The organism is Algoriphagus sp. TR-M9, from assembly GCF_027594545.1.
GTDB classification, from domain to species: Bacteria; Bacteroidota; Bacteroidia; order Cytophagales; family Cyclobacteriaceae; genus Algoriphagus; species Algoriphagus halophytocola.
The window spans coordinates 2,199,118-2,314,460 of the sequence record NZ_CP115160.1 but is presented as its reverse complement, the minus strand read 5'-3'; the positions used below and the strand labels follow the sequence as shown (position 1 = coordinate 2,314,460).

The following is a 115,343-nucleotide window of genomic DNA, read 5'->3' as shown; positions in this document are numbered from 1 at the left end:
GATGTGCTCCGGGCTGATGATTTCCAAGAGTGATTCACCCGGGTCATTTGGCAAATAGACATCATAAGGGTAGGAGGTGACCTCCATTCCTGCTTCAGACATCACTTTGGACATGTAAGCAGCTACTGCTTCATTTTCTGGGGTTCCAGCTATATGCGGTGCCTTCGTCAGTTCCTTCAGGTGGACTTTAAACTGATCATAATTGACAGCTTTGAGGTACTCCTGTTCCAAAGCTTTTTCCTGGCTTTCATCTTCGGGAAAAAAGCCACTGACCTGTTGTGAAAAAAGCGGAATGCAAAGGGAAGTAGTCAAAGCTATTCCCAAAATTGATTTTTTAATGTTCATTATTGTTGGTTGGGGAGAAGTGCTGAAACGGATAAAATATGCTCTGAAGGCACATTTACGATTCTTTTGGTTCTGAGGTATCTTCCTAGTTCATATTCATCATAATTGGCGTTTTCCGGATCAAAGCTGGAGATTCTTACCCTTCCTCTGGAGTGGATAAATTCACCATTGCCAATCCACATACCCACATGCACCACGCGTTCTTTCTGCTCAGCGGTGCCTTTTACCCCAAAGAATAATAAGTCGCCCACTTGAAGATTTTCCCAGTTTTTGTTTTCATCTACCAGCTCGCCTTCATGGATTTGTTGGGAAGCATCTCTAGGAATAATCTGTCCATTGAGGTAATAAATAGTTTTGGTGAAACCGCTGCAATCCACACCTTTGATGGAAGTGCCTCCCCACAGATAGGGTACGCCCATCATCTGCTTAGCAGTAGTGATGAGCTTCTCTGGTGAGGTGCTTCGGCTAGCGATCCAGTCTTCCCAGGGCAGGATTTCCCGGGATGGGATATAGCCTAATCTTCCATCCGGAAGGCTCACTTCTACATAATTGTGTAGCTCCCCCTCGAAGGTTAAAATATCACCCGCCACAACATCAGAAACCATTTCTTTTTGCTCAGGAGATACCCAAACATGTCCATATAGTTGAGTGTAAACCACCTTTTCGTCCTGTAGCCAAGTCTCCTGTTCTTTGGGAGTCATGAGCTGAATACCTGCACGGTCTACCCAGGACAAGTACCCATCGGGAGTTTGCACCAGGTACCAGCTGTCTTCCTGCTTCAAAACATTTAGGGGAGTTCCCATCAAGGCCTGTGTAGCCAATTCAGCGGAATGTCTTGGGTTACTACGGATATTAGCCACAGAAATGGTGACGATTGCTTTGGTTTGATCACCTAGGGCTTCATCGGGAAGACGTTTTACTGCATTGGTGAATGAAATCCCTTTATCTTTTAGTGTACTGAGTAGCTCCTCCAATCCCTGCAATTGATCAGTTTCACCTTTCAGAGAATCATTTTCAAAAGTTAAATCCCAAAGGGCGACTCTTTTGTCAGGTGCAAGTTCAGCTCGCTTGCTTTCTATAAGTGCTGTGACTTCTGCATTGTTATTAGGCGCTTCGCAGGAGAGCAGCAAAGCCGCCACTGCCACTAGGGAGAAAATTGGGTAGTATATTCTTTTCATTTGATTACAATTTGTCTTTTAAAGGCCATAACCTGTCCCGTGACGAAGGAAACGGGATGGAATCTCGCAAGGTTGATAGCAATCCCAGTGTGTGACAGCTACGTCATACTCGATTTCATGATAGTACAAAATAAAAGAAAACCACAAGAACTGCCCATTATTCGGGCATCCTTGTGGTTTTTTTCTGATTGCGAAATCGATCAGTTTACATTCAAACCTGGAGATCTATCCAGAAATTCCTGATAAAGTCTGATCTGTCTGTTTGAAAGCGGCATTCTATATCCATCTATAAATACATGATGGATGTTGGTTTTGGTTTCGAAGGGGTCACCATCAGCTACGATCAAGTTAGCCACTTTGCCAGCCTCTATAGAACCATACTGGTCGCCCAGTCCAAAGATTTCTGCCGAGTTAATGGTCACGGCCTTCCAAGCCTCTTCTTTGCCCATGCCATATGCTGCAGCAAATGCAGCGAAGAATGGTAAGTTTCTGACGTTTTCTTGTCCGTTTGTCCGGATCGCTACTTTTACACCGGCTTTTGCCATTTTTCCGGCGTTGGCATAGGCGGCGTCATAGCGGTCAGACTCTCTGGTAGGTAAAGCTTGGATAGGCCCCGTGACTACAGGGATGCCTGCTTCGGCTATTTCCTCAGCGACTCTCCAACCTTCTGCCACACCTGCGAAGATCACCTTTGCGTCCTTGTCTTTGATCCACTCTAGAGCTGCTTTGATATCAGAGGCAGTATTTACTTCTATCAGTAAGGGGAGTTCGCCAGTGGTTGCTTTTGCCAATTGAGCCATCTCAGGATAGTAATCGAGTTCAGCTTCAGCAGCCGCCATTTCAGCATAGCTTTTGGCTTTGTCCCAAAGTTCATTCGCTTCTTTCAGGGCCTTTTCATTGGCTTTTTTGATGTCCTCATCTGATCTTCTGTCGTACCTTCCTCTGCGGCCAGATCTAGGGAAATTCATGGCAATGGCTTTAAAGCCTGCGTACATCTGATCAGGTGTATAGCCATTTAAGTTGATCAGTGCAGCAGTTCCCGGGAAGATACCTCCAGTAGGTACCGTCAATACAGTAGTAACTCCAGAAACTCTGGTTACTGGAATGGCTACCGAATTGGGGTTAACGGCTGTCAGTGCCTGCATATTAGGTGTGAAATCACCCACTTCTGCATAATCTACAGTTTCAGCCACAGAACTCACTTCTACTAAGCCTAACTGGGTCCCGCCATCTATCATGCCGGGATAAATGAACTTGCCGCTGCAATCAATGATCTCCGCACCATCCGCTGAGATTTTAGCGCCTACTGCTGTTATTTTTCCATCCTCAACCAATACGGAGCTGTTTTCCATTACGCCATTTGTAATGGTCACAACCGTGGCATTTTGCAATAAAAATTTGCCAGCCCTAGGTTTGATGAATTCCCCGTCGATCTGAGCTGATGCCATCAAAGGCAAAACACTCAGGAGGAATGCGAAAAAGATTTGTTTAAGTCTTTGCATGTCTTCTTGTGTTTAACGGGTGATTAATGGTTCAGGTGAAATAGCGCCTCAGTAGTCTCAAAAAGATGTTCTGTATCCTGCATACACCTGGCGTTATGACCTTCATAGATCGTAACTTCTTCCACCATTTGGGTAGGGCTTACTTTCAATCTTTGATCATCAGCATCTTCATTGATGTCAAAGTATTTGACTCCATCCACAAAGGTCATCTGGGGAATGGTATACGAAGAAAGTGGATGTCCTTCGAAAATTACCAGATCGCCTTGTTTTCCTTCTTCTATGGAACCTACTTTGTCATTTATGCCCAGTTGTTTGGCGGGATTGATCGTGATCATGGCCAGTGCCTGCTCGTCAGTCATTCCTCCGTATCGCTGAGTTTTGGCAGCTTCATGATAGAGGTGACGGATCAGCTCTGCATCATCTGAATTGATAGAAGTGATGGCTCCGTTTTCTGTGAGAATAGCGGCATTATAAGCGGTGGAATAATATACCTCAAACTTATACGCCCACCAGTCAGCAAATACAGAAGCTCCCATGGTGTATTCTGCGATTTCCGGTGCTACTTTGAAGCCCTCATTCGTATGCTGAAATACCAGCTTGGTGATCCCGAAATCTCTGGCCACATTAATAAGCATATAGATTTCATCAGCTCGGTAGGAATGGCAATGAATGATGATTTTGCCATCTAATATATCTGCAAGCGTCTGCAATCGCTCATTATACTCAGGGGGCAATGCTGTGCTGCCTTTTTTGGAGGAAGCTTCCTTGTATTCGGCCCAGGCTTTTTTGTATTGAATGGCTTCATTGAAGCCATTGCGGATTACTGCTTCCACACCCATTCTGGTTCTTGGCTGTATGCCTCTTCCTCTACCATGCACTCGGGTGGGATTTTCTCCCAGTGCAAACTTGATGGTTCTAGGCGCATCTTGCATGATGATATCTGCAGGATCTGTAGATCCATAGCGATGCTTCAAGGTGGCGTTTTGTCCCCCTATCACATTGGCAGAGCCGTGCATAGCATGAGATATGGTTACACCGCCGGCTAGAGCGCGGTAGATTCCGACTTCATAGGGATTGACCACATCTTTCATGTGGACTTCGGCTACTATAGGTGAGCTGGCCTCGTTTACCACATCCAGTCCTAGGTGCGAGTGGGCATCTATAATACCTGGCATGAGGTATTTGCCACTGGCGTCTATTGTAGTCACTCCATTGGGTGCTTTCAGGCCTTCGCCTATCTTTTTTATGATTCCGTCCTGTACCAGTACATCAGAATTTTCTAATGTTCCGTTTGTTATGGTTAGTACAGTAGCGTTTTTGATCAGTACACTGCCTTTTTTTACTTGGGCTGAGGCAAATTGAATACTCAGTCCCAACAGTGCAGCAAGAAAATAGCTTACTTTTTTCATCTGTTTAAAATTGTTTTTCAGCGGTCATATGGAACCTCACACGTTCGAGAGTCATCCTTCTGGCTGATATTTGAGTCATGCTCGATTTCAGGTGATTATTTAGTTGCGATTAGAGTTGGGTTGAGTGTTCCTTCAAAAGGAAATGAGCCGTATTCGGCTACGGTCATGGTAGCGTCATAAGATGAACCGTCGACATCACCGGCTACATCTACCATGATGGTCATTCCGCTTGCAACTACTTCAAAAGAAAATGAAAGTTTTTGCCCCTCTAGTTTGACTCCTACAATAGGAGAAGTGACCTTACCTGATCCTGAAGGGTCGTCATAGGAGATAGTTCCGGTGTATTCTGAACCTTCCTTTTTGATCATCAATGTACCGCTGGAGGAGCCAGCTGGGCTTTCGGATGTGTAATCCCAGTTTCCTGCTATCTGTACTGTTCCGTCTGAGTCACCCTCTTTTGCTTTCTTTTTTGTTTTAGTTTCGTAATCAAACAGGTAGCCATCTACCATTACGTGTTTGATCTGGGCATCTTCACTGAAAATAGGCTCTGTGGCCAAAACCAAGTTTGCCATTTTACCTTTTGCGATAGTTCCTGCTGCTTTGCTTATACCTAGGATTTCAGCTGCATTAGTAGTCAATGCTGCCATCGCCATTTCCTCAGTCAGTCCGTTTTCGATCATTTTGCGCAGGGTTTTGGAAATGTCATTAGACTTGACCCCTACGGTGGTGAATGCAAATGGAATTCCTGCTTCCTCCAGTTTGCTGGCCTGGGCCAAGGCATTTTCATAGGCTTCTTTCACCCGGGCATAGCGTGCTTTCACTTCATCTGAAGGTTCCTTGTCCTCTTCCTGTGCTTTTACCGCCTTATCATCTGGCAGCTCCAGTTTGATCAAAACCTGAGCACTTGAGGCTTTGATTTCTTCCAGGACTTCTTCGTATTCTTCCAGGTCTGTCAAAATAAGCTTGAAGCCCAATTCTTTTGATAGGCTGATCGCCCTGAGTATTTCCAATTCTTCATTTGCAGAAAACATCACCGGAATGTTTCCACTTACTACTTCAGCCATGGCGTTGAAAGTAGGTGTGATTTCCGGTCTTTTCAGCCCTGTTTGCGAAGCATAGGAAGCACTTCGCTGTGAGGTCAATTGAGTGTTTTTATAAACATCTCTGAATTTTGCCATTACGCCTACGGCAGTACCAGGATACATTCCTCTGGCCCCGTTGAAGTTGGCTGCCAAGGCGGTGTTGGTCAACAGCACGTTGGTAGAATAGCTGGAACCCAGGGCTACGATGGCAGTTTTGCCGGGAATCATTCCTCCGTCTGGAATGAGCTGTGCGATGGTGAACCCAGCTTTACGCAGGTCTTCTACTTTGCTGTCCATGCTAAACTGATCCACGGCTGATCTCCATGGGGTGATGCCGGCGATTTCATCAGGGGGATTAGAAGAAATGAAGTTTTCGGGTTTTTCCGGATCGGCTGGCTTCGTAATGCCTGCGTCTGTACCTGCTGTGATAAAGCCTGGATAGATAAACAGAGAATCTCCAGCGATGACCTTGGCTCCGGCAGGAATGGATAAATTAGCTCCGACTCCCTGGATCAATCCGTTTTTGATCAAAATATCGCCTTTTACTCCACTGGCATCAGGAGTAGCGAAAACTGTGGCATTTGTAATTGCATGGGTATCCGTGATGGGTCTTTTTCCGGTAGGGTCGCTTTGGGCATTGACCTGATAGGAAGAAATCCACCCCGATACCATCAAGCAAAAAACACCTGCTCTGAGTAGGGTTTTTCTCATAGGGAAACTGGTTTTGTTGTAGTAATGAAATTGGCAGATGAGTTAAGAATGAAGAATTTAATTCACCTTGGTCTCAGCTATCAAAATCCACTGGGTTGATGGTTTGGTTAATGCAAGCAAGCTAATAAAAGGGATTTCAGAATCCATTTGGAATTATTTTTTCCAGCCGATTATTTGATCAATGGTTTTTCAGGTGGTTTGAAATACGAAAATCTAAATGTGAAATTACCAATGCGTTTTTGGATTTTATTTGACTGGTATTTTTACTCCAGTTTTCATGCAATGCATGTATCTTTAAGGTCTTGGTCCCCTTAATACAATGAAAAAAATCCTAATCATAGAGGATGATTTATTGATCTCAAGTTTAGTTCAATTCCGTCTGAAAAAAGACGGATATGAGACGATTTTGGTCAAAGATGGAAATGCCGGCGTAGAAGCCATAGACAGTCAAGATCCTGATTTGATCATCACTGATGTCATGATTCCCTTCAAAAATGGAATAGAAATCATCCATTATGCCAGAAAAAATAAACCTGAAGTACCTATCATAGTCCTGAGCTCATTAGGTGAGGAAGAAAAGATCGTGCTCGAAGCCTTTCACCTGGGTGTGGCCGATTTTATACCTAAGCCATTTAATCCGAATGAACTGGCCATTCGTGTCAAGCGTGTACTCTGTTGATTCACATGAAGTTTGAGTTTTTACTTAGAAATATTCTTGGTTTATTTCTGCTGATCCCGTTTACCGGATTTGGACAGCAAGAAGTCTATTTCACTGATTCTACTTCCTTTTTTAATTTCATTCAGGAGCAGAACTCCATCAGTGGATTGGAGTTTGGCTTGGCAGTGGACGGTGAATTGGCAGGTAGGACAGAACTGGATAGCCTATTTACGCTGGCTGATACCTCGCTAGTCTCCATGACTTTTTCTGAATTTAATGATGCTTTGGTACTGAAGAATCAACTAGAGAATGAGGCTGTTTCTAGTGAAATTGTTTTTTATATACTAGGCGAAAGGCAGGCTTACGACGTGGCTTATGCTTATACCTTGGACCTGCTAACTAATGATCAGCTTTTCCCGGTAGGTTCATCAGGTCCTGGGACCGACCTGATTTCGCTTGCCAATCGATCACCATATATTCCTTCCTTTGCTACTGGTCTGGAATACTTCTCTGACATCAAGGTATTTGCCATTACGGTAATTATTGGACTTTTCCTGGTGATCGCGAGCAGTATGATTTTATTCATGTTGATTTTCAAAGCCAGAAGAAACATCCGCGAAAAGGTCAATGCACAATATGAGGAAGAGATAGTAGGGCCGCTTTCCGAGCTGCTTTTTGAAAAGAGCCTGGAAGAGATAGAGCAGCTAAGTGATGAAGAGGTTCATGGATATTTTGCAGCTGCGAAACTAAAAAAACAAGCCTTTAAAGAGGTTTTGATGGATCAGATTTTGGGCCTGAACAAAAAGATGAAAGGGGATTTCAAACTTAAATTGAAAGCCCTTTATAAGAGTTTGGGCCTAGATCAGATATCCATACAGCATATCAAGAGTAAGAAATGGGACAAGGTGGTAAAGGGTATGGTGGAAGTGAATGAGATGGATCTGGATGAGGCTCTAAGTGAAATTAAAGCGCATGCCAATTCCAGTAATTTTTACGTGCGCTCGCAAGCTGTCGCCACATTGCTGAACCTTTCCCAGAAGTCAGATCTCTCATTCTTGAGCGAGCAAAATTTTCCTTTGTCCCGCTGGCAACAGATGAATTACCTTCGAATCATTAAATACCTGCAATCCAAAAGAGAGCTTAATCTGGAGAGCTTATTTTATTCGAATAATAAAAGTATTAGGCTATTTGGCTATAAGCTAGTTCGGATGATAGGAAGAGTGGATTTGCTGGAAAGATTAGAGCAGAGATTTCTGGAAGTAGGAGAGGAGGAGAAGATTGAGATTATCCGGACCTATGAGGTTCTGGGGGCTCCATTAGCTTCTGAACTGATCAATCCCTGCCTGCTCGCTGAAGATCCCTTGCTGTCAGAAAATGCGTCTAGAGCAGTGGGGACTATAGGTAATGCGGAGTCCATCGAGGTGCTACTGGGGATTCTGAGTGGAAAGCCTAGTTTCAAGCATAAAATGATACTGCTGAAAAGCTTGAAGGAACTGGATCCAGCAAAATATTGCGAATTTATTGAGCAATCTAAAAGTGCAGATGTCGCTCAGATTGATAGGCATTTAACTGACCCATTGTTACAAGATGTATAATTTTATATTTCATCTTATTCTCGAGGTTTTAGGGGTATTATTTCTTTTCCTCAGCTCTACCGTGATTATCATTTACTTGTTGATCATGATTTTGAGTGCTTTGGAAATGAGAGATGTGCTGAAGAAGAATCAGTTTGCTGATTACCAAGATATAATCACCTCTCCGCTGGCACCGGGAGTAAGTATTTTGGCACCGGCCTATAATGAAGGGGCTAGCATAGTGCAAAACGTAAAAAGCTTGCTTTCGCTTCATTATGGAAGGTTTGAAGTAATCGTTATTAATGATGGCTCTAAGGACGATACATTGAGTAAACTCATTTCAGCTTTTGATCTACAGCTTTCGGGATATGCCTACCATCCGGAAATCGAAACCAAGGCGGTTCGGGGTATTTACAAATCAACCAACAGATCGTTTAATAAGCTGGTGGTGATAGACAAGGAGAACGGAGGCAAGGCCGATGCCCTTAACTGTGGAATTAATGTGTCTAGGATGGAAATTCTAGCTTGTATAGATGTAGACTGTATACTTTCACATGAATCCATCGCGCGCATGGTCAGACCTTTTATGGAGGAAACCAATAGGCAGGTGATCGCGGTGGGCGGAGCTATAGGAATCGCCAATAACTGCGATGTCACTGATGGTACAGTAACCAAATACAGGGTTCCAAAATCTATCCTAGGCAGGTTTCAGGTGATCGAATATTTCCGGGCTTTTTTGATGGGAAGAATGGCCTGGACCAGAGTGAATGGACTCATGTTGATTTCAGGCGCTTTTGGCTTTTTCAAGCGTGATCTGGTGGTGGAAGTTGGTGGGTATTTCCCTAAGACTGTGGGGGAGGATATGGAGCTGGTGGTGAGGATGCGAAGGCATATGGAAGAAAAGAATATTCCGTATAAAGTGAGTTTTGTGCCGGATCCACTATGCTGGACAGAAGTGCCTGAGGATGAGTTGGTATTGAGCCGTCAGCGAAACCGATGGATCAGAGGTACCATAGAGACCTTGCAGCTTCACCGTGTGACCCGATTGAACCCAAGGTTTGGGGTCATGGGGATGGTTTCTTATCCCTTTTGGAATATCTTCGAAAAGATGGCGCCAATTCTGGAAGTTCTGGGATTACTCTATACGTTGGTTTTGATAATAATCGGGGATTTTTCAGCATTCTACTTTGTGGCGTTATTTGCTGTGCTGTATCTCTTGTCAATTTTAGTATCCTCCTTTAGTATTTTGTATGAGCAGATTGCTTATAATAATTACAAAGACAGAAAGGACCTGAATGCACTGATATTTACTGTGCTGATAGAGCCGTTTTTCATTCATCCTAAAATTGTACTTTGGGGGCTGAAAGGGCATTGGGACTTTATCAAAGGCAAGGGGGGATGGGGACAAATGATCCGAACTGGTTTCACAAAGTCAGAAGAAAACAAGGATTTAAAGACAACTACGAATTCCTGAATATGAAGAAAGCATTACTCTTTTTGGTATTTTCCCTTTTCCTCTCTCCATTGGTAATGGGCCAGGATAGCTTTGATCCTGATGAGTTGTTTTTTGAAGCGCGCACGCTCATCCTAGACGGAGAATACATTGAAGGGCGCAAGATTGCTTTCCGGGCTTTGGATCAATATCCTGAGTATGCAGACATACTTATTTTGGTGGGTAGAAGCTATGCGTGGGAGGGTAAAAATGACTCCGCCTCGATTTATCTGGATCGGGCTATTTTAGCTTCGCCAGGTTATGAGGATGCTTATGCTGCAAGTTTGGATAACCTGTTTTGGTCTGAGCAGTATGATCGAGCCACTGAAGTTTTGGGTTTAGCCAAGGATAATTTTGGGGAACCACTGCCCGATGGATTAAGGTACAAGAAAGCCAGGTTGCTGTATTATCAGGAGGATTATGACGCTTCCTATGACATCACCGAGGAATTATTTGAAAAAGAGGCGAAGGTGGATGGATTGTTGGGCTTTATGCAGACTCTTCAGCGCTTGAGGAGAAATAGTGCCGTTGGGGTAACCTATGATTACGATTCTTACTTTGGAGACATCAGTCCCTGGAATACTTTTTCTCTCTATGGAAGAACACGCACCAAGCTCACCGGATCGCTCATTGCCAGGGTGACCCAGTCTTCCAGATTTGATGCGAACGGTACTTTGTTTGAGCTGGATGCATACCCTTCCTTGGGCGAAAATGCTTATGCTTATTTGAATGTGGGAGGATCGGGGGCTAGTTTTTTTCCGAATTTCCGCTTGGGAATTTCAGTTTTTTACAATCTGCCCAATGCCTGGGAGGTGGAAGGAGGCTATAGGTATCTGAAATTTTCGGAGGTTACCAATATTTACACTGCTTCAGTGGGCAAATATGTAGGAAGTTGGTGGTTTAACTTACGGGCAAATTTAATCCCCGGGACAGACTCTGGCTTGGGAACATCTGCAAATTTCCAAACTAGATATTATTTCAAGACCGGTGAGGATTTTTTCAGTTTGCAATTGAGCTCGGGAGTATCTCCTGATGAAGAAAGCCGGGATCCTTCACAGCTGTTAAACTCCTACAGGGTTAGACTAGGCTACCAACAAATGATCACAGACAGGTTTCAGATTTTTGGGTTCACAGGCTATTCTAGGGATGAGCTGGGGCCGGACCGCTTCAGAAACAACTTAAATATTTCCATTGGCACAGAATACCGTTTTTGATGAGAAATATTCTTACGGAAGAAAGCAAACTTTATCTTAGCAAGCTTTGGCCTTTATTTGCCTTAGTGATTGTTCTGCCTTTGGTGAGCTATTTTGTTTGGCTGGTTTTTCCAGAGAAGAATCTGGAAATAGTGGTTCTAGACAAAACTGTGCCCAGCGCTACTTATCAGGAACATCAGTCTATTTTTTGGACTATAGAGCATTTGAAGTTTAGCGGTGAAGCAGGAGAATATAAGTCAGCAGATAGGGATTATTTTGGTTTTCACCCGGATGATTCTGATTCGCATGGCCGGGTTTGGGATTTTTCTAATTGGTCGGAAGGAGATATTCAGAAAAAAGCCAAGGAACTGGATGTGCTATACCTAGCGGATACCTATGGGGTCTACTCCGAAGACTTTAACAGCGAAAACAGTCAAGGAATATCTGAAAAAATCTATGGTGGACTGGACCGCTCAGATATTAGCCTGATTCGTGAAAGCATTGCACAAAAGAAAACTATCATTGCCGAATTTAATACCATGGCCTCTCCGACCAGGCCAGGCATTCGTGCGGAATTTGAAAACCTCATGGGACTCAAATGGACTGGCTGGATCGCCAGATATTTTGATGAGATGGACACTACAGTGAATCAAGATCTTCCAAATTGGCTAGTTCAGCAATATGTAGATCAGCATGAGAATACCTGGGTGCCAAATGGCCCGGGCTTGGTATTTGTCCATGAAAATGGTCAGGTGGAGGTTTTTTCCAATTCCATTGATTATGAAGGGGAAACTCCTATGATCCGGACACAGCAGTTCAATCAACATGGTTTTAAGCTTCCTGAACTGGTGCCTTACCCGGATTGGTTTGATATTATCCTGATAGAGCGGGAGTACCAAGTGATCTCTTACTACGACATTTCTCCCACTACGCTAGGGCAGCAAAAGCTCAGAGATATGGGATTGCCAAGGTTTTTCCCGGCTGCCGTGGTGAGAGATCTAGGCGAGGGGCAGCATTATTACTTTGCGGGAGATTTTGCTGACCTGAGAAACTCAGCTGGATCAGCTAGATTCATGGGGTTGCCGGTTTTTTGGAGAGGTTTTTACTTGGTCACAGATTATACGGACCGAAGAAGCTTTTTCTGGAATTATTATTATCCGCTTCTTTCACAAGTGCTGGAGAGAGCTTATCAGGCAAAAGATCATTGATTTTAAAACTGTGGTGGAAGGAGTTTTCGGGTTTGTATGGTATAGTTATTTTTGTTTTTGAAGTCTTCAAATTCTCCCACCAGCTTATTTTTAACTAATTGATCGTCTACCGGGTCTATATTCAGTCCTTCTGTGATTACAAATAGCTGATCGTCTGAAAGGAAGTAATTTCCATCCAAAAAGTCCACCAATTGGTTTTTGTTGCGCATAAGTGGCATCACTAAGTTGGACTGAAATACCTGAGCCGTATCCAATACCTGTCCCATCCAGGTATTTTGCTCCGGCAAATCAATTTCAACCTGAGCATCTAGAAATGACAATAAAGAAGGTGTAATCTCGAAATGACTGCTCAATCCCTTAAAATAAGTAGGTCTTTGGATCAATGGGGAATAGATCATCAGTGGCACATGAAATCTATCCAGACGTGAAGCCATGGGGATCTCCGGCAGCCTGTGGTCTCCGGTGATTATAAATATGGTGTTGTTGAATTCTGGCAACTGGCTATATGAAGTGATGAAATCTTTGATGGCATCATCCGCATACATCACGGTCATGTAGATATCCCTGTATTGGGTATATTCTGTGATTTCCTGATCTGATAGTTGCAGGTAGGATTTAATGTGCTCGTCAAATTTACGGAGATAGCTTTCCCGCTCGGGCACCAAATAGGGGTCATGTGAGGTGATTGTCTGGAATATTCTCAGTTGTGGGGCTTCGCTTAGTTCGGAGAAATAATCCAGCCCTATACTGAAGATTTCCTTATCCCCATACCCCCAGCTAAAGCCATTGTTTGCAGGCATTTTTTCATAAGTACTGCCAAAGTTTTTGGAGTCTATAGTGAAGTCTAGATTGGAGTATTCCAGAAAACTATCCTCGTGATCAAACTTCAGATCTGATCCTATGAAAAAACTGCTTTCGTAGCCATTCTGATTTAATATACTGATCAGACTCTCATGGTGGGGGTAATTTTCGTAAAGCTCCAGAAAACCTCTTTCCCCAAAGGGCAATCCAGCAAATACCCCAGGCAATAGCCCGAATGTCCTTCCTGTAGAGGAAATAGCATTGGTCCAAACTAGACTATGCTGCTCCAGGCTGTCCAGAAAAGGAGTGAAGCTTCCCAGATTGGCGTCCTTGCCCGAGTAGGCTTTTCCCAAACTTTCTACCAGAATAAATACAAGGTCGGGGGCAGTGTCCAAACTGTCAAAAAAAGGACTCAAGACATCTGGATACGCTGCTTTGTGCAGGAAAGGATAGTTGGGATCGGTAAATTCTTTTTGAACAAAAAGTCCCTTGCCAGATGGCTGTAAATAAAAATCAAAATAATACTCGCTGGGGTACATCAGGTAGTCAAATGTCTGTTCGGTAAGGTATTTTGACTTATTGAGCTCAATATTAAACTTGGTCTCATTGGCACTATCGTATTCAGCATTGGGCAGAAAATAAAGCACCAGCAGAAACCAATACGTGCTTATGCTCAGAGCTAAACCCGTTTTCAAATGAAAGGAGGCTTTTTTTCTAACCTTATTAAAAAGGAACACCAATCCAGCGATCAACAGGATGGCGCCGGCAATGGTGAAAAAATTAAGCACCCCTGAGGTCATTAAGATCAACCGGATATCGCTCATACTGTACGCAAACATATCCTTGCCAAGAGGGAGCAGTGTTTTTTGAAAATATAGGATCAAGGAAGCCTGAATCAGAACAGCCAAAATCATCCCGGTTAAACTGAACCATCGCGCGATGCTGATACTGATCAGCGATAGAATGACATGGAAAATGAACAGCAACCCTAAAAAGTACAAGATCCAGTGCAGATCCTCTATGATAGCTGGGATCAAAATATCCCAAGTGGAAATTTTCAATGGGTGTGAACGGAAAACCACGAAGGTTTCCATGGCTCTTAACCCAAAGACTAATAGGGAGAAAACCAATCCCATAGACCAGAAATTGGTTAATGTAGATTGAATTTTAGCGGGTAGATGGGAACGTATTTCAGCCTTTTGGGCCATATTTACTCGTTAACTTTTCGGGTGATGGCTGAAAAGATAGGGCAAAATCGGGTATCTTCAAGCGGAGAATTTAATAATATATGGGTAAATCAGATTTATTGCTGGAGTTGTACAGCAATTTAAGCACAACGGGAGCGGTCACATTTAGCTCCAAGGCATTGGTAAATAAGATGTTATCACATGCTCAGCTGAATGGTGCCAAACTCATAGTGGAGTTAGGAGGGGGAGATGGTAGCATTACTCAGGGAATAGTAGAGCGAATGGATCCTGATGCGGAACTTTTAGTGTTTGAGATCAGCAAATCATTTTGTGACTCTATGGAGAAAATATTCCCACAGTCCAATGTCCGCATCATCAATGATTCAGCAGAAAATATCCACAAGTATTTAGATGGTAAAAAGGCGGATTATATTTTGTCATCCTTGCCTTTTAGTTTTATTCCGCAGGATGTGAAAGATGCCATTCTATCCAGTTCAAAATCAGCGTTAAGCCAAAGTGGCTACTTCATTCAGATTTGTTATTCTTACTTGTTGAAAAATCTGTTCAAAAAGCATTTTAATAAGGTGAGTACGAGTTTTACTTTAAAGAATCTGCCTCCGGCCTTTGTGATGGTATGTAAATAATCCATCGATGGAGGTGCTTCGGACAGCGATTCTTCAGACCATCAGAGCTAGTGGAAATCGTGATTTTCCAGCAGTAAAGCCATTGCAAAATATGTTTCCTGAGGATTGGGAGCAATTTCTAGATGAGCTGGAGCTGGAACTACTTCAGATGGAAAAGGAGGGGTTATTGGAAATTCTTAAACTCCCTAGGGATGTCGCACCAAACGGGCATGCTATAATGGATAAGAAAATTTGTTCCAAATCTAAACTTTAAAAGCTTAGGTAGGGTTGCTAGGCTAAAGGATAAAAAGTCATGCAAAACGAATTAAACCTTCCCCAAACTTCAGTAAGTATTCCGGCAGGAAAATCTCTAATCACCCTTGGAGCTGGGTGTTTTTGGTGTGTGGAGGCTGTTTTTCAGCGATTGAAGGGTGTGGACAAAGTCATCTCTGGCTATGCCGGGGGATTTGTAGAGAATCCGGGTTATCATGCAGTTTGCAGCGGAACCACAGGACATGCCGAAGTGATCCAAGTTGTTTTTGACCCAAAAACGATCAGCTTAACAGAACTATTGGAAGTTTTCTGGGCTACCCACGATCCCACTACACTGAATAGACAAGGAGCTGACCAGGGACCACAGTACAGATCATCCATATTTTATCATACTGCGGAGCAGCAGCAGATAGCCACTAATCTAAAAAAGCAACTCAATGAAGCCGGTGTTTTTGACAAAGCAATCGTGACGGAGATTACTCCCTTTTCTAATTTTTACCCTGCCGAGAAGGAGCATCAGGATTTTTATAACCAAAATGCAGCACAGCCTTATTGCCAGTTTGTGATCCAGCCAAAAGTGGATAAGCTCAAGCGGTTTTTTGCTGAAAAAGTAAAGGAGTAGCGGAAATTAATTTGGGAAGGGATACCTGCCGCAGGTTTATTGAGGTTAATATTCAACAGCTAACTACGAATAATTTCTGTATTTTTGCCCTGCAAAAGCTATTTGCACTATGGAAAGAACTAGAGCCCACGAATCTAGAGCCGCTATCGAGCGATTGTACATCACCATGAGACATCTTTTTACCCGCGGCAGTTACAAGCCTATGGGGATATCCGGTGAAAGTCTGGTTGATGCTTTACGGATTTTGAGTCCTGAAATCTATGGATTGGTCACTGATCAAGAAAAGGTCGAGCTAGATGGGCTGCTATACGTGATGGAGCGCCTACCTAGAGGCATAGAAGAGTGTAGGCTGGTACGTCTCATCAGCAGAGAGGGATACGAATCTTCTAAAATGGAGGCCATAGTTCCCTCCAAAAGAAAACGGAATTGCTATAGGCTGGATGATCAGGTCATGTATGTGGAGATGACCCGCGGACGCTCTGATATCTACGATATCCTGACTCACCTCACTTTTCTGTATATAGAATCCAATAAGATTTTTGCCAACAGTACAGATCCAAAAGGTAAGATTTCCAATAACTGGCTGATGCTGGAGGAGTTTGTGCAAAAGGAAAAAGCCGGTGAGGAATTTGAAAAGGAGGCAGCAAGTGCCTACCTCAGCCATTTGATAGGTAGAACTTATGAAGAAACCATCAAGGCTGTAGATAAATTCGAAAAAAGCAGTAATTCCAATAGCTTGTTTTCCATCATCTACCACATGGGCAAACTGGCCCAGGAAGAAAGCAATAAGGGATTGGATCGGGAAATTTCATTTTCCACCACACTGAGAGAGCGAGTAGGGCATCACGTGTACGGGGAACAGTGGGCAGGTAGAATCAAGCAGGCTCTGGATGAAAATGACCTTTTAGAGCGGCCGATTCATATTATCTCAGCTAATCTTCACTCTGTAGTCAATACGATTTATGGAGTACAGCTTTTGGGTCTAAAAGACTATGAGGAGCTGGAATCGGTGGTGATGGATATCTCAGTTAATGCCAAAAACAATAAAGGAAGGGCAATTTCAACTTATGCCAAGAAACATGGGTTTATTGATTTGCCAGACTTGTCAGGGACAAATATAGGAGCCCAGATCATCGATACTGCTCAGCTAGAGCAGGAAGAGTTGATTCCTGGTGTCAAATTGCCCCTGGAAAAAGAAAAGCGACCGGTATTCGTGGTCATGGATTATGCCTTTGGAGAGCAGGCTTATGAGTGTTTTGATGAATTGCTGAAGCCTTATGAAAAAGATGGTAAATCCATTCCTCTAGATGTGATATCTACGGCTATCATGGGCAAAGCCGGTATTCTGTATGGTGGCAAGGGAGATCTGATGATTCCCAATGCCCACGTTTTTGAAGGAACTGCAGATAACTATCCATTCCGAAATGAATTTAAAAAGGCTGATTTCGAAGGCTTTGGTTTAGGCGTTTATTCCGGACCTATGATTACTGTTTTGGGTACCTCACTGCAGAATAAAGATATCCTTACCTATTTCATGCAATCTTCCTGGAAGGTGGTCGGTTTGGAAATGGAAGGAGCTCATTACCAAAAAGCCATTCAATCCGCATCAAAAATCAGGAGATCCATCCGCAGCAATGTAAAAGTGCTTTATGCCTACTATGCCTCAGACAATCCCCTGGAAACAGGGAGTACACTTGCTTCAGGCGCTTTGGGTATGGAGGGAGTAAGACCTACCTATCTGATTACGTATAAGATTTTGGAGAAGCTTTTTGGTTAAACCCAAGTATTCAGGCTGGACAGTAGCGTTCAGCCTTTTTTTTCGTCTTGAGGTAAAAAGCGTATCCATGAAATATCAGCTAGTACTTTTCCTGTTTTGCTTCCTTCTTTTCCAAAGCTGTCAAGATGAAAGCCCCTTAAATGTAGAAGAATTCTATTATGATCAAACGGCCTGTTCTGATCCCTGGATTTCGAGTTCCAGCAGTACCCAAGGAGAGCTTATAGAAGCTGTAGAGGACTACTTGCTTGCTGAAGGCATAAAGGGGGCCAGAGTGATTTCCATTACAGATGAAGGGGGCCAGCAAGATTGCGAAGCGTGTTTTTGCACCACAGGGAACAGGATCAATGTTGCAGTCAGCCTTGGCCAGCGAAGCAAGATGGAGCAGTTAGGTTTTAAGTAAGTAGAAATAAAATTAACTGATGCTCCGCAAGTTTCCAGTAATCCAAATTTCCTTGTACAACTAGCCAGTAGGGCGAAGACAGGTGTGAAATGCTGGCATGCTTTAGGCTCAAAACCCATTTGCTAGCCTCTATACACCATTATATACCAGGTGAGCCAGATGGCCAGTGGTAAGAAATAGCTAATGGCAACCACTATTGCGCTCTGGGATAGCGGCCTTCTACTGATCATATGAAATCCATACATCCAGAGAATCCCGTACATGATTTCGAAGATATTGATAGTAGCAAAAGCATAATGAAACTGTGGGGAGACATTTACCGGCCCTAGCAGTGCCAGTAAGGATAGTGGCCTGTATTCATCGATTTCCATATAAGTGACCGAGGAGTCAGGTGCGATATAGACCAAGAGACGAATGAGCTCTGGGAATACAAAAACCAGCTCAGCAATCAGCGCAAACTGCCAGAGCTCCTTATAGGGAACTTTATAACCTATCATAAATGCGCCCAGCCAAAACAGAAATGCGATGACGGTAAATTTCCAAAGTAAGGCAAATGGTGTCCAGAGGTAATTGAGCGCATTGAAAATGTGAAAAATCATAAAATCTCCTCTGGCTTCCAGGTTTTGAGAATCGGGTATGGCCTCAATGATCAGACTATTAGTCAAATAGCGGATCAAAAGGAAGAGAAATACCAGGACGAAAAAATAAATCCGTTTATCGAAATCTATCAGGTCTTTCAGACGTTGTGCTTCTGGAGAAAGAGTTTTAGCCATTTTTAGGAGGAATCTTGGTCAAATCTAAAATTTTGTTTGGGATTAGAACTAATTTTGGCGCTTAATTGGAAAGATTACTATGTTGAAAAGAGTAGGCTTATTGGTAGTTATGTGGTTCGCCGGGATGGTAGGTGTTTTTGCGCAGGCAGACACGGAGGATTCTCTCATTTCTTCCTCTCCTAAGTACCTGCTCCTAGATAAAGGTCTGCAATTTAGGATTACCACGGCCATCAACAGCATGTACAACTTTGATTTTGCTACGGCTGAGCGCGATTTTGCTGTGCTTGCCCACCAATACCCTAATCACCCACTTCCCGAGTTTCTGGTAGCCTTGGGCTATTGGTGGAGAATAGAGGTGGACGTTTCCAATGAAAAGTATGACGAGATATTCGTCAAATACCTGGACAGAGCCATAGAAAAAGCAGAGGCGATGTTTGATGCAGATGAAAGCAACAAAGAGGCCGCTTTTTTCCTTGCGGCATCTTATGGTTTTCAATCCAGATTATATTCTGAGCGGAAAAGCTGGACCAAAGCGGCCTGGGCCGGAAGAAATGCCCTGAAATACATGGACCTGAGCAGGGGGGAAGAGGAGTTTAATCCTGAATTGCTTCTAGGGGATGCGCTTTTTAATTATTTCTCAGTGTGGATTCCGGATAATTATCCTTTGCTGAAACCTGTCATGGCTTTATTCCCGAAAGGTAGCAAGGAACTTGGGCTACAGCAGCTAGAGCAAGTTGCAAACAATGCCTTTTACACCCGGGTGGAAGCGCAGTACTTTTTGTTCAGGCTTTATGCTTCTGAGGAAAAGGAACCTTTCAAAGCCCTTCAGATCTCAGAATATTTGCATCATAAGTTTCCAAATAACCCCTATTTCCACAGGTCCTATGCCAGGCACCTTTATACAGTGGGGAGATGGATAGAAGCAGTGGAGGAATCTGAGCAGATATTGGAAAGAATAGATTCAAATACCTTTGGCTATGAATCAAACAGCGGTCGGTATGCAGCTTTCTACCTGGCTCAGTTCAATGAGCGGATGGGGAATCGTGAAGAAGCCAAAAGATTTTACCTCAGAACCCTTTCTTTCGGTGAGGAATCAGAATCACAGGAAAGTGGGTATTACCTCTATTCCTTGGTTCAGCTGGGCAAAATGGCGAGTGAGGATGGACAGAAAGACTTGGCCAAAGATTACTTCAAAAAGGTGAAGAAATATGCCAAGCGTAAGCACCCTGCTCACAAGGAAGCCCGGGAATTTATCAAAAAGAATAAACTTTAATTCCGGTCTCGACGTTTTAAGAACTTAGAACAGGAGAAAATTTGAATTTTTCTCAGTGAGCACTGAATTTTAGTAGGATTGTTCGCTCAATTAGAGATAATTATTTAGAAAATTTCGATAATCCTGTTTAAAATTCTGATGAATGGTTTAAAACAATCATCATTTATATTAATTTTGCACCATATAAAATTTTGTAAATGCAAGAGATCATGGATCATAGCGTAAGAATAAAGTTTGATAAAATAGATAGAAGGATACTTGAAATCCTTCAGGCCAATGCCAAAATCACCAATGCTCAGCTTTCCAAGGATATAGGACTTTCTCCTGCTCCCACGCTGGAGCGTGTCAAGAAGCTAGAGCAGTCAGGAATCATCAAAAGCTATCATGCTAAACTAGACCCTGAAAAAATCGGATTGGGCGTGAGTACTTTTGTTCTAGTGAGCTTGATCGGTCACAACAAAGCAAATATTGATGCTTTCATGCGTGAAATCAATACTATTCCAGAGGTGATTGAGTGTCATCACATCACCGGTACTGGTGACTTTATTTTGAAAATCATCGCCAAAGACATCACAGCCTATCAGAAGCTGATGCTTGAAAAAGTGTCCGAAATCAAAGAAGTAGATTCCATGCAATCCATGGTGATTCTTTCTACTTTTAAGGATTCTAAAGTAATGCCAATCCCGGCTTAATCAGTCAGTAATAAATGCTAAAGGGTGGCTTTTTGTCACCCTTTTTTTTTGAAAAAAATGGAGGAAAACCCCTGGAAAACGCAAAAAATAACCCAGATCTATGAAAATCCATGGATCCAAGTGGAGCATCACAACATCATCAATCCTGCCGGGAATGCAGGGGTCTATGGCAAGGTGCATTTCAAAAACCGGGCGATGGGCATAATTCCTATAGATGCGGATAATAACACCTGGATAATAGGTCAGTATAGATATACTCTAGATGAGTATGCCTGGGAAATCCCCATGGGAGGAGGGCCTTTAGAAGAGGATCAGCTAGACAGTGCCAAGCGGGAGTTAAAGGAGGAAACGGGCCTGACCGCAGGAAAATGGACTGAAATCATGAAAATCCATACTTCCAACTCCGTAACCGACGAGGTGGGATTTGTGTATCTAGCACAAGAACTGACCCAGGGTGAAACTGAATTTGAGGAAACTGAGGTTTTGAAGATTAGGAAACTACCATTTGCTGATGTGCTGGAAATGGTAATGGATGGGAGGATTACCGATGCTATTAGCATAGCAGGAGTTCTCAAGGCAGCAAGATTACTAGAGCTTTAGCATGACAATCAAGGATCATTTTAAAACCACTTTTACGCTGGCTTTTCCGGTGGTACTCAGCCAACTGGGGCAGGTATTGGTAGGTGTTGCGGATAGTATGATGGTGGGGCGCTTGGGGGCAGTTCCTTTGGCGGCGGCTTCTCTGGGAAATAGCATATTTTTTGTCATCATGATGTTTGGAATGGGGATTTCTATGGGGATTACTCCATTGGTATCTGTGGCGGAAGGAAAGGGGAAGTTCAAGCGAATCGGTCACCTGTTTCAGCATGGGCTTTGGATCAACATTACCACAGCCATTTTGCTGACAGTAGTAGTGGTGGGCTTGGCTCAAGGATTACATTTTTTGGATCAGCCTGAGGAGGTGGTGAAGCTGACCGTGCCTTACTTGTTCATCATCACAGCGTCTCTTCTGCCATTTATGATTTTCCAGTCATTTAAGCAGTTGGCGGAGGGTATATCCCAGACCAAGCAGGCCATGTATGTCACGATTCTCTGCAATCTGGTCAATGTTTTTCTCAACTGGGTGTTGATATACGGTAACCTGGGCGCACCGGAAATGGGTTTGAATGGTGCAGGCTTGGCCACTTTGATCTCCAGAGTCATGATGCCCTTTGCCATGGGTATATACGTGATGCGCTCTAAACGGTATCGCGTGTTTAACCTTCAACTGGGTATAGGGAAACTACGCTTTTTGCTGCTCAATAGAATTTTGAAAATAGGCGTTCCCACAGGGTTTCAGTACATCTTTGAGGTTAGTGCATTCAGTACGGCTGCCATCATGATGGGGTGGATAGGTGTCAATGCTCTGGCTGCTCATCAGATCGCGATCAATCTGGCATCTGTAAGCTACATGATGGTGTCTGGGCTTAGTACCGCAGGCATGATCCGTGTCAGTAACCAAATTGGCCGGGCTAATTTCAAAAGTATGAGAGAGGCTGGGATGGTGGTTTTTGGGATGGTTTTGGTGTTTATGGCCATCACAGGATTGATTTTCATTTTAATGAGATTTTACCTTCCCACGCTCTATATAGACAATGCTGAAGTCATTGCCTTATCTGCTTCCTTGCTGATTATAGCGGGGATGTTCCAGCTTTCGGATGGGATACAGGTCGCAGGGTTGGGGGTGCTTAGAGGAATGGAAGACGTGCGGTTTCCTACTTTGATTACCTTGGTAGCTTACTGGGTGATAGGCCTTCCATTGGGCTATATTTTGGCATTCAAACTAGGTTTTGCTGAACGGGGAATCTGGTACGGGCTGCTGATCGGTCTGAGTGTGACAGCAGTGGTGTTGTTTTACAGGTTTCATAAATTGAGTAATCGCATGATCCAAGCAAATGATCCTGCAGTTCCGGTATCTTGATGCACTTTTTTACCCTTTCCGCAATTCTAGCTTTTTTGTTTTATCTTCAGGACTAATCCACCGTCTTATGATCAAAAAGTTACTCCACCTTTGCTCAGTTTTATTGATTTCCTCCCTTGTATATGCACAAGATAGTGCAGTTCTCACCCAGCGGGAGCAAGCAGAGGTGATAGATAACTGGCTGGAATACCGGATTGAGAACCTACTGCCGGAGCTGATGACGGAGACAGAGGTGGATATGTGGGTGGTGATTTCCCGGGAGTACAACGAAGATCCGGTAATCCGAACCATGCTTCCTGCCACCTGGCATGCAGCAAGAAGACGTACTATTTTGGTGATGTACCAGCCTGCGGCAAATGCTCCTGTGGAAACTTATGCAGTGGCTCGCTACGACGTAGGCAAATCTTTCAAAAGAGCTTGGGATCCGGAGAGCCAACCTGATCAATGGCAAGCTCTAATGGACTTGATTTCCTCGAAAAATCCAAAGAAGATCGGCTTGAACTATTCCAAAGACTATGGTCATGCGGACGGTTTGACCACCCATGAGCATCAGGTTTTTCTAAAATACTTGCCAGAAAACCTCCAATCAAAGGTGGTTTCCGCGCAGACCTTGGCTGTTCGCTGGTTAGAGACTAGAACTCAGCCTGAAATGGCTACTTACAAGCACATTCAAGAAATCGCCCATGCCATCGTGGCAGAGGGGCTTTCCGAAGCAGTGATTACTCCCGGAGTGACCACTACCGATGATGTGGTCTGGTGGTACCGGGAGAGGATCAAAGAACTGAAACTGGATACTTGGTTTCATCCATCGGTGGATATTCAGCGAGCAGATCCGGAAAATAAGGAGCAAAACAGAGACTTTGCGAGCAAGGCACCTGATTCTGTGATTATGCCAGGAGACTTGCTCCATGTGGACTTTGGGATTTCTTACCTAAGGTTAAATACTGATACGCAGGAAATGGCCTATGTGCTGAAAGCGGGAGAAACCCAGGTGCCGGACTACTTGCAAAAAGCCTTTAAGCAGGGGAACCGGGTTCAGGATATTCTGACTTCCAATTTTGTGACAGGAAGAACAGGGAATGAAATCCTTAGAGCCTCACGCAAAGCAATGGATGAAGAAGGCATACGAGGAAGTATTTATACCCATCCTTTGGGGTTTTATGGGCATTCTGCGGGTCCCACCATTGGCATGTGGGATAATCAAGGCGATACCCCAGGGGCAGGAGATTTTTCTTTGCATGCCTATACTGGCTATGCGATAGAATTGAATGCAGTGGTTTTTGTGCCGGAGTGGAACAAGGATGTGAGAATAATGCTGGAAGAAGGAGCCCTGTTTGACGGTCAAAAAGTGACCTATTACAATGGGAGACAGCAAGAGATCATACCAATACCGAGAGTTAGCTCGTACTTGGGCTACTGAGAGATTTTCTTCCCGCAGATATTCGCAGAAAAAGTGGCAGATAATCGCTGAGATTGTATTGGATTATCAAAAAAACTGCGTCAACCTACGATTTAGATCTGAGTAAATCTGCGGGAAATAACACCATCAATTCACCGGGGATCTTCTTACAAAAAACAAAGCCACAAATGCCAGTCCAGCAAATCCGGCACTGGTAAAAAACACGAGCTGGAAGTTTTCAGGATTGTTTGCAAAAAGAAAGCCTGAGGCCAGCGCTCCTATTCCTATGCCTGCCTCCAAGAATATGTACATGGTAGCCAATGCTCTGCCTCTAAATTCGTTAATGGAAAGGTCCACCACCCAAGCTGCCGTAGTGGGAGAGTACATACCCACGGCACATCCAAAAAGAACCCCGGAGCACATCATTAGGACTTTGCTGTCTGACAATCCAAGTAACAGCATGGCGCAGACCAGTGTAAAACATGCTGCACGCATAACGGGGACCCGTCCAAAGCGATCAGAGGTTTTTCCTGCCAGTAATCTGATTCCCAGGGAGGAAAGAGTGAAAATCCCGAAAAACAAGCCTTTATTAGCTATTCCCAGATAGGTTGAAAAATCAGGGATGATGGTCAGGACCACTCCAAAAGAAAAACAGCATAAGAAAAGTATCTCGGAAGGAACAAGCACCCTTTTCTCGATAATCTCATCTCTGTTCAACTGAAGCATTTTCCAGGAAATTGCTTCCTTGCGGGGAAGGGTTTCCTTCAATCTCCATAAGATCAAAATCGAAAATATAGCAGTGAATGCAGAGACATAGAAAACGGTATCTATAGTAAATATGGTCGCCAAATATCCACCTACAGCCGGTCCTGCGGCCATTCCTAGCGACCCAAAAAGAGAAAACAGTCCCATAGCTTCTCCACGTTTCTGATAGGGAACCAGGTCTGCCACATACGCCGAAGCACCAGTAGGGGTGAAGCCCGTAGAGAAACCATGCACAAACCTGAGGAAAAGAAACCCACCTACGAAGCTGAGCAAAGGATAAAGCAAACCTACCACAAAGCACACAGAAGCTCCGATCATCATCACAGGGATTCTCCCGATTTTGTCTGCCAGTTTCCCGCTGAAAGGCCTAGACAATCCTGCCGAAAGTGTGAAAAGAGAAATAATCAAGCCTTTATATTCCGCGCCGCCCATGTTATCCAGATACGCCGGCAGCTCCGGGATAATCATATTGAAAGAAGCGAAAAAGAGAAATGAACTCAGGCAGAGCAAAGAAAAATCAAGGCTGAAAAAGGAATGTGGTTTTCGCATGTATGGCACGAAAATAAGAAAAATTAGTAGCTAGCTTAAAGTACCCATAGTAAAGAACCTCCAACCTTTTGATGGTGCCATGTCCCATCATTATTCCCAGATCCACGGGTTGCACCCGCGGTTACGCCACAGCGCACAGGTATTGAAAAGTTGGACCACTTCGTGGTCGTGGGTCGCAGGCGAAAAACCATGCCGATCAAACGATCCCGAAGGGATCAAACCTCTCAATAACCATGGGTGCAACCCATGGCAGATAAAGGAGCTGATCAACCCCACGACCCTGTTCTCAAAAGGCAGATCCGAAGGCGACCAAGCTATAATAAACAAGAAAAGCCGGGAGTTACCCCGGCCTTGCTATGTTAATTGAAATAAGTCTGAGGTAGCAAACCACCTACTCTTTACTCGCCTGTTCTTCGCTTTGCGCCAGCAAGAATGCCTTCATAAACTCATTCAAACCTCCATCCAGCACATGCTGGGTATCGGAAGTTTCATGTCCGGTTCGGTTGTCTTTCACCAGTTTATAGGGGTGAAGGACATAGTTCCGGATCTGGCTCCCAAAATCCACACGCATTTTGGAGGATTCTATTTTGGCGATTTCTGCATTTCTTTTCTCCAGTTCTAGCTGATACAGCCTGGATTTTAGCATTTGCATGGCTTTTTCCCGGTTGGCTAGCTGCGAACGCTCGATCTGGCAGACTACCACGATTCCGGTGGGCTTATGGGTCAACTGCACCTTGGTTTCTACCTTGTTTACATTCTGTCCACCTGCACCGCCAGAGCGGGAGGTATGCAGCTCAACATCGGCAGGGTTGATTTCTATCTCTATGGAGTCATCCACTTCAGGGTAGGCATAGACGGAGGCAAAGGAAGTATGTCGTCTTCCGCCAGAGTCAAAAGGGGAGATCCTTACCAAGCGGTGTACGCCTGTTTCGGATTTTAGAAATCCATAGGCAAGCGGCCCTTCGAATTCCAGTGTACAGGATTTGATTCCTGCCACCTCGCCTGGCTGCACATCTACTTCTTTCACTTTATAGCCATTCTTTTCGCCCCACATGATGTACATACGCATCAGGATGGAAGCCCAATCGTTTGACTCAGTGCCTCCAGCTCCGGGGTTGATCTCCAGGACAGCATTGAGCTGATCTTCCTGAGAGGAAAGCATTTTTTTCAGTTCCAGTTCTTGAACAGCATCTTCTGCCTTGGCGTATTCAGATTTGATTTCCTCTTCAGAGACCTCCTCAGCGCTATAAAATTCATAGAGCACGTCTAGGTCTTCGATGATTTTATTCAAATTTTCGAAGGCTCCTGTCCAGGCTTTTCTGGCCTGAATCTGTTTCATGGTTTTTTCTGCCTCATCTGGGTCGTTCCAGAATTCCGGCTGTGCCGATACGGCCTCTAGGTCTTCTATTTCTACTTTCTTACGATCGTAGTCAAAGATACCTCCTCAAAGCCGAAGTGCGGGCTTTCAAGTCTTTCAGTTGTTCTGAAGTCATCTGTCTAGGGTGTAAAATTTAGGTTGCAAAAGTCAGAAAAAATATCCGCTTTTGCCAGTTAAGTTCGATTAATCCATGCGCATTTGGATCAGCTGGATCTTGTTTCTGCCCTGGTTTTTGAAGATTTTGTAGCGTAAGGGCAACATGGCCAGACCGGTACCGATCAGAATGGCCGAGGTGAGTCCCACTCCTTTATCTATGGAAAACTCCTTGTCGTGGTAGATGCTGTTGATGGATTCTGCACCTAGAAAAATCACTCCGGCGCCGAGTACAAGCGCATTCATGGCACCCAAGGTTCCGTTTCGTTTATCCTTTTTGCGAATATCGATTTCAGTAATGGCATCAGGTGAAAGGATGTTTTCACGCAGGTAGATGAAATTCTGATCTATGCTCACGATGACATCTGTGATGAAGTAATCGATTTTTGTGCTTTTGTAAGTGATTTCCTCTCCTGGATAATAGCGGATCTGAGATTTTTGGTTGGCTCCTCTTTTCAATAATACAAAATCGGTAGACTGGGCGAATCCGGAGAAAGAAGCGGCGAATAAAAGGAAAAAAACTACTAGATATTTCATGCGCTTAAATTTGGAGAAAGATAAACCACATGAAATCTCGCTTGCTTGATAGTTGTCCCTTCATTTGGGTGGTTTATGGTGCTCAGATTCATTACTCTAAATAAATGTAAAATGAGTAAAGAATCATGCTGTATTTTCTTAAAATTTAATAATTCGTTCAATTTTACAGGATAAATTCTGCATAGTTCTTTTATTTTACTTCAATACGGTGTCTCAATAAGGGCTATGCTCAGATTTGCAGGTTAGCTTCACACCTTGTCTCATCTGCTCAGCAGACCCAAGCAGCTATTCCTTACTTACCAGATTCTAGAAGGCTTATGGCTTTTAACCTACCTTATGCATTTGCGATTCTTTTAGGGCTAGTAATTACTTCAAAATCAGATGCTACGTTGCCGTTTGTGCCCCTGCCTACCGGTCAGGCAGGGGCACCATCCCTTAAGTATGGGATGCCTTAGTCTCCAAACAGCCTGATTTTATTGCAATTGCTGCCCTCATAACGAAACCTAATGCAAAAGACGGGTTTATAGCAGATGATGTACGCTTCTCTACCAGCTGCGCTGAATGTAAAAAAGGCTGCCTATTTTTAATAGACAGCCTTTTTTAATTGGTTAAACTTATATCAGATAGCTATGATCCAATTATGCGGATCGGCTACCTGCCCATATTTGATTCCGTCTAGCTCGGCCAATACCCTGTGAGAAAATGCATCCTGAGGTTTTTCCGGCAAGAGGTAGTCCTTTCCATTTACGTTGATGCGCTGTACATGTGCTATGGTGGCTGCAGTACCTGTGCCAAAGGCTTCCTCTAAGGTGCCTTCGATTAGTGCTGTCTCCAGTTCAGATACAGTCAAAAACCGCTCTTCTAAGGGTTGGTTCCAATCTGCCGCCAACTGGATCACGGAATCTCTGGTGATTCCTTTCAGTATGGTCCCTGTATTGGTAGGGGCAGTGATCAGTGTACCGTTGATTTTGAACATGATGTTCATGGTGCCACTTTCTTCTATCTTGCTATGGCTTTTGCCATCGGTCCAGAGCAGCTGGTCATATCCGGCTTTTTGAGCTTGGAGAGCAGGGTAGAGGGATGCGGCATAATTGCCAGCAGTTTTAGCAGCTCCTGTACCTCCTTCAGTTGCTCTGGTGAAGTTAGTTTCTACTTTTACGCTTACAGGCTTGCTGTAGTAGTTGCCTACCGGGCAGGTCAAGATGATGAATTTGTAGGTGTCTGAAGGTTTCACTCCTATGTAATCATCTGTGGCAAACATATAAGGTCGCACATATAATGAAGCTCCTTTGGCAGTAGGTACCCAACCTCTATCTAAATCTATAAGCTGGGTAAGGCCTTCCATGAAGATTTCTTGTGGCAGCTCAGGCATACACATTCGCTCGGCTGACTCATTCAACCTTCTCCAGTTGGCATCGGCCCTAAAGACCAGGATTTTACCATTTTCATCTCTATAGGCTTTTAAGCCTTCAAAGATAGACTGTCCGTAATGTAGCGTGGCATTGGCAGGATTTAAACTCAATGGGCCATAGGGCTCAATGCGCAAGTCTGTCCATTCACCATTTTTATAATCTGCCACAAACATGTGGTCACTGATGGTGCGTCCAAAAGCTAAGTTGGAAAAGTCTGTTTGGGATAGTCTAGAGTTCTGAACTTTAGTTATCGGTAGGGCAAGTTGTGTCTTCATTTGTTTTGCCTTTAATCTGGCTGTGCCAAGATAGCTAATTATTATTTTCTGGGATTCCAGGTTATTTCATTTACGTTGAGCTCTTGGGCCATTTTGCGGCACAAGACAAAAAGGTAATCTGAAAGTCTATTTAAGTACTTGATGACTAATTCTGAGACTTCTTCCATCGCTGCCAGCTCACTTACGATTCTTTCACACCTTCTGCAAACGGTACGGGCCAGATGGCCAAATGATACTGAAGGGTGTCCTCCAGGAAGTATAAACGACTTTAATGGGGGAAGCGGTTTTTCCATTTCATCGATTTGCTTTTCCAGCATTTCGATATCTGACTCCAGTAAATCCGGTTTTTTCACGTTTTGTTTGGCGGGATCCGTCGCCAGATCAGCCCCTATGGTGAAGAGTCTATCTTGGATTTCCTTCAAGACCTCAGCACGCATCCAGTTTACTTCCTGGTCTTTGAGCATGCCAATGTGGGAATTAAGCTCATCCACGGTGCCATAAGCATCGATTCTTACATCAAATTTAGGAACCCTAGTACCTCCCAAAAGGGAAGTTTGACCTTCATCACCGGTTTTTGTATAGATTTTCATTGATTTGCCCTTGCTTCTCTAAGGACAAAAATAAGAATCTATTTGAATTTATATGCCTGTTTAGACTTGCATTGCTGCTCCTCGTGTAGGATTAGGATTGACCGTGTCAGTTTCTACTAGTCCATCCCTTAATCTTACTATTCTGTGTGCGTAGTGGGCGATGTCATCCTCGTGCGTCACCATGATGATGGTGTTGCCTTTGGAGTGAAGGTCATGGAAAAGCTCCATGATGTCATAGGAGGTTTTGGTATCCAAGTTACCGGTAGGCTCATCCGCTAAAATAATACTGGGATTGTTCACTAGCGCTCTGGCAATGGCGACACGCTGTCGCTGTCCACCTGAAAGTTCATTGGGGCGGTGCTGCGTACGGTCGCCTAAGCCTACATTACTTAAGGCCTGAAAGGCTATTTCCTCGCGTTCGGCCTTGCTCAAGCCCGCGTATACCAAAGGAAGAGCTACATTTTCCAAACAACTTGCTCTAGGCAATAGGTTGAACGTCTGAAATACAAACCCAATCTCTTTGTTTCTGATTTCTGCCAATTCATTTTCAGTCATATCAGAAACGTCCTTGTTATTCAAGACATAAGTGCCGGAAGTAGGGGTGTCCAAGCAACCGATGATATTCATCAAGGTGGATTTTCCAGAGCCAGAAGGTCCCATGAACGCCACATATTCTCCTTTGTTTACTGAAATGGAGACGGACTTGAGGGCCTGAATAATCTCAGATCCCATTTTGTAGGTTTTATTAAGTTCGTGGGTTTCTATAATCTTGGTCATGGTAGAAAATTTTGCTTAAGATAAGGTTTCAATGGATAAAAATCAGAAGGTATGGGTACAAAAAACGTTAACTCCCCTCAATTTGTTGACTGTAAGAGTTCTTTCAGGTCGTTTTCAGCTACCCAAAGTGCCAATTCCTCTATGGCTGCCTGGGCGTAATTGTCCAGTCCTACTGCGAGCGCTGCTTCTATTTTATGCTTCCAGAGAATAGGATCCCGGTTAAACTCAGAGGCAGCATTGAGCAGTTCATATTGTTCGAGAGGGTCGTTTAAAGATTTTAATTTACTGAAAATCAAGGGTGTAAGGTATGGGTTTGCGGCTGCTTCTTCCCCGGTGTTCAGCCAGGAGATGAAGGCTTTTATAGATTCTGTATTTCCTAAGTCAGGATTGGAAACAAAGGATTGTAGGTTCTGCTGTTCTCCGATTTTTGCTTGGATATAAGCTGCCAAATCTCTCAGTTGACCTTGGGAAAGTCCGTGAGCTTTATGAGAAATAATCCGAATAGCCATGTCCGTTTTCAGATCAGAATCGGCACTTGTCTGCCATTGTTGGTACAGTTTCTCAGGTAAACTCTGGTGAAAAGTGCTGATGCTGTTTAAATATTCCGGCACAATAGGGCCTTCCTCTGTGAGGTAGGTAGGCAGTAGTACCTGATATTTTTCCCGGATTTCTACGGCCTTGTCCGGCATGCCAGCCAGTCCAAATATACTCCAATGCTGCGTGTCAAATGCCTGAAATCCCTTTTCCTCAGCAGCAATAAATTCATTGGCAGACTTCTGAAAATCCAGGTTTTGCGCAAGAATGCTTCCTGAGAGCTGCAAATAATAACCTGCATCATTTGGGTTTCTGAATGCTAATCCGTTGAGGTTTTTGACTGCTTCAGTTACACGACCAGCTCCCAGACTTCTGATCACAGCTGTTTCTTGCATGTCCATCAAGTACAGATTCATCTCTTCCTTTTGTCCTAGGCTATCCAGTAGGGCCAGGTCTGCTGTAGGGTTTTCTCTGTTTTTCTGCGAAAACACATTTCTCAAAGCCGCCTGAATCAACATAGGTGAGTCCGAAGATTCTGCTTTCTCTTTCAAAGCCAGTAAAAGTTCTTGGGCCGGATTATTCGCCAGTGCATTTGAAGTGGCCAATTCATTGATCTGGGAGATGAAATCATCGCTTGAAGTGGCACTGATGGATGGCTGACCAAGTTTTGTTTTGAGGGCTAAAGTATTGGCGTGGAGCACTGGGTTTTTTGTTTCCAGACTTTCCAGCACTGCCAATGCCTGTTCTGTTTTATTGAGCTTGGTAAGTAATAAACTCAGGTTATTTGCCAAATGAGGGCTGTTTGGAAAAATAGCGAGGCCTCTTTCCAGGTAATATGCCGCGTCTATTACATTGTTTTCCTGATGCAATCGGTCACTCAGCAGCATGATATTTTCTACCTGCGGAGCATCCGAAAAGCTTTCCTCCAGATGAAGTTTTGCCTGGGAAGGTTGATTTTGTTCCAATAGCAAATGAGCTACAGCATTCTTTGCTTTGGGGTTTTTTCTATAGCGCATCCATGCATTTTCATACATGATCCCAGCCTCAAGTTTTTGGTCAGTTTCATAGAAATAATCAGCCAATATGTTGCTGGACATAGCGTTAGCCTGTACTCCTATGATGCCTTCCGCATAGGTAGTCAACACCAGCATTCCGATTAATCCTCCGATTCTGACGTGATAGTAAACCAAGGAATAGGGTTTGTAAAGGACTTTTTCAACCGCCTGTCCAGAATTCATAATGGAGGTGAAATTGGCAAATAGGTAAACGGTGAAGAATAGGGAAAAGCCGATCTGACTATAAGTCAATAAATGTTTAAAAAGCTCTTCAGCAGGCTGGTTTCCGGAGATTTTGAATTTCCAAACCATCCAGAGAGCCATCCCAAAACCAAGGATATGAAGTGTTTTGATCACCATGGGGCTACTGATCAACTGCTCACTCTGCTTGGTTTTTTCTTGGATAGAAATCCAACCCAAAACACCCATAGGGATGAGTAGAAATAGAGGGGAGAAAGTAGGAAATGGAAGGTTTAACTCTCCTTGTAGTTCTTGTAAAATAAAGATCAGCGTGGCAATATAGACCAAGGTGATCAGCGCTATTTGAACAGCTATATTTAGCTTGATATTGCGGTTGGCTCTGGCCAGGAGGATGTAAATACCAGAAATCACGCTATGCCCGTTCCAGAAAACCCAGGCAATAGCCATCCCAAATCCAAGCAGTAAAGAGTGCTCGGAGAGGTAGATTTCCGGATGTTTGATGGGACTTAGCCAAAGTACCAGAGCGAGTGAAAGTATAGTGCTGGAGAATAGGAGTAATCCTTTGAAAAAAAGTGGGATATACGTTCCCCAGATGTTTAATGTAATAACAGGAATCAAGGTGCCTGCCATTAAGATCATCAGCGGAAAGGTGGTGTTTTGACCATAAATATTTAGCGCGTTGAAATCACTGAGGGTAAGAAGGACTATCCAAATCACTCCACCAATAATAAAATACAGTCTTTTGAACTCGCTGAGTACGGTCAAAGCTGCTACGCTGATCAGCCACACTATTCCTGCAAATACTAGGGATTGCTTGCCTTGCAGACTTGGGGCGAGTGATTTGAATTCTTGAAAGACCAGAAAATTATCCACTTTGATGGGAAAGGATATGGGGCCGATCTGTACCCAATCAAACGGAATGGCTACCGTATCTAGAAAGCTTGCCGGAGCTAAATTGAGATAAGGTTGTGGATCAAAAATTAAGTAGTAAAGTGCAAAAAGCCCTCCCGGGATAAGCAATAGAAGGGCGAGTACTTTCAGAAAAACGGAGCTTTTAGGATGCTGTGATTGGGGCATTATTCTAATACCTTGGGTACGCGGAAATAGTCTTCATCACGTTTGGGGGCATTTTTCAACCCAGCTTCGTGATCCAGGTGAGAGGTCATTTTATCTTCTCTCATCACGTTTGTTTCTGAAGACATGGTCGTGAGCGGTTCTACATCTTTGGTATCTAGCTCATTGAGCTGCTCCACCCAATCCAGAATTTGGCTCATGTCTTTGGACATTTTTTCCGCACTGCTTTCGTCAAATTCCAGTCGGGCTAGGTGAGCAATTTTTTTGATGGAATTTTGATCTATTTTCATGTGTTTATAATTTTTTTTTAAGGTCACATGGAATCTTCGCATGAATTATAATCATCCCTCTGTGTGTCGCTTCGGGTCATGCTTGATTTCATATGATTATAATTTGTCTTATAAAGGCCATATGGAATTTCGCTTGGGAGATAATCATCCCTCTGTGTGTCGCTTCCGACATGCTCGATTTCATGTTAAGGTATTGTCTATGGTTAACTGATTTTGGATGACTTCAAAACACTTACTTTTCAAGTCTAGATCAGAATCACTTTCCGAAGGAATCAGCTGCTCGTGCAAGACCATTTTGGCCGGTCTGCGATGGAGCAGCAATTTACCGTCGTCTGGCAAAATTAGATGATTATAAGATAAAGTGACAGGTATGATTGGGATTTGTTTCTCTTTAGCTAGGCGAAAGGCACCATTTTTAAAGGGAAACATCTCAGGTGGGTTTTGGGTATAGATTCCGCCTTCTGGGAAAATAATTATGCTACTCCCTGCATCCAAGGCTTCACCGGCTCTTTTCATGGTTTCAGCTCTGCTCCTCAGTCTGCCGCGGTCTACGGCTATATGCAGGTTTCTGAAATAGTACCCAAATAAGGGGGCTTTGCGAATGGATGCTTTACCTACAAAAAGTACATCTCCGGGGATAAAACCCATCATCGCAATATCCAGATAGCTAAAGTGATTGGCGAGATATATGTATGGTTTGCCTTTTTGGTATTGGGAGTGATTCTCGATTTTCACAGGCATGTAAATCAAGGTAAAATAAGCTCTTGCCCAGTATCTATTGATTTTTCTTCCATATTTATTCCAGCCTGGTACCCAGATGCAAATCAAGAAAAACGGAAATATGAGCAGAAAAGTAAGTATGAAGAGTACCCCTGCATAAATGGTGTATATTCTATCCATCTGTTTAGGGCTGATTGACCATGTGGTTGGCTGCTTTGACGAAATAGCTCAGCATGGCTTCTTTGATATTCGTGTCCAGTTTCAAGTTGTCCAAAGCTTTAAGCATCGCATTCATCCAGTGATCCCGCATTTTCCCATCGATCTGCCATTTCAGATGGCGCATGCGGAGTCTCGGATGCCCACGCTGCTCGGAATAGGTGCTAGGTCCTCCAAAAACCTGAAGAAGGAACAAAAATAGACGGTTTTCAGCCGAAGCCAGGTCTTCGGGATAAAGTGCACTTAACGCTTTGTTTTCTGCTACTTCCTTGTAGAAATGCGAAGTAAGCTGCCGGATTTGATCTTCTCCGATCAATTCATAGATGGACTGGGACTCATTCATGCCGCAAACTTATCAAAAACTCCTAAGCCTCCCACTTTTTCACTTTAAGAGAAGTTCCTTCTGTGGAAATTACGATTACCGGCTCCCCTTCATCTAGAAACTCCCCCCGGCTGTAAGCATCGTACACATCCCCTTCGATTTCTATTTTTCCGCTTGGTCGGAGTCTAGAGTGAACTTTGCCCGTTTTACCATTTAGATTTTCGGCATAAAAGCTCGAGGTGAATCCTTCGCTTCTTTGCTGGGTACTTGCTAAAGTAACATGTTTGAAAGCTCCCCATTCATTGACTTTGGGCGTCAGCCAGAAGACCAAGCCCACCGAAACAATGGCAGCAATAATCACCGTCAGCAATGCGGCAAACAGATCGGCAGCCGGCACGAAGTCAAAGTTAAAATTCTGATTGGGAACCATGCCCAGAACCAGACCTGCCATAATGCAGATGATTCCCAGCACACCAAAAACCCCAAAACCTGGTATGACAAAAAGCTCAATAGCCAGTAAAATAATTCCGATAAAAAAGATCAGAATCTCCCAGTTTTCAGCGATACCATTGAGATAGTAGGGGATAAAATAAAGTACTACAGCTATCAATGAGGCTAAAATAGGAAAACCTACCCCGGGAGTCTGAAGCTCAAAATACAGCCCTCCGATAATAATAAGAATCAAAAAACCACTCACTGCCGGATTCAGAAAAAAGGCAATAATCTGCTCTGTAGTAGAGATCTCGTATTCAATCAACGCTGCATTTTCTAGATTCTGAGCGATTAGGATGTCGTTTATGTTATCAAATTGTCCTTCACTGAAGCCAAATTTTTCTGCCTCAGAAGCAGAGAAAGTGACCACCGAGCCTTCTTCGGTAATGCCTTCGATCGCAATCTTTTCATCGACCATGGCTTCTGCGATTTTAGGGTCTCTGCCTTGTGCCTCTGCGGTACTTCTCATCATGGACCGCATGTAGGATTGATATTTGTCCGGAGCTGCAGCTCCATCGGCTCCATTGACCACAGTGGCTGCTCCTATGCTAGACCCTGGAGCCATGTAGATACTATCTGTGGCGATAGATATCAATGCACCTGCAGAGGCTGCATTTTTGTCAATAAAAACATAAATGGGGATGGGACACTCCAAAATCATCGTTCGGATTTCGTCTGCATCATTCACAGCGCCTCCATAGGTATTCATTTCTATGAAAATCAAATCGGCTTTTTTCTCATCTGCAGCTTCTAGTGCCAATTGAACTCTTCGGTTCATGGCCGGATCTATATTCTCATCGATTTTGAATGTGAATATGGTTTTCCTTCCGGTTGAATTCTCCTGAGCAATGCCGAACTGTAGAGAAAATAGGAAAATAAAGATTAAGCTGAGGGTGTTTTTCATTTGTGGTTTGTTGATGATTCATTTGCCATACTGAGCACATTTCGGTAATATCTTGCGGATTTATGGTACCCCATGGATAAAGCAACATTTGAATTTCATTCCTAACTTTTTTAGCTCAGCTTCATGCTTTGGAAATTTAAGCCCAAAGAATAGTAAAAGATACGAAATACGCGTAAAAACTGATTCTTTTCATTAAATCGGAATAATTGATGAGATTTCGAATCTATTCTTTTCTAGCATAATTCTTGCGACTCACGGCTATGAAAATTAATCTTGCATTTCAAACACGTTTATTCCCAATTTCAGCAATTTCTATGAATAATAGAGCAAAGATCATCTGGTCATTTATCCTCTCATTTCTCCTTTCTTCTTCTCTAGCAATGGCGTCTAGCCTAGTATCTGCAGACTCTGTAGGAGTGGAGCGCGTAGGTGACCAATCATTCATCATTCACGAAGTAGAGCCAAAGGAAACACTGTTTGGGATTTCTAGAAGATATCAGGCTCCTGTAGGAGATATAGTCGATGCAAACCCGGTATTAAAGAGCGGTTTGAAAATCGGTCAGACCATCAGAGTTCCTTTTATCCCAAAGTCAGAACTTCCAGCGGGTGCAGTATTGCATAAGGTGGTCCCAGGTGAGACCCTTTTCAGTATTTCTAAAAAATATGGTGTGACCGTGGATGAAGTGATGAAGTCCAATGAGCTGAAAGGAAACGACTTGAGTGTAGGCCAATCACTGATCATTGAAAAAGCTGTGGCAGAAACACCGGCTGAAGCTCCAGAACCAGTTGTGGCGGTAGCAACCTCGACGGAGGTGGTGAAATCAACACCTGCTCCTGAGAAAAAAGCCGAACCTGCTCCAAAGAAAGCTAAGCCGGAAGAAAAGCCTGCGCCTGTAGAGAAAAAAGCTGCTAGCGAACCAGTTCAGACCAGCGAACCTATGGTACAGGGTGATTGGGTTTCGCATGAAGTACAGGTAGGCGAAACGCTTTTTTCTATCGCCAGCAGGTATGAGGCACGCGTGGAAGATTTGATTACTTGGAATGCTCTGACCTCCAATAATCTTCAGGAAGGACAAGTATTAAAAGTGGGAAGAGGTGATGTACAAGTTTCTACCGTTCCTGTGATTGGGCAGCCCAAAGTAGTTAATTCCGTGGACGAAATGATGGTGGAGCCAGCTGATGAAAATGCCTCTGGAGGATTCAAAAACATCAAAGAAACCGGACAGGCAGAGTTGATCGAAGGCACTGGAGGACATAAAAAGTACTTGGTTCTGCACCGCACAGCTCCGGTAGGTACAATCATGAGGGTGAAAAATGAAGAAAATGACATCACTATTTTTGCCCGTGTGGTAGGCACGCTTCCAGAAACAGGCGACAATGGCAAATTGGTCATTAAGCTTTCCCAAGCTGCTTTTGACCAATTGAAAGCGGTCAATAGCAGATTCCCTGTGGAAGTGATGTATTAAAATAAAATGATGGTCCGTAATGTCCTATGTTATTTTACGGAGAGAATAACGGATATACATAAAATACATTATGGTTATCCCCAATGATTCCAGTCACCTTAGATCCTTCGCTTATCCGGTCGGAAGACCGAAGTGGCCTCAATTCTAAAATTTAACATGTGATATATTGCTTTAGCCTACTTACTGGCAGAAAAGCGAATAATCAGAAAATACTAATTTGAAAAACCATCTTCCTTAGGGCGGATGGTTTTTTTGTGGGCTAGGTTTTAGGGTGGAACTTTGCTTTCCTATAGACTAGCCACTAATTTTGTGCTCCACCTCAGCGGCTATGAACAAGGTTCAATATTTCTTCCACCAGACTTTCAAATTTATCTGGAATTTGATTTTCATCATTTCCTATCCCATACTGGCGAGTTTTGGTTTGTTGTTCATAGGGTTTACCTATGTTTTTTCATTGCTGTCTAGTTTTCTGGCCAGACTAAAGCCAGAGGGAAAGAAAGTAGTACTCAAGGAATCAGAGTGGGAGGAGCTCCCTTATTCCAATGAACTCCTGGAAGCCAAAATGATCAAGCAGATTGTTTTTGGTCCCTCTGCATTCCAGTTTCGGAGAAAAGACGGGGTGCCTACCGTTTTGAGTGATTTCGTTTTCGGTAAGAAAGTAAGGGTTCTCGAAGAAGGATTTTTGCTGGAAAAGTGGAACAGTACCGAGTCTAAGGATCTTCCGGATTTCGATATCTGCTTGTACAATCCCGATGAGGACTCACTGAGATCTCTCACCAATATCAAGTGCTTTGATTGGCACGTTTCTGAAAAAGTAGAGAATGAGCTCTTTTTCAAGTGGTTTGACGGAACTCAAGGCGGAGAGGTAAAAGTAGCGCTTTGATGCAGGATCTGAAGGGTTTTTTGGATGAGAAAGTAGGGCAATACAATCAGCCCGGATTTATTCCTCTGGATCCGATTTCCATTCCCCATAGATTTTCGAAAAGAGAGGATATAGAAATCACCGGTTTTTTTGCTTCCATTTTGGCCTGGGGCCAAAGAAAAACTATCATTAATAAGTGCCTTGAGCTGTTCAGAATGATGGACGATGCTCCCCATGATTTTTTGCTTCATCATCAGGAAAGTGATCTGAAAGTTTTTCTCAATTTCAAACATAGAACGTTCAATGACATAGATGCCCTTTATTTCATTCACTTTCTGAGCTGGTTCTATCGAAGACATACTTCCTTGGAGGATGCATTTATTTTGGGACAAAACGGGACTCAGAACGCTATGGAGAATATGTTGATCGAGTTCAAGGAGTATTTCTTTTCCCTTCCGGAGGCTCCAGTGCGCACCCAAAAGCATATTGCTTCTCCAGCTAGAAAGTCCGCTTGCAAAAGGATCAATATGTACCTGAGGTGGATGGTGCGCCAGGACGCTCAGGGAGTGGATTTTGGGCTTTGGAAACGAATCTCACCTGCCCAGCTGGTCTGTCCATGTGACCTGCATGTAGACCGTGTGGCACGTAAACTTGGCCTAATTCAGCGAAAGCAAACCGACTGGCTTACGGCTATGGAGTTGACCGAACGGCTACGTGAATTTGATCCTGAGGACCCTGTCAAATATGATTTTGCGCTATTTGGATTAGGGGTAGAGGAGAAGTTTTAAATTTTTTCTTCCGGTCTGAATCGGATTTCTTCCGGATAGGGAAAGGCATGTAGCAGTTCACCATTTCTGATTTTCTGCTGGATTTCCTGCCAGTGTTTCGGATCAAAGAGCTTTTCGTGATAGGAAATGAACTCCTCTTTAATGTCCTTTCTGCCTATCATCCAGCGCCTGAAATCTTCCGGGAACACGTCGTTTTTGGCAATGTCATACCAAGGCTCAGAGGCGTAGATCTGCTCATAGGTTTCGGCTTTGGGCTTGGCCCGGAAGTTCATATCGGTCAAAAACTCAATCTCATCGTAATCATAAAAAATAACCCTCCGCTGTCGGGTAAGCCCAAAGTTTTTGGTCATCATATCACCCGGGAAGATATTGGCCTGAGCGAGCTGCAGAATGGCTCGGCCGTAACCTTTGACTGCTCTGATACCATCTTCTGTATCACAATGCTCCAGAAACATGTTTAGCGGTTCCATTTTACGCTCGGTGTACAGGTGCTTGATGACCAGCTGATCCCCATCGATTTTTAGCAGAGAATTGGTGGTTTTGCGGAGTTCTATCATGAGTTCCTCACTCACCCGGTCCAGTGGGATGCTGAAGTATTCAAATTCGTGGGTGTCGGCCATTCTTCCCACCCTGTCGTGCAGGGATACCAATTTGTACTTATCCTTCACTTCTTGTCTGGTCATGTTTTTCGGCGGCTCGAAGTGATCCTTGATCAGCTTAAAAACTATATTCAAAGAAGGCAAGGTAAACACAGTCATCACCATGCCTTTGATTCCGGGAGCAACTTCAAATTTGTCCTCACTCGTGTTTAAGTGGTGAAGAAAATCCCTATAAAAGAGTGTTTTTCCATGTTTATTAAAGCCTATGGCATTATAGAGCTCGTGGATTTTTTTGTGCGGAATCACAGAGTTCAAAAAACCTACGATCTGCGAAGGTACTTCCGCTTCCACCATAAAGTAGGATCGGGTAAAGCTGAACATGCTACTCATCAAATTTGGATCAAAAATCAAGGTGTCCACAAATACTCCTTTGGGACCATGCATGACAGGAATGATAAAGGGCATCCACTTATGTCCCAAAAATGTCCTTCCTATCAAATAAGCAGCTTTATTTCTGTAAAACACAGATTTCAGGATCTGGGTTTTGGTATCTGGTGCTACCCTGTATCTAGTCAAAATCACCTTGCGTACACTCTCAGTAAGGAATTTGATATCCTGCTCCTTATCCATAAAGGGTGCACCAAAGTCATAATCATCTAGGATTTTGCGCAGCACCTTCTCCAGTCCAAGGGAAGTAGGGTAGGTTCGGATCAGATCACTGGACTCTAAAATGGAACAGGATTCATAGCCTTCCATGACAAACATCAGATCCTGATCGACTGTCATTTTCGGGAAAATCTTCCGGATAGCAGAATTGAAAAAAGTTTCTGCCAGTTCTATGTCCGATCTTTCGCAGACTAAGTGGCTAAATTCATGTTTCACTGCTTTCCATAACTCTACATCGGCTACTTTATCTTGAAGCATATCCTTGCATTCTGCAGCAAGTGGGAAAAGTAAATCCTTGTAGAGTCTGAGTCTTTGCTTGTGGTTGAGCTGGATTGCATGCCAGGCTTTTTCACTGAAATATCGGGGAGCTAACCGGGTGTAAATGTTGAACATTTCCATGTAGGTGATGTAGCCGGAAAGGATTTTGTCGGCAAGCTGATTAGCAAGAGATAAATTCATTCGAAACAAGGGGAATTTACTGGATGAAAAGCGGTGACTTTGATAAATTTTTTTTCCTAAATACTAAGATATGATTTCATTGATTTTTAAGCTGTTATAAGTCAAAATCTTTCGGGAAATAAAATTTTGAAAATCTTTCGCAATCGATTGTTTGGAGGATATGAAAACATTTTATACTTTTCGAGCATATTCAGATTATGAATATCTACAATAGGTTTAATAGGTTTGAGAGCTGGAAAAGGTTGGGTCAATGTCCCAACCTTTTTTGTTTTTTAGCCGTCCTGACTTAGCTTAACCTTCTCAAATCATTTGTTTATGGGGAGCCCTCTAAAAGATCTTTCGAAAATTGTCGTTTTCGGCTTAGTACTAAGTATGTTCACCTCCTGCGGAAGTGATGAATCCACGGAAGAAGAATCTTCAGAGTCTTTCGCTACCAATGAGGCTGAACTAAATAGAAACCGAGCAGAAATCGATAGGGGCTTATTTCAAAAAGGGGAATGGAGAGCACACTGGCAGGAGAAAGTGGGAGAGTTTGATGCTTCTACTTTTGAGCTGGCCATGACAGATTCTTTAGATCCCATGGAGATGCCAGAACGAAACCCGATTTTGAAGGGAGATCCACTTTTTCCCTATCAGTTTCCACATCCATCTGGCAATGGTACAGTTGATATTTATAGCTATAAAATAGAAGCGCAGGAAAATATAGATACGCCTTTTCTGAATCCTGATTCGGAAGTAGTTTGGTACAGGGGCGATGGTATGCGGGAGCGCTTATTATTTATGGGGCCTTCCGGGATGTTTGAAGAGGGGATGTGGCTCAATGATAACGAGTTTTTGGTTTTGGGGTATTTTGAAGGTGTGGATGGGTACAGACCCATGGCCTGGATTATTGATGTAGAAAATCATGTCTTAAAGCAGTTTCAACTGAATAAATCAGCGGAAATCTACGAGCATGCCTCCTATATAGATAAGAAAATCAATAGACTAGACTTGAGCTAATGGAGTTTGGACTGGTAAAAGACTTGCTTATCAAAGGAATGAGCTACCCACTCCCAGGAAAGTCTGCTCAGGTCAAGATGTCTCCAATGCCGGTGGATCAAAGGAGATTTGAAGAGAATTTACCTGCTTACCATAGAAAAGGGGCTGTTTTGATACTTTTTTATCCAGATCAAAATCAGGCCTTATTTCCCCTGATCAAGCGACCGGAGTACCCTGGAGTACATAGTGGGCAGATTGCCTTGCCAGGAGGAAAAATGGAAGATTTTGATGCGGATATCATAGCCACAGCACTGCGCGAAGCAAATGAAGAAGTGGGGGTTAAGCCTGATAGTGTGGAAATTATAGGTCAGATGAGTGATCTTTTCATTCCAGCTAGCAATTTTTTGGTCAGTCCGGTAATAGGCTTTAGCGAGGAGATCCCGGATTTTGTGCCGGAAGAGCGGGAAGTGGAGCGAATCATTCAAGCTTCGGTCAAAACACTGTTCGAGCCAAGCTACCGAAAAAAGAAAATTCTTACGCTCAGTAATAATTTTAAATTGGACACGCCTTATTTCGAAGTGGATCAAGAAGTCGTTTGGGGCGCTACAGCGATGATCTTAAGTGAATTGCTGGGGATCTTCGAAAATGGAAAGGGGTAGAATTTTGGGCTTTTTGCGCTTTTGTTGGTAATGTTGCAGTCCCTTACCCAACTATAAATGGAAGAACAAACTCCCTTGCTCACGAACGATGCCGTGGTTTTTGGCTTATTAATGGCCATACTGGCATTGATTTTCGCCACTTCAGCCAGTAGCAATAACTATTGGAAAAAGTTTTATAGTGTAGTACCTACCGTTCTGCTTTGCTATTTTATCCCTGCCTTAGCCAATACTTTTGGACTGATTTCAGGCGAATCCTCCGGTTTATATGCCGTAGCAAGTCGCTATTTGTTGCCAGCTTCCTTGGTTCTTTTCACCATTAGTATAGATATCAAGGCAGTTTTGAAATTAGGGCCGAAGGCGATCACCATGTTTTTGGCAGGGACGCTGGGCATTATGCTGGGCGGACCACTTGCTTTGCTTACTGTGGGGACTTTTGCACCTGAGCTGCTAGGGGGTAGCGGGCCAGAGGAAGTCTGGCGAGGCTTGTCCACCATTGCGGGTTCATGGATAGGAGGAGGCGCTAATCAAACGGCCATGCTCGAGGTTTTTGGCCCTAGTCCAGCCCTTTTCAGCCAGATGATTGCTGTGGATGTTTTAGTGGCCAATTTATGGATGGCTGTGCTTTTATACTGGGCAGCGAAGCCAGAAGTAGTCGATAAGCTTTTCAAGGCTGATTCCTCTAAAATATATACGCTAAGAGACAGAATCGAGGAGTTTCGCAAAGGTATAATGAAAATCCCTACACTTGCCGATACCATGACTATCCTGGGAGTTGGGTTTGGAGTCACCGGCTTGGCACATTTGATAGCTGATCAGATTGCTCCTTTCATCGCTGAAAATTATCCCTCCCTGAAGCAATACTCATTGGATTCAGCTTTTTTCTGGATTGTGGTAATTGCTACCACCTCAGGTCTGATGCTTTCGTTTACCAAAGCCAGGAATCTGGAAGGGGCAGGGGCATCTAGGATGGGTAGTGTATTACTCTATGTGCTGGTAGCTACTATAGGTATGCAGATGGATTTGGGTGCGGTACTGGATAATCCACTACTTTTCGTGGTTGGGATTATTTGGATGATATTCCATATTTTGATTATGCTAATAGTGGCATTTATTATCAAAGCACCGTTCTTTTATGTGGCGGTGGGCTCTCAGGCTAACGTGGGTGGGGCAGCTTCGGCTCCTATTGTGGCAGCTGCATTTGATGCTTCTTTGGCACCGGTGGGCGTACTACTAGCAGTGATAGGATACGCAGCAGGGACTTATGGCGCATATCTATGTGGATTGATGATGCAGGCAGTAGCAGGAGGGTAATGAAGCACAGTAGAAAATTGATATTTATTTGCAACGGTTCAGATTGTAAAAAAGCGGGTGCAAAAAAGCTTGGGAAGGAACTCAAAAGCCAGTGCAATTCTACTGGGTTAAAAGGCACTTGCAAGTTGATCAAAACCAAATGCATGGACATGTGCAAGACAGCTCCCAATGTGATCGTCGGGGATCATTTTTGTAAAAAAACCGACGTGGATAAAGTAATGGTACAACTAAAAAAGTCCTGAACAATCAGGACTTTTATGGTTTATGACTTAAGGATTTTTACGGCTGTACCGCTTGCAGTGACCATAAGCATGCCGTCGCGTATAGTCTCGTAATCCAAGTCTATTCCTATTATTGCATTGGCGCCAAAAGCCCGGGCCTGCATTTCCATTTCGGACATGGCCGTAGCCTTTGCTTCTCTCAGCACACGCTCGTATGCGGCTGATCTTCCACCTACGATATCCGTGATGCTAGCGAAAAAGTCCTTAAATACATTGGCTCCGATGATGGTTTCGCCGGATACTATTCCAAGGTAATCTGTGATGGAATAGCCATCCAGTGAGTTTGTGGTAGTGACAATCATGTTGTTTTATTTTAGTGAAAAATGTCAAGAATCTTCACGAAAATGCTAAAAAAAAGATTTCCCAAAAAATATGGGAGTTAGTTTCTAGGTATTCTGGGACGGAAAAAATTTCATGGATATACGGAATGATGCCAGTAACTACTATCTCTTTGCTCAGCTGGTCAGAAGACTGAAGACTCCCGCAGTAGCGGGACAGGCTGAAGTAGCCTCTATTCTTAAGTTTAGCATACCCTATTTTACTTTAGGCTCTTTACTGCCGTAAAAGCGGATATACGCATGAAGTTTTCTAAGAATTGAAATCCAAAGGAATCGAGCAGGGAGCCAAACTTAGTTGTCCAATAAAAAAACAACAATACGGATATATGTTTTTAGTTGTTTTTGGGAAAGAATTGTTAAAATCTTTCATTGAATTTACGATATTGGATTAGATTCTTGTCTCAAGACTTTGTATGAACACACTAGAGCACGGTTTACCACCCTATGAGTATATTTAAGCAGTTTGATATTTCAGATGTATTCAATGAAATAAAGGATCCCCTGTTTATTATAGATTCTGAGGAGGTAATTTTTTGTAATAAGTACTTCACCGAGCAATATAAACCTATTGGGGATTCATGGAGAGCACTTTTTGCATCGGAGGAAATTGAGGAGCTTTTAGACATTTTTTTTAATGGCGGTGTGGCGCCGACCAAACACTTATACAAACCTTTGCCGGATAAAGAAGGAAACCTGAGGGGAATAGAATGGGCTTTTATCAATCTTCCCTCTAGCTATTCCGATCGGTTCATGATCGTAAGGGGTCATGAAGTTTCAAACCCTAGAATTGCAGAAAAAGAACCGGAACTACTCCATTCGCAGGTGGACTTTTACAAAGCGCTGCATTATGTCCAAGGGATTATTTCCAATAGCCACGACTTGACCTCAATTCTTGATGAAAATGGGAAATTCAAGTTTATCAGCGCCATTGCCAGTGAGCGGCTAGGGTTTCCTGCCAAGGATTTGTTAGGAAAAAGTATCTGGAGTTTTATGGACTCAGGAGACCTAAAAGTGGTCAAAGGAGACTTGGAGGAGGTATTTCAGACCAAGGGTGAACTCACTATTGATCTTTGGTTTCTGAATAAACATGGAAAAAAAATATACCTGGAATCCTATGCCAAAAATCTACTGGATGACCCTATAGTTAATGGAGTATTGCTGAGTTCCCGAGATATCACCGAGTATGTGCAGGCAGATCAAGCGCTGGAGCGTAGATTGAAAAGTGAGAATTTTCTCAGTCAAATTTCTGTCATTCTGTTGAAATCCCGCTCAAAGTCAATGGGGGATTTATTCCAGGAATCCCTGCAATACCTCATAGAATATGTGCAGGCTAGATATGCTCAGATCTTGGTTTCAAACTTAGATACTCAAAGGCTGGAAATGCTGTCTGAGGCGGGGAGCTTTCCAGAATCCAGCGTGAAGTTATCCTTAAGGCTTTTGGTCCGTGAAAACCTGGAGGCTTTAAAGGACTCCACTGTTATCTCTACCTTGTTAAAGGGGCTTCAGGTGTCCTTGATCCCTATGTTTGCCAATCAGCAACTGCGAGGTGTAATCGTCCTTTGTCCGCAAGGAGAAAAAATAGAAAATGAAGATGTGCGGGCTTTACGACAGCTTGCAGACATGCTTGCGGGTACTTATGACAACTATTCGCTCACGCAAAGAATGGAGCGAAACGAGAAGTTGTTGGCGACTACTGAATTACTTTCCAAGTCTGGTTCTTGGCGTTTTAGTACCTCCAAACAACGCTTTTACATTTCGCCAGGTCTTTCAAGGTTGTTTGGCTTTGAAGGTGATTTGGACTCAGCGGACTTTGCTACGTTGGTCTATAAAATTGATAAATCCACTCGGGTGGAGTTTGTGAGCAAGCTCAAGTTGGCCATCAACGAAGGAGTGAAATCATCGGGTGATTTTGAAATTACCAGTGCCGAAGGGAAAACCTCCTATATACACTTTGAAATTGATGCAGAGCAAAACCATTTGACCAAGACGATTGAGGTTTTCGGGTTTTGCAATGATGTCACGCATAAGCGGGCTTCGGAGGAGTATCTTAAACTCCAAAGCCAGATATTAGCCCAGGTCAGCGATCCTATACTTGTGACTGATCTAGGACTTCATGTGATTTATAAAAATGAGGCAGCTGAAAGCATTTGGGGATCCAAAGGTGATTTGGAGGGCAAGCCCTATCTGACCAATCTGATCCAGATCCTGTTTAAGGAAAATGAATCCTTACCTGATTTAGTCGGCGCTTTAGTCAATGGGCACATTTGGAAAAATGTACGCTATATAGAAAATGGCCCACAGTCTAGTCCATTTGAAATATCTATAAAATCTATTCAATCTGAACTTGGTGATAGGATTGGTTACTCATTTATAATGAGGGATTTATCTGACAAGTACGAAAGCGAGAAAATCGCCAGGAAGGCACAGCTGATAGTGGAAAACAGCCCTGCTGTACTATTCAGCGTAAAGCCAGAGCGAAACTTTGAAATCAGCTATATATCTGAAAATATCAGTCAGTATGGTTATTCAGCCGAGCACTTACTAGGGAAATCTCTGCTCGAATTGCTTCATCCGGAAGACGTGGCCAAAATCCAAGAATACACCTCTAAACTTGAATCTGATTCCAATATTCCTTCATTTTCCGGAGAGTATAGAATTATGAAGCCGGATGGGACCTTTACTTGGGTAGAAGACCGAACTGTGGATATCCGCGAAGATGCAGATCGGATTATTCTCCATCAGGGCTATTTTCAGGATATTACCGATAGAAAAAGACTGGAGGAACTGCGTCGGGAAAAAGATAAGCAGTATAGGATCTTGGCATCAAATATTCCGAAAACGAATGTTTTTCTGCTGGATGGTGACCGAAGGTACATTTTGGCAGAAGGGACGAATTTCGATTTTTGGAATCTATCCCCCGAAGACTTTGAAGGGAAGCTGATCACTGAAGCTTCTGTCACGGGCGCTTCGAATTTGGCCCCCATTTTAGATAGAGTTTATTTCAAAAGGGAAATCGTGGAAACGGAGTTTCCTTTCAAGGATCGCCATTACCACCGAACACTCCGGCCCATAATTGAAAATGATGAAGTGAAGTTTGTACTCAGCTTGGTCAGGGATATTACCGATGAGTTCGAGGCGAAAGAAAATCTGGTCTATTCTGAAGAAAAGTATAGAAGCTTAGTGGAAGAGTCGACAGAAATTATCTTTTCCCTGACAGAGACTTTTGAATTGTACTATGTGTCTCCCAATGTCCAACAATTTCTGGGGTATGAGGCAGAAGAGGTCATAGGGACATCCATTTTCCAATATCTGAACCCTGAGGATTTGAGTGTATTCAACGATATGCTGTCAGACTCTAAGAAATTTCTGCAGGAAAATCAGTTTCTGGAATTCAGGCTGATGCATAAAAACGGACAGTTCAGGGTTTTCAATTCTAACGGAAGATTAGTCCCCGGTAAAGGAGGAGAGGGCAATTTCTATACCGGCATAGCCAGGGATATTTCTGAACTGAAACAGGCACAAAAAGATCTCTATAAGGCAAAGGAAAATGCGGAACAGGCATTAAAGGCCAAATCCCAGTTTCTATCAGTAATGACGCATGAAATTCGTACTCCAATGAATGCGGTGATAGGTTTAGCGCACTTTCTAATGGAAGAAGACCCTAGACCCGACCAAATGGAAAATCTGCAAACCTTGCAGTTTTCTGCTGAAAACCTGATGGGATTGATCAATGATATTCTTGATTTCAGTAAGATAGAATCCGGCAAGGTAAGTCTGGAGCATGTGCCTTTTGACCTCAGGTTAAGCATGAATAGAATTGTGCATACACATAGTTTTCAGGCCAAAGAAAAGAATCTGAAGGTACTGGCGCTGATTGATGATAAAATTCCAAGACAAGTAGTAGGGGACCCGGTGCGTATCGGTCAAATCATCAATAACTTACTGTCAAACGCCATAAAGTTTACAGAAAAGGGACAGATCGAAATCAAATTAGAACTGGTAGACGCTTGGAAAGCCGGCTTAAAGATCAGATTTAGTGTAAAGGATTCAGGCATAGGTATTCCTGAATCTAAAATCCCTACTATATTTGAGGCCTTTACACAGGCATCGTCTTCGATTACCAGAAAGTTTGGGGGTACCGGCTTAGGGCTAACCATAGTCAATAAACTACTCGAGCTTCATGAGTCCAAGATCGATGTGCATTCCAGCCTTGGTGTTGGAACTACATTTAAATTTGAATTGAAATTTAGAAAAGTGGATGATTCAGTGGGCCAGGAGTCCAAAAAAGAAATGAATACAGCTAAAGCTTTGCCGCAAGCATCTATTTTGGTGGCTGAGGATAATATGGTCAATCAGATCTTGATCAAAAAATTCCTTAAAAAGTGGAACTCCGGTAATCTGGTGGTAACCTCTAACGGGCAAGAAGCAATAGATGTATTTGAGCAAGAAAAGTTTGATATAGTGCTTTTGGATATTCAAATGCCTGTTTTGGATGGTTTTTCTACAGCAAGATTAATTCGGGAACATGCTGACGATGATAAAAAAAATGTTCCTATACTTTTGCTTTCGGCGGCTTCCTATCACGAAATAAGTGAGGAAATGATGGAAATAGGAATTAATGATTTTGTACCTAAACCATTTACCCCGGAAACCCTCTATGAAAAATTAACCGAATATCTTCATACAAAAGATCAGAATTGAGAGCGGTTTAGCATTAATTTTGCCCCAAGGACAAAGTCTTGCTGACTAAACAACTATCAATTACTCAATGCCTCTTTTTAAAAGAATTAATTTTCTGATTTTTTTCATCCTGATCAGTGTTTCAGCTTCTGCCCAGAAGTTGCTTACCAAAAGATCCACCTTCTATACGGTGATTGGTACCTCGGGGGCCAAGCTGAATCAGATAGATGATATGCTAGCCGATCGGGGATTATCTGGTCTTAGAAATAGGTATAACACGCTGGGGTTAGGCTATCAGGCCAGAATCAATGACTTTGTGCTAGGATTGGAACTACTGCATAATAGGGGAGCTGTGAGTGAGTTTGACCAGTTCAGGATAAACTATAGAACCTCCAGAGCTATGCTGAATATCGGCTATGCCCTCACAGAAGAGTCAAATTTCCAGTTGATTCATTACATGTCCATGGGGGTGGGGTATCTGAATTTCCAGATGATGCCCAAAGAGCAGCCGGATAATTTACAGGAATTTTTAATCTCCCCTGAAGAAGGATTTATTCTCCGTGAGCAGGACATCCAAAAAGGAAGCCAGCATTACGGCAATTTTCTAACTGAAATTGGTTTTCAGCTATCCTATGATTTTGATTTACCCGGACGACCAGAGGCTCTTCAGATCATCAGTCAGCTCGGTTATTCGTTTAGCCCTATAGAAGGTAACTGGGAGATGGCTGGGGTGGCTTTTGACAATACTCAAAGTGGCGCTTTTATACGAGTCGGAGCTGGAATTACCTTGCCAGACCGAAATTTCTTCTACAAAGACGCCGGTATTGGTATCTCTTTAATAAGAGGGATCCATTTTACTCATGCAGAGAAGTTTAACGCGTATTTGGAAGAAGCTGATCTGGAGCCACTAGATGGGATGCCTTCTAACTGGGGACTAAAAATTACCGGAGAAACAAAAGGCTTGCTTTACGGTGCGGAGCTGTACAATCTGGCTTTGAGTGGAGATGCAAATTCCACTAAGAAGCATTCCCTAAACAGTCTTAGAGTATATGCCAATATGGGATACAAGCCCATTCAATACCGGAATTTTGGTATTGGAGCTTTGGCAGGATTAGGATATGGCAATATCCGATATACGAATCTGAGTACGGATAAACCTGATTTTGCAGAGCTTTTTGAACAGCGGTATTTCGATGGCTATCTGAAAAACAGTGGATTAATGCTCAAGCCTGAAGTTTTTGTAGAATATGGATTGCCGATGACCAAGCGTAAGTTTTTTGACCTGGTATTTACCGCTGCTGCAGGTTATGAACTTCCTCTCGGGAGATATAGACTAGCCGAAGTCGATATGGCCAGCTACATTTCAGCTCCATACTTGTCCTTTGGAATTGGGGTAAGGCCCTGACGCCTAGAGCTGCGAGCCTTTTGCGGCCTGATATAATTACCCTTTTGTCTAATAAGGCTGTTTTATTTCTAAAATGCTATTAACTTTGAGCAGCTTATCGAGAAAGACTGAGGGAAGGGCCCAACGACGTCTTAGCAACCTGTAAACAAGGTGCTAACTCCCATCTCGGAAATCCGGGAACAGATGAGCGGACAGGTACCTCGTACTCACCTCCGTGTTTTGCTCGATTAGCTTTTTGATTAACAAAATTACAAAATGCAAAACAGAACGGAATCCCTACTTCAGCAACTTTCAAAACGAGTCTTGATCCTTGATGGAGCTATGGGGACTATGATTCAGCGCTATACGCTGACGGAGGAGGATTTCAGAACTCCGGAGCTGGCAGATCATCCCAAAGCTCTGAAGGGGAATAATGATTTGCTGTCATTAAGTCGTCCAGATATTATCAAAGCCATCCACGCTGAATACCTCAAGGCCGGCTCGGATATCATAGAAACCAATACATTTTCAGCTACTACCATTGCCCAGGCTGATTATGATCTTTCGGATTTTGCCTACGCCATTAATCTGGAGTCAGCCAAAATAGCCAGAGAGATTACGGAGGAATTTACCAAAAAGAATCCAGATCAACCTAGGTTTGTGGCAGGTGCTATAGGCCCTACCAATAGGACAGCTTCTCTGTCTCCCGATGTCAATGACCCGGGCTATAGAGCCATTACTTTTGACCAATTGGCAGAGGCCTATTCAGAGCAGGTAAGAGGCTTATTGGATGGAGGTTCTGATATTTTGTTGGTTGAAACCATATTTGATACCCTGAATGCAAAAGCAGCTTTGTATGCTATTCAGGAGGTTTTTGAAGAAAGAGAAATTCCGCTTGATCCAAGGGAAGGCGGGATTCCGATTATGATTTCAGGTACCATCACAGACGCATCTGGACGCACCTTATCCGGTCAGACTACAGAGGCATTTTTAATCTCCGTATCGCATGTGCCCTTACTTTCTGTAGGCTTAAACTGTGCTTTGGGAGCCAAAGAATTGAGACCCTATTTGAAAGTTTTGGCTAATAAGGCACCTTTTTATGTGAGTGCATATCCTAATGCGGGACTGCCTAATGAGTTTGGCCAGTATGATCAAAATGCCGAAGAAATGGCTAGTCAGGTCAGGGACTTTTTGAAAGAAGGCATGCTGAATATTTTAGGAGGCTGCTGTGGCACTACACCTGAGCATATTTCAGCTTTGGCGCAGCTGGCAGGCAATTATCAGCCTAGAAAATTAAATCAAGAAGAATTAGAAGAAACGTTGGACTGAGAAGATGGAAAGTAATAATTATTTGAAGCTATCGGGCCTGGAGCCCTTAGTGTTCACACCCGAAATCAACTTTGTAAATGTTGGCGAGCGGACCAATATTACAGGTTCGAAGAAATTTGCCCGTCTGATTTTGAATGGGAATTACGATGAAGCGCTGGAAGTGGCCCTGGATCAAGTGAGAGGTGGCGCGCAGGTGCTGGATGTTTGCATGGATGAGGGTATGCTTGATGGGGAATTTGCCATGGTGAAATTCCTGAACTTGATCGCATCCGAACCTGAAATCAGCCGGATACCGATCATGATCGATAGTTCCAAATGGAAGATTATTTTGGCTGGTCTGAAATGTGTGCAGGGCAAAGGAATAGTCAACTCTATCTCTCTGAAGAATGGAGAGGAGGAATTTGTACAGCAGGCAAAAACAATCAAGAAATTTGGAGCAGCTGTGGTAGTGATGGCATTTGATGAGGCTGGACAAGCAGATACCTATGAGCGGAGAATTGAAATCTGTGAGCGAAGCTATAGAATACTGGTCGATCAGGTCAAATTCAACTGTCAGGATATCATTTTTGATCCCAATATTTTTCCGGTTGCGACCGGAATGGATGAGCACAGAAGAAATGCCCTAGACTTTTTTGAAGCTACCCAGTGGATCAAAGCTAATCTTCCAGGGGCTAAAGTCAGCGGGGGAGTGAGTAATGTGAGTTTTTCCTTCCGAGGGAATAATCCTGTACGGGAGGCAATGCATGCGGCATTTCTTTACCACGCCATCAAAAGCGGAATGGATATGGGTATCGTAAACCCCACCATGCTTGAGGTATACGATGATATTCCAAAGGATCTTTTGGAACGGGTAGAGGATGTGCTTTTTGACCGCAGAGAGGATGCCACAGAACGTCTTTTGGACTTTGCTGAGACAGTGAAATCTTCCGGAAAAAAGGCTGTAGCGGATGAAGCTTGGAGATCAGAGCCCGTAGCTAAGCGTATGGAGCATGCTTTGGTGAAAGGTATTCTGGATTATATCATAGAGGATACTGAGGAGGCAAGACTGGAACTGAAGAATCCCTTAAAAGTAATAGAAGGGCCTCTAATGGATGGAATGAACGTGGTGGGCGACCTATTTGGTGAGGGCAAGATGTTCCTTCCTCAGGTAGTAAAATCTGCCCGTGTGATGAAAAAAGCAGTAGCTTACCTGGAGCCATTTATGCCTTTGCCAGAGGAAGGGCAGGAAGAATCTTCTTTGAAAAAAATTCTACTGGCTACAGTGAAAGGAGATGTGCATGATATTGGTAAAAATATAGTAGGGGTTGTTTTGGCTTGTAATAGCTATCAGATCATAGATCTGGGAGTGATGGTAGATGCACAGAAGATTATAGATGAGGCTGTAAAAAACAAAGTGGATATCATAGGTCTAAGTGGTCTGATCACTCCATCTTTGGACGAAATGGTCAATGTAGCCTCTGAAATGGAGCGTCAGGGAATCAAAATCCCGCTTTTGATCGGTGGAGCTACTACTTCCAGAATCCATACTGCAGTAAAGATTGATCCGGTTTATTCCGGTACGGTGATCCATGTGATGGATGCAAGTAAGTCTGTGCCTATAGCCGGAGAAGCAATCTCTGAGGAAACTAAGGAAGCATACAGGCTAAAATATAAAGAGATTTACCGTCAACTCCGCGTTGATCACGAAGCCAAGCAATCCGTAAAACAACTGGTTTCCTACGAGGAAGCCAAGGCAAATCCGGTAGAAATAGATTGGGGTTTGAATGAGGTTCAAGTTCCTAAAAAACTCGGCAAGACTGTACTTACGGATCTGGATCTGAATAAGGTAAGAGCATACATAGACTGGACACCTTTCTTTAGCACTTGGATGCTTAGTGGTAAATATCCTAAGATTTTCAATGATCCTACAGTTGGAAATGAGGCTAAAAAAGTCTTTGATGAAGCCAATGCCATGCTGGATCAGGCGATCGCAGAGAAATGGCTTTCGGCCAATGCTGTCTTTGGTATTTATCCGGTGCAGCGCTCAGCCGATGACGTAGCTGTATTGGATGAAAATGGAGACCAAACGGCTTCCTTTCACTTTTTGCGCCAGCAAGGTAAAAAAGGCAAGGGAGTTCCAAACCGCTCTTTAGCAGACTACCTGCATCCGGAGAAGCAGGATTACCTTGGTTGTTTTGCAGTGACCTCTGGAATAGGAATGGAGAAAAAGCTGGAGGAGTTTCAGAAAGCTGGTGATGACTACAATGATATAATGTTCAAAGCTGTAGCAGATCGCTTAGCAGAGGCTGCAGCGGAGTACTTACATGAATTGGTGAGAAAAGAATATTGGGGTTATGCTCCTACCGAAAACCTGGAAAATGATTCCTTGATCCGTGAAAAATATGTAGGAATACGTCCTGCTCCCGGCTATCCTGCTTGCCCTGAACACTCCGAGAAGGAAACCATTTCCAAACTATTGGATATGGAAAAGGAAGCAGGGATCCAGTTGACCTCTAGCTACGCGATGTACCCGACCTCGTCGGTTTCTGGCTATTTCTTTGCCAACCCGGAAAGCAAATACTTTGGACTAGGCAAAATAGGAGCGGATCAAGTCGCAAGTTATGCAGAACGGAAAGGGATTTCCCTCAGAGATGCTGAGCGATTGCTTTCTCCAAATTTAGCCTATCAACCTAACCTAACCTTAGTAGAAACTACTTCATGAAAATTACTGAGCATCTGGAAAAAGCCGATAAAACGCTTTTTTCCTTTGAAATATTACCGCCTCTAAAAGGCCAAAGTCTAAATGAATTGCTAGAGGGGATAGCTCCTTTGATGGATTTTAAGCCCCCTTTTGTAGATGTGACTTATCACCGGGAGGAATACATCTATAAAAAGCACCCCAGTGGTCTTCTGGAAAAAGTAAGCACGAAAAAGCGTCCCGGGACTGTGGGGATCTGTGCAGCTATCATGAATAGATTTCAGGTAGATGCAGTTCCACACATACTATGCGGAGGATTTACCAAAGAAGAAACAGAAAACGCGCTGATTGACCTCAATTTCATAGGTGTGGAAAATGTACTGGCCCTGCGAGGCGATGCACCTAAGACTGAAGGCAAATTCATACCTGAAGCCGAAGGGCATAGCTATGCGAGTGAACTGGTAGAGCAGATCATGAGAATGAACGAAGGTAGGTATCTCCACGAAGAGACTGAAATTGGTTTTCAAACGGATTTTTGTGTAGGAGTGGCCGGGTATCCTGAGAAGCACTTCGAGGCGCCTTCTATGAAATTTGATCTGAAGTATCTGAAGGAAAAAGTAGAGAGGGGAGCAGAATATATTGTAACTCAAATGTTCTTTGACAACAAAAAATACTTTGAGTTTGTGGATCAGGTGAGAGCAGCGGGTATTGATGTGCCTATTATTCCAGGCATCAAACCTATTTCTACGCTAGGCCAGATTACCATGCTGCCAAGGACGTTCTTTTTGGATCTTCCTGATGAGCTAATGGATGAACTGGAGAAGTGTACAAACAATGCTGAAGTGAGAGAAGTCGGAATAGAGTGGGCTATACAGCAGTGCAAAGAGCTGGTGAGTAAAAATGTACCATCGCTGCACTTTTATACCATGAGTAAGGCTCAGACTACTTATAAAATTGCCAAGGAAATATTTTAGGAACCCAGGCTGAACTATCAAAAAAAAAGCCTTCTGAGATGGATCAGAAGGCTTTTTGCATGGTAAAAGGTTGGTTAGTCTTTGTTTAATTTCATGGAGATTTCTTCGTATTTCTTTTTGGTTTCATCTCCTAGTTTGTCAAAGTTTTTCTCTAGCCAGTCCAAGCTTTCTTGGGTAGCATCTTCTATGTCTTCAGCGGTGTTTTTAGTGCCTTTTTCTACGTCAGCAGTAGTTTTATCCCACCAGGTTTCCACATTGTTCATGTGCATTTCGGCTGTTCTTTCGAAGTTTTCTGATTCAGTTTTGGCGTTTTTTACCATGGTTTCGTAACGCTCCTCAATCATTTCCAGGTTATCGTCTTCTGCCTTCAGGTCGTTGTAAACTTTTTCTGCTCTGTCATCTAGACTATCGTAGCGCTCATCTATTTTTTCCCAGTTATGAACAGGGACAAACTGCACCGCGTTTTCTACGCTATCTACATAATTTTCAAGATTTGTAGTCACACGGACACGATCTTCTTCTGTGTAATTTTTAGTATCGCAGGATGTGACTGCCAGCACGGCTGCTCCGATAAGTAGTGTTGCTTGAGTTTTCATTTTTTAGATTGGTTTAGTATTTAAACTTTTGGTTTTTAGTGGTTAAATCTATTTGCTAAGGTGCAATACAGGCTCCAATATGTCGTTGGAGCGGGTAGATTTGATGTGGTAATTTATTAAATCGCTGATAATCAGTGGTTATTGTGTTAAGTTGTATTGTGTTGTCAGAATCTTAGACCTTCGATTGATTGCACGGAACATGAAAAATATTACCCATATTTCCCCATTTTAGGTCAGATCTCAATAAGAGTTCAGCGTATTTACCGTCCATTTGGAATGATTCATCTTTGTATTAATTCCGGGTAAATCTAAGATTAGTATCTTCGGGTATGGTTAAAATTATTGAATGCCCGCGGGATGCGATGCAGGGAATTTCTGTTTTTATAGATACTGCCATCAAAGCGGCTTATATCAATCAATTACTGGAAGTTGGATTTGATACGATTGACTTTGGGAGTTTTGTAAGCCCAAAGGCAGTCCCGCAGATGCGCGATACGGAGGAAGTGCTTAGCTTATTGGATTTGCATCATTCTAAGAGTAAGTTGTTAGCTATTGTGGCTAATCTTCGAGGAGCTGAGGATGCAATGCTATTTCCGGAAATTGATTTTTTGGGCTTCCCGCTTTCCGTGTCGGAGACTTTTCAGAAGCGGAATACTAATGCAAGTATTCAGGAGGCATTAATAACGGTTGAAGAAATCCAAAACCGCTGTGAGGTGGCCGGTAAAACTATGGTGGTTTACTTGAGCATGGGCTTTGGGAATCCTTATGGTGATCCTTATTCTGCTGAATTGGTTGCTGAATTTGTCCAAAAACTAAATCAATTAGGTATCAAGATCATTTCACTTTCGGATACAGTTGGTGTGGCCACTCCTGAGTTGATCACTGAGTTGTTTTCCGTGCAGGTAAATGCTTTTCCACAGATTGAGTTTGGAGCTCATTTACACAGCAGGCCAGAAAAAATTGAAGAGAAGGTCTCTGCTGCCTTGCTAGGAGGATGTCTTAGATTTGATGGTGCGCTGCAAGGATTTGGAGGTTGTCCTATGGCTGAAGATGATCTAGTAGGAAATCTGCCTACCGAATCTTTAATTGAATTTTTGGAATCAAGAGGACAGCAGCTGGAGCTGAACAAAGCTGAATTGGCAGAAGCGATGAAGCTGATCCCTTTTGTGTTTAACCCTTGACTAAAGTAGTAATTTATATTTTTTGCCGGGCAAAGATTTCACTATTCCTTCAAACTCCAGGGCTAACAGTTTTGATGAGAGCAAACCCAGAGGAATTTCGGATGCTATACTCAGGCTATCAATTTCCAATTCACTTTGCTCTTGAAGCAAAGTCAAAATAGTGACCTCATCTTTATCTCTATTGCTGAGATTCAGTTTAGGCTTTTGGGCTTTCACCTCTCCGGGTTTACTCCAGAATAATGCTTCTGCCACATCATTAGGGCCGGTGTAGATGTTTGCCTTCATTTTTTTGATGAGCAGGTTACAGCCTTCGCTATATTGGGATTGTAGATTTCCCGGTACAGCAAAAACATCTTTGTCATAGCTATAGGCTATTTCTGCGGTGATTAATGCACCTCCTTTCTCTGCCGCCTCTACCACGATCAGGGCATCCGAGAGGCTTGCGATGATTCGGTTTCTAGCAGGGAAATTTCCCGGAACCATGCTGCTATCGGGCGGATATTCACTGATGACCGCGCCAGTATCTAGGATAGCCTCGGCAGTTTTTTTATGTACTGCGGGGTAAATGCGCCCTATGGGCGAACCAAGTACTGCGATCGTAGGTAATCCTAAAGCCAATGCGGCCCGATGTGCTTCTATGTCTATCCCGTAAGCTAAGCCTGAAATTATGGTAGGCTGATAAATAGCCAGATCTTCAATGATTTTTCGGGTAGCAGTTTTTCCGTAGGAAGTGGCGCTCCGTGTACCTACTATGCCTACTGATCGCTCAAAATTCAAGTTACTTTGCCCCTGGGAAAATAGAACAATAGGACTGTCCTCCTGCTGCTTAAACCGGTTCGGAAAGCTAGGATGTGAAGGAGTGAGGATGGTAAAATCCTTCTTGAGGGAGACCGAAATCAATTCGTCAGCTTTGCGGAGCAGTTCATGTTCTTGATTTCGAAGAGCAATTAGTTTTTCGCCGACTTTGGGAGTTTTGGATACCTTTCCTTTAGGAAGTTTGAAGAAATGCTGGGCCGAACCTGAGTATGCAATAATGGCTTTGAATACTCCAGGACCGATTTTAGGAGCAAGGGCAAGTGCTAAATAGTAGCGTAAATCCTCAAGCTCCTGGTTTTGCATTAAACTGATCCCGAATACCGATTAAAAAATCCTTGATTTCTTGTAGCTTTTGAACCGCCTGTACCTTGTCAAAGCCTGCTTCCTTTCCAGATTTGATGACTTCCTGAGCCCCCTGTAAGGTATAGCCCTTCTCCTTGACCAGATGGTAGATGTACTTGATTTTTTGGATATCTACCTTGGTGTATCGACGGTTTCCTTTCCGGTCTTTTTTGGGGCGTATGATGTCAAATTCCCCTTCCCAATATCGAATGAGAGATGGAGCTACCTTGAACATCTGGGCAACTTCTCCTATGGAGTGGTATTTTTTTTCTATTTCTCGCTCTTTGTACGGCACGGTAAAAATTGGCTAAATTCTAAATTAATGAAAATGCGCTACTTTTTCACAACTATCTTCTATCGCTGGCTAAAAAACGAATTTTTCAGCGGTTTAGTGTTTGCAGCATTTGCACAGCTGAGAGTCCTGCGGTCTCCGTTCGCAATCTAGACTTACCTAAAGATATTGGTTTGAAGCCGTTTTCTATCGCTGTATTGATTTCTTTCTCATCAAAATCACCTTCTGGACCGATCAGAATGAGATAGGATGAATTTGGCTCCGCCAAATCCAACAGGTGATTATCGTGATTTTCATCCACGTAGGCGATGAATTTTTGCCCTTCGTTAAATTCTGCTGATTCCAAAATCTCACTTAATTTTCTGATCGGATTAAGCGTAGGCACTCGGTATTTTAAGCTTTGCTTGCAGGCCGCCTTGATCTTTTTCTCTAGGCGATCTGTTTTCAGATAGCTACGCTCAGAATTAGTACTTTCGAAAAGGGTAATTTCATGAACGCCGATTTCTGTGATTTTCTCCACCATCCATTCCATTCGGTCCGGACTTTTGGTAGGAGCTATGGCGAGGTGTATATGGAAACTGTCTGCGGGCACTTCATGATGCCTACGAACTTCCAAGGATGTTCTCTTGGGATTGGCATCTATAATCATGCATTCGAATAACTGCCCATTTCCATCTGTGACAAAGACCTGATCTCCGGTTTTTTTGCGCAGCACCCTGCATAAGTGTTTCGACTCATCCGGTTCCAGATCAAACGTGGGCGTATTGATGTTTTCTTGAAAAAAAAGCTGCATGTTCACTTAAACTAAAGCACAAAAAAAGCACTTTTCAGTGAAGAAAAGTGCTTTAAACCAAATAAACCTTATAACCTATTAACCTTTTGATATTTCCATGTTGACATTCTTGCCTTTGATGGTATTGTTCTTCATGCCTTTAATCACCTGATCGGCGTCTTTTGAAGGTACGTCCACAAAGGAAAAGTTGTCATATATATCTATACCGCCAATGCTACGCCCAGGTACGCCAGTTTCACCAGCAATCGCACCTACGATATCATTTGGACGGATTCTGTCTTTTTTGCCTAGGTTCAAGAAAAGTCTGGTCATATTCGCCTCGCGAACACGCTGAGGTTTTCTACCACCTTCTCTGCTGCTGAACTCTCTTCTTCTTTCTCCGCCTCTTTCGGGCCTTCCGCCTCTTTCGCCACGGCCACCTCTTTCAAAACGTCCGCCATCGCGTCCGCCTTCTCTTCTTCTGTCTCCAAAAGATTCAAGGCTGAAGTTCTGCTCTTTCATTTCTTTTACAGAATCTCCCATAACCAATTTGGCTAGTCCTACAGCCACTTGGTCAAGCGTCATTCCTTCTGCAAGCATCTGTCCTATAGTCTCTTCGAATAGCTGGTTGTCTTCTTCTTTTTCCAACTGAGTAGCCACGTCTTTTACCAATTGTGTTTTTTTCAACTCAATCAGTTCTGCCATGGAAGGAGGGGACATTTTGGTAATGGTCGCTTTGGTATAGCGCTCTAGGTCACGCATTTTGAATCCATCTCTACGACCAGTCACGAAGTTGATCGCCTTACCATCTCTACCTGCCCGGCCGGTACGACCGATTCTGTGCACGTAATATTCTTCATCAAGAGGCAGGTCATAATTGAATACAGCTTCCACGTTATCCACATCTATACCTCTTGCTGCTACGTCTGTAGCCACTAGTACGGAGCAAAGTCCTTTACGGAATTTGTTCATTACTTTATCACGCTGAGCCTGCGAAAGGTCGCCATGAAGGGCATCGGCTGCAATGCCTCTTGACATCAAACCTTCCGTAACTTCATCCACCATGCGTTTCGTGTTACAAAATACTACGCTGAGATTGATGTTGTGTACGTTCATCAAGCGAGCCATCAATTCCAGTTTCAAAGGATTTTTGACTTCATAATAAGTTTGCTCGATATTGGATACCGTCAGCTCCTTTTTGGCAATCTTAACGATTTCAGGATTAGTCTGATATTTTCTGGTCAAGTCCATGATAGGCTTGGCCATGGTGGCGGAGAAGAAAACGGTTTGTCTTTCTTCAGGCATCTCTTGCAAAATCGCTTCGATATCGTCTCTAAAGCCCATATCCAGCATTTCATCTGCTTCGTCCAATACTAGGATACCTACCGTGTCTAGTTTTAAAGTACCACGGTTGATGTGATCCTGCACACGGCCTGGAGTTCCTACCACGATCTGTACGCCTTTGCGCAGTACCCTGATCTGACGGTCGATAGACTCACCTCCGTAAATCGCCACTGAATTGATTGCGCGGTGGTATTTTGCCAATTTCTGGATTTCTCCTTCTACCTGAACAGCAAGTTCGCGGGTAGGGCAAAGGATAATAGCCTGAGGTTTGTTGAAATCCGGATCGACTAGGTCGATGATTGGAATAGAAAAAGCTGCTGTTTTACCAGTACCGGTCTGAGCCTGTCCGATGACATCTCTACCTTGCAATACGAAAGGGATAGCTTGTGATTGAATTGGGGAAGGTTGGGTATAGCCCATCTCTTCCACGGACTTAAGAATTTCCGCAGAAATTCCCAAGTCTGAGAACTTGAGTGTTTGATCCATGATGTTTCCTTAATTTCCCTGCCATTCGGTCCTAGTAAATATCCCGACAAGCGACAGTAAGGAATTCACGGCACGAAAAATTGTTCTATGTCTTATTGACGGTGCAAAAGTATGATTAATAATTTGGAATTCCAAACTGTACTTCAAAGTTATTTAGAATAATCGGTAAAATTTGAGCGATTTAGGAGAAAAATATTTCGTTTTGAGTAAAGTAGCTTAGGATTCCCAAGGATTATTTTGGGGGTTCAACTATAGCTGGATACGCTTTGCTACCCGAAAAGCAACTTTACATTATAAGATTCGGGGGATCATGCTGCGGGGTTCTTTTGCGTCACATCCCGGCCGTGAAATATTCTGTATAGCTTTATTTGAATAGTGATCCTTCTATAATTCCATTTTCGGGAATGAATACATGACCAGTATAATAATCTCCCCGTCCCCGATCACAGAAATGATTTATCCTCGCTTGCCTCTGCTATCATCTCTGCAGAAAGCTCTTTGCCCAGGTACTTATCAATGAGGCCATGCCCTACATAGAGTAGGGGAGTCAGCACTATCGCTACCGTCATCTTGTAAATGTAATTCATGATGCCTACGGCAATAATCTGACTTAGGCTCCAGTTACCAAAAACGTAAAATGCGATTCCAAGTACCACAAAAGAATCTATAAACTGACTGACCAAAGTAGAGCCAGTAGCACGAAGCCAAATCTTGTTCTCACCGGTGATCGACCTGAGTTTTTGAAACACATATACATCAATCAACTGCCCTAGAAGAAAAGCGGTCAAAGAACCTATAATAATCCCTAATCCCTGTCTGAAAATAGTGTTGAATGCATAGCTTATATCAAAATTATCTCCATCAGGTGTGGTGGCATTTACGTCCAGCCAAAAGTCCGCCGGAGTCAAAGCAGTGACCAGACTGATGACAACAAAAGCATAGGCAATAAGTCCTGCCGTTAAAAAGGAGATTTTCCGGACACCTTTTTTTCCAAAATATTCATTGATAATATCTGTAGTGATAAATACTACCGGCCAAATCACCGCTCCTGCAGTCAAATTAAAATCAAGGATGTACTCTCCGAAAAATGACCAGTTCACAGGGGTAAATCCTAAAGTTTTCTCGGCTGAGAAAATCTTTACCCCTATGATTTCTGCCAGGATGGCGTTGGTTAAAAAAATCCCTCCCAAAATGATGAAGAGGTTAGTTTTACGGGAGTTTTCTGGCTTGTTCATAGGGCATAGGTCTGGCCTTCTTCGCTTAGAATACTATTAGGGAAAACACTTTGGGCTTCATGTAGCAGGGGATCCAGCTGGGTGTATCTGGAGCTGAAATGTCCCAGAAGCAACCTTTTTACCTGAGATAATTTAGCGATTTCAGCTGCTTGTTTTGCCGTACTGTGAAAGGTGGTTTTTGCTCTTTCCAAATTGTCCTCCATAAAAGTGGATTCGTGGTAAAGCAGATCCACATTTTCCAGATAAGCTTTCAGTTCTGGATGAAAGATGGTGTCAGAGCAATAGGCATAGCTTCGCAAAGCTGGTAATGGGTGTGTAAACTCTTCTACACTATATGTTTTACCGTTTTCGTCTGTAAAATGCTTCCCATCCCGTAAGGATTTAATGGCTTCATAGGGGAGGGGAGCCTTTTGTAATTTCTCTTTGACCATACTTCTCAAGCCTACCTTTTCTCGGATCAGGAAACCCGTGGTGGGAAGCCGGTGCTTGAGCGGAAAGCTGTAAATAGCATACTTTTTTTCGTCTAAAAGGAGGTTTAGCCCATTATCCTTGGTCTCTATAAAGTGGAGCGGAAAGGGAAGCTTCGTATTGCTGTACCGGAAATTGGTAGTGATGATGTCATCTAGTCCTTTAGGCCCATAAATATGGAGCGGGGTGGTTCGTTTGCCTAAACTATAGCTGGAGAGCAAACCAATTAATCCGTAATAATGGTCTCCATGTAGGTGAGAAATAAAAATGTGGTTGATCTTCGAAACTTTAATCTTGAAAGCTCGGGCCTGAAGCTGCATGGCTTCCCCGCAGTCCAATAACAAAAAATCCTGCCCAAATCTAACGACTTGGGCAGTGTGATGTCTTCCATGAACTGGGATGGAGGAGGTGTTTCCTAATATGGTGACTTCAAAGTCCGTGATCAACCTTCCTCCTCCTCTTCTTCACCATTTTCTATAGTATGCATGAAAATAGCTTCACTGGCCTCTTCAAGGGAACTTACCAGGTTCAGCTTCTTATCAAGCATGGAGATCTTTAGCAATTTCATGACGTGATCCTGCACGTTGGAAATAATGAAAACTCCTCCATTTTTCCCAAATTCTCTATCTCCTACTAGTAATGCACTCAGTCCCGAAGAGTCCACATACTTTACTTGACTCATGTCCAAAACCAAATTTTCAAATCCTTCTGCATGTATGGTAAGCAATTCGGATTTCAATACAGGGGCTAGCAATGAGTCTAATTTGTCTTCCTGTGGGGTGAAGATGACGTACTGCTCTTTTTTATCAATAGAATATTTCATCTGTTTATAATTTGTTTTTAAATGGTCACACGGAATCTTGCCTTTGCTATAATCATTCCAGTGGGTAACTTGTTGGTGATGCCTGTCTACTGACTAGGCAGACTCGATTTCTGGTTTTAAAATGATCTTATATTAGTCTAGTTGAGCGAGGATAGCCTGTTCAATTCTAGTTTCAATTTCAGTGGTATTAGCTTTTTGGAATTTTTCTCCTGTTATCTTTTCGAATAGCTCAATATAGCGATCTGAGATGCTTTCTACAATTTCGTCAGTCATTTCAGGCACAGATTGTCCATCCTTACCTTGAAATCCATTCGATATCAGCCATTGTCTAACAAATTCTTTGGAAAGTTGTTTTTGCGGAAGTCCTTTGAGCTGATTTTCCTCATAGCCATCTGCATAGAAATAGCGTGAAGAATCGGGAGTATGGATTTCATCGATGAGTAAAATCTGATCTCCCACCTTGCCAAATTCATATTTGGTGTCTACTAGGATCAGACCCATTTTTTCAGCCATTTCCTGACCTCTTTGGTAGAGAGCTCGGGTGTATTTTTCGAGTTGAAGGTAGTCTTGCTCAGACACTATACCTTGCTTCAAAATCTCCTCACGGGATATGTCTTCATCGTGTCCTTGGTCTGCCTTGGTAGTAGGAGTGATGATTGGCTCCGGGAAAGGGTCGTTTTCACGCAGATTTTCTGGCATGGGTACTCCGCAGATGGAGCGTTTGCCTGCCTTGTACTCTCTAGCTGCATGCCCAGACATATAGCCTCGGATGACCATTTCCACTTTGAAAGGTTCGCATTTAGTACCTATGGTCACATTGGGGTCTGGGGTGGATGTCACCCAGTTTGGGACGATGTCTGAGGTAGCTTCCAGGAATTTCGCAGCGATCTGGTTCAATACCTGGCCTTTGTATGGAATAGGTCTTGGGAGCACTACATCAAAAGCCGAGATTCTGTCTGAAGCTACCACTACCAGCTCTTTTTCAAAAATATACACGTCACGGACCTTGCCTTTATAAAAGCCCTGCTGTCCCGGGAATTGAAAATGGGTTTCTTTAATCGCGTTACTCATCCTTTTTTCGTTTTGGCAAAAATAGAAAAAGGTTTTCCTTTCTTGCCTTCACATTTCAATTATTACTGCTTTTTAAAATTTTTTTCAAAAGATTCTGTCCGTATGAGATTTCCTTCTTCATCATAAAATTCCTGCTTGCCAGTAAGTTCGCCATTGGTATATCGTCTGACTTCTTCCAAGCTTCCATCTTCCCGATATACCCTTACTTCCCCTTCAATTTCCCCCTTGCTATAGTTTATCTCGTAATTAATCTGACCGTTTTCGAAATAGGCAATCTTGCTGGAAGGGTATCCCTGCGGGGTGAAATTTTGTTTGGACTTTAACTTACCAGATTGGTAATATTCCATATATGGTGCTACAGCAACTCCTTTTTTATACTGTCCTTTTTCTCGGATTTCTCCAGACTCATAGTAAACTAAGAGCTCGCCTTCGGCAAGTCCTTTCTTGAATTCACCTCTTCTATGTGGTTTGCCACTCGGGTAATTCAGGGTATAAACCCCGTGCAGTTCCCCATTTCTAAATTCTCTGACTCCCTCGATTTCCCCGTTTTCAAAATAGACTGTCTCTCTTCCTTCCAATTGCCCATTTACATAATTGCTGATGACTTCTGGATTGCCATTGGGATAAAACTCCTGATAGGGGCCATCTAATGTACCTTCACTGTAATAGATTTTTGAAGCGGGGTCGCCAGTTTCATAGAATTTCTCACTCAGTCCATCAGGCTTATTGTTCTTAAAAGTAGTTCGGTCTTCGATCTGGCCATTTTCATAATAGGTACTCACCAAGCCTTGGATTAAATTATCCTCATAGGTTAATTCCTGCCGGATTTTCCCACTGGAATAAAAGCTTACTCCAAGTCCGGAGCGCTTATTATTTAGAAATGGAGTAATTCTTAAGGTATCTCCTGTGTTTGGAGCTAATTCATAAAAATCGCCGTGCTTTTGATCGTCTTTCAAGTGTCCTATCTGTACCAGATTTCCTACTTCATCGAAGCGCTTGATCGGACCATTTGCCTGGCCATTTACCATTACATAAACTTCCTTCAGCATGGTTTCCTCCAGATCGTAATAGGTCCTGATGGTGTCTTGTGCCATCGCATAATTGGCTGTCAATCCACAAATAAGAAGAAGGAATTTTTTCATGGGAAAAAAGAAACCGCAAAGCACGATGCTTTACGGTAGCTTATTAATTTCAATTACATTTTTTCCAGTACTATCGCCGATGCTCCGCCTCCTCCATTGCAAATCCCGGCAACTCCTATTTTGCCGCTTTTCTGATGGAGCACAGAGTTCAATGTGCTGATGATTCTTGCCCCTGATGCTCCGAGTGGATGGCCTAGTGATACTGCTCCTCCAAAGACATTTACTTTGTCATTGTCCAGGTTTAATTCTCTTTGGTTAGCCAGGGCAACTGCTGAAAAAGCTTCGTTGATTTCATAGAAATCCACGTCTTCAGATTTCAAGCCTGCATGTTGGATCGCCTTTGGTATGGCCAGGGCAGGAGCAGTGGTAAACCAAAGTGGATCGGTGGCCGCGTCTGCAAATCCTCTGATCTTGGCCAAAGGCTTTAGACCCAGCTCTTCTGCTTTTTCTTTACTTACCAATACCAAGGCAGATGCACCGTCATTCATGGTGGATGCATTGGCAGCGGTGACTGTGCCTTCTTTGCCGAAAACCGGTCTTAGCGAAGGGATTTTGTCAAACATGACATTCTTATATTCCTCGTCTTCATCGATGAGAATAGTTTCACCTTTTCGGCCTTTCATCTCCACGGGTACTACCTCGTCTTTGAAATAGCCCTTAGCCCAGGAATCCGCCGATCTTTGGTAGGATTGGATTGCATAAGCGTCTTGATCTTCGCGGGAAATCTTCATCTCCTTGGCCGTATTATCCGCGCAATTTCCCATGGGGAATTTGTAATAGACTTCGAAAAGCCCATCTTTCACTAATCCATCTACGAATTCCGCGTTTCCATATTTATAGCCAAATCTTGCCTTAGGAACATAAAAAGGGACATTGGACATGCTTTCCATGCCTCCTGCTACGACTACATCATTGACGCCCAGCATGATGGATTGTGCACCAAACATTACAGCTTTCATGCCTGAAGCGCAAACTTTGTTGACTGTGGTGCAAGGAACCTGATAGCCTATACCTGCGCCAATTGCAGCTTGCCTGGCGGGAGCCTGACCGAGATTGGCAGAAATCACATTCCCCATAAAAACTTCTTGAACCGCTTCGGCTTTCACTCCGCTTTTTTCCAGCGCTCCTTTTATGGCTGTGCTGCCTAGTTCTACAGCTGTCAATCCGGCCAGTTTTCCTCCAAAACTCCCCAGAGGAGTCCTCACGGCGGAAACTATATATACTTCTTTAATCATGGATATTTGGGTTTAAATTAAGATGCTAGATTTAAGACGCTAGACATTGGATTTTAGAACCAAGAACCAAGAAGTTAGAATCAAGAGTCTTGGAATTAGAGTAATGAATTTAAAATCTTGTAAATCACAAAGTGACAAAGAATTTTAATGACCACTAGATATCAAATTTTGCAGATTCTAAAGTCTACAATCTTAAGTCTAGCTTCTAGATTTTACCAATCAGGAAGCCCTCGTTTGGGACGTTCTGTTGGCTTTTTCTTGTTTTGCTGGATATAGCGAAGTTCGGCGGCATTCATGCTTTCGAGTATCTGGGCGGCCTGCTCCGGAGTGAGATTCATGGCTTTCAGTTTTTCTTTGAACTCCTCCATTGCCTTTTGTCTATCAGCTAGATCGGCATCCATTTGGTCGTTGGCATTTTCGCCAGGTTTATCTTCGTTTTGCTCCGAAGGGTCACCTTCCTGGGATTCCTCGGCTTTATCCTCATTGGTTTTGTCGCCGTCTTCCTTAGATTCCTGCTGTTCTCCTTCTTCGCCCTGACTTTGCTGGTCTTCTTGTTGCTCCTTCTGTTCTTGGTTTTGCTGCTCTTGATTTTGCTTCTGCTCTTGCTCCTGTTTTTCCTGTTCCTGCTCTTGTTCCAGTTTTTCTTTCAAAGCCTGAAGTTTGGCATCGGAAGGATATTTAGAAAGCCCATCATTTACCGTGGCCAAAGCCTGTTCTTTTTCAGTTTTGACATAGGATCGGGCGGCTCGATTAAAGTACTCGCCTGAAGTCTGGGCTATAGTTTCATTCAAGCAAAGTGCACATACAAAACCCAGTAATGCTAGAAATTTATTTTTCATCGATTTCGGTGATTTCTTGAAGACTGGTCATAAACTGTTGGTATGCAGCAACGGTCTCATCTTGCTGCAAAGCTTCATTCATTAGGTTAAACGCATCCCGGAAGCGGAATTGTTCCACCATTCGGTCTGCTTCTGCTTTTTTGCGCTTCGCAAAGTCAGATGGCTCCGGTTTGTCCTCATCTTGATTTTTGCGTTCCTCATCTCTTTGCAACCATCTAGCCAGCATTTCATAATTGTATCTGGCTACTTCGTTATTGGGATCTTTGATGAGAGCGGATTTGAATTTGCTCAGTGCGGCTTCGTATTCCTCCTTATTTCCCAATATTACCCCACTTTGATTAAATGCAAAAGAGGCCAGGGTTTTGTCCGGAGATGTGGTGACCTGATCGTAATAAGCACTAGCCTCGTCTGGTTTTTCTGCATATTGATTGCTCAGACCCAGGTTATAATCCAAAGCTGAGGAGGAATACTGGAATTGATCGATGAGCGCTTGGTGATTGGTGATGGATTGCTCATACTCCGCTTTACTGTAACTTTCACTTGCTAGATCTATTGCGTCGTTTAGTCTCGATACCCTGGTCCATGAGGCAGGGATCAAAAGAAAAATCGCCAATGTAAATTTAGTCCAGCTCATTTATAATTTGATGGTTTTAATTGGTAACATCATGTCCAGCAAGGATAAGACCAGCCCTGCCAGCAAGAAATAAAAGTACTTATTAGCAGAAGCTTCTACAACTCTGGATCCTGTGACTCCACCTTCCACTCGTTCTAGTGCTCCGATGAGGTCGCCTATCTCCTGTACTTGATCTGAAATCTCAAAATATTGGCCATTGGTCTCAGCGGCGATTTGCCGCAGTGGGTCCGGGTCCAATACGGTCTGTGCAGGCTGTCCGGTCTGCGGGTCTATCACCAGTCCATTTCCTCTAGGAATGCTGCTGCCGCCTTCAGTTCCTATGCCAAGACTAAACACTTTCACTCCGAGTTCGCTCAATTGAGCGGCAATATCTTCCAGGTCATCTCCGAAATTCTCTCCATCGGAGATCAAAATAATGGATTTAGACTTGATTTCCTGTCCTTCATCATTTTGAAATCTTTCCAAAGCCATGCGGAGCGGACCGTTGAGGTCGGTACCATAATTGGGCACCAAACCGGTGTTCAGCCCATCGATGTAAAGTTGTAGGACACTTTGATCAAATGTCAGGGGGCATTGCATAAAGGCTTCCGAACTGAAAATAATCAAACCGATCCGGTCGGATGGAAAACTCTTTGTCAGGTTTTTCAATTCAAACTTGATTCGCTGGAGTCTGGACGGGCCTATGTCGGTGGCATTCATAGACTGCGATAGATCCACGGCGATAAAAATGTCTTTTCCCTCCTCCTTGATTTCCTTCAGGGATGTGCCTATTGAAGGCCCAGCAAAGGCCACTAGAAATAGTGCGAAATAAGTAGTCCTGATCACTATTTTAGTGAAAAGCCTTCGCTTCTGTACGTCCAGCTTACGATTGATTTTCCAATACCTGAACAGGTAAATAAAATACAGAAGACCGAAAATGCCGGCCAGCAGGAGTGTGAGTTTTACGTCCGGATATGCCCAAATCATGGCCTGAAATTATAAAATAAAGCTTACTTTGAAAGCCCTATTCGTATAAGTGTTGATCTATATCTTCAATGTTTTTTAATAATTAACAAACATTAATTTTTTGAAATCGTCTAGCTTTGGAGATTCAATTCAAATATTTAGCGAATGTGGCCAATCGGCAAAGTAGGGCTTTTCATTTTCCTACTGGTTTTCTTCAGTAATTCCCAACTACTTTTAGCACAAGTGCCTACCCTTAAAGGTCAGGTAATAGATGTAAGCAATTCAGAGGCGCTTCCCGGAGCCAATGTTTATTGGGAGGGCGATATCAGCTCAGGGGTGGTCGCAGATCTGGAAGGTAACTTTGAAATCAAGGTTCAGAATCTGCCGGCTAGACTAGTGGTTTCATTCATTGGTTTTGAGACTTCCATTCGGGAATTGGGTGCCAAGGACGTTCAGAAACTCCAGCGATTTTATTTAAAAGCGGAAGAAATGTCTCTGGATGAAATCATCATTCAGGAGCGTAGGCCAGATGAGCAGGTGAGGAATTTGGAAACTGGCAAAGCCACCATTCCCATAGCTACGATCAAGAATATTCCGGCATTATTTGGGGAGGTAGACCTATTGAGAAGTTTGCAGCTGCTACCAGGAGTGCAAACAGCGGGGGAAGGAACCACAGGATTATTTGTGCGGGGAGGGTCTGCAGATCAGAATTTGGTGCAGCTCGATGGGGCGCCTATTTATAATCCATCTCATTTCTTCGGTTTTTTCTCTGTTTTTAATCCTGATGCCTTAGACCAAGTGGAGCTTTACAAAGGCAATATGCCGGCCTCCTATGGTGGAAGGATATCGTCACTCATTGATGTGACTTTGCGGGAAGGCAATACCGAACAGATTCATGGAGAAGGTGGAATAGGGAGTATTTCTTCCAGAATAACCCTAGACGGGCCCTTATTTTCAGATCAATCTACTTTCGTGGTTTCTGGAAGAAGAACTTATGCAGATGTATTTCTGAAACTTTCAAATGATGATGATTTGAACAACAACAAGCTGAATTTCCATGACCTCAGCGGAAAATTCACCTTCAGACTTGGGGATAGAGATAAACTGACTTTTTCCAGTTATCAGGGCAGAGATTTCCTGGGACTTGATGACGAGTTTGGGTTAGGTTGGACCAATTGGGTTTCTTCTGCCCAGTGGAATAGAAATATTTCCGAAAATCTGTTTTTTGACATGCAGGGCTATCACTCCAGGTATAAATACAATGTGGAATTTGAAGATCCGGAAAATGGTTTTGAGTGGACAAACAGACTTTCGGAAACGGGTGTAAAAGCAGAATGGACTTTGCTGAACAGTGAGGAATTACAAACCTACTGGGGAGTTCACAGTCAGCTTTATCATTTTTCACCTATAGAAATAAACCCAGCGGCCCAAAGCAATATTGAACCAGTGAACACCAATGCTAAAAATGGCTTTCTCAATAGTTTGTTTGCCGGAGGCACATACACCATCAGCCCGCGCTTGAGTGCAGAGGGTGGACTTCGCTGGAGTTTTTTCAACCTAATAGGCGAAGGAGTGGATTATGAATATGCAGATGGCGAGGTGGGGCCGGATGTGCCGGTGACAGATACCTTGAAGTATGAAAGATTTCAAAACATGAAATTTTATCAAGGTTTGGAGCCCAGGATCGCGCTCCGCTACTTGATCAATGAGGAGTTTTCAGTCAAAGCCGCCTACAATAGAAACTATCAATATGTGCAGATTGCTTCCAATAGCTCAGCGGGATTGCCGATAGACCGATGGATTCTATCCGGAAGATATGTCTCTCCAGTAAAATCAGACCAGTATTCCCTGGGCTTATTTCATAATTTTGACAATAACCGCTGGGAACTCTCAGTGGAAGGGTACTATAAATCTTTAGATAATGTAATCGATCTAAGGAATGGTGCTCAGGTGCTTTTTACAGATCAAGTAGAGACGGAGTTGCTCACCGGTGTAGGCTCTTCGTATGGAGCTGAGTTTCTGCTTCGCAAAAATATCGGTAAAACCACAGGTTGGCTGGCCTATACCTATTCGAGAGCATGGAGGCAGATTGATGGGATCTCCCAAAATCAACGTTATAATCCCAGATTTGACCGACCCCACGATGTCACGCTGGTGCTGAACCATGAGTTTTCTCCATCCTGGTCGGCTGGGTTAACTTTCATTTATACCACTGGGCAAGCCGTCTCATTTCCTGTTGGGGTTTATGAGTTGGATTATCAATCTGTGCCATTATATCCGGAATTTAGAAATATGGATAGATTCCCGGATTATCATCGTATGGATTTGTCAGTAACCTGGAAGAATGCAGATAAAGGTAGAAAATGGCGTGGAAGCTGGAACTTTAGCATATATAATCTGTATGGCAGGAAAAATCCCTTTGCCTATGAATTCAGGGAAATTTATAACGATGACTTCCAGTACAGCAGTAGTGAAGATGGGCCTATCACCTCTACAAGACAAGGGATAGTGATGACCTATCTCTTTACTTACCTGCCTTCCATCACGTATAATTTCGAATTTTGAGATGAAACCGAGCATGCTGCATACGACACACACTGGGATGAATATCAATCAAGCCGGATTCACCCGATCCACCGAGGAGAAAGGAGCCGGCTATCCGACCGTTTATAAACAAAATTTAAACCCATGATATTAGGGGTAATGACAGCCATGCAGCTAAGAAATGACCTGAAGCCAAGGGAATTCTCAACTTTCTATGAATAAGCTGATTAAGATGAATAGATTTTGGATTGTTATTTTCTGCATCACTTTATTCTCCTGTCAGGAGGAGGTGAACTTGCCTTTGGCTACTATAGATGGGGAAATTCCTGTCATAGAGGCTACCTGGACTAATGAGTCTTATTACAATGAGGTCAAAATTAGCTTAGCTAAAAATTACTATGATACCACGGGCACTCAAGTCATCAATGATGCTCAGGTTTTCATCACTGTTCCGGGGAAGCAAAGGCGGGTCCGCTTTGTCTATAGCCCCAAGTCTGAAAGCTATGTGCCGGTTTACCCCAACGAAGTGGCTCAGGTAGGTGAAAACTATCAACTGAATGTACTGTGGGAGGGATTGCGTTTTGAATCAAGTGGCAGACTTTTGGAGCCGCCTACAGTGGATAGCGTGACCTATGAATACCAGGAAGACCGGATTTTTCGGGACGAAGGATACTATATAAAAGTGTATGGGAAAATTCCTTTTACCGAAGATAATTTCTATCGGATTCGGGTTATAGAAAACGACACCTTAAAAAACGATAGGGACGATTACTTGCTGTTCGACGATACCTTTGGGTTGACATTTTTTGAAGAAGGGCTTGAGTTGAATTATGATTTTGAAGCAGGGGATAAGGTCAGGTTGGAGTTGTTTAGGATGAATGAAAGCGCTTTTACCTACATTAATCAACTCGCTAATCTGCTTTTTAATGACGGAGGTTTGTTTTCTCCTCCACCTCAAAACCCTGACACCAACATCGAGGTGGTGGAAGGTGATTCCAAAGTTTTAGGATATTTTAATGTTTCTTCAGTTTTGTATGAAACTGTCAGAATCGAGCCTGAGGAGTGATTTGAGCTGATTTTACAGAAATCACCGGGCTTAATTTATTGGATTTGCGTAGATTAACGAAAAATTCGTAGGATTATTAAATATTCGTTATTACCTTAGGGGTATGGAAGAATTGAATAAAAACGAAGAAAGGATCATGCGGATTTTTTGGCGTCTGGAAAAGGCCCTAGTTCGCGAGGTTTTGGATCAACTCCCAGAACCCAAGCCACCTTACACGACCTTGGCCTCCTCCATCAAGCTATTGGAGAAAAAAGGCTATTTGGATCACAAAGCTTACGGTACCACACACCAGTATTTTCCATTGATCTCGCAGGCTGACTACAGCAAAAGAAGTGTGAATCATTTGGTTAAAAATTACTTCGAAGGTTCGGTGGGGAATTTCCTGTCCTTTATGGTGAAGGAAAACAAGATTTCGGATAAGGAAATCGAAGATCTACAGAAGTTGATTGATGATATGGACAAACCCAGGGAATGATGGACAAATTAATAATCTACTTGATAGAGTCCAGCATTTGTGTTGGCATATCTGTGGCATTTTATAAGTTGGTCTTGAGCGATTTGACTTTTTTTGCACTCAATCGGGCCATACTTCTCCTATTGTTGCTGATGTCATTTTTGTTTCCCGCGATGTCTGTAAACTTAGGAGTCGCCAATCTGGGAATTCAAGAATTCACCATGCCGGAGTTCTTGGTAGGGCAGGGGGCAGCAGCTGAGCGTACCTTTACCTGGCAAAGCATTGTATTGATGATCTATGTGGCAGGGGTGTTGGTCATGACAGCTCATTTGATCTTGGGTTTTTTCACCTCTCAGCGCTTACTGGGCAAATCCAAATTGATGCTGTTTCAGAATCATTGGATAGCAGTGCATCCGAAATTTATTCCAGCCTCTTTTTTCCAATATATCCTGTTGCCGGACTTTGATCCGGGTAGGGAGGAGCAGCGACAGATCATTTTGCATGAGTCTGTGCATGTGCGTCTCAAACACAGCTGGGATCTACTTTTGATCCAGTTTGCTAAAGTGATCTTTTGGTTCAATCCCTTGATCTATCAGTTTGAAAAATCCCTACGGGAAGTTCATGAGTTTCAGGCTGACCAGGGCGTCACTAGTAGGTATTCCAAGAAAGAATATTCTGGCCTTTTGCTACAGATGATTACTAAGGGTCAAGGCTGGCACTTCATGAACAACTTTAACCAATTTCAAACCAAAAAAAGAATTATTATGATGAGCAAACCCGAATCCCGAAGTGCGGAAAAGCGCAGATTTCTGTTGGCTATTCCCTTGATGGCTGCCTTGTTTTTCGTCTTTTCCTGCGAAATGACTCCAGAGGAAGAGATCGATGGACCAGCGCAAGTGGCTGAAAAAACCAATGGCATAGGGCCTAGCAATATAGCTGCTAGAGTCGCCGATGTAGGCAAAGACGGCAAGGAGGTATTTGATATTACCGAAGTACAACCTTTACCTCCGGGAGGAATGGAAGGATGGAATAACTACTTAGCCTCCAACTTAAAATACCCAGAGCAAGCCAAAAAAATGGGCGTTGAGGGTACAGTGGTAGCAGTTTTTATGGTGAATTCTGATGGTTCTATTTCCGATGTGGATATCCTACGTGGAATAGGAGCAGGAGCAGATGAAGAAGCCATGAGGGTGATCCGGGAGTCTCAGGATTGGTCACCTGCCACACAGAGAGGTAAAGCTGTAAATAGCCGTATTAGAGTTCCTATTCGATTCAAACTGGATTGAAAATACATTAACCTAAACCAAAAAATAACTATTAAAATGAAAAACTTAGCACTTAAATCCCTACCGGCTTTCCTGCTAGTCCTGGCCTTTTTTACCAGCCTTTCCATGCAGGGAGCTTATGCACAGACAGAAGCCTTTGAAAAAGTGGATAAAATGCCGGAACCTAAGGATGGTATGGATGGACTCGTAAGCTACATAGGCGATAATCTTATTTACCCTGAAGATGCCAGGAAAAAAGGTGTAGAAGGTGTGGTTGTGGTCAGTTTCGTAGTGCAGAAAGAGGGGGATATCACTGATGTGAAGATTCTACGAGGAATAGGCACTGGCTGTGATGAAGAAGCCATGCGAGTGGTACAGGGTATGCCAAATTGGATACCCGGAGAAAAGGACGGCTCAAAGGTCAATACCAAGATGAGTTTACCTATCAAATTTAAACTTTAAAGCGTTTTGTTTAATTTGCAGAAACCACTCAGAGTATCTCTGGGTGGTTTTTTTATGAAATGAGCTTTCCTATTAATGTAACGATTTGGGGAAACTTTTGCCTATGGTCTACAAGTCGATGAGAAGCGGAAATAGCGGGGTTTAGATGAAGGTTTTGTTAAAAGTTTAAAAACCTATTTTTTATTTTATAATTGGCTATAATAGTGGTTTTTGGTTTGGGTGCCCTAGCACTGGCATAAGTATTGGATTTAATAGAGTGAATTAAAATCAGAACAACTTTTAAATAATAATCACATGACTACTACTAAAGCAACACTCGACAATCATCTGAAGCTTGATAATAAAGCAATGAAAAATGTATCAGATAAACTGAACGATTTATTGTCTGATTACCACATTTTCTATCAGAATGTACGAGGGTTTCACTGGAATGTAAAGGGTGAAAATTTCTTTGACCTGCATGAAAAGTTCGAAGAATTGTACACCAGATTATATGAAAATATAGATGAACTGGCTGAACGAATCGTGACCATTGGGTTTAATCCTTTGCACTCGTATTCTGACTATTTGAAAAATACCATTCACAAGGAAATCACCGACGTGAGCAGTGGTTCTGAATGTGTAAAACATGTTGTTGATGGTTTGGGTATTTTAGCCCAAAGCCACAGAAAGGCCGCTAAAGCAGCTGGGGATGCTGATGATATCGCCACTGAAGATTTGCTTACAAATTTCGTAGGTGACCTCGAAAAAAGAATGTGGATGTTTACCAAATTCGCCGAATAATTATCCAAAATAAAACACCTAAAACCGCAGTGAGAGCTGCGGTTTTTTTTGCAGTTCATAGAAAAAGCGGCAGAGTTGTGCTGCCGCTTTCTTAAAAATAGTTCAAAAAACTAAGAATGGAAGTGTAGACTTCTAACTTAAGGAATTTATGCAAAATTCCACACACTTTTGAACTTCTTTTATCGCATCTGAACCTTCAGGTATCTGATACTCTAACTCAATGGTAGCCGGGAACTTATACTTATTTTTTGACATGGTTTCCAGCAGGGCCGGGATAGGCGTATCTCCTTCACCCCATGGAAGATTTCCCTTGCCATTTGCTGGAGTCTGCCTGTCTTTGGTGTGCATGCTGAGGATACGTTTGTGCTGCTTTTTTATCAATGCCATCAGGTCGGTATGCCCAGCAGCTATATAATGTCCTGCATCCAGATTGAGACCGTTTTTTTTACTTTGCGCGAGTGCGGAATCCCAAAATGTAAAGGTTTCTTGCTCATGACCATGATAACCTACTGACATACCATATTGCTCACCCATTTTGCCTAACCTTAGCGTATGTTTATCATTTGAAGGATGCTCCAAGGTGACATGCGATGCACCCAGAGCTTTGGCGGCATTCATTCCATAAGCGATTTCCGAATCCGGGGCATTAATGCCAAAGGCACTCGGCTTGAAGGCATAAATACTCACCCCTGCTTCATTATACATTTTCCTGAGTTTTTCAAAAGGCGCAGTTCCTACGCTAGCTCTCCAAGCTGCTGCCTCCTTGCTATAGGAATCCATCTGAGATTGCATATCAGCAAGCATCTTTTGTTCATCAGAAGTAAGTTCGCCTGCATCTCTCTGCTTTCGCCTCAACCCATAGAGTTCACGCATATTTACAGGGTTTTCGGGCATACCCGCAAATGATTCCGCTGGTCCTCCCATTAATTCAATAGCAGAAATCCCGCATTCTTTGACATACTGCAGCGTGGCTTCAGCAGACTGGTCAGGCAGAGATCGGAAAGAATAAGTGATGCACCCGATCTGTACTCCATTTACTAGGGAATTCGGTTTGTTGTATGACTTTATAAGTGCAGGAGCGCCATGTAGCCAAGATGGAGATGCGGCCAGTCCGGCTACCCCCAAGGCGGATTTGATCAGGAATTCTCTTCTGTTTTTCATGGTATTTAGGGTTGTAATTGTACGAAATTTGAATATACGGAATCTTGCCAGTAACCTGATTTCCCGCGTTTAACAGGAAGGGAGCGCCAAGTCAAAAGTTCATAGCGACCTCCAGTTATTATCCTCCGATTCCTATATTTCTTTAGGCTCATTTCTGGTAAGAAAGCAAGTAATCCTTTTTGAAAAGGCTATTTAGACCAAACAAATTACTATTATTTCAATCTGATCCACGGATTTTTAAAAAAATGAGGCCTGTACTTTTTTTGATTGGCAAATAGCTTGTTTGAATGTTTGGTATCTTGCAGGAACATTCAGTCTCCATCAGCCCCATGCAAAAATCAATCTTCCAGCGGATCAGTGATCAGGAGTTTCTCCATGAGTTGCAATTTCAGAGTTCCAAAAGCAGTGGTCCTGGGGGACAGCATGTGAATAAAGTAGAGACTAAAATCCAGCTCAGTTTCGATGTAGATAACTCTGCTATTCTCACGGATTCTGAAAAAGACCTGCTCCGGCAAAAACTGGGAAATAGAATTACGGATGCCGGGATTTTACAAATTCAAGTGCAGGAAAAACGCTCCCAATTGCAGAATAAGCAATTGGCCATATTGAAGTTTGAAGAGATGCTGCGCAAAGCCTTCGCCAAAAGAAAACCCAGAAAAGCTACCAAACCCAGCAAAGGAGCAATCGAAAGAAGGTTAAAGGCGAAAAAGAATCAAAGTGAGAAAAAGGCCAATCGAAGTTGGAAAAGGGATTAAGTACCTATTTTTTGGATTTCATCCAGCGTATAGCTCACAGTTCCACCTTTTCGGGAAGCTACCAAAGCCCCAATTTTACAAGCAAAATCAAGCGTTGCTTCATGGTCTTTACCTGCCAAATAGGAATAAATAAAACCACTGAGAAAAGCATCTCCGGCCCCTATGCTGTCTTCGACTTCCACACGATAGCCTGAATGATGAGTAAACTGACCGTTTTGGTAAATGGCAGCTCCTTTGGCCCCCATGGTGATGCAGATGATAGTTAGGGGGAAGTGCTTATCCAGATGTCCGCACAGGCTTTTAGGATTGGGGTCAGTACTGAAGTATGCAGCGAATAGCTCCAGCTCATCCTCATTGATTTTCAAAATATCAGTCAAATGCAGAAGCTTTTTGATCACCTGAAAATTGTAGAATGGAGGTCGTAGATTTGCATCAAATATCCGAAGGGTTTGATGCTGGAGTAGGCGCAGTAAAGTCTCCAGACTCGGCTGATTTCTTACACTTAAGGTACCAAAAACAAAGGCTTCAGCGCTTTGTGTAGCCTGCTCTAGCCTATCATTAAAGGAGATAAAATCCCATGCCACTGGGGATACAATGGTATATTTCATGTTTTCCTTATCCGAGGTATCCACCAATACTTTGGAAGTGGGTTGGTTATGATGCACCTGGATTAGCTCTACAGAAGCTGGGAAATCCTTCAAGAATTGCAGTAAATTTTCTCCATCTTCATCATCTCCCACAGCAGAAATCAGCTGGGCATTTAAACCTAGCTGAGTCAGATTAAGCATTACGTTCATAGGGGCTCCACCGGGCACTGGGCAAGATGGGAGGCAGTCCCAGAGCATTTCACCGAAGATCACTACTTTGTTGCTCATGACTTAATGAATGTTTTGGTGGATTTCTTCCAGGGATCTTCCTTTAGTTTCTGGCATGCGATAGCGAACCCATAGCAGCTGCCAGACCATCATAACGGCGAAAAACGAAAAGATATACCCAGGTCCGAATTGGTTGACAAAGAATGGAAACACATTCGCGATGATGGCCGCCAAAATCCAGTGCGTGAAAGATCCGATAGACTGACCGTAGGCACGGAGTTCGTTGGGGAACATTTCGGATATAAATACCCAGATCACCGAACCTTGCCCGATAGCATGCGAAGTGATAAATGCAAATACGAAAAAGGGTAGCCAAGAGGAAGGAATACCAGTACCCAAGAAGTTATATGCCATCAATGAAAGCGAGATAATATAGCCCACTGAACCAATGTACATGAGTTTCTTCCTTCCAATGCGGTCAATCAGGTATAGTCCGAGGAAGGTGGCGAGAAGATTAACCACGCCAATCCCAATTGTAGAAATCAGCGCGTTTTCAGTGGAAATTCCTGCCATTTCAAATACCCTGGGAGCAAAGTAAATAATGGCGTTGATCCCGGAAAGCTGGTTGAAAAAGGCAAACATAATGGCCATAAGCGTGGTAGGGAGAAATCGCTTTGCGAAAATAGCTTTAAAACTTCCGGCTTGCGTGATCTTTTTTTCTTCTGCTATGGCCAGTCGAATGGCCTCATCCACTCCATCGGGATCGGTGCGTGCCAAAATAGCTCTAGCCTCTGCTTCATTATTTTTCTTTCCGATGAGCCATCTTGGACTTTCCGGAATTCTAAATATCAAAATACTGTAGATCAATGCAGGAATACCCTCTACAGCCAGCATCCACCTCCATTCCTGGGCTATTTCTGCGGTTCCTATCAGATAGTTGGACAGGTAGGCGATGACTATGCCAAAGACTATATTGAATTGATAAAGCGCAACTAACAAGCCGCGGTTTTTAGCTGGAGCTATCTCTGAGATGTACATAGGGGCAACTACCGATGATGCACCTACGCCCAGGCCTCCGATAAACCGAAAGAGAGTAAATGAGGTAACATCCCAGGCCAAACCCGATCCAATAGCAGAAATCAAGTAGAAAAGCCCGATCCAGAGTAAACTTTTCTGCCTTCCGAATCTGTCCGCAGGAATACCACCTACTAAAGCTCCGATCACTGTACCGTAAAAAGCGGAAGCTATAGCCAATCCGTGCATCCAGTCGCTAAGTGCCCAAACTTCCTGAATAGCCCGCTCAGCGCCCGAAATTACCGCTGTATCAAACCCAAATAAAAAGCCGCCCAATGCGGCTGTAAGCGAAATGAAAAAGGCGTAGGTTTTGGAAGACATGATTTTGGGTTTATTGAATAAAGGATGCGCTAAACTAAGTAGAAGGGGATAAAATCAAAACACCGGCTGAGCAAATCCAGTCATTTTATCGGAAAGGATACACTAAACTCCCAAACCGCTCGACTATAGCTTTTTCAAGGTTTTCTCTATGATCAGGATGAGCTATTTTCATCAATTCATAGGCCCGCTGTCTCAGGTTTTTACCGTAGAGATTTACTACACCATATTCAGTGACCACATATTGCATGTGAGCTCGAGTGGTGACCACCCCCGCGCCTTCTTTGAGGAAGGGGACTATTTTGGAAGCTCCTTTTTTGGTGGTAGAATTTAAGGCCATGATGGGTTTGCCGCCTACCGATAGAGATGCTCCACGCATGAAGTCCATCTGTCCACCTACTCCAGAATACTGGTATCTGCCTATGGAATCCGCACAAACCTGACCTGTGAGATCCATTTCCACGCAGCTATTGATAGAGACTACTTTAGGGTTTTTTCGGATCACGGCAGTATCATTGACATAGGCTGCTTCATGAAATGAAAACTCCGGGTTATCATGGATGGTATCATACAATTGCTTGGTTCCTACGGTGAAAGCCGATACTATTTTACCCGGATGCTTCTTTTTGTAAGCATTGGTGATGGCTCCTGATTTCAGCAATTCCAGTACTCCATTTGAAAACATCTCTGTATGGATTCCCAGATCTTTGTGATGTTTCAAAGAGTTCAAAACTGCATCAGGAATAGCTCCTATTCCCATTTGTAAAGTGGATCTGTCTTCGATCAGTTCAGCGATATTTTCACCTATTTTCTGCTCGATTTCTGAGAGTTTTAGTCCATAATCCACCTCTGGCAAAGGAGCATCCACATGTATCGCGGCAGCAAACTTGGAAAGGTGAATCTGACTGTCTCCATGAGTTCTTGGCATTTGCTTATTGACCTGGGCGATGATGATCCGTGCAGTCTCAATGGCAGGCTTGGCCACATCTACTGAAGTTCCCAGGGAGCAAAACCCGTGGGCATCAGGTTCAGAAACCTGTATTAGTGCTACATCGAGTTTGAGGATGTTTTGTCTGAATAGGTGACCTATTTCACTGAGGAAGATGGGTACATAACCGCCATACTCAGAATTGGCTGACTTTCGTACATTTTCTGAGACAAATAGGGAGTTCATAAAAAATGCCTTGTGACAGTCCTGCTCCACCAGTGGCATGGGCCCGAGTGTAGTGATGGAGACGATTTCTACATTCCTCAGATCGTTTTTTCGCGCTGCCAAAGCATATAAAAGTGCGGTAGGGGTAGCGGCACTTCCATGCACAAAGACGCGATGGTTACTTTTAATCAAGGAAACGGCTTCTTCTGGTTGGGAATAGGATATCATAGTTTATACTGGTAAAAAAGGATGGTAGGGTTAAAAACAGTAAGGAATGAAAATGAAACTAGCAATCACTTAATGTAGGACCAACTTCAAAGATTTCAAAATCAATTTGTCCAAATAATATTCCGTATGGCTGCTGAGCGGAAAAGCCCAACCCTTTTAAATTGTTATATTTGTTTCCCGAAAAAAATGGAATTCTACAGCCATTTGATATCAATCTAACCAACTAGAATAAAAACCTAAAATGAGTAGCCTACCGCAAGTTTATAAACCCAAAAACCACATTCGAATAGTCACTGCTGCCTCCCTTTTTGATGGACATGATGCTGCCATTAACATCATGAGGAGGATCATCCAGTCCACGGGCTGTGAGGTTATTCATTTAGGGCACAATAGATCAGTGCAGGAGATCGTGGACTGTGCTATTCAGGAAGATGTGCAGGCTATCGCTATTACTTCATATCAGGGCGGTCACGTAGAGTTTTTCAAATACATGTTTGATTTGCTTCAGGAGAAAAACGCCGGGCATATCAAAGTTTTTGGAGGGGGAGGTGGTACCATACTTTCAGAGGAAATAGAAGAATTGCACCAATATGGTATCAGCAGAATTTATTCTCCGGATGATGGCCGATCCCTGGGATTGCAGGGCATGATCAATGAGTTAGTGGAGAAAAGCGATTTTCCCATTGGCAAAGACCTGCCTGCTGACGCTGATTTAAGCACTACACATAAAGGATTGGTGGCCAAAGCGATTTCTGCCTTTGAAAATTATCCGGAAGAATCGAAAAAGCTGATAGCTAGTGTTCGAGAGAAAAGTAAAACCTCTTCTATTCCTGTTTTGGGAATAACAGGTACAGGTGGAGCCGGGAAATCCTCTTTGGTGGATGAGTTGGTCAGAAGGTTTTTGCTGGACTTTACCGATAAAACTTTGGCCATAATTTCTGTAGACCCATCCAAGCGAAAAACGGGAGGAGCACTGCTTGGAGATAGAATTCGCATGAATTCCATTCACCACCCTAGAGTTTACATGCGCTCGCTTGCTACCAGGCAGTCCAATTTGGCACTTTCAAAGTATGTACAAGATGCTGTGGACACGGTGAAAGCTGCAGGATATGATTTGGTGATTTTGGAAACTTCTGGCATAGGTCAGTCGGACACCGAGATCATAGAACATTCAGATTTGTCGCTTTATGTGATGACACCTGAATATGGGGCAGCTTCTCAGTTGGAGAAGATAGATATGCTTGATTTTGCCGATGTGATTGCCTTGAATAAGTTTGACAAGCGTGGGGCTTTGGATGCGCTGAGAGATGTCAAAAAACAATACAAGCGAAATCACCATCTTTGGGATACCAGCGATGAGGAAATACCGGTCTTTGGTACCATTGCCTCACAATTCAATGATCCTGGTATGAATACGCTTTATCGCACGCTTTTCCGCAGGATTTCTGATAATTTCCCAGCTTTTAAAAGTGAATTTGAATTCAATTCAGAAACGAACGAAAAGCTTTTTATTATTCCTCCAGCCAGAACCAGGTACCTATCTGAGATAGCTGAAACCAACCGGAATTACGATCTCTGGGTGGAAGAGCAAAAGGAAATCGCCCAGAAATTATATAGCATAACCAAATCTATAGAGGCGATCCAATCTGCTCAAGTAGAGGATCAGGATAGGCTGGTCAAAGAGCTGGAAGAAGTGTATGCTCAGGTAGAGCTTGAATTTGATCCAAAAAATAAAAAATGGCTGGAAGACTGGGCTGCTGAGTCAGCCAAATACCAAGAAGACTTCTACGTATTCAAGGTCAGAGATAAGGAAATCAAGGTCAAAACTTATGCTACCTCTCTGTCAGAAACACGCATTCCGAAGATTTCCTTACCTAAATATGAAGCCTGGGGTGATTTGCTAAAGTGGGGACTTCGCGAAAATGTACCGGGTAAATTCCCTTACACTGCAGGTGTATTTCCTTTCAAAAGAGAAGGAGAGGATCCCACCAGGATGTTTGCAGGAGAGGGCGGCCCAGAGCGTACCAACAAGCGCTTTCACTATGTGTCCAAGGATACACCTGCTAAGCGCCTATCCACTGCATTTGATTCTGTGACCTTGTACGGGGAAGATCCAGATTACAGACCGGATATTTATGGGAAAATCGGTAACTCTGGCGTCAATGTCTGCTGCCTTGATGATGCAAAGAAGCTTTACTCAGGCTTCAATCTGGTCAATCCTTTGACCTCAGTTTCCATGACTATCAATGGTCCCGCTGCTACCATGACTGCTTTTTTCATGAATGCGGCGATAGACCAGCAATGTGAGCTATACATCCATGAAAATGGGCTGGAGGAAGAAGTAGAAGCTAAGATCAAAGCCATCTACCAGCAAAATGGCCTAAGCAGACCCGTCTATAATGCTTCCCTACCGGAAAATCATGACCGACTTGGCTTGATGCTATTAGGCGTAACTGGTGATCAGGTGCTGCCTGCAGAGGTTTACCAGAAGATCAAAAAAGAGACTATAGCCAAAGTAAGAGGAACGGTACAAGCCGATATTCTCAAGGAGGACCAGGCTCAGAACACTTGTATATTTTCCACTGAATTCTCACTTAGATTGATGGGGGATGTGCAACAGTATTTTATAGAAAATGCCATTCGGAACTTCTATTCAGTTTCCATTTCAGGTTATCATATCGCAGAGGCTGGAGCCAATCCCATCACGCAGTTGGCGTTGACACTTTCCAATGGATTCACCTACGTAGAGTACTACGCCAGCCGGGGTATGGATATCAATCAATTTGCGCCAAACCTTTCCTTCTTTTTCTCCAATGGAATAGATCCTGAGTATGCGGTGATCGGCCGAGTAGCCAGAAGAGTCTGGGCAAAGGCGATGAAACTGAAGTACGGCGCCAATGAACGCTCGCAGATGCTGAAATATCATATTCAGACTTCAGGACGCTCTCTACATGCCCAGGAAATAGACTTTAATGACATCCGCACTACCCTGCAGGCTCTGTATGCGATTTACGATAACTGTAACTCTCTGCACACCAATGCTTATGATGAGGCGATTACCACGCCTACAGAGGCCTCCGTTAGGCGGGCGATGGCTATACAGTTGATTATCAATAAGGAATTGGGGCTTACCAAAAACGAAAACCCTATACAAGGGGCTTTCATTATAGAGGAATTGACAGACTTGGTAGAGGAGGCCGTATATGTGGAGTTTGATAGAATTACGGAGCGGGGAGGAGTTTTAGGAGCTATGGAAACCATGTATCAGCGCGGTAAAATCCAGGAAGAAAGCATGCATTACGAGATGCTGAAACACACTGGTGAATTTCCAATTATAGGTGTGAACACCTTCCTTTCCTCCACGGGATCTCCTACCGTAAGCCCAGGAGAAGTCATACGTGCTGAAAAAGAAGAAAAGGAAGCTCAGATCGAGACTCTCAATAACCTTCATGCTTCCAATCCTGCAAAAGTGGAGGAGCATTTAGAGAAACTGAAGCAGGCAGCGGTCCAAAACCACAATATTTTTGTGGAACTAATGGAGGCAGTAAAGTATTGTTCTTTGGGACAAATCACCCATGCACTCTATGAAGTGGGCGGACAATACCGGAGAAATATGTAAGTGAGACCTCAATCAACTGAAATCAAGTAAAAATTTATAAAGAACCAAGAGAAAGCATTATGGCTAAAAGAAATGTAACTGTTCGTATGAAAGCGGATCACGAATATGATGCAGTTAATCCCCAGGGAAATGTAGTAAATATAGACATGTATGACCCAGAGGATAAAAAGGCCCAATCACCGATGGAATTGATCTTGTCGGCCTTAGGATCCTGTGCATCTGTGGATGCAGTACAGATGATGAAAAAGAAGAGAAAAACGGTAGAGGACCTTATCGTAGAAGTAGAAGGAGAGAGAAATGATGGGATTCCGGCTTTTTATACCGCTTTTAGTTTGAAATTTATTTTGGTTTCACCTGATGCCAAAGAAGAGGAGTTTGCCAAGGTGGTAGCGCTATCTGTAGATAAGTATTGCTCGGTTGCTTCCTCACTCAAAGCCCCAATCACCTACACCTCTGAAGTAAAAAGACCGAAATGAGAGTAGTTCAAGAATTTGTTCAGGAGGATATACGCATCAGTGTATTCTCCTGGAACAATAAATACATCATGAAGTTTGAGCTAGGGCCTATGGAACAGACCTTCAAACTCAGTGAAATGGATGTGCTGGAGGAAAAGGACCTGGAGATTTTTTGGACTGGAGGTTTTTTCGAGAAAGTGAAGCAACGCTTCAAGGAAATGGGAAATTCATTTCGTGCGGAGGCTGAAAATTTATAATTTTCGACCTAGCCTTTATCCCAATGACCAGACAGTTACCTTGGATTTTCATCCTTTCACTTTTTACTATTGCCTGTAGCTCCTCTCCATCAGAATCCGAGAATGATGAAGGTGTTCGATTAGATGAGTTTATCATCGAAGAGATGGAGGGAGAGCTTCAGGTGCTCAGTGATGAGATTATTCTGCTGAAAGACCATTTTGAGTTTCTGCTGGCAAATCGTGATAGTTTATTGCCATATGCCAATAAGACCAAGTATGAGTTAGTAGATGGGTTTTCGGTGAATACTCCTTCTTCAGACTCTACCTTGAGCTCAGTGGTGATAATGGAGTCTACCCCTGACTATGAACGAGCCTTAGAAAATGTGCATCTTACCAATGCCATGGACAGTGCTTTTTATAACATTTATCATAGATACGACATTCTCGCGCAAGCCTATTTCAACACTGCAGATCAAATGTCCCGGGTTTTTCCTGCTTACGATGCGAAGACCTTATTGGAACCTGACCTAGACCTCTCCAATTTCAATTTTTACTACGAAGCAGATGAAAAACATAATCCTTCTAGGGGCCCGGTCTGGATTCCCGAAGTATATATTGATCCCGCTGGGCGGGGATGGATTTTGTCATTGGTACAGCCAGTTTATGATGGAGATGAATTGTATGCAGTGATAGGTCTGGATATTACGGTGGATGACATTATCAATCATTTTTTCTATCAGGACGAAACAGACTTTTTAATTGTAAATTACAAAGGCGATATCGTGGGGGGAAATGCCTCGGCTATTGAAGCACTAAGTTTTCCACCGCTGTTGAATCATGTGTATCGGGAATCAATCCGGGCTGATAACTTTAGGATTTCGGATTATAATTTATTCAACAGTAAAAACCGGGAAGTACGTGAGATGGCGAAGGCTTTTATCCTGGAGAAGAAAAGCAAATTCGAGTTTGAAGATACGTTCAGCCCAGAAGTAGCCTATTCCGTACCATTCAACTTGTTGGATTGGTATTTATTGGAAATCAAGTCCAAGCCCTGATGAGGAAAAAATTAACTTTTAAACGTGAATTCTGGCTAACCGTCTTACTGGGTGGAGGCTTAGTAGTTTTGGTGATTGCTTTGGGCGTAAGTTTTTTCAGGGCTATTACTGATACTCAGATCGAGTCCAGAAAAGAGTTTTTGCGCCGGCAGACCGAACTTGCAGCTTCTGGGATCGAACTGGAGATAGATCGTTTTGAAGAAGAGAGCAAGTATATCTTGGCTTTTTTGATTGACGATGGCTTAGACGCAGAGGATTATAAAGCAGAGCTCACCGCCCTCACCAGACGATTGTTCAATAGGTATCCGGGTTTAATCGATACACTGTATATGAACTTAGCTGATTCGGCAGTGTACTTTACCATGACTGATAGAAATGATTTTATCAGACAGAGGTTAAAGCAGAAAATCCCCAGTCATGTTCAGCAGGAGTCCTTATTGAAATTGTCCAGCCACGATAATAGATTTCAATTGACCTTTACATTAAACCTGGTTCGGTTTACCCGTGACTTTGTCACGCATTATTATTTAAATGATGGAGGGGTTAAGCTGTTGTCTTTGGATAATTCCCTTCAGAACCTTAATCAACGTGCGAGGTTTGATCATCTGGAATTTGATGAGGAAAGCCATAAAGCCATGGTACAAGATTATTCCATAGGGGTAATCGGGATATATGAGGTGGACTGGAAGGATAATGAAAGGTCTGGAGAGGGTATTTTGGTTCAGTATCCTTTTGATTATGGAGATTTGGTGGAGCATGCTTCCCTACTTTTTATGATCGAATCTGAAACCATTACCAGTGGGGTTTACAGTACCTATTTTTTACTTTTTATAGGGTTAATACTCCTGCTCACCGGGACGGTGGTTTTCTTTACCATTTCCCTTCAGCAGAACTTGGAGTCCCAGCGTACCTTGAAAAAGAATTCAGAGGAAATATCCGAGCTTTTTGACCAGCAGAACCTATTGCTCAAAGAGCTGAAAGGATTTATATTTTTCCATAATTATAAAGGGGAAATAACCCGCGTATCCAATGAAGTAGAGCAAGTCCTCGGGCATAGCAAGAAGGAATTTCTGGATGCTTTCTCGGGTACTGTGTTTAATTCTGATGTGTCTAAAGTTAAAGATCTAGTCATAGAAGCTTTGGGTGAAAACAAATCGTTTATAGACCTGGAGTATGAATTTCGCAAGCCTTCCGGAGAAGTAGTGCAGTTGAGATTGTTTGAGAAACTTATTTTTGATGCAGAAGGCAGGTTTAATGGGGGGCTAGGTATATGCACAGATGTTACTACTCAGTACAATAGCCAGCAAGAATTGATAGAAAGTGGAAAAAGGCTTCAAAATCTGATCGAAAACATACCGGACATTCTTTTCATTTTTGATAATTCAGGGATCATTCTTGACTTTTATATCAAAAAACAAAAATTCATTTCATCATCTCCTGATTTAAAAGGAAAGTCTCTCTTTGAGATCCTTCCGGAAGGTGACGTTACCAACGTGAGAATAGCGTTTGATAAAGCAAGGGAAACTGGACAAATCCAAACCGTAGATTTGGAACTGGAAGGAGAGGATGGAAAGCAGTTTTTTGAAGTGCGGTATTTTCCACTGGATGATCAGCAGATGATGTCCATTACCAAAGAAATTACCAGTCAGCGAATTTGGGAGCAAGGCTTAGTGGAGGCGATGAATGCTGCAGATCAGGCCAGTAGAGCCAAGTCGGAATTCCTGGCCAATATGAGCCATGAAATCCGGACTCCCATGAACGGTTTGCTAGGAATCATAGATTTGCTAGAGCAGACCGATTTGAATGAAGAGCAGCGGGAATACCTGGAGATCATCCAAAACTCCGGAAATTCACTATTGCGTATCATTAAGGATATTCTGGATTATTCGAAAATAGAGGCTGGTAAAATTGACATCAACCCTATGATATTCTCACCAGCAGAGGAGCTGGATAAGCAGGTTGATATTTTTTATGGACTGGCACAGCGAAAGGATATCAAACTTATCACAAATCATGGACCGGGAACTTCCGATATGATGGAGGCAGATGCCGGTAAAATCAATCAGATAATTCTAAATCTAGTAGGAAATGCCGTCAAATTTACTCCCAAAGGGGGAGAAGTAAAGGTTTTCCTAGAACTAGAGCAAATTTCTAAGGATCTCTTCTATCTCAAATGTGAGGTAAAAGACAGTGGCATAGGCATAGCTAAAGAAGCTATCCCCAAATTGATTGATCCGTTTTATCAGGTTGAAAGTTCCAGTTCTAGATCTTTCCAAGGCACAGGACTAGGCCTGGCGATAGCAAACAAAATTGTGGAGTTAATGGGAGGGGAGTTGACTATTTGCAGTGAGCCTGGGCTAGGGTCTACTTTTTCCTTTTCTGTACTGACCAAAAGAGCGGAAGCCGGGAAAATGGATATCAAGGAAAGTTCTCTACCAGCCCGAACCAATTGGAATGGAATGGCTGAGGAGTATCCTATTAAGTTGCTTTTAGCAGAGGATAATGAGTTGAATTTGCAATTGATGACTTTGATGCTGGAGCAGCTGGGGTATGAGTTTGAGGTAGCCAAAAATGGCCTGGAGGTGTTGGAGCTAGTGAAAGCCAAAGAGTATGAGTTAGTGCTGATGGATGTACAGATGCCAGTGGTCAATGGTCTGGAAGCTACTCGTAGGATAAGACAGCTCGCAGAAAAAGGGAAAGTCTATGTGATAGGATTGTCTGCAAACGTTTTTGATGAGGACCACAAAAAAGCAGAAGATGCCGGAATGGATGATTACTTAAATAAGCCTATTCGATTGGCGGTTTTGGCGGAGAAACTAAAGGAATATGCCTTGAAAGTCCGACAGCTGAAAAGCAATTAAAAATAGCCGGTGGAAGCCGGCTATTTTTGATTTAAAGCGAAGTGTTGATGTTAAAAGCCTCCAGGTAATCTGCTACCCGCTTCACAAATTTCCCTCCTAAAGATCCATCCACCACACGGTGATCGTAGGAGTGCGAAAGAAACATTTTGTGCCGGATTCCGATCACATCACCTGTTGGCGTTTCGATTACGGCTGGTTTTTTGACGATCGCACCCACGGCCAAAATTGCTACTTGTGGCTGGGGAATAATCGGAGTGCCCATTACATTTCCAAAAGAACCTACGTTGGATACCGTATATGTGCCTCCTGCCAGATCATCTGCTGTAAGTTTGTTGTTTCTAGCTCGATTAGCGAGTTCATTTACTTTTTTGGCAATTCCTACGATATTGAGCTGATCCGCATTTTTGATGATGGGCACGATCAGATTTCCACTAGGAAGTGCCACAGCCATACCCACATTGATGTCTTTTTTTACAATGATTCTGTCACCATCGACTGAAATATTGATCATAGGGAAATCTCTGATCGCCTTGGCCACTGCTTCTATAAAAAACGGGGTGTAAGTGATGGATTCGCCGAATTTAGCTTTGTAGTCCAGTTTATTTCGCTCTCTCCACAGTACGATATTGGTCATATCTGCTTCTACAAAGGATGTGACATGAGCAGAAATACGCTTTGATTCTATCATTCTGGACGCGATCATTTTTCGCATCCGGTCCATTTCTATGATTTCGTCTGTTCCCGAAATACTTGTTGCGGAAATAGGTGCGGAGATGGAAGGCTGTGATTCTTCTACTGGTTTCTTGGCATTTTTAGAAGCCACATAAGTCAGCATATCTTGTTTAGTCACTCGTCCATCTTTTCCCGTTCCGGCTATCTTGGCAAGTTCACTTGCAGAAATCCCCTCTTCCTTGGCTATACTCTGGACCAAGGGGGAATAAAACCTATCATCCTCTGGTTTTTGGGGTTGGTTTTCAGGGGGATTTATCAAAGCTGCAGTATTCTCCGGAGCCAAATCCATCAGCTCTGCTTTTGGGTCTTCCGGCTTTATTTCTTCAACTGCTTCTTCTACTTTATCTGAAGTTTCGATCAAAGCAATAGGTGCACCTACAGCGATAACATCACCTTCTTTGGCTAGAATCTGTTTCAGTATACCTCCATGAGTAGATGGGACCTCTGTATCTACCTTATCAGTGGCTACTTCCAATACAGACTCATCTTGCTCTATCGTGTCGCCTTCATGCTTTAGCCAGGCGAGCACGGTGCCCTCTATGATACTTTCGCCCATTTTGGGCATCAGCATTTCTACAATTGCCATGGTAGTTATTTAGTGAAATATTGGGTTTTTATTCAACAATTAAAATTAAATTTTATCGAATAGAGTGCAAAGCCTTTCAATGAAAATTTTATTTGTTAAATTTTTGAAAAACATATTCTTAATAAATTAAGCACTGCGACAGCAGTTAATTGTATGTTCAGAAGTCGGTCCTGTGTCAGTTGCAATTTCTTGGTTTCCACCTGATCTCCCATAGCACAGGCAATCCAAATCGTACCCACAGGTTTTGATTCTGTCCCGCCATCTGGACCGGCAATCCCGCTGCTAGCTAACCCTATATCTGAACGAAATAGAGAACGTACTCCTGTAGCCATTTCTTTTACCGTCTCCTCACTTACTGCACCGAATTTCTCCAGAGTAGTTTCCTTTACACCTATGATTTCGGACTTGAACTGGTTATGATATGGAACTACTGATCCTTGGAAATAACTGCTACTCCCTGGGATAGAGGTCATCAAATGCGATATATATCCTCCCGTGCAGCTTTCTGCTAAAGCTACTGTTTTCTTTTTAGTTGTCAAAAGCTTCGCTATGGCAGTCTCCAGCGTTTCCGTATCGTAGCCATATACATACTCATTGATTTTAGGCAGGACCAGGCTGATTTGCTGGGCTATGGCCTCCGTGATTTCGGCTTTATTTGTACCAAAGCCAGTCAGCCGTAGCTTAACATGGCCATGGGATGGGAGGTAAGCCAGACGGATGTTTTTAGGCAAAGCATTCTCCCAATCTCTGATCAAATCTGCCAACCAACTTTCTCCAATGCCTACAGTCTTAATCATGCGATGCACAATTATGGGAAGCTCAAAGAGCACCGGCAGTTTTGGAAGCACAAAATCCTGCATCAGCTTTTTCATTTCATGTGGTACGCCGGGCATAGACATCCAATAGGTATCATGCTGCTCAAACCACATCCCGGGTGCGGTCCCAACCTCGTTTGGCACATAAGTGCAGCAAGCAGGGAGGTGACCTTGGAGTATATTCAGTGGGGTGATCTCTCTTCCTCTCTTTTTGAAAAATTCTGTGACAGCTTCTACCGCCTCTGGGTTTTCCTCAATAGGGCAATCAAAATATTCCGCCATCAGTGGTTTGGTCAGATCATCCTGGGTAGGACCTAGGCCACCGGTGATCAGGACCAGATCTGCTCTGGATTCGGCGGCACTGAAAGCTGCTAAAATGTCCTTTCTATCATCACCTACGGTAGTTTTCCTGACTACCTTTACTCCCCTAAGATCAAGTTCTTGACTGATCCAGTGGCTGTTCGTGTCCATGATCTGACCATAGAGTAGTTCGTCACCTATGGCTATTATTTCTGCTCTGACTACTTTCATCTTACATCTGATTTGCGAAGGATTTTGGTGAATAGTGTAGGTACAAATCGTTTGAGGTAAATGCCCATTTTCTCTTTGCCTCCTATATAGGCTTCTAGTTTTTTAGCTTTGAGTGCTGTATAAATTTCCTTTGCACAGTCCTCGGCACTCATTCCATTTTCTTGGGCATTATCCATTTCATTGAGCGGGGTGCCATCAGCAGTTAAAGCATTCTTTGAGACATTTGTTTTGATAAATCCGGGACAGAGCATGGTCACAGCTATATTGTCCCGGTAATGTTCCTCACGCAGTGATTCGAAAAAACCATGCAGCGCATGCTTGGAAGCGGCATAACTTGACCTGAAAGGTGATCCGAATTTTCCTACCAAAGAGGAGATCACACCAAATTGGCCGCTTTGCCTTTGGATGAAATGGGGTAGCAATTCTTTCGTTAAGGCCACAGTACCAAAGAAGTTGACTTCCATGATTTTTCTGTCTATTTCCAGGCTAGTTTCACGAATCAGGGAGCGCTGACTAATGCCGCCATTATGTAGAATAGCGTCTATCTGCCCAAATGCCGCGATAGCTTCAGCTGTTTTTTCCCTGAAAGTGGATTGCTCTGCCAAGTCCAGCGGCAGCACATAGCAATGTTCAGGGTTTAGACATGCAAGCTTGACTTGATTCAGTGCAGCTTCGTTTCTTGCCGAGAGGATTAAATGCCATCCTTCTTTAGCATATTGGTAGGCTGTGGCTTCACCGATTCCTGAAGAGGCTCCGGTGATCCAAATAACTTTTTTGGACATTATTTTGGGGAAATTCTTTCGTATGTAATGAAGGTAAAGGGGTATAGATGCCGTTCATCTGCCGGGTGATGGTCTTGGAAAGTTATTTTCCACTTCGTTTTGTCAAATTCGGGGAACTTGGTGTCCCCTTCGGGCTTGGCCTTTACCTCGGTGAGGACTAGCTCATCGGCCAGCGGCAAGGTCTGCTTGTAAATTTCCCCTCCACCTATCACATAAAGATGATCAACGCCCATTTTTTGAGAGAAAATAAAGGCATCTTCTACAGTTTGAAATACATAATGGCCTTCAGGTACTTGGTATTCAGCATTTCGGGTGACTACTAGGTGTGTTCTATTGGGGAGTGGCTTTCCAAGTGATTCAAAGGTTTTTCGTCCCATGAGGATGTAATGACCGGAAGTCAATGCTTTAAACCTTTTGAAATCATCTGGGAGTCTCCAGACCAAGTCATTTTCTTTTCCAATAATATTATTTTCTGCCAATGCAGCAATGAGAGAAATCTTCATATGTGTTCTTATTGCCTTGAAGATAACAGGCAGGAAATCTTGAAAAAATAAAAAAGGACAGAATTAATTCTGTCCCATTGAATTCATGAGGTTTGGATATTCTGCCATGGTAAAGGTTTTGGGTGCATTTTCTTCGATTTCTATCACTTTCATATCCACTTTACTTCCATCGGTTGAGGTATAGGTCATTTCCATAAAATTTCCTTTGGGAAGATCTTTAAATCGTTCCGCATATTTCTCCTGTGCTTTGGAAGTCATCATAGGACTATTGCTACTCCAAAATGCCTGGTATCCTCCTATCGGCTCTTCAGTGACCCAGTAATAACCTTCTCCATCTTTACTCTTCACATGGTACTCTTCACAAGTGTACCCGAGGATGTCTTTGGTGTTACCGGTTTTCTCAAGAACCATATCCTCATCTTCTAGATTGGAATCGATTTGTTCTTCAGTCATTTCATCCACACCATCCAGATCCAGTTTGTAAGCGAAGCTGGACTTTTCCCCTTTATTATCCAGAAATAGCACTGATGCCTGGTTTTTAGTATCGAAGACCATGGCTGTAGTTGCGTCCGGATTTTTAGGATCATTCAGCTCCATCCCTGTATATTCTGCATTTTCCGCCAAATAGGACTTCAACTGCACGGGATCCTGTTTTTTACCTTTTTCATCGGTGGAGTTGAGCTCTAGCACTACATAGCCAAGGAATGGATAAGCCTCTTCTGTATCCACAGGCTCACCTAAACCTTTCATGATTTTGCTCATATCCATTCCACTGGAACCAATCGAGTCCTCACCATACATATCAGTGAAAATCTTCTCGATTTGCTTTTGAGCCATTTTGGAAGCTTCTTCCTCCACTTTGTCTTCTATGGCTCTTTCAATCCCCCGATTGGCAGCTTTCTGGATTTTCTTTAGAAATTGAGCTTGGGAGGGGAGCGTCGTGAAAAGTAATAGTGCAGAAAGAATGTAAATAAATCTTAGCGTTTTCATGATCAAACAAATTTTGAGATAGGTTCAATTTCCTAAAAATCAACGTAATATCGAAATATTTACGGATGATATTTTCTGTGTTCGCACTTCCTAAAACTTATACCCGCGTAATAAATCTTCCGTTTTCATTCGCTTTTTCCCTTCTATTTGTAGTTCTAGTATGTCAAGCATTCCTCTGCCTGTCTGAACTTTCAAAAAGTTCTTATTATCTGTAGTAAGTTCCCCCGGTTTAAGGGCTGAATTTCCTGGAGTTAAAACCCTGGATTTGAATATTTTACATATTTTTCCGTCAAATTTAGTCCAAGCTCCTGGATAGGGAGAAAGCCCTCGTATCAGGTTATGAATGCTTTCAGCTGAGTTTTCCCAGTTGATTTCACAGGTTTCCTTGAAAATCTTCGGGGCGTGATGGATGGCTTTTGATTCATCCTGAGGATAGGATTTCACCTTGTCTTCTGCGATGTCTTGCACAGTCTGAAGTACTAGTTTGGAGCCTACATCCATCAATTTTTGATACACTGAGCCTAGATTATCCTCCTCGAGAATCTGTACTTTTTCTTGGTAAATAATACTCCCAGTGTCGATTTCATGCTGCAAAAAAAAGGTAGTAACTCCCGTTTCCTCGTCCCCATTGATAATGGCCCAGTTGATGGGAGCTGCGCCCCGATAATCCGGAAGCAGTGAGGCGTGCAGGTTAAAAGTACCCAGTGGCGGCATGCTCCAAACAGCCTCAGGAAGCATTCTAAACGCCACCACTATCTGTAAATCAGCGTTTAATTCTTTCAAATTGCGTTGGAATTCTGGTGATTTCAGATTGGTAGGCTGCATAATATGCAGTCCATGTTTGAGGGCTGCTTCCTTTACCGGGGAGGGAACTAGCTTTTGTCCACGGCCTTTTGGCTTATCAGGAGCAGTGATCACACCGATTACATTCCACCCGTTTTCTACCAACAGTTCCAAAGCAGGGACGGCGAATTCCGGCGTGCCCATATATATTATTCGGAGATTCTTTTTCATCGCAGGATTAATTTGAGGATCGAAATTTATGATGTTCGATTTTTATACTCAATCGTAAATAAGGTATTTGGTACGAAGCGTACTGTACTTTTCCAAATCCGCTTTCCAACTTGCAGTGATTTCAGCCTCGCTTTTGCCGGCTATGATCATGTTTTTCAGCTGATCTGTACCAGCTAGGGTGTTGAAGTAATTGGTGAAAAATGCCTGGCCTTTACCGGATTTTTCATAAGCATCAAGTAGGTATTTAAGAGAAAACCGGTGAGTCAACTCTTCATTTCTTAAATCGACTCCATAGCATATTTTGTCTTGATGTTTGGGACTTTTAGACATTCCGTCAATGCTCACAGGAGTAAAGGTGAAATCACCGAATTTTGGATCGGGGTAGCCGTAAACCTGAAATGGAAAGTAGGTACCGCGCCCCAGTGAAATCACAGTTCCCTCAAAAAAACAGGTACTTGGATAGAGCCGGATAGAAAGGTCGTTAGGTAAGTTAGGAGAGGGTTTTACAGGAAGTGCATAAGGAGTGTCGTGATTCCAATTGGCGACAGGAATCACCTGCAAATCTGCGGTTACACCAGCTTTCAGCCACTTTTCACCATTGATCATTTGTGCCAATTCTCCTACGGTGAGCCCATGTACTACTGGTATGGGATGCATGCCTACGAAGCTTTCGAAGCCTTTTTTCAAAACCGGACCTGCGATGTAATCTCCATTGGGGTTGGGTCTGTCAAATATCAATACTTGTTTGCCGTTTTCGGCTGCTGCTTCCATCAGGTAATGCATGGTGCTGATGTAAGTGTAAAAGCGTGTGCCTACATCCTGCAGGTCAAATATCAGGAGGTCGAGGTCTGCGATTTGCGCAGGTTTTGGCTTTTTATTATTTCCATAGAGTGAAATAATCGGAAGGCCGGTTTTGGCATCTACTGAATTATCTACTTTTTCCCCTGCATCTGCCTGTCCGCGGAAGCCATGCTCTGGGACAAACACTTTTTTTATGTTTACGCCTTTTGCCAAAAGGAAATCAACCACATGCTGGTTGCCGGACTGGGGAAGTATGCTGGTTTGGTTTGCTACTATGCCTACATTTTTACCCTGAAGCAGCTCCAGGTATAGCTCGGGCTGCTCCGCTCCTGTGCGAATAGGGTTTTGCTGAGCTTGCGATTCAGGGGAATGTGTAAGAAAAAGGAGTGTAAAACTCAAAAAGTAGATAAAGGGTGTAAGTTTCGTTTGCTTCATGCTATTTTGCGGACTGATTAAACAAATTAAAGCAGTCCTTTGAACCTTTCCTATTTCATTGCCAAAAGAATCAGTTTTAAGAATGCTGGGGGATTTTCGGCCACCATACACAAGATAGCTGTAGGCAGTTTAGCGCTAGGGCTTGCGGTTTCGCTTTTGGCTTTTATGGTTTTGGGTGGATTTCAGGGCACTGTTTCTGAGAAGGTGTACGGCTTTACTGGCCATTATCAGGTGCAGCGGTTTACCATGAGCAATTCTTTTGAGGAGGCTCCCTTTTCGGTGGATTCTAGCTTTTTTCAGACTTACGAGCAACACCCTTTTATCACCAAGGTCCAATCTTTTGCCCATAAAGCCGCTCTGATCAAAGGTGAGGAGGAAGTGGAAGGTGTAATAATGAAAGGAGTGGGGCAGGACTTTGATTCGCTCAGTTTTAAAAAATATCTCACCGAAGGAAGGCTGATCCACATTCCGGATCAAGGTAGCAGTAATGAAGTCATGCTCAGTAAGCACATTGCCAATAAACTGCTATTGAGTGTGGGGGATAAAATCACACTTTACTTCGTCCAGGACCCGCCAAGATTTAGAAGGGTAGAAGTAGTTGGGATTTTTGAAACTTATCTGGAAAACTTTGATGAGAAGATTGTAATCGGTGAACTTCAAACTATCCGAGTATTAAACGATTGGAAAGCAGATCAAATAGGTGGGGTTGAGATTTTTGTAGAAAACCAAAATAACCTGGATGAATATACTCCTGAAATAGAGGGTAATATGAATTTTGATTTAAAGCTAATCCGAAGTGATGAGAAGTTTTTGGAGATCTTTGATTGGCTCAAGCTATTGGATACCAATGTGTATGTCTTTGTAGGTTTGATAGGTTTTGTTGCGATTTTCAACATGGGCGCTATCCTGTTTATTCTGATCATGGAGCGAACGCAAATGATCGGCCTGCTAAAAGCTCTAGGGGCTTCTAATATGCAGATCAGGAGGATATTTTTCTGGAATGGGATCAATATACTATCCCGAGGTCTACTGATCGGCAATGCGATAGGTTTCGGGCTGGGCTTTCTCCAGAAGTATTTCAAGCTGGTCCCTCTGGATCCTGCAAGTTATTACATGGATTATGTACCCATCGTCTGGAATTGGCCGGTTTTTCTGATGCTAAACTTGGGGATTACTTTGCTGACGGCAGCGGTACTCTGGATACCAGTGATGGTGATTTCACGGGTTAATCCTATACAGTCGATACGCTTCGATTAGGCTGGTAGGGCTTAAAGAGGCTTTTGACTTTCATCCAGATTACTCCAAAGACCGCTTCTTTAAATATTCCTCTGCTCATTTTTGAAGTGCCTTTGGTACGGTCAGTAAATATAATCGGGACTTCTATGAGTTTATAACCTAGTTTCCAACTGGTGAATTTCATTTCAATCTGGAAAGCATAGCCGACAAACTTCACTTCATCGAGTTTGATTCCCTCCAATACAGACCTGTGATAGCATTTGAATCCTGCAGTGGCGTCTTTCACCGGTAAACCTGTTATGAATTTGACATAGACACTTGCAAAATAGGACATCAATACCCTTCCCATAGGCCAATTGACCACATTCACTCCAGTGATGTACCGGGAGCCTATGGCTAAATCAAAGGTGCGGTCTGCGCAGGCTTCGTATAGTCTGATTAAATCCTCAGGGTTATGGGAAAAGTCAGCGTCCATCTCAAAAATGAAATCATATTTCCGCGCTAAGGCCCATTTAAATCCTGTGATGTAGGCAGTTCCAAGGCCTAATTTGCCCTGGCGCTCTATGAGGTGCAGTCTATCTGGAAAAGTGAGTTGTAGTTCTTTGACCAGGTTACCCGTACCATCTGGACTGCCGTCATCTATGACCAAAAGTTCAAAATCACCCTCCAATTGCATGATGCTTTGGATCATTTCCTGGATATTCTCCATTTCATTGAAGGTGGGGATTATGACGAGTTTGTGGTGCTTCATAGGTACGGGAAAGGCCAAAAGTAAGCTTTACCGAGGATTTAAGCAGAATGCTTTCTACAAATTTTGGTTAGGAGGCAAAATTTCTAGTCGTGAAACTTAAGGAATTGTTTATATGCCGGGGGGCAGGGGGTCAGCCATTGCAAACCTGCAGCTGGGCCTTGGCATATTTACTTCCTTTATTAGCAGCGTTTTGCAGCAGTAAACAGCCCTCCGAATCTCCCATACTTGCCAGACAAAGCCCCTTTTTTGCCATAGCTTCTATATGGTTTGGGTTTTTCTTCAGGACTGCATCGAAATCTTCGATAGCCCATTCCAAAAATCCTGCATTCATCATGGCAAAACCTCTATTGTAGCGTCCGACCATATTATCTGGCTCGTACTTCAGGTAAGTATTGAAAATGGCCGCACAACCTAAGGCATCTCCTTGTTTGGCTAGCGCTATGCCTGTATAAAAATAGGCTTGGGGAAATTCTGGTTCCAAATCGGATGCTTTTCTAAGCATTTCTTCGGCCAATTTGAAATTACCTGTCATCAGTAAGGTTCGACCTAATAAATAGTAAATGTCAAAATTGTTTGGGTCTAAAGTAGCTGCCCTCAGCAGTCTCAATTCAGCATTTTTATAATCTTCTTGATCAAAAAGCAATTTCCCTAATCCTGCATGAGCTCCTGCATATTGATTATCTATATCCAGAATTCGCTCATAATCTGCACGAGCCTTTTCCAGCTCTCCCAGTTCCTCATAACTTCTGGCTCTGATGTGTAGGGCTTTGATATCTGTCACATGAAAAAACATATAGTGATTAACCTCTTCTATAGCTTCTTCATAATGCCCATTATTAAAAAGACTTTCTATGCTTTGAATGTTTTCTGAGCATGAGAAGGCAAAGGAATATATTAATACTGTAGTCAGTATACGTAAAAATCGTTTCATGACTAAATGAACAAAAAAATAAGGATTAGGAAAAATTTTTAAGGTGAAAAATTCCTAATCCTTACTTCATTTACAGCAATAAGCTGCTTTTTGTCTCACTAGCCTTAAGCTACTGGTGATCAAAGTACTCCTTTAGTACTTGGCAGTTGGTTGATATTGCTAGGATCCCGCATTACAGCCATCTTTATCGCACGGGCCAGACCTTTGAAGATCGCTTCGATTTTGTGGTGCTCATTATCTCCTTCAGCTTTGATGTTCAGGTTACATTTGGCCGTATCGGAGAAGGACTTGAAGAAATGGTAGAACATCTCAGTAGGCATATCTCCAACTTTTTCACGCTTGAATTCTGCATCCCAAACCATCCAGGGTCTCCCGCCAAAGTCTATGGCAACCTGCGCGAGTACATCATCCATAGGGAGTAGGAAGCCATAGCGGTAAATGCCTTTTTTGTCTCCTAAAGCCCTCAAATAAGCCTCTCCCAAGGCCAAAGCGGTATCCTCTATGGTATGGTGCTCATCGATGTGCAGGTCTCCCTTTACCTTAATCTCCAGATCTGTACTTCCGTGCTTGCCCAGCTGCTCTAGCATATGGTCAAAGAAGTGCAATCCGGTCTTGATATCGCATTGCCCACTGCCGTCTAGGTTTAGTTTGATGTAGATATCCGTTTCTGATGTTTTTCTACTTACTTCAGCTGCTCTTGGCGGCATTTTCAGAAAGGTGTAGATCTCGTCCCAGTCTGTAGTAGAAAGCGCTGCTTTACTTTCCTGCTCACCGATAAAAACTGCTTTGGCTCCCAGGTTTTCTGCCAGCTTCACATCCGTCAGTCTATCACCGATCACATAGGAATTTTCCAGATCGTATTCTTCCGAAAAATAGGACGTAAGTAATGCCGTTCCTGGTTTTCTAGTTGGCGCATTTTCATGCTCAAATGTTTTGTCTACGTGGATAGCTTTGAAGAAAATGTTTTCCTGTTCCAAGGTTTTGAGCATCTTGAATTGTGCTGGCCAAAAGGTGTCCTCTGGAAAAGAATCAGTTCCTAGTCCATCTTGATTGGTCACCATCACTAGCTCATAATCAGTCTCTTCCGCTATCTTTCTGAGGTTGGAAATTGCCTTCGGCAAAAACTCGAGCTTTTCCAGGCTATCTACTTGAAAATCAGTTGGTGGTTCCTTAATGATGGTTCCATCTCTGTCGATAAAAAGTACTTTTTTCTTCATGATTTAAAGGTTAAAACTTTCTGCGTAGATTTTTTTCAAAGCATCAATGAATGCTACATTTTCGGCACGGGTACCCACAGAAATTCTGAGGCAGTCTTCACAAAGCTGAACCTTGGACCTGTTTCGGACGATGATTTGCTCTTCGATCAGGTCATCATACACATGGTTGGCATTGGGCATTTTCACCAAAAGGAAGTTGGCATGGGAAGGGTGGATTTTTTCTACAAAGTCCAATTTTGCCATTTCCTCTTTCAGAAAATCTCTTTCTTGAAGCATATCCGCGATCATGGCGTTGACCTTATCTACATTTTTGATTGCTGCCAGCACCGTTTCCTGGGTCAAACCTGAGATGTTGTAAGGGGGTTTGATCCTATTGAGAATTTTGATCATAGCTTTGGAGGCAAATGCCATCCCAAGGCGCAGCGATGCCAGTCCCCAGGCCTTGGAGAAAGTCTGCATGACCAGGAGATTTCCATACTCAGGTAGCAAATTGGTGAAGCTAGGCTCATCACTGAAGTCGATGTAAGCTTCATCTACCACCACTAAACCGTGGAATTCCTGGATCAATCGTAAAATATCTTCCCGATTGACCTTGTTGCCACTAGGATTATTGGGAGAGCAAACGAAGATGATTTTGGTGTGCTGGTCTACCGCATCCAGAATTTTATCGGTCTGAAGCTGAAAGTCCTCGGTCAAGGGAACCCTTCGGGTTTCCACATCATTGATTCCCGCGCTCACTTCATACATGCCATATGTAGGGGGCAGGATGATTACATTGTCCTGTCCGGGGTTACAAAATGCTCTAAACAGCAAGTCAATAGCTTCGTCAGAGCCGTTTCCGAGAAAAATCTGAGAAGGTTTTACCTGCTTTATTTTTGCTATTTCGGCTTTCAAGTCTAGCTGATATGGATCCGGATATCTATTGAAATCCTGGTCTGTCACTGAACCGTAAGGGTTTTCATTGGCATCTAAGAAGATTCCTTCCTTTCCGGTGTATTCATCCCGCGCAGAAGTGTATGGAAGTAAATCTACGATGTGCGGTCGTAAAAGTGGAGTTAGGTCAAACTTCATTTCTTGCTTGTTTTAAGATATTCGAGTCTGATGGATACAGCGTTTTTATGGGCATCTAACAATTCGTTTTCAGCCATGATTTCAATAGTAGGCCCCAATTGTTTCAATCCTTCCGGGCTGATCTTCTGGTAGGTGATTTTTTTAACAAAACTATCCAAAGAAACTCCGCTGTAATTTCTGGCATAGCCATAAGTAGGGAGGGTGTGATTAGTGCCAGAAGCATAGTCACCTGCTGATTCAGGGGTGAAATTCCCGATGAAAACCGACCCTGCATTCACAATAGCTTCAACGGCCTTATCTTCATGCTCTACGCTGATGATCAGGTGCTCAGGAGAATAATAGTTGATGAGTTCCAAAGCCTCATCCCGGTTTTCCATGATCACCGCCCGGGAGTTTTCCAGTGCTTTTTCAGCTATGTCCTTGCGCGCAAGCTCACTCAGCTGACTTTCAATTTCCTTCAGGACTTTTTTCGCAAACTTTTTAGTGTCAGTGACCAAAATAACCTGGCTATCTACCCCATGCTCTGCCTGAGATAGTAAATCTGCTGCCACAAATGCTGGAGTGGCTGTACTATCCGCATAGACCAAAACCTCCGAAGGACCAGCAGGCATGTCTATAGCTACACCATATTTGGTAGCGATTTGCTTTGCCGCAGTGACAAATTGGTTTCCAGGCCCGAAAATCTTATCAACTTTTGGGACGCTCTCTGTACCAAAAGTAAGTGCAGCTATGGCTTGGGCTCCACCGGATTTGATGATTTTTGTGATACCGATCAGGCTGGCTGTGTAGAGGATTGCCGGATGGATCTCTCCTTCTTTGTTGGGAGGAGAGCAAAGTACTATCTCTTTACAGCCTGCAAGTACGGCTGGTATTCCCAGCATCAAAACCGTACTGAACAATGGCGCTGTACCTCCGGGGATATACAACCCTACATGTTGAATGGCCACGCTTTTTCTTCGGCAAATGACCCCAGGAATAACTTCTTCCACGATTTCCGGGGTAAACTGCGCACGGTGAAAACGCTCAATATTGGCTTTTGCAGTGTGGATGGCTTCTTTCAGTTCTGAAGAAATGGCTGCCGCAGCATTGGCTTTCTCCAGGTCGGAGACGAAAAGTGAATCCAGCTCCACATGATCATATTCCTGAGCAAATTTATAAAGCGCCTTATCGCCGTTTCTTTTGACCTTTCGGAGAATAGGTTTTACTATTTTGTTGATTTGCTTCGTTTTGAAAACAGGGCGCGCCAGTTGCTTTTTCCAAGTTCCCTTCGAAGGATTATCTAGGATTTTCATCTTAAATTCTGGTCTAGGTTAGAGTAGGGTAGAGCTAGTTAGAGTATCATCTTTTCGATAGGAACCACCAAGATGCCTTCAGCTCCAGCAGCCCGAAGTTCTTCTATGTTTTCCCAGAATTGATCTTCATTGAGTACAGAATGAACCGATGACCAGCCTTTTTGGGCCAAAGGTAAAATAGTAGGGCTCCGCATGCCGGGGATCAGACTGATGATTTTGTCAATAGATTCATTTGGGGCATTCAGCAAAACATATTTACTGCTTTTTCCTTTTTGTACGGCATTGATTCTGAAAAGCAGCTTTTCTGCAATCTCCTTTTTCCAATCTTCAAGGTTATTATTGGCTATCAAAACAGCCTCAGATTTAAAGATTTCTTCTACCTCTTTCAGTCCGTTCATCATGAGTGTACTCCCTGAGCTGACGATATCGCAGATCCCTTCTGCCAGGCCTATGCTCGGCGCTATCTCCACTGATCCTGAGATCTCGTGAATGTCAGCATTGATGTTTTTGCTTTTCAGGTAGTCCCCAAGAATTTTTGGGTAGGATGTGGCAATATTTTTTCCTTCAAAATATTCCACACCTTTGTATTCCTGACCTTTGCTCACCGCTAGTGAAAGTCTGCACTTGGAGAATCCCAGTTCTTTTAAAGTAGTGACGTCTTTGTCTTTTTCTACAACTTCGTTTTGTCCCACGATGCCGAGATCAGCTACTCCATCGGCCACATAACCGGGAATATCATCGTCTCTTAAGAATAGAAATTCAATGGGGAAATTGGTGGAAGTGGACTTTAGTTTTCCGGTTCCGTTGTAAAATTTAATACCACATTCTTTGATGAGGCTGAGTGAGTCATCTGATAGTCTGCCGCTTTTCTGTACGGCAATACGGATAATTTTTTCCATGTTGGCAAGTTACGCTAAGAAGTAAAAGATTGTAAGAAATGTTGGTGAAAAGCGGAATCCCTTTCATCGGCTTCACCGGGTAAGTAAAAATATTCCTCAGGAGGAATGATGGAAATGATGCAGCAAGTGAGCTTGCTGAATTGCTAAAAATTCAATATTTCTATTGCTGTTTTCCATTATTGATGGCAAATATAAGAATGGAATGAAAGAATGCAAATGGCAATTTGTTTTTTTGAGGGATAGATTATGGGGACGTTAACTTGTGCGGAATAAATCAAACTGCCAGGCTAGGTATAGAAGGAGATTATTCTGGAAACAACTTTTGAGTAGCATGATCAGTTACGCGCCTAATTTCATGATTAGAGAAGCATTGATCTATTGGCGTACAATTTCTCCCGATATCCCTTATAGCCATAGCGGAATAGCAAATACTCTCAGGATCTGCACCAAAAATACCTGCGCCCTGCCTCTGATGGTCTGAACTGGTCTGTGGTTTTAGGATAATGGGAAAAGGGGCAAAAGTACTTAGCCTCCGGACTTTTTCGCTTTGTATCCAACGTCGAGCAGGATCTGCAGTACCTTATCTCTATGATCGCCCTGGATTAATATTTCTCCGTCTTTTGCTGAGCCACCTACTCCACATTTGTTTTTGAGCAGTTTACCGAGCTCTTTTAGGCTTTCGTCAGAACCTACAAATCCATCTATCAAAGTGACTTTTTTACCAGCTCTGGCTTTTTTATCCAGCATTACTTTCAGGTTCTGCTGATTAGGGGCCAAGGTTTCATTTTGATCTTCTTGCCCAGTATCGAATTCAAAGTCATCACTGGTAGAATAAACTACCCCATCTCGCTTTTTCCAGTCGTTGTTTTTTCTTCCCATAGTTAAAATGAGCACCTGCCGGTACATGGCAAATGCTTTAGCTATTTTTCCTTTCTGATCTGATCTGATCAGGTAATTCTATTTCTTGCTTATTTTGAAAGTCATGACCGGCCTCTTGGCGTGATTGACCACATCTTCGGCTATACTTCCTGTCATCAGGTGAATAAATCCAGTATGACCATGAGTGGCCATTGCGATCAAATCTGCATCTATATCTTCCGCAAATTCCACAATTCCAGCTTCTTCTGAAGTGGAATTATAGATTTCTGCCACCGCATTTTCTATCTTATTATGGTTGACGAAGGTCTTGATGCGCATGCTTGATTCCCGCGTGGTTTCGAAGTTGCTCGGCGTATTGACTATGACCAAGTAAAGGTCAGCATCAAAAAGCTTCTGCAAAGTAATGATCCTGGAGACGAGCACGGAATCATCTTCTCTGAAGTCGCTGGCAAATACAATTTTCTTGAAATTAACGGGATCTACTTTGCTTTTCACTGTCAGTACAGGGCATTTCGCTGTACGCACTACTTTTTCGGTATTGCTACCGATCAGAATTTCTTCTAGGCCACTGGTGCCTTTGGAGCCCATGATGACCAGATCTGGTTCTTCGTCGTTGATTGCATCATCTATACCAGAGAAGGCATTTCCTAACGTAATTTTTGTAGTCAGATTAAAAGAGCTGGCAGCATATTTTTCTTCGAGTTCTTTAAACTGTTTTTTTCTACGATCCATCAGTTCTATAAAGAAGATCTGATTGTCCATTTCCGGGATCATTTCTCCTCCTCCCATAGTTCCTAAATTCGCAGAGGAGGGAACCTCTACTACGTGGAGAACAACAATGCGAGCGTTCTCCAGTTTTTCGGATATTGCCAGGGTGAAATCCAGGGCATTTTGGGCTTGCTCTGAAAAATCGAATGGGACAAGTACTTTAGTCATAAAATATGGTGTTATGGTTTATGCCAAATTAGCCGAAAAAAGGGGAGTAGAAAAGGACTTTTGTCAGCTTTTTCCTAAAAAAAGCAATCCAATCCCAAATAAGATTACCCAAAATAGCGTGCTGATTGCCATTTTTTTTAAATAAGGGTCAATCTCTGAAGACTCTTTTCCCTGCTGTACCCCAAGTCCGATTTTAAGCTGAAATGGAAGTATCAAATAGGCCAGAAGTGCTCCCCATTCTTTGCTTAACAGAACGAATATTAGCAGGGAGATATTTCCTCCAAGGATTAAAAACCAGTTGTATTTTACAGCCAAGTTTTTCCCAATTCTCACAGGGATAGATTTCTTGCCTGCGATCTGGTCAGACTCTATGTCCCGGATGTTATTGATGTTTAATACGGCGGCACTGAACAGCCCCAGGGCTACGCCTATGCAGACCACAGCATTGTCCCAGGATAAACTGTGCAGAAAGTAAGTCCCAAAGACTCCAAGCAAACCGAAAAAAAGAAAAACGGAAATGTCTCCCAGGCCCAGGTAGCCATAGGGATTTGAGCCGGAGGTATAAGATACCGATGCCCAAATCGCCAAGAGACCCAGGACTATAAATAAAGCGATGACTAACCAGCTTTGTACAGCCAGATAAATTAATAACAACCCAGATACTAAAGCCAATCCTGCAAACCAATACATTGCCCTTTTCATCTCTTCCAAGCTGATGAGACCGGACTGCACAGCTCTTACGGGCCCTTTTCGGTCTTGGTGATCTGCTCCGTGGACTGTGTCTCCGTAGTCATTGGAGAGATTGGAAAGTATTTGGAGAAATATGGTGGTGAAGGAAGCCAATACCAAAATTTCCCAACGGAAAACCTCGTGGTATGCGGCTAGAAAAGACCCTGCAAAAATACTCGCCAGAGCTAAAGGTAAAGTTCGAAGCCTGACTGCATGCAGCCAGGCTTCTTTTTTTGATTGAATGCTTTGTTTCACTCGGAAGTCAATCGTGTGGATTAGGAGTTGATTAATGCTATGATTTGCTCATCCAGCGGTGATACTTTAGAGGGGAGAAACTCGAGTAACTTTCCCTGTTCGTCCAAAATATACTTGCAGAAATTCCAGCTAGGTTCTTCATTGTTCCAGCCATTTTGGTCCGCATCTGAAAGCCACCTATAGATGGGATGCTTGTCAAATCCCTTCACGGAGATTTTTTCAAACATTGGAAAGGTCACGCCATAATTCTCTGTGCAAAACGATTTGATTTCTTCGTTTGATCCTGGTTCTTGTCCTCCAAAGTTATTGGCTGGAAATCCTAAAATGACCAATTTATCGGAGTGCGCGGCATAAAGTTTCTGCAATTCCTCGTACTGCGGGGTATAGCCGCATTTGGAAGCTACATTTACTACCATGATTTTCTTGCCTTTGAAGGAGCTGAAGTCAACTTCTTTCCCATTCAGATCCTTCATTTTGAAATCGTAAAAGGACTTTTCCATGTTGTTTTTTGACTTGGCAGCATGCGTACTGCTGATGGCATAAGCACTTACTAGCAGGATTAAGCATCCTAGAAATAATAAATTTTTCATAATTACATTCTATCAGGTACTGTGATTCCCAAAAGCTTCATTCCTTTTTTCAGGGTTTTGGCGGTATGTGCAGACAGAGCCACCCGGAAAGCCAAAATGCTTGAGTCATTTTCCAGAAATATAGGGAGATCTGCATAGAATCTGTTGTATTCCTTAGCTAAATCGAAAAGATATTGTGCCAAAATAGCCGGAGAATAATCCGTGCCAGCCTGGGCTATTTTCTTTTCAAACTCATTCAGCAGATAGATAAGGCTGGATTCAGATTCTTCAATTTTGGCGATTTGAGAGAAATCTGCATTTTGGTAGGCTACTCCGATTTGATCTGCTTTTCTCAAAATGGAAGCGATGCGAGCATGAGAATACTGGATGAATGGCCCGGTGTTTCCTTGAAACTCTATGGATTCTTGTGGATTGAACAGCATGCGCTTTTTAGGGTCTACTTTCAGCAAGAAGTATTTCAGGGCCCCCAGCCCCAATGTTTCATATAATTCTGCAGCTTGAGCCTCATTGAATCCGTCGATTTTCCCGAGTTCCTTGGTGTGCTGGGCGGCAGTATCGACCATCTCCTGCATCAGGTCATCTGCGTCTACCACTGTGCCTTCGCGGGATTTCATTTTACCGGTAGGCAAATCTACCATTCCATAGGATAAATGGTATAGCCCTTCGCCATAGGGACGGCCTAGTTTTCTCATGATCTTAAACAAGACATCAAAGTGGTAATCCTGTTCATTACCCACTACATATACGGACTTGCTGATTCCGAAATCATCATATTTCAGATCAGCCGTCCCCATGTCTTGGGTGATGTAAACAGAGGTGCCGTCACCTCGTAAAACCAACTTTTCATCTAATCCTTCGTCGGTCAGATCCACCCAGACGGAGCCATTTTCTTTTTTGAAGAAAACGCCTTTTTCCAGGCCTTCAGTCACGATATCCTTGCCTAGCAAGTAGGTGTTTGATTCATAATAGTATTGGTCAAAACTGACGCCCATGCGTTCGTAAGTTTTGTCAAATCCAGCATAAACCCATTCGTTCATCTGCTTCCAGAGCGTCACGACTTCTTCGTCATTGGCTTCCCATTTGCGAAGCATATCCTGTGCCTCAAGCAGGAGAGGTGCGTTCTTTTTAGCCTCTTCTTCGGATTGGCCTTGTTCTTTGAGTTTGGCTATTTCTTCTTTGTATTTCTGGTCAAAGATCACGTAGTATTTTCCAGCCAGATGATCTCCTTTTAGCCCAGAAGATTCTGGAGTTTCTCCATTGCCAAAATGCAGGTATGCCACCATTGACTTACAAATGTGGATGCCACGATCATTTACCAGATTAGCCTTGATGACTTCGTAGCCATTTGCTTCCAGAATTTGTGCCACGGCAAAGCCCAAAAAGTTGTTTCTCAGATGGCCCAGGTGAAGGGGTTTGTTGGTATTGGGGGAGGAATACTCTACCATCACTTTTTCGCCTTTGGCTGGGAGCTGCCCCAGGTTTTCATAGGTAAACAGCTTCTGGAAAACATCTAGCCAACTCCTATTGTCCAGTTCCAGGTTCAAAAATCCTTTCATTACATTAAAACCTGAAACTTCGCTTACATTTTCCTTTAGGTAATCGCCTAGCAGGTTTGCCGTGGCTTCAGGTGTGGTTTTGGATACTTTCAAGTAAGGGAAAACCACAAATGTGTAGGTGCCCTTAAATTCCTTTCGCGTAGGAGCCAGGCTGATCTGATCCAGCGGAAGCTCATGGTTGAAAATATTCTGAAAGGCAAGCTGAATGCCGTTATGTATTGATTCTTGTATGTTCATGGGATTTAACCGCGGAGGGCACAGAGGGTAGCGCAGAGTCCGCTGTGAATATTTTAAGGTATTTATTTCGTATTTATTACTCTTCTAATTCCAAGTCTGAGCCTTGGGACATTGAAATTAATTAAAAGTCCTAATTTGAATTTGCCAAGCTTTACATAATTGAGTGTCTGGGCAAAATGAATATTTGTGGTTCTTTCTACAGCTTTCAACTCCAAAACTAGCTTTCTTTCTACTAAAATGTCAATGCAATAACCATTTTCTAATGCCACACCGTCAATAATCAATGGCATTTTCTTTTCAACTTCTACGAATAGGCCTTCATTTTTGAGTATAAATGCCAAGGCCTGTTTATAGGCATTTTCTAATAAACCGGGTCCTAGTTGGGTATGAACTTCCATTGCTAGCCCAATTACTTTGGTGGCAAGGTCATTTTCTAAAGACAAATCAGAGCGTTCCATAATCTTAATGTTACTTTCAATTGAAAATAAGGATAAAATTTCTCATTGTGGCCGCTGTGTTTCCCTCTGTGAACCCTGTGGTTTCCTATAATTAAAAATTATCCACCAAGCTTTTGGTCGTTGCTTCGAGGACTTCGAAAGCATTTTCAGCCATCACATTCTCCGAATCGAGCGTGGGGTTTACTTCTACGATTTCCCAGCAGCACACACGCTTGTCTTGAATGAGTTTGACATTTAACTCTATCGCCTCCTGCACTGTGAGCCCGTCAGGAACAGGGGTGCCAGTTCCCACAGAGATAGAACTATCCAGACTGTCTACATCAAAGGAAATATAGATTTGATCGCATTCCTTCAGGTTTTCCAGCGCTTCCTCGGCGATTTGATCGATTCCTTTAGTTCTTACCTCTTCCGTGCTAAAGTTTTTGATCCCGTAGTTTTTAATCAGATGATCCTCCGGTGCCTCGGTATCTCTGACTGTGATAAAGACAATATCGCTGGGATCGATTTTCGGACTGTCTCCACCGATTTTTTTTATTCTTTTCCAGAGCGCAAGTGTTTCTTCGCTAGGTTCGTTCTTTTGGCAGTCGAGATTATCCAGACCAGACACCATGGCCAAAGGCATCCCGTGCATGTTTCCAGAAGGGGTGGTGTAGGGAGTGTGTAAGTCCGCATGTGCATCTATCCATATCACCCCTAATCGCTTGTCAGGATCGGCAGCTTTGATTCCCATGATGGTTCCGGCGGCGGTGCTGTGATCGCCTGCCAGTACAATGGGAAACTTCTTTTCCATCCTCAAAGATTCTATAGTCGAATACACATTTTTAAGTACCTGATAGACTCCGTCAATGTACTTGGCATGTGGAAAGTTGTTTCCTTTCCAGAGGTAGTTGTTCGCGTCTGGGACGTTGATGGGATCAAACTTGGTGAAAAAGTCAGATTTTTTGTCTAAGCTGGCAATTTTCAATGCCTCTATGCCTAGGCTTGCTCCCCGGGTGCCGGCGGCAATTTCTGAACGTACTTCTACTAATCTGATATCTCGCATTCTAGCTAGTTTTTAAAGTTAAATTGGGTAGGTTTTAGCGAGGCAAAAGTAGTTAAAAATGCCCTTAAATGATCAATTTTCAATAAGCAATGCGCCTTTAGCAAAGTTCAAAATTGTGGTGAGGAGTTTTAATTATAGTTTCGGTTTTTCCCGCAGATGTTCACTGATAAGATTCGCAGATATCCTCAGATCTCAAATTTTAGGTTTTGAAACTATTCGAAAGATACATTCAGCGAAAATCTGCCTTATTTTTCTGAGCGTATCTGCGGGAAATAATCCTATAATAGAGTTTACTAACTTAATATCAATAGTTTTGAATTATGACTATTTCATCTAAACTACCTGAGGTCGGGACAACTATTTTTACAGTCATGTCTAAGCTTGCCAGTGACTGTGGAGCCATAAATTTATCGCAGGGATTTCCTGGCTTCGATTGTGATCCAGAGTTGCTTGATCTGGTAGATCAATACATGAGGGCAGGATTGAACCAATATGGACCTATGAGTGGAGTAGGAGCTTTACGTCAGCGTATCGCTGAGAAAAGTAAGTTGGTTTATGGGGTTGACCTTGATTCAGAAAGTGAAGTAACGGTTGTTTCCGGTGCGACTGAGGCACTATATGCAGCTGTGGCTGCAGTGGTAAAGCTTGGTGATGAAGTGATACTTTTAGATCCTGCTTATGATAGCTATGCCCCGGCAGTGAAATTGAATGGAGGTATTCCTGTTTATGTTCCGCTGGAAATGCCAGACTTTTCGGTAGACTGGGAGAAGGTCAAAACAGCCATCACTGCCAAGACCAGATTGATCATGGTGAATACTCCTCATAATCCCAGTGGTTATGTATGGACCCAAAATGACCTGGATACTTTGGCTGAGTTAGTTCAGGATAGTGCAATTCTAGTCGTAAGTGATGAAGTTTATGAGCATATTACTTTTGATGGTAGGAAACATTTATCCTTGCTGACCCACCCTGTATTGAGAGCTAAAACTTTTGTATGTGGTTCTTTCGGTAAAACCTTTCACGTGACCGGCTGGAAGATCGGTTTTTGCCTCGCACCGCCAAGACTCACAGAAGAATTCAGAAAGATTCATCAATTTCTGACTTTCGGAACCGTTCCGCCTTTACAATATGCCTTGGCCGACTTCATGTCAGATCCCTCTCGCTACCTAGGACTTTCTGACTTTTATCAGAAAAAAAGAGATTTGTTTTGTGAAGGTTTGAAGGAAACCCCTTTTGTATTTACTCCTGCTCAGGGAAGTTTCTTTCAGATGGTTTCATACGGCCATCTCTCTGATGAAGATGATTACCAGCTTGCTGTGAGATTGACCAAGGAAATTGCTGTAGCGAGTATTCCGATATCTGTTTTTTTCTCGGATAAAAGGGACTTGAAAATTCTTAGATTTTGCTTTGCTAAAGAAGAGAAAGAACTGCTAGACGCACTAGAAAAAATCAAAAATATTAAAATTTAAGATGCAGATTAGTAAGGGCTTGAGTTTATCTTTTTGTTAATACCCTATAAAAATGATAGGGAAAATAGGTAAAAGTGTAAAACAGTAATATATTTGGCTTGAAAACTAATCTACTATTCAGCCATGAACGCATCTTTAGCCCAAATTTCTCCCCAAAAAAATTCTAATATAAATCAAGTCCTGACACGGACTGATACCAACCAAGGCTTAAATCAGCAGCAAGTATTAAGGGTTTTCAATCAAAAGTCTGGTGAAATAATCCAAGGGGTTTGCAAATTTGAGTCAGGATTTGAATTCTTATTTCCGCTGTTTAGAGGTTTGAGTGCTGCTGGCAAACCCAGTTTTCTGAAACTCAATTTTTCTACTTCTGAGCAAGCTGCTTTCTTCCATTATCCCATTTCTAAAAGAGCGGAGGCTGATCTTTATTTTGCACAGTTAATTGGGCTCTTGAACAATGAAATCAAGTTTAAGAAAATTCTCAAGGAGATTATCTTGAATAGAAATGTCTTTAAAGCAGAGCAGTCATTGCTCCACAGCAGTCTCATGGGAGAGGCTTCCTAATTATTGAACTGTATGGATCCCCGCTTTCTTACCAGTAGCGAGAGCAATTATGGCTTAAGGTTTCTTGCTACGTGCTATGGACAGTGGACTGTTGTTGATGGACGATTATCCGCTACTATCCAGCCACATTCTTTATCTACTGGCATTATTGGGGATAATCAGGTTGAATTATTAAATTTTTAAAATTTAAGGGACAGTCTGTTGGGATTTGTCCTTTTTTCATTTGAAATCCCCTAATAAAAAGCAATTTTTGTAGGGCTTTAACACCAATGATTCTTGCTAATGAATACATATAAAGATCTGATTGAGCAGACATTTGATTTCCCTACTAAAGAGTTCAAGGTAGAAAACAATGAACTGCACTTCAATGGAGTGAATATGATGGAAATCATCAAAACCTACGGTACTCCACTTAAACTGACCTATCTGCCCAAAATCTCTGAAAGTATTCAGAATGCCAAGACGTATTTTAAGAATGCGATGGAGCAGCATGATTACAAGGGAAAGTACACGTATTGCTATTGTACCAAGTCCTCTCATTTTTCTTTTGTGCTGAATGAAGCGCTGAAAAATGATATTCATATCGAGACCTCTTCGACATTTGACATTCCTTTGGTAAGAAGTCTCTATGCTCAGGGCAAGATCACCAAGGATACTTTTATAGTCTGCAACGGCTTCAAAAGAGAGCTTTACAAACAATATATTTCTGAATTGCTCAATGATGGATTTGTAAACTGCGTGCCGATTTTGGATAACCTGACGGAGATCGATTATTACCTGGAGCATGTGAAAGTGCCTTTTCAGGTTGGGATCAGAATCGCAGCTGATGAGGAGCCAAAGTTTGGTTTTTATACCTCCAGGCTCGGAGTGAGATACAACGACATAATCAAGCTTTACGAGGAGAAAATCAAAGACAATCCGAATGTAAGCTTGAAAATGCTGCATTTCTTTATCAATTCCGGAATCAGAGATACCGCTTATTACTGGTCTGAGCTCACTAGGTTCATCCAGAAGTATGTGGATCTGAAAAAGGTAGCTCCTTCACTGGATACCATGGATATTGGAGGTGGATGGCCGATCAAGACCAATGTCTTTTTCGATTACGACTACCAGTACATGGCGGAGCAAATCGTGAAAAATATTAAGTGGATGTGCGGTAAGAACAATACCGACGAACCGAATATTTTCACAGAGTTTGGAAGTTATACTGTAGGTGAAAGTGGAGCGGTGCTTTATTCTGTTTTGGAAGAAAAGCTGCAAAACGACAAGGAGCTTTGGTACATGATAGATGGCTCATTCATTACCCAACTTCCTGATAGCTGGGGTCTGAATCAGAAGTACATCATGCTGGCTGTGAATAACTGGGATGCTGAATATCATAATATCAATCTCGGTGGATTGACCTGTGATAGTATGGACTACTATAATTCAGAAGCCCACCAGTACAATATTTACCTTCCGAAACCTGAGCAGAAAGTGCAGTATTTAGGTTTCTTCCATACTGGAGCCTATCAGGAATCACTGGGTGGCTATGGAGGAATTCAGCACTGCTTGATTCCTGCGCCAAAGCACGTGCTAATCGATCGGGATGAAGATGGAAACGTTACCCACCGACTCTTCGCAGAAGACCAGACGGAAGAGAGTATGTTAAAGACTCTTGGATATTAAAAAATCAAACCGCTCCCGAAAGAGA

Annotated in this window: 103 protein-coding genes and 1 riboswitch (1 of these 104 running past the window's edge); of the genes, 45 read left to right on the top strand and 58 right to left on the bottom strand. The window is 43.0% G+C overall.

The genetic code is table 11. The annotated features are described in order from the left end of the window. The 5 genes from PBT90_RS10050 to PBT90_RS10030 form a co-directional block, all read right to left on the bottom strand. On the bottom strand, nucleotides 1-345 hold the beginning of the coding sequence (locus PBT90_RS10050; protein WP_264810329.1) for a M28 family peptidase. 1,761 nt of this gene lie to the left of the window's left edge; the window shows 345 of its 2,106 coding nt (coding positions 1-345); its start codon is at nucleotides 343-345; its stop codon lies off the left edge, out of view. Then, nucleotides 345-1,523 (bottom strand): NlpC/P60 family protein, encoded by a 1,179-nt coding sequence (locus PBT90_RS10045; RefSeq protein ID WP_264810328.1) that lies wholly within the window; start codon nucleotides 1,521-1,523, stop codon nucleotides 345-347. The genes PBT90_RS10050 and PBT90_RS10045 overlap by 1 nt, the downstream gene beginning before the upstream one ends. Nucleotides 1,524-1,723: 200 nt before the next feature. Next, a complete protein-coding gene (locus PBT90_RS10040; protein ID WP_264810325.1) occupies nucleotides 1,724-3,025 on the bottom strand; it encodes an amidohydrolase family protein in 1,302 nt (433 codons plus the stop codon). A 23-nt stretch (nucleotides 3,026-3,048) separates the two neighbouring features. Beyond that, a complete protein-coding gene (locus PBT90_RS10035; RefSeq protein ID WP_264810323.1) occupies nucleotides 3,049-4,434 on the bottom strand; it encodes an amidohydrolase family protein in 1,386 nt (461 codons plus the stop codon). Between the two features lie 95 nt (nucleotides 4,435-4,529). After that, nucleotides 4,530-6,227 (bottom strand): amidohydrolase family protein, encoded by a 1,698-nt coding sequence (locus tag PBT90_RS10030; protein ID WP_264810321.1) that lies wholly within the window; start codon nucleotides 6,225-6,227, stop codon nucleotides 4,530-4,532. A 319-nt stretch (nucleotides 6,228-6,546) separates the two neighbouring features. Here PBT90_RS10030 and PBT90_RS10025 point away from each other — a divergent pair, with 319 nt between their 5' ends. From PBT90_RS10025 to PBT90_RS10005, 5 genes are read left to right on the top strand one after another with little or no spacing between them, the layout of a single operon-like run. Beyond that, nucleotides 6,547-6,906, top strand: coding sequence for a response regulator transcription factor (locus tag PBT90_RS10025; RefSeq protein ID WP_264810320.1), 360 nt, complete (start codon nucleotides 6,547-6,549; stop codon nucleotides 6,904-6,906). 5 nt (nucleotides 6,907-6,911) lie between these two features. Continuing rightward, on the top strand, nucleotides 6,912-8,480 hold the full coding sequence (locus PBT90_RS10020) for a hypothetical protein (protein ID WP_264810318.1): 1,569 nt from the start codon (nucleotides 6,912-6,914) through the stop codon (nucleotides 8,478-8,480). Next, on the top strand, nucleotides 8,473-9,933 hold the full coding sequence (locus PBT90_RS10015; RefSeq protein ID WP_264810316.1) for a glycosyltransferase family 2 protein: 1,461 nt from the start codon (nucleotides 8,473-8,475) through the stop codon (nucleotides 9,931-9,933). Before PBT90_RS10020 ends, PBT90_RS10015 begins: the two co-directional genes overlap by 8 nt. Nucleotides 9,934-9,935: 2 nt before the next feature. Then, on the top strand, nucleotides 9,936-11,165 hold the full coding sequence (locus tag PBT90_RS10010; protein ID WP_264810315.1) for a YaiO family outer membrane beta-barrel protein: 1,230 nt from the start codon (nucleotides 9,936-9,938) through the stop codon (nucleotides 11,163-11,165). After that, entirely contained in the window at nucleotides 11,165-12,352 is a 1,188-nt protein-coding gene (locus PBT90_RS10005) for a hypothetical protein (RefSeq protein ID WP_264810313.1), read from the top strand. The genes PBT90_RS10010 and PBT90_RS10005 overlap by 1 nt, the downstream gene beginning before the upstream one ends. Nucleotides 12,353-12,354: 2 nt before the next feature. Here PBT90_RS10005 and PBT90_RS10000 read toward each other — a convergent pair whose 3' ends face one another. Continuing rightward, the gene (locus PBT90_RS10000; RefSeq protein WP_264810312.1) at nucleotides 12,355-14,289 is read right to left on the bottom strand and encodes an LTA synthase family protein; all 1,935 of its coding nucleotides are present in this window, start codon (nucleotides 14,287-14,289) and stop codon (nucleotides 12,355-12,357) included. 152 nt (nucleotides 14,290-14,441) lie between these two features. On the opposite strand from PBT90_RS10000, the gene PBT90_RS09995 reads away from it, so the two are divergent. From PBT90_RS09995 to PBT90_RS09975, 5 genes are all read left to right on the top strand, one after another. Next, the gene (locus PBT90_RS09995) at nucleotides 14,442-14,984 is read left to right on the top strand and encodes a class I SAM-dependent methyltransferase (protein ID WP_264810310.1); all 543 of its coding nucleotides are present in this window, start codon (nucleotides 14,442-14,444) and stop codon (nucleotides 14,982-14,984) included. Nucleotides 14,985-14,991: 7 nt separating this feature from the next. Continuing rightward, nucleotides 14,992-15,237: a hypothetical protein gene (locus PBT90_RS09990; RefSeq protein WP_264810309.1), complete on the top strand. Its 246-nt coding sequence runs from the start codon at nucleotides 14,992-14,994 to the stop codon at nucleotides 15,235-15,237. A gap of 39 nt (nucleotides 15,238-15,276) precedes the next feature. Then, nucleotides 15,277-15,858, top strand: coding sequence for a peptide-methionine (S)-S-oxide reductase MsrA (msrA, locus tag PBT90_RS09985; protein WP_264810307.1), 582 nt, complete (start codon nucleotides 15,277-15,279; stop codon nucleotides 15,856-15,858). Nucleotides 15,859-15,967: 109 nt separating this feature from the next. Further along, nucleotides 15,968-17,635: a DUF6909 family protein gene (locus tag PBT90_RS09980; protein WP_264810306.1), complete on the top strand. Its 1,668-nt coding sequence runs from the start codon at nucleotides 15,968-15,970 to the stop codon at nucleotides 17,633-17,635. A gap of 67 nt (nucleotides 17,636-17,702) precedes the next feature. Beyond that, complete coding sequence (locus PBT90_RS09975; protein ID WP_264810305.1) at nucleotides 17,703-18,035, top strand: hypothetical protein; 333 nt, start codon at nucleotides 17,703-17,705, stop codon at nucleotides 18,033-18,035. Between the two features lie 122 nt (nucleotides 18,036-18,157). On the opposite strand, the gene PBT90_RS09970 is transcribed toward PBT90_RS09975, so the two are convergent. After that, on the bottom strand, nucleotides 18,158-18,808 hold the full coding sequence (locus tag PBT90_RS09970; protein WP_264810303.1) for a sulfate ABC transporter permease: 651 nt from the start codon (nucleotides 18,806-18,808) through the stop codon (nucleotides 18,158-18,160). 79 nt (nucleotides 18,809-18,887) lie between these two features. On the opposite strand from PBT90_RS09970, the gene PBT90_RS09965 reads away from it, so the two are divergent. The 5 genes from PBT90_RS09965 to PBT90_RS09945 all read left to right on the top strand — a co-directional run bounded on the left by PBT90_RS09965 (nucleotide 18,888) and on the right by PBT90_RS09945 (nucleotide 24,153). After that, nucleotides 18,888-20,081, top strand: a complete 1,194-nt coding sequence (locus PBT90_RS09965) for a tetratricopeptide repeat protein (RefSeq protein WP_264810302.1) — start codon at nucleotides 18,888-18,890, stop codon at nucleotides 20,079-20,081. 209 nt (nucleotides 20,082-20,290) lie between these two features. After that, nucleotides 20,291-20,773: an Lrp/AsnC family transcriptional regulator gene (locus PBT90_RS09960; RefSeq protein WP_264811433.1), complete on the top strand. Its 483-nt coding sequence runs from the start codon at nucleotides 20,291-20,293 to the stop codon at nucleotides 20,771-20,773. 57 nt (nucleotides 20,774-20,830) lie between these two features. Then, entirely contained in the window at nucleotides 20,831-21,373 is a 543-nt protein-coding gene (locus PBT90_RS09955; protein ID WP_264810300.1) for an NUDIX domain-containing protein, read from the top strand. Between the two features lies 1 nt (nucleotide 21,374). After that, nucleotides 21,375-22,733 carry an MATE family efflux transporter gene (locus PBT90_RS09950; protein ID WP_264810299.1) on the top strand — a complete coding sequence of 453 codons (1,359 nt, stop codon included), beginning with the start codon at nucleotides 21,375-21,377 and terminating at the stop codon, nucleotides 22,731-22,733. Between the two features lie 67 nt (nucleotides 22,734-22,800). After that, the gene (locus PBT90_RS09945) at nucleotides 22,801-24,153 is read left to right on the top strand and encodes an aminopeptidase P family protein (RefSeq protein WP_264810298.1); all 1,353 of its coding nucleotides are present in this window, start codon (nucleotides 22,801-22,803) and stop codon (nucleotides 24,151-24,153) included. A gap of 126 nt (nucleotides 24,154-24,279) precedes the next feature. On the opposite strand, the gene PBT90_RS09940 is transcribed toward PBT90_RS09945, so the two are convergent. The 11 genes from PBT90_RS09940 to PBT90_RS09890 all read right to left on the bottom strand — a co-directional run bounded on the left by PBT90_RS09940 (nucleotide 24,280) and on the right by PBT90_RS09890 (nucleotide 36,376). Beyond that, nucleotides 24,280-25,446 carry an MFS transporter gene (locus PBT90_RS09940; RefSeq protein ID WP_264810297.1) on the bottom strand — a complete coding sequence of 389 codons (1,167 nt, stop codon included), beginning with the start codon at nucleotides 25,444-25,446 and terminating at the stop codon, nucleotides 24,280-24,282. A 391-nt stretch (nucleotides 25,447-25,837) separates the two neighbouring features. Beyond that, a protein-coding gene (gene prfB, locus PBT90_RS09935) for a peptide chain release factor 2 (RefSeq protein WP_264810296.1) occupies nucleotides 25,838-26,939 on the bottom strand; the annotation gives its coding sequence in 2 pieces (ribosomal slippage) (nucleotides 25,838-26,878 and nucleotides 26,880-26,939; 1,101 coding nt in all). Nucleotides 26,940-27,007: 68 nt separating this feature from the next. Continuing rightward, a complete protein-coding gene (locus tag PBT90_RS09930) occupies nucleotides 27,008-27,514 on the bottom strand; it encodes a hypothetical protein (protein WP_264810294.1) in 507 nt (168 codons plus the stop codon). A gap of 619 nt (nucleotides 27,515-28,133) precedes the next feature. Next, nucleotides 28,134-29,201, bottom strand: coding sequence for a branched-chain amino acid aminotransferase (locus tag PBT90_RS09925; protein ID WP_264810291.1), 1,068 nt, complete (start codon nucleotides 29,199-29,201; stop codon nucleotides 28,134-28,136). Between the two features lie 41 nt (nucleotides 29,202-29,242). After that, nucleotides 29,243-29,791: a cob(I)yrinic acid a,c-diamide adenosyltransferase gene (locus tag PBT90_RS09920; protein WP_264810290.1), complete on the bottom strand. Its 549-nt coding sequence runs from the start codon at nucleotides 29,789-29,791 to the stop codon at nucleotides 29,243-29,245. 60 nt (nucleotides 29,792-29,851) lie between these two features. Then, on the bottom strand, nucleotides 29,852-30,568 hold the full coding sequence (locus tag PBT90_RS09915) for an ABC transporter ATP-binding protein (protein ID WP_270133032.1): 717 nt from the start codon (nucleotides 30,566-30,568) through the stop codon (nucleotides 29,852-29,854). Between the two features lie 77 nt (nucleotides 30,569-30,645). Then, nucleotides 30,646-33,435 (bottom strand): tetratricopeptide repeat protein, encoded by a 2,790-nt coding sequence (locus PBT90_RS09910; protein ID WP_264810289.1) that lies wholly within the window; start codon nucleotides 33,433-33,435, stop codon nucleotides 30,646-30,648. Then, nucleotides 33,435-33,722, bottom strand: coding sequence for an Asp-tRNA(Asn)/Glu-tRNA(Gln) amidotransferase subunit GatC (gene gatC / locus PBT90_RS09905; protein WP_264810287.1), 288 nt, complete (start codon nucleotides 33,720-33,722; stop codon nucleotides 33,435-33,437). The genes PBT90_RS09910 and gatC overlap by 1 nt, the downstream gene beginning before the upstream one ends. A 180-nt stretch (nucleotides 33,723-33,902) precedes the next feature. Next, a complete protein-coding gene (locus PBT90_RS09900; protein ID WP_264810285.1) occupies nucleotides 33,903-34,622 on the bottom strand; it encodes a lysophospholipid acyltransferase family protein in 720 nt (239 codons plus the stop codon). A gap of 4 nt (nucleotides 34,623-34,626) precedes the next feature. Then, nucleotides 34,627-35,001 (bottom strand): globin domain-containing protein, encoded by a 375-nt coding sequence (locus tag PBT90_RS09895; RefSeq protein WP_264810283.1) that lies wholly within the window; start codon nucleotides 34,999-35,001, stop codon nucleotides 34,627-34,629. A 22-nt stretch (nucleotides 35,002-35,023) separates the two neighbouring features. Beyond that, nucleotides 35,024-36,376, bottom strand: coding sequence for an NfeD family protein (locus PBT90_RS09890; protein WP_264810282.1), 1,353 nt, complete (start codon nucleotides 36,374-36,376; stop codon nucleotides 35,024-35,026). Between the two features lie 314 nt (nucleotides 36,377-36,690). Between PBT90_RS09890 and PBT90_RS09885 the strand changes: the two genes are divergently transcribed. The 3 genes from PBT90_RS09885 (at nucleotide 36,691) to PBT90_RS09875 (ending at nucleotide 39,492) form a co-directional block, all read left to right on the top strand. Further along, nucleotides 36,691-37,842 (top strand): LysM peptidoglycan-binding domain-containing protein, encoded by a 1,152-nt coding sequence (locus PBT90_RS09885; RefSeq protein WP_264810280.1) that lies wholly within the window; start codon nucleotides 36,691-36,693, stop codon nucleotides 37,840-37,842. Between the two features lie 328 nt (nucleotides 37,843-38,170). Further along, nucleotides 38,171-38,725 (top strand): hypothetical protein, encoded by a 555-nt coding sequence (locus tag PBT90_RS09880; protein ID WP_264810279.1) that lies wholly within the window; start codon nucleotides 38,171-38,173, stop codon nucleotides 38,723-38,725. Next, entirely contained in the window at nucleotides 38,725-39,492 is a 768-nt protein-coding gene (locus PBT90_RS09875; RefSeq protein WP_264810278.1) for a TIGR02757 family protein, read from the top strand. Before PBT90_RS09880 ends, PBT90_RS09875 begins: the two co-directional genes overlap by 1 nt. Here the strand turns inward: PBT90_RS09875 and aceK are convergent. After that, complete coding sequence (gene aceK, locus PBT90_RS09870) at nucleotides 39,489-41,216, bottom strand: bifunctional isocitrate dehydrogenase kinase/phosphatase (protein WP_264810277.1); 1,728 nt, start codon at nucleotides 41,214-41,216, stop codon at nucleotides 39,489-39,491. The genes PBT90_RS09875 and aceK overlap by 4 nt on opposite strands. Before the next feature lie 315 nt (nucleotides 41,217-41,531). Here aceK and PBT90_RS09865 point away from each other — a divergent pair, with 315 nt between their 5' ends. The 4 genes from PBT90_RS09865 to PBT90_RS09850 are packed head-to-tail and all read left to right on the top strand — an operon-like array spanning nucleotide 41,532 to nucleotide 44,406. Then, nucleotides 41,532-42,215: a hypothetical protein gene (locus tag PBT90_RS09865; RefSeq protein ID WP_270133025.1), complete on the top strand. Its 684-nt coding sequence runs from the start codon at nucleotides 41,532-41,534 to the stop codon at nucleotides 42,213-42,215. Then, complete coding sequence (locus PBT90_RS09860; RefSeq protein WP_264810274.1) at nucleotides 42,215-42,853, top strand: NUDIX hydrolase; 639 nt, start codon at nucleotides 42,215-42,217, stop codon at nucleotides 42,851-42,853. The genes PBT90_RS09865 and PBT90_RS09860 overlap by 1 nt, the downstream gene beginning before the upstream one ends. A 57-nt stretch (nucleotides 42,854-42,910) precedes the next feature. Continuing rightward, nucleotides 42,911-44,164 carry a DUF819 family protein gene (locus PBT90_RS09855; protein ID WP_264810272.1) on the top strand — a complete coding sequence of 418 codons (1,254 nt, stop codon included), beginning with the start codon at nucleotides 42,911-42,913 and terminating at the stop codon, nucleotides 44,162-44,164. Then, complete coding sequence (locus tag PBT90_RS09850) at nucleotides 44,128-44,406, top strand: (2Fe-2S) ferredoxin domain-containing protein (RefSeq protein WP_320055350.1); 279 nt, start codon at nucleotides 44,128-44,130, stop codon at nucleotides 44,404-44,406. Before PBT90_RS09855 ends, PBT90_RS09850 begins: the two co-directional genes overlap by 37 nt. Before the next feature lie 20 nt (nucleotides 44,407-44,426). Here the strand turns inward: PBT90_RS09850 and PBT90_RS09845 are convergent, their stop codons facing one another. Then, nucleotides 44,427-44,747 (bottom strand): YbjQ family protein, encoded by a 321-nt coding sequence (locus PBT90_RS09845; RefSeq protein ID WP_270133021.1) that lies wholly within the window; start codon nucleotides 44,745-44,747, stop codon nucleotides 44,427-44,429. Between the two features lie 112 nt (nucleotides 44,748-44,859). Between PBT90_RS09845 and PBT90_RS09840 the strand changes: the two genes are divergently transcribed. From PBT90_RS09840 to metF, 6 genes are all read left to right on the top strand, one after another. Beyond that, nucleotides 44,860-45,009, top strand: a complete 150-nt coding sequence (locus tag PBT90_RS09840) for a hypothetical protein (RefSeq protein WP_264810267.1) — start codon at nucleotides 44,860-44,862, stop codon at nucleotides 45,007-45,009. A 218-nt stretch (nucleotides 45,010-45,227) separates the two neighbouring features. Next, the gene (locus PBT90_RS09835; RefSeq protein WP_264810266.1) at nucleotides 45,228-49,484 is read left to right on the top strand and encodes a PAS domain S-box protein; all 4,257 of its coding nucleotides are present in this window, start codon (nucleotides 45,228-45,230) and stop codon (nucleotides 49,482-49,484) included. 67 nt (nucleotides 49,485-49,551) lie between these two features. Continuing rightward, nucleotides 49,552-50,868: a hypothetical protein gene (locus tag PBT90_RS09830; protein WP_270133016.1), complete on the top strand. Its 1,317-nt coding sequence runs from the start codon at nucleotides 49,552-49,554 to the stop codon at nucleotides 50,866-50,868. Nucleotides 50,869-50,959: 91 nt separating this feature from the next. After that, a riboswitch (SAM riboswitch) is annotated at nucleotides 50,960-51,058 on the top strand. 65 nt (nucleotides 51,059-51,123) lie between these two features. Then, entirely contained in the window at nucleotides 51,124-52,176 is a 1,053-nt protein-coding gene (locus tag PBT90_RS09825) for a homocysteine S-methyltransferase family protein (RefSeq protein WP_264810262.1), read from the top strand. Nucleotides 52,177-52,180: 4 nt separating this feature from the next. Further along, a complete protein-coding gene (metH, locus tag PBT90_RS09820) occupies nucleotides 52,181-54,877 on the top strand; it encodes a methionine synthase (protein ID WP_270133012.1) in 2,697 nt (898 codons plus the stop codon). Then, on the top strand, nucleotides 54,874-55,827 hold the full coding sequence (gene metF, locus PBT90_RS09815; RefSeq protein ID WP_270133009.1) for a methylenetetrahydrofolate reductase [NAD(P)H]: 954 nt from the start codon (nucleotides 54,874-54,876) through the stop codon (nucleotides 55,825-55,827). The genes metH and metF overlap by 4 nt, the downstream gene beginning before the upstream one ends. Before the next feature lie 74 nt (nucleotides 55,828-55,901). Here the strand turns inward: metF and PBT90_RS09810 are convergent, their stop codons facing one another. After that, the gene (locus PBT90_RS09810) at nucleotides 55,902-56,423 is read right to left on the bottom strand and encodes a hypothetical protein (protein ID WP_270133006.1); all 522 of its coding nucleotides are present in this window, start codon (nucleotides 56,421-56,423) and stop codon (nucleotides 55,902-55,904) included. Nucleotides 56,424-56,752: 329 nt separating this feature from the next. Between PBT90_RS09810 and PBT90_RS09805 the strand changes: the two genes are divergently transcribed. Beyond that, the gene (locus PBT90_RS09805; RefSeq protein WP_270133003.1) at nucleotides 56,753-57,604 is read left to right on the top strand and encodes a hydroxymethylglutaryl-CoA lyase; all 852 of its coding nucleotides are present in this window, start codon (nucleotides 56,753-56,755) and stop codon (nucleotides 57,602-57,604) included. On the opposite strand, the gene dprA is transcribed toward PBT90_RS09805, so the two are convergent. The 13 genes from dprA to PBT90_RS09740 all read right to left on the bottom strand — a co-directional run bounded on the left by dprA (nucleotide 57,605) and on the right by PBT90_RS09740 (nucleotide 70,069). Further along, the gene (gene dprA / locus PBT90_RS09800) at nucleotides 57,605-58,723 is read right to left on the bottom strand and encodes a DNA-processing protein DprA (protein WP_270133000.1); all 1,119 of its coding nucleotides are present in this window, start codon (nucleotides 58,721-58,723) and stop codon (nucleotides 57,605-57,607) included. Beyond that, nucleotides 58,704-59,057 (bottom strand): MerR family transcriptional regulator, encoded by a 354-nt coding sequence (locus PBT90_RS09795; RefSeq protein ID WP_264810253.1) that lies wholly within the window; start codon nucleotides 59,055-59,057, stop codon nucleotides 58,704-58,706. The genes dprA and PBT90_RS09795 overlap by 20 nt, the downstream gene beginning before the upstream one ends. 85 nt (nucleotides 59,058-59,142) lie before the next feature. Continuing rightward, the gene (locus tag PBT90_RS09790; protein ID WP_270132997.1) at nucleotides 59,143-59,847 is read right to left on the bottom strand and encodes a 16S rRNA (uracil(1498)-N(3))-methyltransferase; all 705 of its coding nucleotides are present in this window, start codon (nucleotides 59,845-59,847) and stop codon (nucleotides 59,143-59,145) included. 78 nt (nucleotides 59,848-59,925) lie between these two features. Beyond that, complete coding sequence (locus PBT90_RS09785; RefSeq protein ID WP_264810250.1) at nucleotides 59,926-61,656, bottom strand: DEAD/DEAH box helicase; 1,731 nt, start codon at nucleotides 61,654-61,656, stop codon at nucleotides 59,926-59,928. Between the two features lie 443 nt (nucleotides 61,657-62,099). Further along, nucleotides 62,100-62,891: a queuosine precursor transporter gene (locus PBT90_RS09780; protein ID WP_264810249.1), complete on the bottom strand. Its 792-nt coding sequence runs from the start codon at nucleotides 62,889-62,891 to the stop codon at nucleotides 62,100-62,102. Continuing rightward, nucleotides 62,888-63,805: a ribonuclease Z gene (locus PBT90_RS09775; protein WP_270132993.1), complete on the bottom strand. Its 918-nt coding sequence runs from the start codon at nucleotides 63,803-63,805 to the stop codon at nucleotides 62,888-62,890. The genes PBT90_RS09780 and PBT90_RS09775 overlap by 4 nt, the downstream gene beginning before the upstream one ends. Continuing rightward, a complete protein-coding gene (locus tag PBT90_RS09770) occupies nucleotides 63,802-64,182 on the bottom strand; it encodes an STAS domain-containing protein (protein WP_264810246.1) in 381 nt (126 codons plus the stop codon). The genes PBT90_RS09775 and PBT90_RS09770 overlap by 4 nt, the downstream gene beginning before the upstream one ends. 132 nt (nucleotides 64,183-64,314) lie before the next feature. Next, nucleotides 64,315-65,253, bottom strand: a complete 939-nt coding sequence (locus tag PBT90_RS09765; protein ID WP_264810245.1) for a phosphoribosylaminoimidazolesuccinocarboxamide synthase — start codon at nucleotides 65,251-65,253, stop codon at nucleotides 64,315-64,317. A 62-nt stretch (nucleotides 65,254-65,315) separates the two neighbouring features. Next, nucleotides 65,316-66,395, bottom strand: a complete 1,080-nt coding sequence (locus PBT90_RS09760; RefSeq protein WP_264810243.1) for a toxin-antitoxin system YwqK family antitoxin — start codon at nucleotides 66,393-66,395, stop codon at nucleotides 65,316-65,318. A gap of 53 nt (nucleotides 66,396-66,448) precedes the next feature. Then, nucleotides 66,449-67,627, bottom strand: a complete 1,179-nt coding sequence (locus tag PBT90_RS09755; protein WP_264811431.1) for an acetyl-CoA C-acyltransferase — start codon at nucleotides 67,625-67,627, stop codon at nucleotides 66,449-66,451. Nucleotides 67,628-67,842: 215 nt separating this feature from the next. Beyond that, nucleotides 67,843-68,469 carry a hypothetical protein gene (locus PBT90_RS09750; protein WP_264810242.1) on the bottom strand — a complete coding sequence of 209 codons (627 nt, stop codon included), beginning with the start codon at nucleotides 68,467-68,469 and terminating at the stop codon, nucleotides 67,843-67,845. Further along, nucleotides 68,459-69,103, bottom strand: a complete 645-nt coding sequence (locus tag PBT90_RS09745) for a hypothetical protein (protein ID WP_264810241.1) — start codon at nucleotides 69,101-69,103, stop codon at nucleotides 68,459-68,461. Before PBT90_RS09745 ends, PBT90_RS09750 begins: the two co-directional genes overlap by 11 nt. Further along, nucleotides 69,104-70,069 (bottom strand): VWA domain-containing protein, encoded by a 966-nt coding sequence (locus PBT90_RS09740; RefSeq protein ID WP_264810239.1) that lies wholly within the window; start codon nucleotides 70,067-70,069, stop codon nucleotides 69,104-69,106. Nucleotides 70,070-70,213: 144 nt separating this feature from the next. Here PBT90_RS09740 and PBT90_RS09735 point away from each other — a divergent pair, with 144 nt between their 5' ends. The 6 genes from PBT90_RS09735 (at nucleotide 70,214) to PBT90_RS09710 (ending at nucleotide 76,622) form a co-directional block, all read left to right on the top strand. Next, nucleotides 70,214-72,613 (top strand): TonB-dependent receptor, encoded by a 2,400-nt coding sequence (locus PBT90_RS09735; protein WP_264810238.1) that lies wholly within the window; start codon nucleotides 70,214-70,216, stop codon nucleotides 72,611-72,613. Between the two features lie 211 nt (nucleotides 72,614-72,824). Beyond that, on the top strand, nucleotides 72,825-73,658 hold the full coding sequence (locus tag PBT90_RS09730; protein WP_264810237.1) for a DUF4249 domain-containing protein: 834 nt from the start codon (nucleotides 72,825-72,827) through the stop codon (nucleotides 73,656-73,658). A 103-nt stretch (nucleotides 73,659-73,761) separates the two neighbouring features. After that, complete coding sequence (locus tag PBT90_RS09725; RefSeq protein WP_264810236.1) at nucleotides 73,762-74,133, top strand: BlaI/MecI/CopY family transcriptional regulator; 372 nt, start codon at nucleotides 73,762-73,764, stop codon at nucleotides 74,131-74,133. After that, on the top strand, nucleotides 74,133-75,398 hold the full coding sequence (locus tag PBT90_RS09720) for a M56 family metallopeptidase (protein WP_264810235.1): 1,266 nt from the start codon (nucleotides 74,133-74,135) through the stop codon (nucleotides 75,396-75,398). Before PBT90_RS09725 ends, PBT90_RS09720 begins: the two co-directional genes overlap by 1 nt. A 36-nt stretch (nucleotides 75,399-75,434) precedes the next feature. Then, nucleotides 75,435-75,839 carry an energy transducer TonB gene (locus tag PBT90_RS09715; RefSeq protein ID WP_264810234.1) on the top strand — a complete coding sequence of 135 codons (405 nt, stop codon included), beginning with the start codon at nucleotides 75,435-75,437 and terminating at the stop codon, nucleotides 75,837-75,839. A 294-nt stretch (nucleotides 75,840-76,133) separates the two neighbouring features. Beyond that, nucleotides 76,134-76,622: a Dps family protein gene (locus tag PBT90_RS09710; RefSeq protein WP_264810233.1), complete on the top strand. Its 489-nt coding sequence runs from the start codon at nucleotides 76,134-76,136 to the stop codon at nucleotides 76,620-76,622. 132 nt (nucleotides 76,623-76,754) lie between these two features. Here PBT90_RS09710 and PBT90_RS09705 read toward each other — a convergent pair whose 3' ends face one another. Further along, nucleotides 76,755-77,783: a sugar phosphate isomerase/epimerase family protein gene (locus tag PBT90_RS09705; protein ID WP_270132984.1), complete on the bottom strand. Its 1,029-nt coding sequence runs from the start codon at nucleotides 77,781-77,783 to the stop codon at nucleotides 76,755-76,757. A 287-nt stretch (nucleotides 77,784-78,070) separates the two neighbouring features. Here PBT90_RS09705 and arfB point away from each other — a divergent pair, with 287 nt between their 5' ends. Further along, nucleotides 78,071-78,538, top strand: coding sequence for an alternative ribosome rescue aminoacyl-tRNA hydrolase ArfB (arfB, locus tag PBT90_RS09700; RefSeq protein ID WP_270132982.1), 468 nt, complete (start codon nucleotides 78,071-78,073; stop codon nucleotides 78,536-78,538). Here arfB and PBT90_RS09695 read toward each other — a convergent pair. From PBT90_RS09695 to PBT90_RS09685, 3 genes are all read right to left on the bottom strand, one after another. Then, the gene (locus PBT90_RS09695; protein ID WP_270132979.1) at nucleotides 78,535-79,413 is read right to left on the bottom strand and encodes a carbohydrate kinase family protein; all 879 of its coding nucleotides are present in this window, start codon (nucleotides 79,411-79,413) and stop codon (nucleotides 78,535-78,537) included. The two genes, arfB and PBT90_RS09695, sit on opposite strands and share 4 nt — an antisense overlap. A gap of 3 nt (nucleotides 79,414-79,416) precedes the next feature. Continuing rightward, nucleotides 79,417-80,748: a sugar porter family MFS transporter gene (locus PBT90_RS09690; protein ID WP_270132977.1), complete on the bottom strand. Its 1,332-nt coding sequence runs from the start codon at nucleotides 80,746-80,748 to the stop codon at nucleotides 79,417-79,419. A gap of 85 nt (nucleotides 80,749-80,833) precedes the next feature. Then, entirely contained in the window at nucleotides 80,834-82,126 is a 1,293-nt protein-coding gene (locus PBT90_RS09685; RefSeq protein WP_270132974.1) for an acetyl-CoA hydrolase/transferase family protein, read from the bottom strand. Nucleotides 82,127-82,367: 241 nt separating this feature from the next. Between PBT90_RS09685 and PBT90_RS09680 the strand changes: the two genes are divergently transcribed. From PBT90_RS09680 to PBT90_RS09660, 5 genes are read left to right on the top strand one after another with little or no spacing between them, the layout of a single operon-like run. Then, nucleotides 82,368-85,745: a methylmalonyl-CoA mutase family protein gene (locus tag PBT90_RS09680; protein WP_264810227.1), complete on the top strand. Its 3,378-nt coding sequence runs from the start codon at nucleotides 82,368-82,370 to the stop codon at nucleotides 85,743-85,745. 59 nt (nucleotides 85,746-85,804) lie between these two features. Beyond that, nucleotides 85,805-86,221, top strand: coding sequence for an OsmC family protein (locus PBT90_RS09675; protein WP_264810226.1), 417 nt, complete (start codon nucleotides 85,805-85,807; stop codon nucleotides 86,219-86,221). Then, nucleotides 86,218-86,457, top strand: a complete 240-nt coding sequence (locus PBT90_RS09670) for a hypothetical protein (RefSeq protein WP_270132970.1) — start codon at nucleotides 86,218-86,220, stop codon at nucleotides 86,455-86,457. Before PBT90_RS09675 ends, PBT90_RS09670 begins: the two co-directional genes overlap by 4 nt. A gap of 23 nt (nucleotides 86,458-86,480) precedes the next feature. Beyond that, a complete protein-coding gene (locus tag PBT90_RS09665; RefSeq protein ID WP_270132967.1) occupies nucleotides 86,481-87,491 on the top strand; it encodes a PDC sensor domain-containing protein in 1,011 nt (336 codons plus the stop codon). Beyond that, nucleotides 87,491-90,352 (top strand): PAS domain-containing hybrid sensor histidine kinase/response regulator, encoded by a 2,862-nt coding sequence (locus tag PBT90_RS09660; RefSeq protein ID WP_270132965.1) that lies wholly within the window; start codon nucleotides 87,491-87,493, stop codon nucleotides 90,350-90,352. Before PBT90_RS09665 ends, PBT90_RS09660 begins: the two co-directional genes overlap by 1 nt. Before the next feature lie 31 nt (nucleotides 90,353-90,383). On the opposite strand, the gene PBT90_RS09655 is transcribed toward PBT90_RS09660, so the two are convergent. The 7 genes from PBT90_RS09655 to PBT90_RS09625 all read right to left on the bottom strand — a co-directional run bounded on the left by PBT90_RS09655 (nucleotide 90,384) and on the right by PBT90_RS09625 (nucleotide 97,541). Next, nucleotides 90,384-91,670, bottom strand: a complete 1,287-nt coding sequence (locus PBT90_RS09655) for a dihydrolipoamide acetyltransferase family protein (RefSeq protein ID WP_264810222.1) — start codon at nucleotides 91,668-91,670, stop codon at nucleotides 90,384-90,386. A 95-nt stretch (nucleotides 91,671-91,765) separates the two neighbouring features. Then, nucleotides 91,766-93,016: a competence/damage-inducible protein A gene (locus PBT90_RS09650; RefSeq protein ID WP_270132962.1), complete on the bottom strand. Its 1,251-nt coding sequence runs from the start codon at nucleotides 93,014-93,016 to the stop codon at nucleotides 91,766-91,768. Continuing rightward, nucleotides 93,013-93,798: an SDR family oxidoreductase gene (locus tag PBT90_RS09645; RefSeq protein WP_270132960.1), complete on the bottom strand. Its 786-nt coding sequence runs from the start codon at nucleotides 93,796-93,798 to the stop codon at nucleotides 93,013-93,015. Before PBT90_RS09645 ends, PBT90_RS09650 begins: the two co-directional genes overlap by 4 nt. Continuing rightward, complete coding sequence (locus PBT90_RS09640) at nucleotides 93,798-94,301, bottom strand: dihydrofolate reductase (RefSeq protein WP_270132958.1); 504 nt, start codon at nucleotides 94,299-94,301, stop codon at nucleotides 93,798-93,800. Before PBT90_RS09640 ends, PBT90_RS09645 begins: the two co-directional genes overlap by 1 nt. Nucleotides 94,302-94,364: 63 nt before the next feature. Beyond that, a complete protein-coding gene (locus PBT90_RS09635; RefSeq protein WP_264810218.1) occupies nucleotides 94,365-95,291 on the bottom strand; it encodes a DUF4412 domain-containing protein in 927 nt (308 codons plus the stop codon). 90 nt (nucleotides 95,292-95,381) lie between these two features. Continuing rightward, nucleotides 95,382-96,305, bottom strand: coding sequence for a methionyl-tRNA formyltransferase (gene fmt / locus PBT90_RS09630; protein WP_264810217.1), 924 nt, complete (start codon nucleotides 96,303-96,305; stop codon nucleotides 95,382-95,384). Nucleotides 96,306-96,353: 48 nt separating this feature from the next. Next, a complete protein-coding gene (locus PBT90_RS09625) occupies nucleotides 96,354-97,541 on the bottom strand; it encodes an exo-beta-N-acetylmuramidase NamZ family protein (RefSeq protein ID WP_264810216.1) in 1,188 nt (395 codons plus the stop codon). A 39-nt stretch (nucleotides 97,542-97,580) separates the two neighbouring features. Between PBT90_RS09625 and PBT90_RS09620 the strand changes: the two genes are divergently transcribed. Then, complete coding sequence (locus PBT90_RS09620; RefSeq protein WP_264810215.1) at nucleotides 97,581-98,798, top strand: ABC transporter permease; 1,218 nt, start codon at nucleotides 97,581-97,583, stop codon at nucleotides 98,796-98,798. Here PBT90_RS09620 and PBT90_RS09615 read toward each other — a convergent pair. The 13 genes from PBT90_RS09615 to rocF all read right to left on the bottom strand — a co-directional run bounded on the left by PBT90_RS09615 (nucleotide 98,773) and on the right by rocF (nucleotide 111,620). Next, nucleotides 98,773-99,528, bottom strand: a complete 756-nt coding sequence (locus PBT90_RS09615) for a polyprenol monophosphomannose synthase (RefSeq protein ID WP_264810214.1) — start codon at nucleotides 99,526-99,528, stop codon at nucleotides 98,773-98,775. The two genes, PBT90_RS09620 and PBT90_RS09615, sit on opposite strands and share 26 nt — an antisense overlap. Nucleotides 99,529-99,658: 130 nt before the next feature. Further along, nucleotides 99,659-100,459 carry a tetratricopeptide repeat protein gene (locus tag PBT90_RS09610; RefSeq protein ID WP_264810213.1) on the bottom strand — a complete coding sequence of 267 codons (801 nt, stop codon included), beginning with the start codon at nucleotides 100,457-100,459 and terminating at the stop codon, nucleotides 99,659-99,661. A gap of 119 nt (nucleotides 100,460-100,578) precedes the next feature. Beyond that, nucleotides 100,579-101,676, bottom strand: coding sequence for a bifunctional histidinol-phosphatase/imidazoleglycerol-phosphate dehydratase HisB (gene hisB / locus PBT90_RS09605; RefSeq protein ID WP_264810212.1), 1,098 nt, complete (start codon nucleotides 101,674-101,676; stop codon nucleotides 100,579-100,581). A 3-nt stretch (nucleotides 101,677-101,679) separates the two neighbouring features. After that, complete coding sequence (gene hisC / locus PBT90_RS09600) at nucleotides 101,680-102,747, bottom strand: histidinol-phosphate transaminase (protein WP_264810211.1); 1,068 nt, start codon at nucleotides 102,745-102,747, stop codon at nucleotides 101,680-101,682. Continuing rightward, the gene (hisD, locus tag PBT90_RS09595; protein ID WP_264810210.1) at nucleotides 102,744-104,039 is read right to left on the bottom strand and encodes a histidinol dehydrogenase; all 1,296 of its coding nucleotides are present in this window, start codon (nucleotides 104,037-104,039) and stop codon (nucleotides 102,744-102,746) included. Before hisD ends, hisC begins: the two co-directional genes overlap by 4 nt. Nucleotides 104,040-104,077: 38 nt before the next feature. After that, nucleotides 104,078-104,938, bottom strand: a complete 861-nt coding sequence (gene hisG / locus PBT90_RS09590; protein ID WP_264810208.1) for an ATP phosphoribosyltransferase — start codon at nucleotides 104,936-104,938, stop codon at nucleotides 104,078-104,080. Between the two features lie 525 nt (nucleotides 104,939-105,463). Continuing rightward, the gene (locus PBT90_RS09585; RefSeq protein WP_264810207.1) at nucleotides 105,464-105,817 is read right to left on the bottom strand and encodes a translation initiation factor; all 354 of its coding nucleotides are present in this window, start codon (nucleotides 105,815-105,817) and stop codon (nucleotides 105,464-105,466) included. A gap of 78 nt (nucleotides 105,818-105,895) precedes the next feature. Further along, on the bottom strand, nucleotides 105,896-106,753 hold the full coding sequence (locus PBT90_RS09580; RefSeq protein WP_264810206.1) for a universal stress protein: 858 nt from the start codon (nucleotides 106,751-106,753) through the stop codon (nucleotides 105,896-105,898). Nucleotides 106,754-106,816: 63 nt separating this feature from the next. Continuing rightward, nucleotides 106,817-107,737 carry a 1,4-dihydroxy-2-naphthoate polyprenyltransferase gene (locus PBT90_RS09575; protein WP_264810204.1) on the bottom strand — a complete coding sequence of 307 codons (921 nt, stop codon included), beginning with the start codon at nucleotides 107,735-107,737 and terminating at the stop codon, nucleotides 106,817-106,819. A gap of 20 nt (nucleotides 107,738-107,757) precedes the next feature. Then, on the bottom strand, nucleotides 107,758-108,327 hold the full coding sequence (locus PBT90_RS09570) for a glutathione peroxidase (protein ID WP_264810203.1): 570 nt from the start codon (nucleotides 108,325-108,327) through the stop codon (nucleotides 107,758-107,760). A gap of 2 nt (nucleotides 108,328-108,329) precedes the next feature. Continuing rightward, on the bottom strand, nucleotides 108,330-110,120 hold the full coding sequence (gene argS / locus PBT90_RS09565) for an arginine--tRNA ligase (protein ID WP_264810201.1): 1,791 nt from the start codon (nucleotides 110,118-110,120) through the stop codon (nucleotides 108,330-108,332). A 62-nt stretch (nucleotides 110,121-110,182) separates the two neighbouring features. Then, nucleotides 110,183-110,578 (bottom strand): GxxExxY protein, encoded by a 396-nt coding sequence (locus PBT90_RS09560; RefSeq protein WP_264810199.1) that lies wholly within the window; start codon nucleotides 110,576-110,578, stop codon nucleotides 110,183-110,185. 91 nt (nucleotides 110,579-110,669) lie between these two features. Continuing rightward, a complete protein-coding gene (gene rocF / locus PBT90_RS09555; RefSeq protein ID WP_264810198.1) occupies nucleotides 110,670-111,620 on the bottom strand; it encodes an arginase in 951 nt (316 codons plus the stop codon). Nucleotides 111,621-111,940: 320 nt separating this feature from the next. Between rocF and PBT90_RS09550 the strand changes: the two genes are divergently transcribed. The 3 genes from PBT90_RS09550 (at nucleotide 111,941) to PBT90_RS09540 (ending at nucleotide 115,318) form a co-directional block, all read left to right on the top strand. After that, entirely contained in the window at nucleotides 111,941-113,089 is a 1,149-nt protein-coding gene (locus PBT90_RS09550) for a methionine aminotransferase (RefSeq protein WP_264810196.1), read from the top strand. A 123-nt stretch (nucleotides 113,090-113,212) separates the two neighbouring features. Further along, nucleotides 113,213-113,650 (top strand): hypothetical protein, encoded by a 438-nt coding sequence (locus PBT90_RS09545; RefSeq protein ID WP_264810195.1) that lies wholly within the window; start codon nucleotides 113,213-113,215, stop codon nucleotides 113,648-113,650. Between the two features lie 282 nt (nucleotides 113,651-113,932). After that, nucleotides 113,933-115,318, top strand: coding sequence for an arginine decarboxylase (locus tag PBT90_RS09540; protein WP_264810193.1), 1,386 nt, complete (start codon nucleotides 113,933-113,935; stop codon nucleotides 115,316-115,318). Nucleotides 115,319-115,343 lie beyond the last annotated feature (25 nt).

Coding starts and splice junctions, on each gene's coding strand:
- gatC (WP_264810287.1), bottom strand. CDS start 33,722: ATGAAAATAGATCAAAATTCCATCAAAAAAATTGCTCACCTAGCCCGA.
- PBT90_RS09850 (WP_320055350.1), top strand. CDS start 44,128: ATGTGGATTGATGATGCAGGCAGTAGCAGGAGGGTAATGAAGCACAGT.
- PBT90_RS09760 (WP_264810243.1), bottom strand. CDS start 66,395: ATGAAAAAATTCCTTCTTCTTATTTGTGGATTGACAGCCAATTATGCG.
- PBT90_RS09955 (WP_264810300.1), top strand. CDS start 20,831: ATGGAGGAAAACCCCTGGAAAACGCAAAAAATAACCCAGATCTATGAA.
- arfB (WP_270132982.1), top strand. CDS start 78,071: ATGTTTGGTATCTTGCAGGAACATTCAGTCTCCATCAGCCCCATGCAA.
- PBT90_RS09665 (WP_270132967.1), top strand. CDS start 86,481: ATGACCAGACAGTTACCTTGGATTTTCATCCTTTCACTTTTTACTATT.
- PBT90_RS09585 (WP_264810207.1), bottom strand. CDS start 105,817: ATGGGAAGAAAAAACAACGACTGGAAAAAGCGAGATGGGGTAGTTTAT.
- PBT90_RS09995 (WP_264810310.1), top strand. CDS start 14,442: ATGGGTAAATCAGATTTATTGCTGGAGTTGTACAGCAATTTAAGCACA.
- PBT90_RS09730 (WP_264810237.1), top strand. CDS start 72,825: ATGAATAGATTTTGGATTGTTATTTTCTGCATCACTTTATTCTCCTGT.
- dprA (WP_270133000.1), bottom strand. CDS start 58,723: ATGCAAAACCAGGAGCTTGAGGATTTACGCTACTATTTAGCACTTGCC.
- argS (WP_264810201.1), bottom strand. CDS start 110,120: ATGAACATACAAGAATCAATACATAACGGCATTCAGCTTGCCTTTCAG.
- PBT90_RS09915 (WP_270133032.1), bottom strand. CDS start 30,568: ATGACCAAGATTATAGAAACCCACGAACTTAATAAAACCTACAAAATG.
- PBT90_RS09940 (WP_264810297.1), bottom strand. CDS start 25,446: ATGCGAAAACCACATTCCTTTTTCAGCCTTGATTTTTCTTTGCTCTGC.
- hisG (WP_264810208.1), bottom strand. CDS start 104,938: ATGGAAAAAATTATCCGTATTGCCGTACAGAAAAGCGGCAGACTATCA.
- PBT90_RS09975 (WP_264810305.1), top strand. CDS start 17,703: ATGAAATATCAGCTAGTACTTTTCCTGTTTTGCTTCCTTCTTTTCCAA.
- PBT90_RS09625 (WP_264810216.1), bottom strand. CDS start 97,541: ATGAAGCAAACGAAACTTACACCCTTTATCTACTTTTTGAGTTTTACA.
- PBT90_RS09970 (WP_264810303.1), bottom strand. CDS start 18,808: ATGGCTAAAACTCTTTCTCCAGAAGCACAACGTCTGAAAGACCTGATA.
- PBT90_RS09640 (WP_270132958.1), bottom strand. CDS start 94,301: ATGAAGATTTCTCTCATTGCTGCATTGGCAGAAAATAATATTATTGGA.
- aceK (WP_264810277.1), bottom strand. CDS start 41,216: ATGAATTTATCTCTTGCTAATCAGCTTGCCGACAAAATCCTTTCCGGC.
- PBT90_RS09875 (WP_264810278.1), top strand. CDS start 38,725: ATGCAGGATCTGAAGGGTTTTTTGGATGAGAAAGTAGGGCAATACAAT.
- PBT90_RS09720 (WP_264810235.1), top strand. CDS start 74,133: ATGGACAAATTAATAATCTACTTGATAGAGTCCAGCATTTGTGTTGGC.
- PBT90_RS09920 (WP_264810290.1), bottom strand. CDS start 29,791: ATGAAAATCTATACAAAAACCGGTGATGAAGGTCAAACTTCCCTTTTG.
- PBT90_RS09560 (WP_264810199.1), bottom strand. CDS start 110,578: ATGGAACGCTCTGATTTGTCTTTAGAAAATGACCTTGCCACCAAAGTA.
- PBT90_RS10020 (WP_264810318.1), top strand. CDS start 6,912: ATGAAGTTTGAGTTTTTACTTAGAAATATTCTTGGTTTATTTCTGCTG.
- PBT90_RS09845 (WP_270133021.1), bottom strand. CDS start 44,747: ATGATTGTCACTACCACAAACTCACTGGATGGCTATTCCATCACAGAT.
- PBT90_RS09990 (WP_264810309.1), top strand. CDS start 14,992: ATGGAGGTGCTTCGGACAGCGATTCTTCAGACCATCAGAGCTAGTGGA.
- PBT90_RS09550 (WP_264810196.1), top strand. CDS start 111,941: ATGACTATTTCATCTAAACTACCTGAGGTCGGGACAACTATTTTTACA.
- PBT90_RS10015 (WP_264810316.1), top strand. CDS start 8,473: ATGTATAATTTTATATTTCATCTTATTCTCGAGGTTTTAGGGGTATTA.
- PBT90_RS09695 (WP_270132979.1), bottom strand. CDS start 79,413: ATGAGCAACAAAGTAGTGATCTTCGGTGAAATGCTCTGGGACTGCCTC.
- PBT90_RS10035 (WP_264810323.1), bottom strand. CDS start 4,434: ATGAAAAAAGTAAGCTATTTTCTTGCTGCACTGTTGGGACTGAGTATT.
- PBT90_RS09965 (WP_264810302.1), top strand. CDS start 18,888: ATGTTGAAAAGAGTAGGCTTATTGGTAGTTATGTGGTTCGCCGGGATG.
- PBT90_RS09540 (WP_264810193.1), top strand. CDS start 113,933: ATGAATACATATAAAGATCTGATTGAGCAGACATTTGATTTCCCTACT.
- PBT90_RS09830 (WP_270133016.1), top strand. CDS start 49,552: ATGCCTCTTTTTAAAAGAATTAATTTTCTGATTTTTTTCATCCTGATC.
- hisC (WP_264810211.1), bottom strand. CDS start 102,747: ATGAAGTTTGACCTAACTCCACTTTTACGACCGCACATCGTAGATTTA.
- PBT90_RS09855 (WP_264810272.1), top strand. CDS start 42,911: ATGGAAGAACAAACTCCCTTGCTCACGAACGATGCCGTGGTTTTTGGC.
- PBT90_RS09840 (WP_264810267.1), top strand. CDS start 44,860: ATGGATATACGGAATGATGCCAGTAACTACTATCTCTTTGCTCAGCTG.
- PBT90_RS09580 (WP_264810206.1), bottom strand. CDS start 106,753: ATGACTAAAGTACTTGTCCCATTCGATTTTTCAGAGCAAGCCCAAAAT.
- PBT90_RS10040 (WP_264810325.1), bottom strand. CDS start 3,025: ATGCAAAGACTTAAACAAATCTTTTTCGCATTCCTCCTGAGTGTTTTG.
- PBT90_RS10045 (WP_264810328.1), bottom strand. CDS start 1,523: ATGAAAAGAATATACTACCCAATTTTCTCCCTAGTGGCAGTGGCGGCT.
- PBT90_RS09900 (WP_264810285.1), bottom strand. CDS start 34,622: ATGGATAGAATATACACCATTTATGCAGGGGTACTCTTCATACTTACT.
- PBT90_RS09835 (WP_264810266.1), top strand. CDS start 45,228: ATGAGTATATTTAAGCAGTTTGATATTTCAGATGTATTCAATGAAATA.
- PBT90_RS09785 (WP_264810250.1), bottom strand. CDS start 61,656: ATGGATCAAACACTCAAGTTCTCAGACTTGGGAATTTCTGCGGAAATT.
- PBT90_RS09890 (WP_264810282.1), bottom strand. CDS start 36,376: ATGAAAAACACCCTCAGCTTAATCTTTATTTTCCTATTTTCTCTACAG.
- PBT90_RS09925 (WP_264810291.1), bottom strand. CDS start 29,201: ATGAAGACACAACTTGCCCTACCGATAACTAAAGTTCAGAACTCTAGA.
- PBT90_RS09570 (WP_264810203.1), bottom strand. CDS start 108,327: ATGAAAAATTTATTATTTCTAGGATGCTTAATCCTGCTAGTAAGTGCT.
- PBT90_RS09670 (WP_270132970.1), top strand. CDS start 86,218: ATGAGAGTAGTTCAAGAATTTGTTCAGGAGGATATACGCATCAGTGTA.
- PBT90_RS09765 (WP_264810245.1), bottom strand. CDS start 65,253: ATGAGTAACGCGATTAAAGAAACCCATTTTCAATTCCCGGGACAGCAG.
- PBT90_RS09680 (WP_264810227.1), top strand. CDS start 82,368: ATGAGTAGCCTACCGCAAGTTTATAAACCCAAAAACCACATTCGAATA.
- PBT90_RS09745 (WP_264810241.1), bottom strand. CDS start 69,103: ATGAGCTGGACTAAATTTACATTGGCGATTTTTCTTTTGATCCCTGCC.
- hisD (WP_264810210.1), bottom strand. CDS start 104,039: ATGAAAATCCTAGATAATCCTTCGAAGGGAACTTGGAAAAAGCAACTG.
- PBT90_RS09635 (WP_264810218.1), bottom strand. CDS start 95,291: ATGAAAACGCTAAGATTTATTTACATTCTTTCTGCACTATTACTTTTC.
- PBT90_RS09980 (WP_264810306.1), top strand. CDS start 15,968: ATGGAAAGAACTAGAGCCCACGAATCTAGAGCCGCTATCGAGCGATTG.
- PBT90_RS09860 (WP_264810274.1), top strand. CDS start 42,215: ATGGAGTTTGGACTGGTAAAAGACTTGCTTATCAAAGGAATGAGCTAC.
- PBT90_RS09645 (WP_270132960.1), bottom strand. CDS start 93,798: ATGTCCAAAAAAGTTATTTGGATCACCGGAGCCTCTTCAGGAATCGGT.
- PBT90_RS09685 (WP_270132974.1), bottom strand. CDS start 82,126: ATGATATCCTATTCCCAACCAGAAGAAGCCGTTTCCTTGATTAAAAGT.
- PBT90_RS10005 (WP_264810313.1), top strand. CDS start 11,165: ATGAGAAATATTCTTACGGAAGAAAGCAAACTTTATCTTAGCAAGCTT.
- PBT90_RS09610 (WP_264810213.1), bottom strand. CDS start 100,459: ATGAAACGATTTTTACGTATACTGACTACAGTATTAATATATTCCTTT.
- PBT90_RS10025 (WP_264810320.1), top strand. CDS start 6,547: ATGAAAAAAATCCTAATCATAGAGGATGATTTATTGATCTCAAGTTTA.
- PBT90_RS09725 (WP_264810236.1), top strand. CDS start 73,762: ATGGAAGAATTGAATAAAAACGAAGAAAGGATCATGCGGATTTTTTGG.
- PBT90_RS09750 (WP_264810242.1), bottom strand. CDS start 68,469: ATGAAAAATAAATTTCTAGCATTACTGGGTTTTGTATGTGCACTTTGC.
- PBT90_RS09650 (WP_270132962.1), bottom strand. CDS start 93,016: ATGAAAGTAGTCAGAGCAGAAATAATAGCCATAGGTGACGAACTACTC.
- PBT90_RS09615 (WP_264810214.1), bottom strand. CDS start 99,528: ATGAAGCACCACAAACTCGTCATAATCCCCACCTTCAATGAAATGGAG.
- msrA (WP_264810307.1), top strand. CDS start 15,277: ATGCAAAACGAATTAAACCTTCCCCAAACTTCAGTAAGTATTCCGGCA.
- PBT90_RS09705 (WP_270132984.1), bottom strand. CDS start 77,783: ATGAAAAACAGAAGAGAATTCCTGATCAAATCCGCCTTGGGGGTAGCC.
- PBT90_RS09545 (WP_264810195.1), top strand. CDS start 113,213: ATGAACGCATCTTTAGCCCAAATTTCTCCCCAAAAAAATTCTAATATA.
- PBT90_RS09945 (WP_264810298.1), top strand. CDS start 22,801: ATGATCAAAAAGTTACTCCACCTTTGCTCAGTTTTATTGATTTCCTCC.
- PBT90_RS09655 (WP_264810222.1), bottom strand. CDS start 91,670: ATGGCAATTGTAGAAATGCTGATGCCCAAAATGGGCGAAAGTATCATA.
- hisB (WP_264810212.1), bottom strand. CDS start 101,676: ATGAAGAAAAAAGTACTTTTTATCGACAGAGATGGAACCATCATTAAG.
- PBT90_RS09895 (WP_264810283.1), bottom strand. CDS start 35,001: ATGAATGAGTCCCAGTCCATCTATGAATTGATCGGAGAAGATCAAATC.
- PBT90_RS09675 (WP_264810226.1), top strand. CDS start 85,805: ATGGCTAAAAGAAATGTAACTGTTCGTATGAAAGCGGATCACGAATAT.
- PBT90_RS10030 (WP_264810321.1), bottom strand. CDS start 6,227: ATGAGAAAAACCCTACTCAGAGCAGGTGTTTTTTGCTTGATGGTATCG.
- PBT90_RS09740 (WP_264810239.1), bottom strand. CDS start 70,069: ATGATTTGGGCATATCCGGACGTAAAACTCACACTCCTGCTGGCCGGC.
- PBT90_RS10000 (WP_264810312.1), bottom strand. CDS start 14,289: ATGGGATTGGTTTTCTCCCTATTAGTCTTTGGGTTAAGAGCCATGGAA.
- PBT90_RS09885 (WP_264810280.1), top strand. CDS start 36,691: ATGAATAATAGAGCAAAGATCATCTGGTCATTTATCCTCTCATTTCTC.
- PBT90_RS09930 (WP_264810294.1), bottom strand. CDS start 27,514: ATGAAATATCTAGTAGTTTTTTTCCTTTTATTCGCCGCTTCTTTCTCC.
- metH (WP_270133012.1), top strand. CDS start 52,181: ATGGAAAGTAATAATTATTTGAAGCTATCGGGCCTGGAGCCCTTAGTG.
- PBT90_RS09810 (WP_270133006.1), bottom strand. CDS start 56,423: ATGAAAACTCAAGCAACACTACTTATCGGAGCAGCCGTGCTGGCAGTC.
- PBT90_RS09710 (WP_264810233.1), top strand. CDS start 76,134: ATGACTACTACTAAAGCAACACTCGACAATCATCTGAAGCTTGATAAT.
- PBT90_RS09805 (WP_270133003.1), top strand. CDS start 56,753: ATGGTTAAAATTATTGAATGCCCGCGGGATGCGATGCAGGGAATTTCT.
- PBT90_RS09715 (WP_264810234.1), top strand. CDS start 75,435: ATGAAAAACTTAGCACTTAAATCCCTACCGGCTTTCCTGCTAGTCCTG.
- rocF (WP_264810198.1), bottom strand. CDS start 111,620: ATGCGAGATATCAGATTAGTAGAAGTACGTTCAGAAATTGCCGCCGGC.
- PBT90_RS09660 (WP_270132965.1), top strand. CDS start 87,491: ATGAGGAAAAAATTAACTTTTAAACGTGAATTCTGGCTAACCGTCTTA.
- fmt (WP_264810217.1), bottom strand. CDS start 96,305: ATGAAAAAGAATCTCCGAATAATATATATGGGCACGCCGGAATTCGCC.
- PBT90_RS09735 (WP_264810238.1), top strand. CDS start 70,214: ATGTGGCCAATCGGCAAAGTAGGGCTTTTCATTTTCCTACTGGTTTTC.
- PBT90_RS09770 (WP_264810246.1), bottom strand. CDS start 64,182: ATGAAATATTCTATTGATAAAAAAGAGCAGTACGTCATCTTCACCCCA.
- PBT90_RS09780 (WP_264810249.1), bottom strand. CDS start 62,891: ATGAACAAGCCAGAAAACTCCCGTAAAACTAACCTCTTCATCATTTTG.
- PBT90_RS09880 (WP_264810279.1), top strand. CDS start 38,171: ATGAACAAGGTTCAATATTTCTTCCACCAGACTTTCAAATTTATCTGG.
- PBT90_RS09690 (WP_270132977.1), bottom strand. CDS start 80,748: ATGTCTTCCAAAACCTACGCCTTTTTCATTTCGCTTACAGCCGCATTG.
- PBT90_RS09790 (WP_270132997.1), bottom strand. CDS start 59,847: ATGCAGCTTTTTTTTCAAGAAAACATCAATACGCCCACGTTTGATCTG.
- PBT90_RS10010 (WP_264810315.1), top strand. CDS start 9,936: ATGAAGAAAGCATTACTCTTTTTGGTATTTTCCCTTTTCCTCTCTCCA.
- PBT90_RS09960 (WP_264811433.1), top strand. CDS start 20,291: ATGGATCATAGCGTAAGAATAAAGTTTGATAAAATAGATAGAAGGATA.
- PBT90_RS09910 (WP_264810289.1), bottom strand. CDS start 33,435: ATGCCCCAATCACAGCATCCTAAAAGCTCCGTTTTTCTGAAAGTACTC.
- metF (WP_270133009.1), top strand. CDS start 54,874: ATGAAAATTACTGAGCATCTGGAAAAAGCCGATAAAACGCTTTTTTCC.
- PBT90_RS09825 (WP_264810262.1), top strand. CDS start 51,124: ATGCAAAACAGAACGGAATCCCTACTTCAGCAACTTTCAAAACGAGTC.
- PBT90_RS09865 (WP_270133025.1), top strand. CDS start 41,532: ATGGGGAGCCCTCTAAAAGATCTTTCGAAAATTGTCGTTTTCGGCTTA.
- PBT90_RS09950 (WP_264810299.1), top strand. CDS start 21,375: ATGACAATCAAGGATCATTTTAAAACCACTTTTACGCTGGCTTTTCCG.